Genomic DNA, 115,343 nt, shown 5'->3' with positions numbered 1-115,343 from the left:
GGAGTCCATTGTGGAGTTCCGGATACCCGCGCCGGCCATGAGCCGTTCGTCGGCGGCGAAGCCCAGTTCGGCGTGCTGGTGACAGTGCACCTGGGTGATCGCGTCGATGTCCAGGTCCCGCAAGGGAAGTTCGGCGTCGGCGAGCAGCTCGGCGAACGTCCGCGTGCGCTGCGCGAGCAACGACGCGGTCTCGTCGCCGGGCATGAGGTGCCCGAGGTCGCCGCGGAACAGTGCCGTGCAGCTGGGTTCGAGACCGACGACCTCGTAGCCCGCGTCGAGATACGGTTTCAGCACCGACAATGTCCGTGCCAGCACGCGTTTCGCGGCACCCAGCTGTCCGGTGGAGACCCACGTCAGTCCACAGCAGACATTCTCTTCCGGGACCACCACCCGGTACCCCGCGGCTTCGAGTACTTCGGTCGCCGCGTGCAGTACCTGGGGCGTGAGGTAGTTGTTGAACGTGTCCGGCCACAGCACGACAGGCTTGCCGCCGCGGGAATTCCGCTTACGCGAGCGCGTGTACGGCTTGCGGGCGAACGTCGGCAGCTCGCGTTCGGCCGCGATACCGCCGAGCCGCTTGACGAGTGCGGCGATCCGCGGCCTGCGCAGTGCGGCGTTCGCGAGCCTCGGCGCCAGCGCGGAGAACCGCAGCCACAAGGGAAGCCAGCCCATCGAATAGTGCGACAGCGGTCGCAGGCGGCCGCGGTAGTGGTGGTACTGGAACTCCGCCTTGTAGGTCGCCATGTCGACATCAACCGGACAGTCGGACAGGCATCCCTTGCAGGACAAGCACAAGTCGAGGGCATCCCGTACTTCTTCCGACCGCCAGCCGTCCGTGATCAGCTCACCGTTGATCATCTCCGCGAGCAGGTGCGCGCGCCCACGGGTCGAGTGCTTCTCCTCGCGGGTGGCCCGGTAGCTCGGGCACATCACGCCGCCACCGTCGGTGTTGCGGCATTTGCCGACCCCGACGCACCGGCGCATGGCCTCGCCGAAGTTGCCGTGGTCGTGCGGATATCCCAGCATCACCGGGATGTTCGCGGCCCGCAGCCGGAGGTCCGCGTCGACGGGCCGGGGTTTCACCATGATGCCGGGGTTCATCCGGTTCTCCGGATCGAAGATCCCCTTGAACCGCTCGAACAACGCCATCATGTCCGCGCTGTACATCCGGGGCAGCAGTTCCGACCGGGCCTGCCCGTCGCCGTGCTCGCCGGACAGTGAACCGCCGTGTGCGGCGACGAGATCGGCCGCTTCCACCATGAACGACCGGAAATTCGCCACGCCCGGTTTCGTCAGCAGATCGAAGTCGATGCGCATGTGCAGGCAGCCTTCGCCGAAATGCCCGTACACCACCGTTTTCCGGCCGTACCGGGCCAGCAGCTGTTTCAGCTCACGCAGATACGAGCCGAGCCGCTCCGGCGGCACCGCCGCGTCCTCCCAGCCCGGCCAGGCCTCGGCGCCGTCGGACATCCGGGTGGCCAGCCCGGCCCCTTCCTCACGAATCCGCCACAACCGGCGCTGCGCCGCGGGATCGGTGAGCACCACGTGCGGCCGGTGCAGCTCGCGTGCCAGTTCCTCGGCACGCGGTCGCGCGTCCTCCCCTGCCAGCTCGACCATGAGCCACGCCCGCCCATCGGGAAGGTCTGAACCACCTGCACCGGGCAGGCCGATGTCGATTCCCTCCACGGTGAGCGGATTCCTGGCCAGGATGGCGGGCACCGCGTCCGCCGCGTCGATGTCACTGCCGAAACCGAACACCGCGAGCACCCGATGCCGGGGAAGATCCACGAGACCGACCGTTGCTTCGAGCACCGTCACGCAGGTGCCCTCGCTGCCGACGAGCGCACGGGCGACGTTGAACCCGTTCTCCGGCAACAGATGTTCGAGCCCGTAGCCGGAGACGCGGCGCCCCCAGGCGGAAAGTTCGTTACGCAGCAAGGCGAGATTGCCGTCGACGAGTTCACGTAGCTCACGGAACACGCGCCCTTCGGTACCCGGCAGACCGGCACGACGGTCCACTTCGGACCGGGACGTCGCGCCGACGGTCATCCGGGTGCCGTCGTAGAGCAGGACCTCCATGCTCTCCAGGTTGTCGGCGGTGCGGCCCCAGGCGACGGAATGCGAACCACACGCGTTGTTGCCGATCATTCCGCCGATCGTGCACCGCGAGTGCGTGGACGGGTCTGGCCCGAACCGCAGACCGTGCGGGGCAGCGACGGTCTGCAGGTCGTCGAGGACGGTGCCGGGGGCGACGCGGGCGATCCGGCCGTCCAGCTCGTGCACCCCACGGAAGTGACGGGAGGTGTCGATGACGAGCCCGGGACCACAGGCGTTGCCCGCGATGCTCGTGCCGCCGCCGCGCGCGATCACCGGCGCACCCGCCTCCCGGCAGGCGGCGACCGCGGCGACCACATCCTCGGCCGTTCTCGGCAGCACCACACCGAGCGGCGGGTGCCGGTAGTTGGAGGCGTCGGTCGTGTACAGCGCGAGCGTGCCGGCGTCGAACGCCGCGTCCTGCCCGGCCAGCAGCTCATGGAGGGTGTCACGCACTCCCCCATTGAAACACCGTCGCGTGCCGCCCACCGGGACGGCGGCCTTGCCCCCGCACTGGCGCGCGGCTTAGCTGTGCGCATGGATACCTCCGCGGTCAACGACGCCGCCGCGCGCCTCCTGCTCGCCTACGAGAAGGGCGAGACGACCGCGCCGGTCGTCGAGACATTCCCCGAGGCGACGATCGCCGACGCCTACCGGATCCAGCAGGAACAGGTCCGCAGCTGGGTCGAGCAGGGCGACGTCATCAAGGGGCACAAGGTCGGGCTCGCGTCGAAGGCCATGCAGCAGCAGCTGGGCGTGGACCAGCCGGACTACGGGCACCTGCTCGCCGGCATGTTCCACCTCGAACACCAGCCGATCAGCGCCGGGTCCCTGCTGCAACCGCGCATCGAACCGGAAATCGCGTTCGTCCTCGGGCGGCCCCTGAGCGGTCCCGGCGTGACTGTCGCGGACGCGATCCGCGCCGTGGATTTCGTCGTACCGGCACTGGAGATCGTGGCATCGCGGATCACCGACTGGAAGATCTCGATCGTCGACACGATCGCGGACAACGCCTCCTCCGGCGGGGTGGTGCTGGGCAGCAAACCGACTGCACTGTCCGATGTGGACCTTCGGCTGGCCGGCTGCACGCTGCAGCTCGGCGGCGAGCTGGTGGCCACCGGCGCAGGCGCCGCGGTGCTCGGCTCACCCATCAACGCGCTGGTGTGGCTGGCGAACACGGTCGGCCCGCTGGGCATCGACCTGGAGCCGGGCCACGTCATCCTGCCCGGCTCGATGACGCGTGCCTTCCCGGTCAAGGCAGGCGACACGGTGTTCGCCGAGATGGGCGAGCTGGGCACGGTCACCGCGGTCTTCTCGGAGTAGCGCCTTACGGCTGCGGGTGGCCCAGCTTCGTCAGCCACAGCCGGAACAGCTTGTGCAGCGACTCGGCGCCGACGAGTTCACCCGGCGGTTCGAACTCGCGGGGGTGGATGAGAAAACCTCGCTCCTGCGGGCCGCCGAAACCCCCGTGTGAGCCGACATGCGGCTCGAATGGGGAAGCCTCGTCGGTCTCCGGGTCGTACCGGCTGTTGATCATGACGTCAGCGCAGTGCGGAAACGAGTCGACCCGCTGGATCAGCTCCGCGGCATGCGGTCCGAACTGCGTCAACGGGTCCTCGCCGACGACGAACCCGCTGTCCAGCCGGCGCAGCCCGTCGCGGCCGAGCACCACCGGCCCGAACTCCTTGCTGCGCACGAGCATGAACCCGACCCCGGTGTGATCGACCAGCGCGGGCAGCAACTCCGGATACTCGCGCTCGATCGTCTCCAGCTCGACCCGGCCCTCGTGGTCGGTGAACGACACCATCGCCAGGTGCCCGGACACCGTGACCACCACTCCGGGCGCGACGCGCGTCACTTCGGTCGGGCCGTCCGTGCGCGGGCGGTGTTCGATGCGGCCGGCGCGGGTCGCCCTGTCTCGCAGGCGTTGCGCGATCGGCCCGCCGCCCGTGACCTCCTCCGCCGGCCCGCCGCACAGCCGCCCGACGAGTTGCTCGACCGACTCGCCGAACCGGTCCGCGAACGCCCAGCCCTGCGTCTGCCCGTGATCGGAGAGCACGACGAGGTGATAGGGCCGTGGCGCGAGCTTTGCCGCCCGGTACAGCCGCCCGATCTGCTGGTCGATCGCCCGTAGTACGGCCAGCGAGTCGAACCGCTCGATCCCGGAGTGGTGCGCGACCTCGTCGTAGCCGAGGAAATCCGCATAGACCACCGAACGGCCGGCGAGCATGTCCTCCAGCACCGCGGATACCACGATGTCGCGGGCGATCACCGTCGTGCCCGGCCGCGCAAGCGGGTAGATACCACCGCGTTTCACCCGGGGCCGCACGCCGGCGCGGCGCTGCTTCGCCGCCGCCGACAGCTCCCGGAACACGTCCATCAGCGCCGCCCCCAGCGTGTGCACGGCATTGACCGGGTTGGCGAAGTACGCGTAGTAACCGGCGCCGACGCGATCGGTGTGCCGGCGCCGCAATCCCTTGGGCAGCAACATCGAAACCGCGCTCATGGTCATGGTGAAATGCGGCGCGTCCCCGGTGAACAGGTTGCCGTGGCTCGCGCCGTCCACCGCCAGCAGCCCGCGGCCGTCCGAATGCCGGCGTTCGATCTCGGCCGCGTCACGGGGATGCGCGCACGCCATCACGTGATCGCGATCCTTTTCGTACCACCGGAAGCCGAGAATGTCGTGATTGGACCCGTGCAGGATGCCGCTCACGCTCGCACCGGTCTGGGAGCTCCAGTCGGTCTGCCAGCCGGTCAGCGTGTGGCTGCCCGCGGCGAGCCAGCGCGCGAGTGTCGGCATGTCACCGTCGCGCACGGCGCGGCGCACGACGTCATAGCCGAGCCCGTCGACCTGCAGGAAGATCACCCCGGGAGGCTCCCGCTCGTCCACCTGGTCCGGACCGCAGCGGCTGCGGCCCAGCGCCCGACGGAAGAAGATCTCGTCCTCGTCGATCGCCAGCGCGGTGCTGACGAGCGCGTTCACCACGGAAATGCCCAGCACCACAAGGATCGCGGTGCGCAGGCTGGACACCTGGACCCCGGGCACCGCCGCCAGCACACCGAACGCGCCCGCGCCCAGCAACAGGAAACTGCCGACGCCGAGGGTGAACAGCGCGAACGGCAAGGCAACGCGCAGCACCAGCGGCCAGACCACGTTGGTGAGCAAGGAAAGCAGCAGCGCGGCGATGATCGGCTGCCACCAGCTGGACATCGAGAACCCGCGCAGCAGGACATCCATCACCCGCAGCGCGAGTACCACGGTCAGCAACACCAGTGCGGTGCGGGCGATCGTGCGCCCACCACGGAGCAGGCGCCCCCGTTCCGCCTCCGTCATGAATCCACCTTCACCCGGTCCCGGCGCCATTTCGCCACCAGATTCAGCACGATCGTGACCAGCAGCACCAGCACCGCGGCCAGTACGGTGGCGATCAGCGGCGAGTCGAAGATCCCCCCGCTGACCACCCCGAGCAGCGCGTACGCGCCCGCCCACAGCACACACGCGGCGAGCGTCGCGGGAACGAGGCGCCGCCACGGATACGTGACCGCGCCGGCGGCCAGCAGCACCGGGATCCGGCCCGCCGGCACCAGCCTGCCGATCACGATGAGTTGCCAGCCCCGCCGCCGGAACCGTTCCTGCGCGGCCACCAGCCGATCCGGCCGCTGGCCGCGGGCCAGCCAGCGCACCGCGGCCGCGCTGCCGAGGCGGGCGACAGCGAACGTGACGAGATCACCGATGGCCGCACCGAGCGTGGCGAGCAGCAGCACCAAGGGCAGCGACAGCTGGGCCGTCGTCATCGCGACCGCCGCCGCGGCGCCGACGACTGCACCGGTCGGCACCACCGGCACGATCGATCCGATCAGGACACCGAGAAACAGGGCGGGGTAACCGATCGACGACGTACCGGTCCAGTCGAACGCAAGGGTCACCCGGTCACCTCGGCGAGCCGTACCCGCTCTCCGGGCTGGGTGACAAGGACTTCAGTGTGCGCGGCCGCCGCGGCGGCGAACTCGTGCGGTGGCTCGACCAGCAGGCGGCGCATCCGCTTGGTACGCGCCAAACCCGGCAGGGCCAGCGTTCCCCAGTGGACCGGAACCGCCACGGAGGCGCAGACCAGCCTGGCGGCGTCGGCCGCACGCACGGGATCGAGGTGCCCCGGCCCGAGATTCGGGCCCCAGCCCCAAACCGGCAGCAGCGCGACGTCGACCGGCGCCAGCTTTGCCATGTCCTGGTACAGATCCGTGTCACCGGCGACATACACACGGTGATCACCGGTCTCGACGAGATGCCCGACCGCGGGCGCGTGCGGGCCATGAGTGAACCGCGGACCCCAGCGATGGCCGGCATGATCCGCGCGCAACGCGGTGACCGTCAGTCCACCGGTTTCGAGCCGTTCACCGGCGCCGAGCTCGTCCACCCGCGAGAAACCCCGGCGCCGTAACCAATCCCCGGCCCCGCGCGGCACGACGATCCGGACATCCGGGCCGAGGAGCCGCAGCGAAGGCAGGTGCAGATGGTCACCATGCAGATGCGAAATGAGGACGAGATCGGTGTCACGCCAGGCTTCCGGCGCCAGTGGGGGCGCAACTCGGTTGAGGGCACCCACATTCGCGGTGAGTACCGGGTCGGTCAGTACCACCCGCCCCGCCGTCTCCAGACGGACTGTCGAGTGGCCCAGAAAGCGCATCACGAGTCCGTCCACTTGGTCATTATCCCTCAGCCGCGGATGTCCCCCGGGACGCTCGCAGACCACGAAGGGAGTGGCTTTAGTAACACTACGGTTACCAAGGTCCTCAGCTAGACCAGCCGGGTGAAGCGCTGACATAGCCGGTGAAAATCGGCATTATGGCTGCTCAGACCACTTGCGGAGGGTGCATAGCGGAAGAAACCCGGTAGTCAACGGGCGCGTGGCATTTCCCACGCGGTGCGATCAACGTATGTCGATAACCGCCAATTCACACTACTGTCATAAGACCCGGGTGACCCCGGGACTAACAGCGCGCCGCGGAACAAGCCCGAACACCCGGCTTCTTCCTCGCGCACCCGTAACCGATGCCCAACGACGTGCTGCCCTACGACCGAAGCGGCCACCCGCTGATGTGTGGCCGGGCGTGATGGTTCCTGCCCAGGAGCCATCACGCCCGTTTTCCTCTCTCGACTGACCATCGCGGCCCGGGACAACACCGTTAACAGGTCTGCCAGACCTGGATCATTCGGGTGAACTCGTGCCGCCGACGCCCAAGGAGGCGGCCAGCCGTGACCCGCCACAGTTCGACCAGGCCGGAAGGTCTGTACGACGCGCACTATGAACACGACGCCTGCGGCGTCGCCTTCGTCGCCGATCTCGCCGGACGGCGAGATCACGGGATCGTGCGGCAAGCCCTTGTCGCACTGCGCAATCTCGAACATCGTGGCGCAAGAGGAGCCGAACCGGACACCGGAGACGGGGCGGGCCTTCTCATCCAGGTTCCGGACGCGTTCTTCCGCGAGGTCGTCGATTTCGCGCTGCCCGAACCCGGCGGATACGCCGTGGGGACGGCATTTCTACCGGCAGACAGCCTGCAGCGCGGGCGCGCGATGAGCGCGATCGAAGGCATCGCCGCGGAAGAGGGCATGTCCGTGCTGGGCTGGCGTGAGCTGCCCATCGATCCCGAACACGTCGGGCCGACCGCGAAAAGCGTCATGCCCCATTTCGCTCAGCTCTTCCTGGCCGCCCGCGAGGAGGGTGTGACCGGGCTCGCGCTGGAGCGGATGGCGTTCTGCGTGCGCAAACGCGCCGAGCACGTGCTGGCACCGGAGGGTGTGTACTTCCCCAGCCTGTCGTCACGGACGATCGTCTACAAAGGAATGCTCACGGAGGGTCAGGTCGAACTGTTCTACCCCGACCTGACCGACGAGCGCGTGGTGAGTGCGATCGGGCTGGTGCACTCCCGCTTCTCCACCAACACCTTCCCGTCGTGGCCGCTGGCCCACCCGTACCGGTACGTGGCGCACAACGGTGAGATCAACACCTTGCGGGGCAACCGGAACTGGATGGACGCGCGCGAGTCCATGCTCGCCACCGACCTGATTCCCGGTGACCTCAAGCGGATCTTCCCCGTCATCACCCGCGACGCGAGCGACTCCGCGACGTTCGACGAGGTGCTGGAGATGCTGCACCTCGGCGGCCGGAGCCTGCCGCACGCGGTGCTGATGATGATCCCGGAAGCGTGGGAAAACCATGACGAGATGGACGCGGCGCGCCGGGCGTTCTACGAGTTCCACTCCACGCTGATGGAACCGTGGGACGGGCCCGCGCTGGTGTCGTTCACCGACGGCACGCAGATCGGCGCCGTGCTCGACCGCAACGGCTTGCGGCCCGCCCGGTACTGGGTCACCGAGGACGGTCTCGTGGTGCTCGCCAGCGAGGTCGGGGTGCTCGAACTGGATCCGGCGACCATCGTGCGCAAGGGGCGGCTCGAGCCCGGCCGGATGTTCCTGGTGGACACCGCGGAAGGCCGGATCATCGACGACGAGGAGATCAAGGGCGAGCTGGCCGCGCAGCACCCGTACGCCGAGTGGATCGACAGCGGACTGGTGCGCCTGGAGGAACTTCCCGAGCGCGAACGCGAGGTACCCACCCACGCCTCGCTGGTCCGGCGTCAGCAGTCCTTCGGCTACACCGAAGAGGAACTGGAAACCCTGCTCGAACCGATGGCCCGCACCGGGGCCGAGCCGACCGGCTCGATGGGCAACGACTCCCCGCTCGCGCCGTTGTCGAGCCGGCCACGGCAGATCTTCGACTACTTCACGCAGCTGTTCGCGCAGGTGACGAACCCACCGCTGGACGCGATCCGCGAGGAGCTGGTGACCTCGCTCGGCACGCAGCTGGGCGCCGAACCCAACCTGCTGGACGCGGGCCCGGAGCACTGCCGCAAGATCGTGCTGCCGTTTCCCGTGCTGGACAACGACGAGCTGGCCAAGCTCGTGCACATCAACGATGACGGCGATCTGCCGGAGTTCCAGGCCGTCACCGTGCTCGGACGGTACGAAGTGGACGGTGGCGGCGAGGCGCTTGTCGCGCGGCTCAACGAGATCTGCGCCGAGGTGTCCGAGGCCATCGAGGACGGTGCCCGGCTGATCGTGCTGTCCGACCGCGGTGTCGACGAACGGCACGCGGCGATCCCGTCGCTGCTGCTCACCGGTGCCGTGCACCACCATCTGGTGCGGCAGAAGACCCGCACCCAGGTCGGTCTCGTCGTCGAAGCCGGGGACGCCCGCGAGGTGCACCACATCGCGCTGCTCGTCGGCTACGGCGTGGCGGCGGTCAACCCCTACCTCGCGATGGCCACCGTCGAGGAACTAGCGCACCAGGGCAAGATCCCCGGTGTCACGCCGCAGCAGGCCACCCGGAACCTCATCAAGGCGCTCGGCAAGGGCGTACGCAAGACGATGTCGAAGATGGGAGTGTCCACAGTGGCCTCCTATACCGGCGCGCAGATCTTCGAGGCGATCGGGCTCGGCGCCGAAGTCATCGACACCTGTTTCGCGGGCACCACCTCACGGCTGGGCGGGGTCGGGTTCGACACGCTCGCGGAGGAGGTTTCGCAGCGGCACAAGCGCGCTTTCCCGCGGGACGGCATGCACGCGTCACACCGCGAATTGGAGACCGGCGCCGACTACCAGTGGCGTCGCGAAGGTGAGCCGCACCTGTTCAACCCGCACACCGTGTTCAAGTTGCAGCACTCCACCCGCAGCGGGAAGTACGAGATCTTCAAGGAATACACGCAGGCGGTCAACGACCAGGCCGAGAAGCTGATGACACTGCGCGGCCTGTTCGACTTCAAAACAGACGAGCGCCAAGCTGTGCCTGTTGACGAGGTCGAACCGGTCTCCGAAATCGTCAAGCGGTTCGCCACCGGCGCGATCTCCTACGGCTCGATTTCCCAGGAGATGCACCAAACCCTGGCGATCGCGATGAACCAGCTGGGCGGCAAGTCGAACACCGGCGAGGGCGGCGAAGACCCGGAACGGCTGTACGACCTCGGGCGGCGGTCGGCGGTCAAGCAGGTCGCAAGTGGACGGTTCGGGGTGACGAGCGAATACCTCGTCAACGCCGACGACATCCAGATCAAGATGGCGCAGGGCGCGAAGCCGGGTGAAGGCGGGCAGCTGCCGGGTGCGAAGGTGTACCCGTGGATCGCGAAGACCCGGCACTCCACACCGGGCGTCGGGCTCATTTCCCCGCCACCGCACCACGACATCTATTCCATTGAGGACCTTGCCCAGCTGATCCACGATCTCAAGAACGCCAACCCGGCGGCCCGGATCCACGTGAAGCTGGTTTCCGAGGTCGGTGTGGGGACGGTGGCTGCTGGAGTCTCGAAGGCACACGCCGATGTCGTGCTCATCTCCGGGCACGACGGCGGAACCGGCGCTTCGCCGCTGTCGTCGATCAAGCACGCCGGCGGGCCGTGGGAGCTCGGCCTTGCCGAGACGCAGCAGACGTTGCTCGCCAACAGGTTGCGCGATCGCATCGTGGTCCAGACCGACGGTCAGCTCAAGACCGGCCGGGACGTCGTGATCGCGGCTCTGCTCGGTGCCGAGGAGTTCGGCTTCGCGACCGCGCCGCTGGTGGTGTCCGGTTGCATCATGATGCGGGTGTGCCACCTCGACACGTGCCCGGTCGGCGTCGCGACGCAAAACCCGAAGCTGCGCGAAAAGTTCAGTGGCAAGGCCGAATACGTGGTGAACTTCTTCGAGTTCATCGCACAGGAGGTCCGGGAGTACCTGGCGCAGCTGGGTTTCCGGTCGATCGAGGAGGCCGTCGGGCACGCCGAGCTGCTGGACAAGCGGCGGGCGGTCGAGCACTGGAAGGCGGCCGGTCTGGACCTGACGCCGATCTTCCACGTGCCCGAGCTGCCGCCGCGCGCCGCCCGGCACCAGGTGGTCGCGCAGGACCACGGGCTGGACAAGGCGCTCGACAACACGTTGATCCAGCTGGCCGAAGGCGCGCTTTCGGCCGGTGACCGGGTGAAGCTGGACCTGCCGGTACGCAACGTGAACCGGACCGTCGGCACGATGCTCGGTTCGGAGCTGACGAAACGCTGGGGCGGCGAAGGGTTGCCCGACAACACGATCGACGTGACCTTCACCGGTACGGCGGGTCAGTCGTTCGGCGCGTTCCTGCCCCGGGGCATCACCTTGCGGCTCATCGGTGACGGAAACGACTACGTGGCAAAGGGTCTGTCCGGCGGACGGGTGATCATCCGGCCGCCACGCGAGGCACATTTCGTCGCGGAGGAGCACGTCATCGCGGGCAACGTGATCGGCTACGGCGCCACCGGTGGTGAGATCTTCTTGCGTGGCAAGGTCGGCGAGCGGTTCTGCGTGCGGAACTCGGGCGCGCTCGCGGTGGTTGAGGGCGTCGGCGATCATGGCTGCGAGTACATGACCGGCGGCCGGGTGGTCGTCCTCGGCCAGATCGGGCGGAACTTCGCGGCCGGGATGTCCGGTGGCGTCGCGTACGTGCTGGATCTGCCCGCACTGCGAGTGAACCGCGAGATGGTCGACCTGGATCCGCTGGACGACGAGGACACCGAGTTCCTGCGTGACGCGGTCGAGCGGCACTACTCGGAAACCGAATCGGCCGTGGCACATGCGCTGCTGGCCGACTGGGATGTCGCGGTGGAACGGTTCGGCAAGGTCATGCCGAGGGATTACAAACGAGTACTGCACGCGCAGGCCGCCGCTGAACGGGACGGCCGCGACGTGAACGAGGCGATCATGGAGGCCGCACATGGCTGACCCCAAAGGGTTTCTCACGACAGCGCGGGAGACTCCGAAGAGCCGGCCGGTCGACCTCCGCATCATGGACTGGCGCGAGGTGTACGAGGACTTCGCGACCTCCCGCCTGGAGAAGCAGGCCGGTCGTTGTATGGACTGCGGTATTCCCTTCTGTCACCAGGGTTGTCCACTGGGGAACCTGATCCCGGAGTGGAACACCTTGGTATGGCGGGAAGACTGGCAGGAGGCGATCGAGCGGCTGCACGCGACGAACAACTTCCCGGAGTTCACCGGCACGCTGTGCCCGGCGCCGTGTGAGACCGCGTGCGTGCTCGGGATCAACGACGATCCGGTGACCATCAAACGGGTCGAGATATCCATTGTGGACCGTGCGTGGGAAGAGGGCTGGGTCACGCCGCAGCCGCCGCGGACGCGCACCGGCAAGAAGGTGGCCGTCGTCGGTTCGGGACCGTCCGGGCTCGCCGCCGCCCAGCAACTGACTCGCGCCGGGCACGACGTGGTCGTGTTCGAGCGGGCCGACGCGATCGGCGGGCTGCTGCGCTACGGGATCCCCGAGTTCAAGATGGAGAAGTGGCGGCTGGACCAGCGCATCGAGCAGATGCGCGCGGAGGGCACGGAATTCCGCACGGGGGTCGATGTCGGGGTGGACGTCACGGCGGAGGAGCTGCGTTCCTCCTACGACGCCGTGGTTCTCGCCGGTGGCGCGACGGCGTGGCGTGACCTGCCGATCCCCGGCCGCGAGATTCCCGGGGTGTACCAGGCGATGGAGTACCTGCCCCCGGCCAACCGCGTGGCGGCCGGCGCCCTGGAGTCCTCGCCGATTTCCGCCGAGGGCAAGGATGTCGTCGTGATCGGAGGCGGGGACACCGGCGCCGACTGCGTCGGCACCGCGCACCGGCAGGGCGCCGCTTCGGTGACCCAGCTGGAAATCATGCCGCAGCCACCGCGGGCGCGTTCGGACGCACACCCGTGGCCGACGTACCCGATGATCTACCGCGTCTCGTCGGCGCACGAAGAGGGCGGCGAGCGGCTGTATTCGGTGAACACGCAGGAATTCCTGGCGGGTGATTCCGGCAACCTACGGGCGCTGCGGCTGGTGGAGGTGCGCAACGAGAGCGGCAAGTTCGTTCCCGTCGAAGGCACCGACCGGGAATTGCCCGCGCAGCTGGTATTGCTGGCAATGGGTTTTGTGGGGCCACAGCGGGAAGGTCTGCTCGAATCGCTCGGCGTCGAGCTGGACGCACGGGGAAATGTCGCGCGGGACAAGGCTTTCCGCACGAGCCTGGACAACGTGTTCGTCGCGGGCGACATGGGCCGCGGGCAGTCGCTGATCGTGTGGGCCATTGCGGAAGGCCGCTCCGCGGCGGCCGCGGTGGACCGTTTCCTGGTACCGGACCGCGATTTGCTGCCTGCGCCCATCGCGCCGACGGACCGCCCGCTCGGTTAACGGGTCACGCTGGACGGAGTAGCCGCCGGGCGGGGCAAAATCCCGCCCGGCGGCTCGCGCTGCACGCGAATACGACATTCGGGTGAACCTGAAACTCGGACATCTCGTCGTGATGCGGCGCATGGCCGACGAGCGGCGGCTGGCACGAACTCATCAGCCGCTGCAAAACCGCCCAGGGTCTAAAATTGGCCGCCCGCCTCTAAACGTTGTCCGAATAGCTCACCACTGAGCGGCGACGACGGTCTGGACCTCCCGCCTTGCGGGGTGTGTACTGTCAAGTCGCCACGTCGTGTGCCGCAAGCAGTTGACGGGCGCGCGCCGCGATCGGGTAGTCGACCAGCTTTCCATCCACTGTGATGGCCGCCTGGCCAGCCGCCTCAGCCCGGTCGAAGGCTTCGACCGTCCGTTGCGCCTTGTCCAGTTCGGACTTCGATGGCCGCCCGAAGATGCGTCCGATCTGGGCGACCTGGTCCGGGTGTATCGCGTGCTTGCCACCGAATCCCATGCGACGGGCATGTTCAGCTTCGGTGCGCAGGCCCTCGTGGTCACCGTGACGCGGATAGGCGCCGTCGTGTGGCGCATAGAGGTGGGCCGAACGAGACCACAGAACTATCTGTGCCCGAGCGTAGGTCAGAGTCTCCGACGGCGGCGCTTCGGGATCGTCACCGGCCCACTCGACGCCCGCATCAAGGCTGAAGTCGCCCGCACCGAAGCACAGCAGCCGCAAGCGTGGCGTCGCTGTCACGATCATTTCCAGGTTTCGCAGCCCGGCCACCGTTTCGATCGTGGCCATCAGCGGCACCGAACCCGGCTGCAGGTTCAGTTTTCGCTCCTTCCTGCCCACCAGGTAATCGACGATGTGCAGGTCCCTCGCCGACTCCACCTTGGGTAGGGTCAGTCCAGCCAACCCTGGCCGAACAACCGCCGACAGGTCCTCGTCGAGTTCCTCGCTGCCCACGGGGTTCACCCGGACCCAGATCGACTTCCCGTCGGTGGGCCGTTCCAGCACGCTCGCGGCGGCGTGACGGGCGGATTCCTTGGCCGACCTGGCGACGGAATCCTCGAGGTCCAGGATCACCGAATCGCCGGGCAAGTGGGGGATCTTCCTGATTTTCCGCTCTTCCGCAGCGGGCACGAAGAGCATCGCTGTGCCGCCCATCAGACCGCCTGCTGGGTGGGAGTTTCGAGTAAGACGTGCCCGGCATGCAGGTGACAGGCCACCATGCCGCCCGACGAAACATTCGATGGCGGTGGCGTCTCGGTGATGCAGATCTCCATCGTGTGCATGCATCGACCGGAAAAAGGGCACCCACCTGACCGCCCGCTCGACTCCCCTGGCCGCGGCCGCTTTTCCAAGTTCCGTCGCGTTCGGCGGCGGAGCTGTTCCTGTGGATCGGGCACGGGGACGGCCGCCAACAGCGCCTGGGTGTAGGGGTGCGTCGGATCGGTGGTCACGACCGCCGTGGGGCCCTGCTCGACGAGACGCCCGTGTAGCAAGACCGCGACCCGGTGGGAGATGTGCCGGACGACATCGAGATCGTGGGAAATGAACAGATAGCTCAGTCCAAACTCCCGTTGCAGGTCGGAAAGCAAATTGAGGATCTGTGCCTGGACGGACAGATCCAACGCGCTGACCGCTTCGTCACAGATGATGAGTTGCGGAGACAGCATGAGTGCTCGGGCGATCGCGATCCGCTGGCGCTGTCCTCCGGAAAACTTCGCCGGGTAACGGTCGGCGGCGTCGGCGGGCAGGCCAACCCGCCGCAACATCGCGGTCACTTCCGCACGGGCGGCGGCGGAATCGAGGTTCCGATGGACGAGAAATGGCTCAGCCAAGGTCTGCCCGATGGTCCGCACGGGGTTCAGTGAACCGTAGGGGTCTTGGAACACAACTTGGATGTGCCGGCTCAATGCCCGCCGTTCCCGGTGGTCGGCGTGCGTGATGTCTCTGCCGCGGAAGCGGATTGCGCCCCCGAGCACCGGGGCGAGTCCGAGCACGGCGTTGCCCAGCGTGGATTTGCCCGATCCGGACTCGCCGACGATCGCCAGCGTCTCCCCCGGTGCGACACTGAGGGTCACGTTGTCCACAGCTCGCAACGGTGGGGTACGGCGTCCCCGGTGGTACTCAACTGACACTTGGTCGATTTCCAGCAGTGGTTCAGGCATGTCGGGCTCCCACGGCGAGGCGGTCATGGTGCAGGCACCGGGTCAGCCGTCCCGGGGTCGGCTCGAAGATCGGCACGGCGGTCTCCATGCAGTCCGGCCCGGCGAGCGGACACCGCGGGTGGAAGTGGCAGCCTCGAGGCCATTCGTGCGGTGGTGGAACGGTGCCCGCGATCGCCGGGAGTCGTTCGCCGACCACCACGCGATGCGGGTTGGATTTCAGCAGTCCGTCGGTGTACGGGTGCAGCGGTCTCCGGAACATCGGCTCCACCTCGGTGGACTCGACGACCTGCCCCGCATACATCACGACGGCGCGGTGACACAGGTCGGCCACCACACCCCAGTCGTGTGTGACGAGCAGGATCGCCATGCCGGTGGTCTCCTGCAAGTGCCGAAGGAGATCGAGGATCTCGGCCTGCACAGTGACATCCAGCGCGGTCGTGGGCTCGTCCGCGATCAGAAGCCGTGGGCGTCCCGCGAGCGCAGCCGCGATGCACACACGCTGCGCCATGCCGCCCGACAATTCATGCGGGTACCGGCCCGCGACGGCGACGGGCTCGGGCATCTGCACCTTCTGCAGCAGGTCGAGCGCCTCGACCCGGGCCTGGCTGCGACTGACTGTGCGATGGCGGCGCACGATCTCGGCCAGTTGCCGTCCGACGGTGAGGTTCGGGTCCAGGCTGGCGGAGGGCTCCTGAGAGATGAGGCCGACCTGGGAGCCACGAATGTCGGCGCACCGGTTCCGCCCGGTGATCCTCAAGTCCTCGCCGTCGAACCAGCACCGGCCCGTCGTCACAGCACCGCCGGACGCGAGCAGACCCAACACCGCCCGTGCGGTCACGCTCTTGCCACACCCTGACTCGCCAACCAGTCCCACGGTCTCTCCGGCGCGTACCTCGAAGCTCACGTCGTTGACCACCGTTGTGAAGCCGGTTTCACCGGGAAATCCGACGGACAGCCCTCGCACCGACAGGAGGGCCGATGGCGTTTCCTCGTCTGTGCCGCTGTCCACCGGATGCGGCGCCGGACGTGCCGAGCCGGCATACCTGAGGTGCCGTCCGCCTATGGCGTCTCGGACGGCGTCACCCACGAGTCCAAAAGCGAGCACTGTCAACGCAATCGTGACGCCCGCCGGGATCAGGAGGCTGGGGTGCTGGTTGATGTAGATCGATGCGGAGGCGACCATGCCACCCCAGCTGGGTTCCGGTTCCTGCACACCAAGACCGAGAAACGCCAGCCCCGATTCGGTGAGCAGCGCCGCGCCTGCGAAGAGAAACGCGCGAACGATGATCGGGCCGGCCACCCGCGGAAGGACGTGCCGGCGGATGATCTGTGTCGTCGACAGTCCCGCGACGCGGGCTGCCGTCAAGTACAGGTCGGCGCGGATGGCGATCGTGGCGGCCCGTACCACTCGGATCATTCCGGGGGTTCCCAGCAACCCAAAGGTGATCATTGCCGCGACTTCGTTCTGTCCGAAGGTCGCGAGCACGACGAGCAGCGTGATGATCACCGGGATCGCCAGCACCACGTCGGTCACGCGAACGACGACGGCGTCGATGCGACCTCGGTGGTAGCCGGCGACGAGCCCGGTCGGGACACCGCCGATCAGCAGAACGGCGACCGCATAGGCGACGCCCAGCAGCGACACCTGACCGCCGTGCAGCAGCCTGCTCAGAATGTCACGGCCCAAGTTGTCGGTGCCGAGCAGATGCTGTGCGGACGGGCCCGCGAACGTCGCCTGCAAGTCCTGGGTGAGCGGGCCGTACGGGGCGATCAGCGGAGCCGCCGCCACAGCGAGCACGAGCAAGGCCAGAAACACCAATGAAACAGCGCCCAGTGGGCGGCGGAGCACCCGAAGCCAGGTGTTGTCCCGCCGCGCCGTAGGCGCGGTGGCGACTGGGAGCAGCGCCACGGTCATGACGTCCTCGCTTTCGGGTTGAGCCAGCCGTAGGTGATGTCGATCAGGAGGTTGACCACGACCACGATGAGCGTGAAGTAAACGGCGGCGCCCTGGATCATGGGCATGTCATGCTGCGTGGTCGCCTGCACGGCGAGACCGCCGAGTCCGGGCAACCCGAAAACGGTCTCCACGAGCACGGTGCCGCTGAGCAGATGGACGAACAGCAGTCCGAGCACCGTGACGACGGGGATCGCAGCAGCCCGCAGGGCGTGCCGGAATACGATCGACGATTCGGCGATTCCCCTCGCTCGCAAGGCCGAGACGAACTCTCGGTCCAGTATGTCCATCATCGAGTCGCGGGTCTGTTTGGCGATCACCGCGACCGCACCGAGGGACAGCGTCACCACGGGTAACACCAGACTCCACGCCCACCCCCCGATCGAATCCGCCGGAGCGATGTAGCCGGTGGCCGGGAAGATCTGCCACAGCACGGCGAACCCGGCGATCAGCAGGAGTCCGACCCAGAAGCTGGGTAGCGCCTCACCGACCAGGGAAAGCACGTCGACGGTGCGGGCCAGCAAACCGTTCCGCCGGGTCGCGCTCAGCACGCCAAGCCCGATTCCCGTCATCCCGGCGAGCAGGACTGTCGCCACTATCAATGACAGCGTCACGCCTAGCCGTTCGTTGAGCGCCTCGGTCACCGCTTGACCGCTGAACAGAGAGTCACCGAGCGAACCGTGGAACAGTTGTTGTAGCCAGTTCCAGTAGCGTTCCCAGAGCGGCTCGTCGAGCCCGAGCTTCTGCCGGAGCATGGCGTACTGCGCCGGGTCGAAGTCCGTGCCGAGAATCGTGCGTGCCGCATCGCCCGGCGTCAGGGACTGCAGGACGAACGTCAGTATCGACACCACGAGCACGAGTGGCACGGATAGCAGCAGCCGGCGCCGGATCAGTCGGCCCACCGTTGCCTCCTTTCACGATTTCAGGTTGATGCTTCGGCGCCGTCACGCCGCCGGGGTGAACCACACGGGGTTCGGCAACGGCTGCCCGGTGCTGGGCTCGACACCGGCCACAGTGGACCGTGCGAAGTAGAACTTCGGGGCCAATGTCACCGGCACGAACCATGCCTGTTCCACGAGGCGACGCTGGACCTGCGTTTCGAGCCGGGCGCGGTCCGTCTCGTTCGCCGCGGCGGCCTGGCCGAACAACGCCGTGAGCTCGGGGTCGGAGGTCTTGAAGGGGTTGAAGGTCGCGGCGTTGGGCAGGAACAGCGACGGGCCCTCGAGATAGGTGGGTAAGCAGCCGAAACCGACGCTCGCGACGGGGAACTTCTTGGCAGTGAGCTGGTCTCGGTATTGGTCGTAGTTGCCGAGGTTGGTGAGCTTGAGGCTGACTCCGACCTTTTCGAGGTCACCAGCGATCGCCTGCGTGACCTGGCTCTGGCCGTTGTAGCTGGTGGTGAGCACGGGAATTTCCAGCCCGCCGCCATAGCCGGCCTGTGCCAACAGTTGCTTCGCCTTCTCCGGGTCGTAGGGGTAAACGGTGTCGGCGAAGGAACCACTGTCTTTCGGCAGCACGGTTTGCTCGGTCGGGACGCCCCACTGTCCGAACAAGGCCTTGGTGATCGTCGCCCGGTCGACGGCGAAGTTGAGCGCCTGCCTCACCCGCACGTCGCGCAGTGCCGGAAGCATGCTGCCGTTGCGGTCGATCAAGTTGAGTCCGAGGAACAGCAGCGGCGTTTGCTTGACCTGCAGCCGGGCGCTCTGTGCCGCGTCGACGACCGTGTAGTCGGCAGGGCCGACGTCGACCTGCCCGGTCTTGAGGGCGTTCAGCACAGAGTTGGTGTTCGGAATGACCTTGATGACCACCTTGTCGTAGTGAATGGCAGCCTTGTTCCAATAGTGCGGGTTGGGCGCGTAGGTGTAGTGGTCGCTGGCGACCGTGTCCCCTGGCACCAGAACGTAGGGGCCTGCGCCAGCGGTGGTCGTGCCCAGTTGCTTCGGATCTTTCAGGCCGGCCGCGCTGATGATGTGGCTGCCGGCGAAGTTCTGGCTGAGCTCTCGGTCGAGCATCGGGTCAGGGTTTTTCGCCTCAATGCGCAGCGTCAGCGGCCCGGTCACGGTAATGGTTTTGTCCGACCACCGGGTCGCGGCCCCACCACCCGCCGTCCGCGTGTACTCGATACTCGCCTTGACCGACTCGGCCGTCACATCTGTGCCATCGCTGAACTTCGCGCCGGGACGAAGAACGATCTCGAACGTACGGTTGCCTTCACCGACATAACCCCACGACTGAGCCAGCCCAGGGGCAGCCTTACCGGACGCGTCCCAGTAGATCAGAGGTTCGTAGGCAAGGTCGAAGAACCATTCGAAAGCTTGGTTGAAGGTACCGGGATCGAGACTGTTGGGGGCACCCGGCTGCGTGAGTGTCAATGTCGAACCCCGGGCTCGACTGGAGCTGGTCGGACTGCCGCAGGCCGCGAGCGCGAGAAGGACGGCGAAGGTGCTCAATAACGAAACGAGTCGGCGAGAACCCAAAGCTGAAGTGTGCATCGGTCGACCTCATTGTCGAAGGGTCTGGATCAAACAGATGGGGACAGGGTGGTTTCCCAGGTCCGGGCAAAGATCGAGTGTCCGTCGATGGTGAGCTCTCCCCGTGCCCACAGGGCGGTCTGGGACGCACGGACTGTGGCTCTCGCTTCGATCACCTCCCCGGTAGCCAGATGGACCGTCGCGGTGTGTATTCCTGACGCCGTCGCCGCGGCCGGGTAGGCGCGCCGGACAGCCGCGCGCGTGTCGGAATGGCGGGTGTATCGGTGTCCCTCCGCGGTGCGGATGAGCGGCTTGCCCCAAGCCAGGACGACCTCGATACCGTCGTGCAACGCGTCGCGAGAAATCGTCCAGCTCTCACAGTCGGTTGTGGACCGTTTGTCGGGCAGCGCCGACACGGCCACGTCAGCGCCATGGTCCTCTTCGGCGATCGGTAGCTCGAGGCAGAGTTCGGCAAGGGTGAATGGTGTGGGGTCCGGAAGCGGGGTCAAAAGGGGGAAGTCGGAGTCACTCAGCGACAGTCGCAGCCGGTGTCCGGCCGGTACTCGGTAGGCGATGGACCGCAACAGTACGGACACGGAGTCGGCTTCGCCGTGCGGGCAGGCGATACCGGTGGTCAGTAAGGTCGAGCGTCCCTGATGGTCCACAACGGACAGTTTGACGACCAGCCGTGGCGTCCAATCGGTCGAGGACAGTCGCACCGACACCGACGGGTCTCCGCATACGAGAACCGGTGCCTCGAAAGGTTTTGTAGTGAACGACAGTGAACGGGCCTCGTCGTCGTGCTGATCCAGGACCGCGTCGAACACGTTGCCGTATCCCCACAGCCCGCTCAGCGCGCCGATGGTGGGATCGGGCTGGTATTCACCCAGAACATGTCCGGGCTGTGTTGTGTCCTGGCTGCCCTCCTGCAGGCTCGCGTCGTGCATTCCGGTCAGCACGATCTCTTCCTTGGTCGGCGGCCACGACTCGTAGGACCGCCACCCCGGCGCGTGTCCTTCCACATACAGGGCAACAGGCGGCTCGTCGAGCACCCCGGTGTCCTTGCCACGTAGCCAGTGATCCCACCACCGCAGTGCGATCAGCAGGAAATCGATCGGATTGCTGCGGGCGTCGTTCGGCATACTGTGCATCCACGGACCGACGAGCAGTTTCTTTGGTCCCTGCAACTGGTCGTAGACCCGCGTCATGACGCCCGAGAAAAGATCGTGCCACCCGCCCACACAAAAGGCGGGGACGGAGATTGCCGCCGGATCGAAGGCCCGTTCGCGCCAGGTAGGCGACCCTGCCGCGGAGCGTGCCAGGTCCATCAGGAACGGCTCGTCGTCGAGCCGTGCGCGCCAGCGGCGTTGTGCCTGTTCGCTCGTGTTCTCGGTGAGCGGCGGCACGAGCTGGTCGAGCAGGCCGAGACCACCGCGGTGCACGAGCATGCCGAAGTCGCTGCGAGCGCCGTTGTACCGCTCGGGATCGGGGGAGCAGACTATGGGCATGATCGCCTTGAGGGCGGCTGGTTCCAGGCTCGCAGCGCGTAGCGCCATCGCTCCGCCATAGGAAACCCCCCACATGCCGACGTCACCGGTGCTCCACGGCTCGTGTGCGGCCCAGTCGATAAGCGCCAGAAGGTCCTCCCCCTCTCCAGGGTCGAGCCGCGGTCGCTCGGTGCCGTCCGAGGCGCCGGTGCCGCGCAGGTTGGCCAGCACACACGCGTAGCCGCGGAGAGCGAACCAACGGAGTGTGCTCTCCCAGCCCACCGCGAGGTCGTTGCGGAATCCGGTTGCCATGAGCAGGACCGGTGCCGGGGCCGGTGGAAGGAATAGCTCGGCGGACAGGGTGACATCGGGATCCTTTGTCGGGACCCGAACATTGCGACGGATGTTCACGACGTCGTGGACAGCGGTCATGATGAACTCGCGATCTGCGGTCAGCCGTCGAACAGCACGGCGAGGGGACGGATGGGGGATCCGGTACCGCCAGTGATCTTCAGCGGTACCGCGACGAAAATGAAGTCGTGGGGGCCGAGCTGCGCGAGGTGTTCGAGGTCGAGCACTTCCAGCAACGGGATTCCGTGGCGGACGAGAAGCACCTCGTGGGCGGGAAGGTAGGAGTGCCCCTGTCCCGGCGCGATCCGATCGGCGGCGATGGTGTCGCAGCCGACGGCGCGAACCTCGAGGGAGGCCAGGTACTCCGCAGCGTCCGGGCCGAGTCCCGGCACGCCGGTGGCATGACCAACATAGGCCACCGGATCGGTGTAGAGCTGTGGCCAACCTGTACGGACCAGCACGGCGTCACCGGGATGGACGGGAGTGCCGCAGAGGGCGGTTGCGATGTCGTCCGCGGATATGGCGTATCCGGCATCAAGCCGCGTTTTCCCTTGGGCGCGTGGGATATCCGCCAGCACACTCCGGCACAAGAAGGGAGCCAGGGTGTCCACGCCGTGGACACTGAACCGGCCGCCGCGACTCGCCTCCAGAGCGTCGACGCCACCGAAGAGTTTGCCATCCTGCCCGACGTGACACAGCGCGTCCACGTGGGTACCCACGTGCCCGCCGGTCACGATGAGTTCGGTAGCGCCGGACATTCCGTGGGCATTGGTGCCGTCACCATGCCTCCGGAGCAGTGCGAACCGGAACCCGGGATGGCTCGGGGAGCACGGCATCCCGTTTTCCCAGGGCTGCGAAAGATCGACAACCGTACCCGACGACAGCGTACGGGTCAGCACCGCCGCGGTGCTCTCGGCTGGAGCGTTCATTTCACCGCGCCCTCGCTGCGCAGCCTGGCTATCTCCTCGGGCTTGTAACCGAGTTCTGCGAGAACCTCATCGGTATGTGCCCCGAGCTGGGGTCCTGCCCAGCGGATCGAGCCCGGGGTGTCACTGAGGCGGAAGAGGACGTTCTGCAGCGAGACCTGGCCGAGTTCGGGATCGGGCAGCTCGACGACGGTGTTCAGTGCGCGGTACTGCGGGTCCGCCACGATGTCGCGCACGTCGTATACCGGCGCAATCGCGGCTTGTGCTTCGGTGAACGCGGCGATGACATCGTCGGCGTCGCGTTCGGCAATCCAGCCGCCGACCGCGGCGTCCAATTCGTCCGCGTGTTCGGCGCGCTGCCATCCGGACGCGAACCAATCCTGTTCGGCGAGATCGGGACGGCCGACAAGGCGCATGACCCGTTCCGCGATCGCCTGCGCGCTGGTGGACACGGCCAGCCATCGTCCGTCACGGCTGCGATAAGTGTTGCGTGGGGCATTCTTGTCTGACCTGTTACCTGTGCGAGCCGGCACGACTCCGAGCGCACGGTAGGTGGTGATTTGAGCGCCAAGGACGGCGAGAATCGGCTCGATGATCGCGACATCAATGATTTGCCCGCGGCCGGTGCGCTCCCGCGCGGCGAGAGCGACCATGATCGCGTAAGCGGTCGCGAGGCCGGCGACGCCGTCCGCCAGTGCAAGTGGGGGAAGCGTCGGCGGACCGCCGGGCTCGCCCGTCATAGCGGCGAATCCGCTCATGGCTTCGGCGAGGGTGCCGAATCCAGGGTCGTGCCGGCGTGGCCCGACCTGTCCGAAACCGGTCACCCGCGCCACCACGAGCCGCGGATTCTCCTCGACGAGTGCCGCCGGGTCGAGGTTCCAGCGTTCGAGTGTGCCTGGCCGGAAGTTTTCGACGAGGACGTCGGCGTCCGCGACCAGACGCCGGACGACCTCCTGACCTGGGTTGGTCGACAGGTCGACCGCCATCGCGCGCTTGTTCCGAGCGAGCTGTTTCCACAGGAGGCCGACTCCCCACTTGGCCGGACCGTGCCCGCGCGCCGGGTCACCATTCCGTGGGTGCTCGATCTTGATGACGTCGGCGCCGAAGTCCGCCAGCATCGTTGCCGCTGTCGGGCCCGCGAACAACGTCGCCGCGTCGATCACTCGCAGTCCTAGTAGGGAGGTCATGCCTTAACTTATAAGTTACTTGTTTCATCCATGCAAGACCCTATTTCATTGTCGAGAACGCTATCGTTATGGAGACCAGGAACAGGGAGGGAGCGCGGTGGCTCGACGCAAGGGCTCGCCCGTGGGCAGAAGTACGCAGCCCGAAGGGCCCCAGCACTACTCGGCGGTCAAGCCCCCGGGCAGCCGTGCCGACTATGTCCACTCCGTATTGCGCCGGGAGATTCTCACTGGTGTGCTGCTGCCGGGCGCGCCGATCCTGCAGGACGAGATCGGCTCACGCCTCGGCGTGTCGATCACTCCCGTGCGTGAGGCACTGCGGCGCTTGGAAAGCGCTGGGCTGGTGTCGTATCAAACCCATTACGGTGCGACCGTGAGTCAGCTCAGCGCAGAAGCGGCCGCGGAGCTGTACCAGGTGCGAGCGGCGGTCGAAGGCGTCGCCGCACGGCTGGCGGCCGGGCGCATCACCCCTGAGGAACTCGCGGAACTACGCGGCATGCACGAGTCCATGGAGGTGGCCCACCGGGAATCCGACACCGTGCGGCTGGCGAATGGAAGCCGGCTGTTCCATGCACGGATCGCACGCATCGGCGGGCCGGCGTTCCTGGCCGGCCATCTGCGCTGGATTTGGGAGAACTACCCCGTGCCGCACACCGAGTCGGTGTGGCAGTTCGACGACGTCGCGGACAACACGCTCCGGTACCACGCGCAGATCCTGGTCGCACTGGAACGCGGTGACGCGCCCGCCGCCCAGCGACTGATGGCCGAGCACATCGAGTCGGCGATCGGCGAGCGGGAACGCCACCGCGTCTGTAGCCCGGCCACCACTACACCCGTCTAGCCGCTCCGCCGGGCGGTGGGAAACAGGCGCAACGGCCGCCGGTGAATGCCGCGCGCGATTCAACGAAACGGCGGGTTCTACGCCAGGTACCGGAATTCGCGTGTGTTCCGCCGGTGGAGTAGCCAACGGCAGCCGACGGCGGCGAGAGCGGCGACGAGACCTCCGGCGACCAGGGGTGCGCGTCCACCCCAGGCATCGGCCAGCCAGCCCGCCAACGGCCCGCCAACCGGACTTCCCCCGATCAGCACGAGCACGTAGAGACTCATGACTCGCCCACGCATTCCAGGTTCCACAGTGGTCTGGACAATGGAGTTGGCGGTGTTGAGGAACGTGATCGTCGCGACGCCGAGTGGCACGAGGGCAGCCCCGAACACCGCCGGTGTCGGCAACAGCGCTGCGCCGACCTCGACAGCCCCGACCGCCAGTGCGGCCAGTAGAAGGACACGCGTCTGCGCCGGTTCCGTCCGGGGCAGCCACCGAGCGGTACCCAACGCGCCCAGCAGGGTCCCGACAGCGAGCACCGTGGAAAGGATGCCGTAGCCACCGGCTCCCATCCGGAACACCGCGCCCGCCATCACCGTCAGCGAAGTACTGAACGTCAGACTGAAGGTGCTCACGAGGAAAGCGATTACCATGACCCGCACCAGCTGTGGGCGTTCGCGCACGTACGCCAGTCCGGCGCGGAGCTGGCCACGCCCCCGGGGAACACGGACCGGGCACACCAGCTTCCTAGCGTCCACCGCCAGCAAGCTAACTATCGCGACAACCGTCGTCCCGGCGTTCACGATGAACATCCACCCGGTCCCGAACATGGTGATCGCGAATCCGGCGAGCGCCGGACCGGCGGCCCGCGCGAGGTTGAACACGGTTGCGTTCAGCGCCACGGCGTTCGCGATCAGCGGTGGCGGCACCAGCTCGGCGACAAACGCCTGCCGGGCAGGGACGTCCACCGCGCTGAGACAGCCCAGGACGACGCACAGCACATAGATCTGCCACAACGCCACGACACCGGCGACGTCCAACAGCCCCAAGGCCAATGCCTGTACGGCGATCCCGCACTGGATCACCGAACACAGCCGACGCTTGGGCAGCCGATCAGCAAGCAAGCCGGCCCACAGCGACAGCACCAAAGTCGGTGTGAACTGCAGGGCCACAGCCACCCCGAGTGCCACAGCGTCGTGCCCGGACAGCTGATACACCAACCAGTCCTGCGCGATCCGCTGCATCCACGTGCCGACATTTGAAACTATCTGCCCGCCGAGAAACAGCCCGAAGTTCCGCACCTTCAACGAAACGAACATCCGTGCCCGGTCCGGCCCGATATCCTCCGGCACTCCGACCCGCAGCATTCTGTCACCTCATTCGACGAGTTCGGCGACACGACGCGTCATACCGGTCAGGACGGTCCGGACAGAAGTTGCCACGGTGGCCGCTTCCGATTGCGAAAACAGGTCACTGGGAAATACGCAGGCGAGGGTCAGGCGCCGATCGAACGTGTAGGCCGAGTACACCGGATAGGTCGCACGGACCACGTGCGGCACGGTCAACACGCGGGTGAGGGTGAGCTCGCCGTGGCGTGTTTTACGTTTGAGGACACCGTTGTTGCTGATCTGCGCCATGGCGAGTTGCGGGAGGAGCGACGAACGGAACGCGGTGCGCCGGTTCCGGGGGAGATCGATCGGTGGAATCTCTCCCGCGGCCAGGGCCTCGTCGAGATCGCTCTTGACAGCCACGCCGACCGCGACCGCGTCATCATCCTGCTCAAGTTCAAGCTCGTACCGGTGCAGGCCAAGGAAATTCGTCGTGGCGGTCGCGCCGACCGGGGGGATCACCCTGTTCCGCAGCCCGACTGGGGAGAGGCAGGCCATGCGCGCGGGGCCGGCCGTCGCCGGGGCTTGTGCACGCTGGGCGAGCAGCACGGCCCCGCAGAGCAGTGCATGGACCGACGTGCCATGACGCCGAGACGCGGCAACGAGGTCGGCCGTTGCCTGCTCGTCGAACTCGATCCGCCGCAACACGGGGGGCACCATTCTCCCTGTCGTCCGCGGCGGGCGCTCATCCCCGGTCGGATCCGGGCTTCCTTGCCCGACGGCGAACACGCTTCGGGGTGAGGCCGGGAGGAGGACCGGCTTGTCGACGTCAGGGTCGCCTCCCGCGGCCACCGCCGAGTAAATCGCCAGGAGGTCGTCGAAAATCGCGCGCAGGCTGGTTCCATCGACCACGGCGTGATCGATCTGCAGGCCCAGGAACCCGCCATGATCGTGACGGCAGTGCACCACACGCGCGAGACCCGACTCCGGCTCCCATGGACGCGCGATCACTGCCGAGGCTTCGTCCTCACCGCCGGCGACCGAAACAAGGGGCAGCCGAGCGCCGGGTTGCACCTGCAACAGGTACCCGTGCCCATCGTGCCGGACAGTCGACCGGAGAATCGAGTACTGCCGCGAAAGGAGCTCCAGCGCCCGGCCCAGCGCATCGTCATCCACTTTGCCGATGTACTCAACGAGGTGACCAGGAGCGGCGCCGAGCATGTGGGATTCGATGTCATCGAGGTAGCGGCACTCGGTCATCCCGCGCACCTCGCCAGAAGGCGGCGGGCACGTTCGACGACGGGTCTACCGACGAGTTCCCCGCCCAGCCGACTGATAGAGCCGTCTCCGCTGGCGGCAACAATGCCGCGCGCCCACTCGACCTCTTCGGTGGAGGGCGAGAATGCCGTCTGGACGATGGGGATTTGACGCGGGTGAATGCATGACTTGCCACCAAACCCCAAGGAGGCGGCGTGTTCCGCATCCTCCCTCAACTTGTCGTCGTCATAGATCGCAGTACAAGCACCATCCATGGGCGGGGCGATACCGGCGACCGCCGACGCGAGCACCACCGCGCAGCGTGCATGGACCAGCGCAGTCCTGTTCAGGTGATCGATACCGATATCGCGAGCGAAGTCCGCGCTGCCGAAGATGACCCGACGAACTCCTGGCACTCCGCAGATCTCCTGGGCCGCCGCGACACCCACCGCTGTCTCGATCAGCGGAATGACGCAGGCCTTCTGCCCGAGCCGTTCGATGACCGCCGACACTTGAGCCGCATTGGTCGCCTTGGGAAGGATGACCGGACACCGGTGGCTGACCACCATCTCCAGATCCTCGTCATGCCATTCGGTACCGCTGCCGTTGATCCGGACGATGCCCGTGTGCCCGTCGGCCAACCAATCGAGCACGTGCTCCCGAGCTTCCCGCTTGCCACCAGGAGCGACCGAGTCTTCCAAGTCGAGGACGACGTCGTCGGCCGCGCTTGCGGCGGCTTTCGCAAATCGATCCGGGCGGGAACCCGGAACATAGAGCCACGAACGAACGTTGGCGATGTGCTCTTCCAGTACGTCAGGCACCGATGACCTCCCGGATCGGCGGGCGAACGGCGAGCTCGACATCGACGGTGTTGGGCACCCACTCCTCGGCGACCTGAACGAACTGGGTGAAGGAGCCGGATTGGCTTCTGGTCCCGGCCTTCTCGAGTATGGTCTCCAGAATCTGCCGGGACATGCGACCCAATTCGGAAAGATCCCGATTCCGATGTTTGCGAACGCCGAGATTCACCTGGGCTATACCGTCTAGCCCGTAAGACCGGAAAGCATCGATGAGCAGGCCTATTTCCACCCCATAACCCACCGGAAAGGCAGCCTTCTCCAGAAAAGAACGAGTGGCGGCATATTCCCCGCCCAGGGGCTGTACAACTCCGGCCAACTCCGGCCACAACGCGCCAAGGGCTGGGCGTGCGAGCAGCTCGGTGACCCGCCCACCACCGTGTCCCGTATCGGAATCCGAAATACGCAAGGGGCGCCGATAAAAGGCTTTTACCAGCTGAACCTCCCGGTGTTCCAGCAAAGGCCCGAGCAGGCCAGGCACCAGCTCCGGGCTAGGCTCCACCAAGTCGGAGTCAATGAAAACAACGAGATCACCAGTCGCGGCCGCGAGCGAGCGCCAGAGCACTTCCCCCTTACCAGGCAACGGTGCCAGGTGCGTCACGACATCGCCGCGGCCAACAACCTGGGCGCCGGCGCGTGTGGCCTCGCGTGTAGTGGCGTCAGTCGATCCCGAGTCCATCACGATGAGTTCGTCGACCAGCGTGCCGTGCAACGGCGCGATGGAACGAACCACATCGCCAACAGTCTTTTCCTCGTTCAGTGCGGGAAGGACGACGCTGATCGTGCGGCTTCCCTTGAGTGCCAACAAGTCGTCCACGGTCCACGAAGGGTGCTGCCACGTCTTGCGATCGAACCAAACGAGCGCATCAGCATGCATCAACCAAGATCTCCTTTTTGGCCGGAAGATCGCGTCCGGTCACGGAACTGGATAGAGATGACAGCCCGGGCTGCAATCCCGCGGGCGTCAGAAGTCATCCTTCATTGGGCGACCTACGCACGTTATCGGGCCGCGGCAGCTTTGAAGTATCCAACGCACGCACGCTTTGATCCGCTTTGCGCATCAGGTCTGTGCGGTGAATGGCGTTCTTGACACCTTCCTGGTCGTGGGATCAAGGCGGTGATTTCCAGCAAGGCCGACCAGGACGCGCACCGCAAGGCCAAGGGATCCAAGGGCGAGCGAGGCACCAAATCCGCCGGCGTCCAGCGCCGTACTCCGGCACCGCCGGCCGTATCGAGAATTGGTCAGCTCGGCGTGTTTTGTGCTTATGCCACAACGAAAGGCCGATCAGCGACCAGAGGCGCTGTGGCGAGGCCGGTGTTCCTGAGGGGCGGAGTTCGCGACAAAGCCGGTTCTGGCCCAGCGGATGCTCGCGCGGGCCCTGGATGCCGGCGTGCCCACCACGTGGGTCATCACCGGCGAAGCCTACGGCGGAGACTCGAAATTCCGCCGCTGGCTGGAACAGCGGCGTATCGGCTGCCTGGTTTCCGTGCCCAGTAACCAGACCATCCCCGCGGTGGCTGGCACCTCCCGCGCCGACGCCTGGTGGCCCACGCCCCGACACCAGCGTGGAAGCGTCTCAGTTGCGGTGCCGGCGCCCAAGACCACGGATATTCGACTGGGCCGTCGCCGAGTCGCCGAACTACTCCGACACCACCCCGCCGGGGTGGGAACGGTGACTGCTGGCGCGTCGTTCGATGACCCGCAACAGCAAAGGTGAGTACGAGATCGAAGACTGTTTCCAGACCGCGAAGACGGAAGTCGGTCTGGTCCAATATCAGGTTCGCCGCTACGACGCCTGGTACCGGCACACCACCCTGGCCATGCTCGCTCACACCTACCTGGCCGTGACCGCGCCGACGCCACCAACACCGCGTCCAACAAGCCCACTACCAGCACAGACACACCAAAAACGTTTCGAAGATGGAACCCCGCTCACCGTGCAAAGCGCGGCCGGCTCACACAACCCGGTGGAAAACGATTTCAGTTACGACAGCGACAAACTCGGACAGAAATGTCCGTTCCAGGCACATATCCGCAAGACCAACCCGCGTGGCTCGGGCGGTGCCGAACCGCCGGAGGCCGAGCGCCTGCATTTGATGGCGCGCCGTGGCCAGACCTACGGCCGGCGCTACGACGACCCCGCCGCCGACCTGCCACCCGCCGGCCGGCCCACAAAGGACGTCGGGCTGTTGTTCATGGCTTTCAACAGCAATCTGGGCAACCAGTTCGAATTCACCCAGCGACTATGGGCGAACAATCCCGGTTTCCCGATCACGCCGGACGGTTCGCAGCCTGGACTGGACCCCGTGATCGGACAGGGCGAACGGCCCGGTTCGAACTATTCCCGCGACTGGGGGCACAGCGGCACGCAGCCGGTCGACGCGATTCCGCAGGCGGTGACACTCAAGGGCGGCGAATACTTCTTCATGCCCTCGCTCGCCTTCTTGCGAAGCTTGTAAGTGAACCTCCAACAAAAAGAATACCCCGGATAGCCGATTTCCTTTTGCTCGGAAGAACAGGTAGTAGTTAGGCGTGGATCGTCACGAACGCCTGAACGCGTTGCTGGAAATGGTCGGGCAGCGCACCAGGATCGACGTCGAAGAAAGCGCACGGGAACTCAAGGTGTCCCCTGCGACGATTCGGCGTGATCTCGACCACCTGGCGGGCCGGCAATTGCTGACCCGCACCCGGGGTGGCGCCGTGACGAGCAATCTCGCCTACGATTTGCCACTGCGGCACAAAACCGTGCGCAACGCGCCGGAAAAGACGCGGATCGGCGCGGCGGCGGCGCGGCTGGTGCAACGGGGAATGATCGTCGGCATCAATGGTGGCACCACAGCGACCGAAGTGAGCCGCGCGCTGGCCACCCGCCCGGAGTTCAACGACACGGACGCCACGCTGACGGTGGTCACGAACGCGCTCAACATCGCACACGAACTCGCGTTGCGGCAGAGCATCAAGATCGTGATCACCGGTGGCGTTCCTCGCGTCCGCTCGTTCGAACTCACCGGACCACTGGCGGCGCTGGTCCTGCACGAGGTCAGCCTCGACCTCGCGTTCATCGGACTGGACGCGATCGATCCCGTACGCGGCCTGTACACCCATCATGAAGCCGAGGCGAACCTGAACCGGTTGTTCGCCTCACAGGCCAAAGAGGTTGTGGCGGTCGCGGACAGCTCCAAACTCGGCGCGTCCGCCTTCGCCCGCATCTGCGCACCGTCCGATATCGACATCCTGATCACCGACAGCAGCGCGGATCCCCAGCACGTCACCGCGTTCGAGGACGCGGGCGTGCAGGTGATCGTGGCCTGAGCTCACAAGATCCGCTGCCCCGTAGGAGGTCCAGACCTGATGAGTCGCAAGAGGACTTCCGTGTCGAGGCATTCCTCGACGGCGTCCGCAAGCCGGTCGAGCATCGATTCACGCAACGCCGCGAACCCTGGCGCGCCCGGACTCGGGGTCCACGTCACCCCGGCCTGAGCCGCCGCTTCGGCGAGCCATGCGCGGCGGAACCCGTCATTGTCGAGCGTGCCGTGCCACGTCGTGCCCCACACCGAGCCCAGTCGCCAGCCGTCGAGGAATGGTTCCGCTTCGCCGTCCGAGAAAGCGCTTCCATGATGGATCTCGTATGCCGCGACCGGATGCCCCCGCCACTTCCCGGCCGGCCGGCCCAGTACCTTCTCCGCGGAGAAGACCACCTTCGTCGGCAACAATCCGAGCCCGGGCACCACCCCGGCACCGGACTCGACCTCGTCGTGGATTTCCCGCGCCAGCATCTGGTAGCCGCCGCAGATCCCGAGCACCGGACGTCCCGCGACGACCCGTTCGGAAAGCGCTTTCTCCAGACCGCGCGACCGAAGCCAGCGAAGATCGTCCACGGTGGACCGGGTGCCGGGGAGCACCACGATATCGCTGGTACGCACCACATCCGGCTCCGCGGTGAGCCGCACGCTCACGCCTGGCTCGGCCGCCAGTGCGTCCACATCGGTCGCGTTCGACGCGCGCGGGAAACGGACCACGGCGACGGTCAACGTGCCACCACCGTGCTCGCTTGCCCACCCGGCGGCAGCCAGCGCGTCCTCCGAGTCGATCCATACTCCGTCGAGCCACGGCAGCACACCCAGCACCGGCCGTCCGGTCAGCTCCTCGATCCGGTCGAGGCCCGGCCGCAGCAGACCGACATCGCCCCGGAACTTGTTGACGATCCACCCGGACAGCAACGCCTGATCCTCGCCCGACAGCAGCCCCTGCGTGCCGTACATCGCCGCCAGCACCCCGCCGCGGTCGATGTCCCCGACGACGACCACCGGCAACCCGAACCGGCGCGCCAGCCCCATGTTCACGTAGTCGCCTGCCCGCAGGTTGATCTCCGCGGGGCTTCCCGCGCCCTCGCACACGACGACGTCGAACCGCGTCCGCAGCTCGGCGAGTGTGCCGAACGCGATCTCGGCCAGCCCCGCCCGCCCGGTCGCGTACTCACCGGCTTCGAGTGTGCCGAACGGTTTCCCGAGCGCGATCACGTGACTGCGGTGATCGCTGCCCGGTTTGAGCAGCACGGGATTCATCGCGGCTTCCGGCTCCGCACCGGCCGCCAGCGCCTGGAGCCATTGCGCCCGCCCGATTTCCGCCCCGTCGGCACACACCATCGAGTTGTTGGACATGTTCTGCGCCTTGAACGGCGCGACCCGCAGCCCCTGCCGCGCCAGCCACCGGCAGATCCCAGCGGTGACAAGGCTTTTGCCCGCATCGGACGTCGTCCCGGCGACCAGCAGCCCCGTCATCGCATTACCGCCACGGCCAGCGCGGCGAGCCCCACCGCGCGCGACAGCGTGATCGACCGTCGTACGTCCGCCGTCTTCGGTGCGGGGCCGTCACCGAGTGTCCCCCGGTCCTCGGTCAGCCCGCCATAGGTGTTGACGCCGCCGAGCCGCACGTCCAGCGCTCCCGCGAACGCCGCCTCGACCTGGCCGGCGTTGGGACTCGGATGCCGCGAACCGTCGCGTCGCCACACCCGCCACGCCGAGGCAGGACGTCCTCCGGCAAGCGGTGCGCACAGCACGGCGGCCAGCGCGCCGAGCCGGGCGGGCACCAGATTGGCCACGTCGTCGGCGCGCGCCGAGGCCCAGCCGAACCGTTCGTAGCGGGGCGAGCGGTGCCCGACCATCGCGTCGAGCGTGTTGAGCGCCCGGTACCCGAGCAGCCCGGGGAGCCCCGCCACCGCGCCCCAGAACAACGGCGCCACAACGGCATCCGACGTGTTCTCGGCAATGGACTCGGTCGTGGCGCGGGCCAGTTCCCCGGCATCCAGGCCAGTCGCGTCGCGGCCGCACAGGTGCGACAACCGCGCCCGCGCACCGGGAAGATCAGCCGACTCCAGCAACCCCGCCATGGCCGCCCCCTCGCCGGCGAGCCCGCGACCGCCGAGCACGGTCCACGTGGCGAGTGCGGTCGTCACGAAGCGCGCCACCGGCCGCCGCCGCGTCGCGATCTGGGCGACCAGCCCCAGCCCGGCCGCCGTACCAGCACAGATCGCGGTGAACGCGGCGCCCCGGGCGCGCGAATCCGCCCACACCCGGCGCTCCAGCGCGCCGGCCGCGCGCCCGAACAGCGCCACCGGGTGCCCGCGCCGCGGGTCGCCGGCGGCGAAATCCAGCGCGTACCCGGCGATGAGGCCGAACCGGGTCAACGATCTCGTATCCACCACGCAGGGACGGTAGCGCTTGCACGAGAATGCCGGGTATGACCAAGCTGACCCGGCGGCTGGCAGCCGCATTGGAGGTCACCGCCCGGCTGCTGCGCCGGCACGCCGGTGACGGCAAGGTGCTCGTCCTGGGCGGTGTGCGCTCCGGCAAGTCTCGGCACGCGGAACAGCTGATGAGCAGACATGCCGAGGTCGTGTACGTGGCGCCCGGCTATCCGGCGACCGAGGACGATCCCGAGTGGGCGGCCAGGATCGCGTTGCACCAGGCCCGGCGCCCGGCGAACTGGCGCACGGTGGAGTGCACCGATCTCGCCGCGACCGTGCGCAAGGCTTCGCGCCCGCTGCTGATCGACTGCCTCGGCACGTGGGTGAGCCGGGTCCTCGGTGAGGTCGGCGCGTGGGACCAGACCGCGGGCTGGGAGCTGCGCCTCGACGAGCGGCTCGAGGATTTCCTTGCCGCCTGGGTGAACGCGCATGTACCGATCGTGGCGGTCAGCAACGAGGTCGGCATGGGTGTGGTGCCCGCGACGATGTCCGGCCGGGTTTTTCGTGATGTGCTGGGCGCACTGAACAGCCGCGTCGCCGCGGAGTCGGACAGCGTCCAGCTCGTGGTGGCCGGGCGCATCGTGCGCCTCAACGAATGGGCACTGCTGTGATCGAGGTTCCGCTTCCCGACTCCCGCGCGCGCGAAGAGGCGCTCGCCCGGCTCGACGCGCTGGTGAAGCCGCTGGGTGCGCTGGGGCGGCTGGAGGAACTCGCCGCGTGGCTCAGCGCCGCGCACGGCACGGTCCCGCCGCGGCCGCTCGACGACGTGCGCGTGGTCGTGTTCGCCGGTGACCACGGGGTGTCGGCGACGTCGGCGTATCCGCGCGAGGTCACCGCCGCGATGGTGCGCGTGTTCCTGTCCGGCCGCAGCGGGGTGAACGTGCTGGCGCGGCAGGTCGGGGCGCAGGTGCGCGTGGTCGACATCGCGGTGGACGACGACCTGGCGGACGTGCCGGCTCCGGTCCGGGCGCACAAGATCCGCCGCGGTTCGGGTGCGATCGATGTCGAGGACGCGCTAGCGCCGGGCGAGGCGTCGCGTGCCTTCGAAGTCGGGCGTTCGCTTGCCGATGAGGAGATTTCTTCGGGCGCGGATCTGCTGATTCCCGGCGATATGGGCATCGGCAACACCGCGGTCGCGGCCGCACTGGTCGGTGCCGTGCTGGGCCTGCCGGCGGAAGATGTCGTCGGGACGGGCACCGGGGTGGACGAAGCCGGGCGGGCGCGGAAGGTCGAGGTGGTCGCGCGGGCGCTGGCACGGCCGCGTGGCTCGGGACCATTCGAGCTGGTGACGGCGCTGGGCAGCGCGTGCGCCGCCGCGACGGCGGGTTTCCTCGTGGAAGGCGCCGTGCGGGGGGTGCCGGTGCTGCTCGACGGCGTGTTCTCGGGCGCGGCTGCTTTGGTGGCGCGGGAAATCGCCCCCGACGCGGTGCGGTGGTGGCTGGCCGGGCACCGCTCGACGGAGCCTTCGCAAGCGTTTGCGCTCAAGGCACTCGGGTTGACCCCGATCCTCGACCTCGGCCTGCGCCTCGGCGAAGGCAGTGGTGCGGTACAGGCGGTTCCGACGCTGCGCGCGGCGCAAGCGGTCATTTCCGACATGGGGTTGCTGGCCGACCTTGCTTGACGCCTTGCGGATGGCGGTCGGGACGTTGACCGCGCTGCCGGTGCCGCCGCCACGGAAGATCGACAGCCGGGTGGCCCGCGGGGCGATGGTGCTCGCGCCCATCGCGGCCGTGCCGCTGGCCGCGCTCGCCGGGGTGATCGTGTACGGCGGGCATGCGCTTGGCCTGCCCGCACTCGCCGTGGCCGGGCTCGCCATCGGCGCGGTCGCGCTCGCCAGCCGCGGCCTGCACCTCGACGGGCTCGCCGACACCGCCGACGGGCTCGGCGCGTCGTACGACCGCGACCGCGCGCTGGAAATCATGCGGCGTGGTGATTCCGGGCCGACCGGGGTGGCCACGCTCGTCCTGATCCTGATCGTCCAATGTGGAGCGCTCTCCGCCGGCGACGCCGTCACCGCGGTCATCGGCGTGCTTACCGGCCGGTGCGTGCTTTCGCTGTGCTGCGCGCGGGGTGTGCCCTCGGCGCGACCGGAAGGCCTCGGTGCCACCGTCGCGGGATCCGTGCCGATTTCGTTGGCGGCATTGGTCTTCCTGCTCGCCGCCGCAGCCTCCGCCGCGGCGCCGGGGCTGCCGTGGTGGCGCGGGCCCATCGCGGTCACCGCCGGCTACGCGGCCGCCGCGTTCCTGCTGTGGCGCTGCACGCGCCGGCTCGGCGGGATCACCGGTGACGTGCTCGGCGCGTGCGTCGAAGTCGCGACCGCCGCCGCGCTGCTCGCCTCAGTCTGACCGACCGAGAACCCGTGCCAGCGTACGGAGAAAACCCGTTGTCGTGGCCTCGTCGCGGACGGCGATGCGGACGTGCTGATCGGTCAAGCCCGGAAAGGTATCACCCCGGCGGACGGCATATCCTGCCTCGCGCAGTTTTTCTCTGGTTCCCCGCGGGGTTTTCACCAGCACGAACGGCGCCCGCGGGCTGCCTGCCACTGCCAAACCGAGGTCACGCAGGCCAGCGACGAGCCGCTCACGATCGCGCTCGGCCGAGACCGCGATCTTGTCGGCCTCGTCGAGTGCGGCAGGGCGACAACACGCGACGACGGCGCGAGCGGCCAATGTGGACACAGACCACGGCGGTTGGATCGCGTGCAGCCGGCGTACGATCTCCGCCTCCGCGAGTAGGTAACCGGCGCGCAGGCCGGCGATTCCCCAAGTCTTGGTGAGGCTGCGGATCACGACAACGCCGGAAAGCGCTTTCCCGGCCAGAGATTCCGGTTCGCCGGGCACCGCGTCGAGAAACGCCTCGTCGACGACCACGATGCGGCCCGGTTTCCGCAACGCTTCGAGCGTCGAGGCCGGATTGAGCACGGAGGTGGGATTCGTGGGGTTACCGACGAAAACGAGCTCGGCGTCCTCCGGTATCAGGCCCGGGTCGAGGGCGTAGTCCGGCTCGAGGATCACCCGCCGTGGCTGGTTCCCGGCCGCTCGCAGCGCGGCTTCCGGTTCGGTGAACTGCGGATGCACGACAACGGCGTCGCGGTCACGGAAAGCCGTTGCCAGCAACGTGAACGCTTCGGCGGCGCCGGCGGTGACGAGCACCTCGGCGGTGCTGCGCCGGTGACGGGCGGCAAGAGCCTCCACCGCGGCCGTGGGGTCCGGATAGGCAGCCAGCTCCGTGAGCGCCCCCGCGAGTTCGCGGCGTAACCACTCCGGCGGTTCGGGCAACCGGACGTTGACCGCAAGATCGATGAGCCCTTCGCCGACCTCGCGATCGCCGTGATGGTGGAGGTCGTAGTCACTCATACGCGTGCACCGCGTCCGCGAAACTCTTGGCCAGCCCCGGATGCCCGGCCCAGTGGACATGCAGATAGGACGCGTGCAGGGTCCGGGTCGCGAACCCCTCGGCGCGCCCGTCCCACTCCCAGGCGGGCGTCTTTCCTTGCCGGGGAAGGACTTCCGTGCGGTGGAACTCATGCCCGGTGACGCTCATGCCGGCCCCGCCCAGCAGATGCGTCGACGGCACGGATGCCTTCCGGTAGCCGAGCGCGCCCCGTTTCGTCATCCGGGCTTGAGCGTCCAGCACGCCCACCATCGGCTGCCCGTCCAGTTCGCGGCACAAGTACAACAGCCCGGCGCATTCGGCGACCACGGGCATTCCTTTGTGGACAGCGGTGGCGATCTCCTCGCGCAACGGCGCATTCGCCGAGAGTCCTTCGGCATGCGCTTCCGGGAACCCGCCGCCGAAGTACAACCCGGCACATCCGTCGGGAAGTTCCTTGTCCCGCAACGGGTCCACATCCACCACGTCGATCCCGTGCGCGGACAGCAACTCGGCGGTCTCGGTATAGCGGAACGTGAAGGCCTGCCCGGCCGCCGCGGCGATGACCTTGCGCCGACCATCCCAGGAACCCGTTGGCTCCCAAGGCTTTCCGCTCAACCGGGAAGCGTCCCGCGCGACCCGCACCACGGCGTCCAGGTCCACCCCGCCCGCGACCCAGGAGGCCAGCTCCGGCAGCAGCCGCTGCGATTCCGCGGCCCGCTCACCGGCGGGCACCAGGCCGAGATGGCGGCTCGGCGCGTGGATGTCCTCGCTGCGCCGCAACGCGCCCAGCACGGGAATCCCGGTTGGTGCCACCGCGGCGCGGATCTCGTCCTCGTGACGCTGTGAACCGAGCTTGTTGAGGATCACCCCGGCCAGTTCGAGACGCGGGTCGTAGCGCGCGAAACCCAGCACGGTCGCGGCGACGCTGCGACTGGCCGCGCTCGCGTCGACGACGAGCACCACCGGCGCGTCGAGCAGCCGGGCCACATGCGCTGTGGAGGCGAAACCTTCCGTGCCCAGCGCACCGTCGAACAGTCCCATGACCCCCTCGATGACCGCGAGCTCCGCGGCGCCGTGCAGCAGCAGCGGCACGAGCAGTTCTTCGCTCTGCAGAAAGGGGTCCAGGTTCCGGGGCGGGCGGCCGGTGGCCAGCGCGTGATAGCTCGGATCGATGAAATCCGGCCCGACCTTGTGCCCGGACACGTCGAGCCCGCGTGCCCGAAGTGCGGCCATCAGCCCGGCCGCGATCGTCGTCTTGCCGTGCCCCGACCCCGGGGCCGCGATGACGACACGGGCTACCATTCGATCCCCCGCTGGCCTTTTTGCCCGGCGTCCATGGGGTGCTTGATTTTGGTCATCTCGACGACCAGATCAGCGGCCTCGACGAGCGCGGGCGGCGCGTCCCGGCCGGTGATGACCACGTGCTGACGCCCCGGCCGGTCACGGATAGCAGACACCACGTCGGAAACGTCGATCCAGCCCCATTTCAGCGGGTAAGTGAACTCGTCGAGGACGTAGAAGTCGTGCGTTTCCGCGGCGAGGCGGCGCTTGATCTCCGCCCAGCCCTCACGCGCGTTCGCGGCGTGATCCTCTTCGGTACCGGCCTTGCGTGACCAGCTCCAGCCCTCGCCCATCTTGTGCCACTCGACGGGTCCGCCCTGCCCGGTTCGCTCGTGCAGTTCGCCCAGCGCGCGGAAGGCGCTTTCCTCCCCGACCCGCCATTTCGCGGACTTGACAAACTGGAACACCCCGATGGACCAGCCCTGGTTCCACGCCCGCAACGCCATCCCGAAGGCCGCGGTGGATTTGCCCTTCATCGGTCCGGTGTGGACAGCGAAGATCGGCCGGTTACGCCGCTGGCGCGTAGTGAGCCCGTCCTCAGGGACGACCTCGGGTTTTCCCTGCGGCATCAATCTGCCCTCCCTATATCCCCGCGAGTTGAGCGTTCCCGCCCCGCGAGTTGAGCCTTCCCGCCGCGCGAGTTGCGCGTTCCCGAGGCGCGAGTTGTACCTTCCCACCGCACGCACCGCTCAACTCGCACACACCCAACGCTCAACTCGCGCACACCCAACGCTCAACTCGCGCGCTCCCAACGTTCGACTCGCGGGGGCCGCCGGAGGCGGGATTTCACCGCGCGGGCGAGGGAATCCGCGGCGACCTCACCCAGCGGGACGTGTTCGCCGCCGAGGTGGCCGGCCAGTTCGGCGGCGAGGCCGAGCCGCATCCGCCCGCTCTCGCAATCCATCACCACGGACGTCACCCCGGTCAGCAGTTCCGCCGCCGCCTGCGAGCGCCGCACGGCATCCGGCCCGCTCGTCGCCCGCCCGTCGGTCACCACCACCAGCAACGGGCGTCGGCGCGGGTCCCGTAGCCGTTCGACCCGCAGCACCCGTGCCGCTTCCAGAAGTCCTTCGGCGAGCGGGGTGCGACCGCCGGTAGGAAGCGCTTCCAGGCGGGCGGCCGCGGCCTCCACGCTGATCGTCGGCGGCAACGCCAGCTCCGCCGCGGCGGCCCGGAACGTGACCAGCCCGACCTTGTCCCGCCGCTGGTAAGCGTCCAGCAACAACGACAGCACCGCCGCTTTGACCTCACGCATCCGCGCCTTCGCGCCCATCGAGCCGGATGCGTCCACACAGAACAGCACGAGGTTACCCTCGTTGCCTTCGCGCCGCGCGTACCGCAGATCTCCCTTGCGCAGCACCAAGCCCGGCCCAGACCGCCCACGCTTGCCTTGATGCGGCGCCGCGGCACGGATCGTCGCGACGAGATGCGGCTTGCCCTCGCCCACACTCGGTGGCTGCACACCGACCGTCCGGCCCGAGTCGGTCACCGCCCGCGACCGGCGGCCACGCTCGCCCTCGCCGACCCCGGCGACCCGGAAAACGCGCGCCTGGAACGGTTTCCCCGCACCCGTCCGCTGTTCGGCACCGCTCCCGGCAGCCTGCGGTTCGCCATCGCCGGCGGTCGAGTCCTCTTCGGACGGTTCCGGCGCACCCGAGCCAGGACCGTCGTCGTCCGGCTCCGGCGGTTCGGCGTCCTGTAAGGCCTGCTCCAGCTGGTCCTCGTCGATTCCCGGCGCGTCGAACGGATTGCGGCGACGGCGATGCGGCAAGGCCAGCCGCGCGGCGACCCGAATGTCCTCAGTGGACACTTCGGCACGCCCGGCCCACGCGGCGTGCGCGACGGCCGTGCGGGCGGTGACGATATCCGCGCGCATACCGTCTACATCGAAGGACGCACACACCTCGGCGATCTGCCGCAACGCCTCGTCGGTCAACACCACGGAAGGCAGAAGCCGTTGCGCTGCTTCGATTTCCGCCGCCAGCGCCGCGTCCTCGGAGTCGTATTTGGACGCGAAGGCCTCTGGATCGGCTTCATACGCCAGCCTGCGGCGGATGACTTCGGCGCGTTGCTGCGGGTCACGACTGGAGGCGACCTCGACGGTGAGCCCGAACCGGTCGAGCAGCTGCGGCCGCAGCTCCCCTTCCTCCGGATTCATCGTGCCGATCAACACGAACCGTGCCGCGTGCGAAACCGAGACACCCTCGCGCTCGACGGTCGCCCGACCCATCGCCGCGGCGTCGAGAAGCGTGTCGACCAGATGGTCATGCAGGAGGTTGACTTCGTCGACATACAGCAGGCCGCGATGCGCCGCCGCGAGGAGGCCGGGCTGGTAGTCGGTGACCCCCTCGGCGAGCGCGCGTTCGAGGTTCAGCGAGCCGACCACCCTGTCCTCGGCCGCACCCACCGGCAGTTCGACCAGCCGCGCGGGCCTGCGGGCGGCGGGCCCGGTGTGCGGCCCGTCGGGACAGGCCGGGTCGACGGCGTTGGGATCACAGGAAAAACGGCAGCCCTCGATGACCTCCACCTCGGGCAGCAGGCCGGCGAGCGCACGGACCATCGTGGACTTCGCCGTGCCCTTCTCCCCACGCACGAGCACCCCGCCGATCGCGGGCGAAATCGCGGAAAGGACCAGCGCCAACCGTAAGTCCGGCATGCCGACGACAGCGGTGAACGGGTACGGCCTCAAGAAGACTCCTTCGCCACGCGCGGGTGTCCTCGCCCGCTGGAAAACAGGGCACGCGCACGGAAACACGCGTAACGGGCGCCGAAGCTCTGGCTGCCGGCCGCGGACGACCGGTCACAGTGGCGGGACCGCCCCGGATTCGCACCGGGTTCCACGACGACCGTCCCCGGCATCATCGCATACGGTTGCCGATTGTGACGATTGTCGTTGTGGGCGTGGGCGCCGACGGCTGGGCCGGGTTGACCGAAGCCGCCAGGGCGGAGCTGACCAGCTGTGACGTGCTGTTCGGCAGCACGCGGCAGCTGGCGCTGGTGCCGTTGGGCAAACCGAAGCGGGCGTGGCCGAGCCCACTGCTGCCCGCGCTGGGCGAGCTGCTGGCCGACCACGCCGGGAAGCGGTTCGGCGTCCTCGCCAGCGGCGACCCGCTGTTGTCCGGGATCGGCACGACACTGGTGAAAAAGTTCGACGACGTCCGGATCGTGCCGACGGTCTCGTCGGTGACGCTCGCCCGCGCGCGGCTCGGCTGGTCCTTCGAGGAGACCGAAGTGGTGAGCGTCGTCGGGCGGAACGTCCATCGTGTCGCCAGGGTGCTGACACCGGGCGCGCGGCTGCTGGTGCTCAGCTCCGACGCGTCGAGCCCGGCCGCGGTCGCGGAACTGCTTACCGCACAAGGCTTCGGCGACAGCACGCTGAGCGTCTTCGAGGAGCTCGGCTCGCCGGACGAACGCCGCGTCGACGGGGTAGCGGGGACCTGGTCGGCGGAGATCGGGCCGCTGAACCTGGTCGCGATCGAATGCGCCGGTGGTCCCGGGCTGCCGTTGACCGGCCTGCCCGATGACGCCTTCGAGCACGACGGCCAGCTGACCAAGCGAGACCTGCGTGCGCTCGCCCTCGCCCGGCTCGCGCCGTTACCCGGCCGGCTGCTGTGGGACGTCGGGGCCGGCGCGGGGAGCGTCGCGATCGAATGGTCGCGGGCGCATCCGGCGAACCGCGCGATCGCGATCGAGCGTGACGCCGGACGCGCGGCGCGGATCGGTCGCAACGCGGAAAGCCTTGGGGTGCCTGATCTTCGGGTCGTCACCGGCGCCGCCCCGGACGCGCTCGACGGGCTGCCAGCGCCCGACGCGGTGTTCCTCGGCGGCGCGTTGTCCGTGTGGCGCCGGTGTTTCGACGCGCTCACTCCCGGCGGGTGGCTTGTCGCGCATGCCGTGACCCTCGAATCGGAACAAGTACTCGCCGCCGCCTACCGCGACCGCGGCGGCGAACTGACCCGGATCGCCGTCGAACACGCCGCACCGCTCGGCGGCTTCACCGGCTGGACCCCCGCCCGCACCGTGACCCAATGGAGCATCCGGAAATGACCGTGTACTTCATCGGCGCCGGCCCTGGCGCCGCCGATCTCATCACCGTGCGGGGCCGTGACCTGCTCATGCGTTGCCCGGTATGCCTGTATCCGGGCAGTCTCACTCCACCTGACCTGCTGGCACACTGCCCGCCGGGCGCTCGGCGCGTCGACACGGCCGAGCTGTCACTGGAGGAGATCACCGGCGAACTCGTGGCGGCGCACGAGGCCGGTCACGACGTGGCGCGGCTTTGCTCGGGCGACCCGTCGATCTACAGCGCGGTGGCCGAGCAGATGCGGCGGCTCGACGCGGCGGGCGTGCCGTATTCGGTGGTGCCGGGCGTGCCCGCGTTCGCCGCGGCGGCCGCGGTACTGGGCCGGGAACTGACCGTGCCGACCGTGGGGCAGAGCCTGGTCGTCACCCGTGTCCAGGCACGCTCGACCGCAATGCCGCCCGGCGAAACCCTTGCCGCTTTCGCCGCGACGGGCACGACGCTGGCCGTGCACCTGGCGATCAACCGGATCGAGCAGGTGGTCGAGCAACTGGTGCCGCACTACGGGCCGGACTGCCCGGTCGCGGTCGTCGCCCGCGCGAGCCAGCCGGAGGAACGGATCCTGCGCGGCGCACTCGGCGATATCGCACCGCAGGTCCGCGCGGCGGGAATCACCAGCGCGGCGGTCATCTTCGTCGGCCGGGTGCTGTCCGCGGGCAGTTTTCCGGACAGTTTTCTCTATTCGGCCGCACGGGACCGGTCGGCGAAAACCCCGCGCGCAACGTAGTCCCGCGTGCTACGCTGGACTACACTGATTTCATGACCCAGGTGATCAGCCAGCGGGAATTCCGGAACAACTCGGCGGCTGTGATGGACGGTGTGATCAGGGGGGAGATCTACTACATCACGCGCAACGGAGTGGAGGTGGCCGAGTTGCGGCCGATCACGCGCAAGCGCCGGCTGACCGCGGAAGAGCTGGTGGAACGCCATCGTCGGCTGCCGCATGTGGATGGGATGGCGATGCGTGCGGACGCGGACGCGTTCTTCGGTTCCGAAGACCGGATCGGTGACGATGATCCGTGGAGTCGCCGTGGCTGAGCGGCCGCGATCCGGCGTGCTCGACACGTGCACGTATCTCGATCTCCACGAGCTGGACCCGGCGGACTTGCCGCGGGAACCCGAGCTCACCGCGATCACGTTCGCCGAGCTGCATCAAGGCGTCACGCTCGCCAGGGATAACGCCGTCCGGGCGGCGCGCATGGAGCAACTGGGTGCGGCGCTGACCGAGTTCACCGCGCTGCCGTTCGACGATCTGGCGGCCTCCCGGTACGGAAGCCTCGTCGCCCTCACCGTCGAAGCCGGACGCAGTCCCCGCCCCCGCCCCCGGCGGCTGGACCTCCAGATCGCGGCGATCGCGTCCTCACTGGACCTGCCGCTCTACACCCGCAACGCCGACGACTTCAAAGGCCTGGAAAGCGCGGTCACGATCGTCCCGGTTTAGTGCGGCTCGCCGCGTAGGAGGGCCGAGATGCGGCCGTGGGCGGTGACCAGTTCCGAGGCGGTCTCGTTGTGCTGGTGCGCCCTGGCGCAGGCGAACGCGCGACGCAGCACCGTCAGCGTGCCGGGCTCGACGGCGGACAGCAGAGTGGTGGCCGCGGCCGCGGTTTCGGCCAGTCCGGCGAGCATCGTGGTGACCTCGGGTGTGTCCGGCGCGAGAGTGACTGCCGGGGTGAGCAGACGCAGCTGGGTGTGCAGGCGGCGCAGCACCGCCAGCGGATCGGATCCGGGTTCGATGTTCATCGTGTACTCCCCGACCTCGTGGAATGGCCGGTGGTGAGACGCACCCACTCGGCATCCGTGACGACATCATCACCAAGGGTTACCCCGGCGCCCGTCCGACAATCGTGCCTGCGCGGTCGATGACCAAGACGTCCACTTCCACCGGCGCCGGGCCGAGCACGTCGGCCGCTGTGGCCAGCGCCTTCGCCGCCACCAGGTCCCCCAGCGGTAGCTCGGCCGCCTGCGCCAGTTCCAGCGCGTGCAAGGCCGTGTTCGCGGCCAGGATCTGCTCGCCGATCGGCGGTGCGAGCGACGCCAGCAGCCGCAGATCCACCTGGGAACGCTTGGAATGCAGATCGAGGTGCCCGGCGGCGAGCTTGGAGAACTTCGCGAACCCGCCGGCCAGCGTCAGCCGGGGCACCGGATGCCGCCGCAGGTACTTGAGCACCGCACCCGCGAAATCCCCCATGTCCAGCAACGCGCCCTCGGGAAGCCCGTGCAGCTCCGCGGCCACCCGCTCCGACGTGCTGCCGGTCGCGCCCGCGACGTGGGTGTAGCCCATCGCCCTCGCCACGTCCACGCCTCGCCGGATGCTGTCGATCCACGCCGAACATGAGTACGGCACCACCACCCCCGTCGTGCCCAGGATCGACAGGCCGCCGACGATGCCGAGCCGCGGGTTCCAGGTTTGCCGCGCGATCTCCTCGCCGTCGGGGATCGCGATCTCCACCACGACGTCACCGGTCCCGCCATGCGAGGCCGCGACGCGCGCGACCGCCTCGGCGATGAACCGGCGCGGCATCGGGTTGATCGCAGGTTCGCCCACGGCCAGCGGCAATCCGGGCCGCGTGACCGTGCCGACCCCTTCGCCCGCCCGGAAAGTCACGCCGCTGCCCGGCTCGCCAGGCGAAACCGTGGCGAGGATCAGCGCGCCATGGGTGACGTCGGGGTCGTCGCCCGCGTCCTTGATCACCCCGGCGGTCGCCGACCCCGCCGAGAGCCGCTCGGTCGCCAGTGCGAACGCCGGCCGGCGGTCCTTCGGCAGCCATACCTCGACGGGATCGGGGAACTCGCCGGTGAGCAGCGCGGTGTACGCGGCCGTCGTCGCCGCGGTCGCACACGCCCCCGTCGTCCACCCGTACCGCATGAACAGGGAGTATGGCTCCTGTGCAGACCGTTCTCGTCCTCGGCGGCACCGCGGAGGCCCGCGCGCTCGCGGCCGAACTCACTGAACGCGGCGTCCACGTGGTCTCGTCGCTGGCAGGCCGTGTCGCGAACCCCCGGCTGCCGGTCGGCGAAGTCCGCGTCGGCGGCTTCGGCGGACCGGACGGATTTGCCCGTTATCTCACGGAAAACCGGGTCGGCGTTGTCGTCGATGCCACACATCCGTTCGCACAACGAATCGGTAACTCCGCCGTGCACGGGGCCGCCGTGGCCCGAATTCCGTTGCTGCGCTTGGCACGCCGGGGCTGGACGGCCGGCGAAGGCGACGACTGGCACTGGGTCGGCAGTCTCGAAGAGGCCGCGACCAAAGCCACGCAGCTGGGTGAGCGGATCTTCCTGACGAGCGGTCGCCAGGGGCTGAGCGCGTTCGCGGGGTGTACCGGCCAGTGGTTCCTCGCCCGCTGTGTGGACCCGCCGGAACCGCCCCTGCCGCCGAAAATCGAAATCCTGCTCGACCGCGGCCCGTACGACGTGCCCGGCGAACTCCGGTTGCTGGACGAACACTGCATCGACGTGCTTGTCACGAAGGACAGCGGGGGTACCATGACCGCCGCGAAACTGGTCGCCGCACGGATGCGCGGCATCCCGGTCGTGGTCGTGCGGCGCCCGGCCCGGCCGGTCACCGAAATTGTCGAAGACGTCACGGCCGCCGCGGACTGGGTTTCAGCGAGGCTGGCGAGATGACACAGGCCTTTTACGAACTCGTCACGCGGCGCCGGGATGTTCGCGCGGAATTCACCGGCGAACCGATTCCCGGAGACGTACTCGACCGGATCCTGACCGCGGCGCACGCGGCGCCCAGTGTCGGACTCACCCAGCCATGGGATTTCGTGCTTGTGTCCAGCACCGAAACGCGCAAAGCGTTCCGCGAGCATGTGCTCGCCGAGCGGTCCGTTTTCGCCGGAACGCTCTCCCCCGAACGGAATGCCACGTTCGACCGGATCAAGATCGAAGGCATCCTCGAATCCAGTCTCGGCATCGTCGTCACCTACGACCCGGCGCGCGGCGCACCGCACGTACTGGGCAGGCATGCGATCGGTGACGCCGGGCTGTACTCGGTGTGTCTGGCCATCGAGAACCTGTGGCTCGCCGCGACCGCCGAAAACATCGGGGTGGGCTGGGTGAGCTTCTACCGTGAGGAATTCCTTTCCCAGCTCATCGGCATTCCCGACGGCATCCGGCCCATTGCGTGGCTGTGCGTCGGGCCGGTCAGCAGGCTGCACGAAACGCCCGATCTGGAACGCCACGGCTGGCGCCGGCGCCGCCCGCTGGCGGCCGCAACCCATCTCGAACGCTTCGGCGATCAGCCCGGCGTGCATAATTCGTGCGCGACAGAACCCGACGAAACCTCGACTCAGTAGGGCGATACGTTCGTTCAATGTGGATGGCCAGTAGGACGCCGACCGTCACCTCCGACGAGGTGACCGATCCGGAGCAGCCACGCCCGGACACCACAACCTCCAGCGTGCCCGGCACCTTGCTGTGGCGATGGCTGGCCGTCGTGCTCGGTGTGTTCTCCGCGGCCTGCGCCATCGCCTACCCGCTGATGCCAGTGGTACAGGACACCGCGCAGATCACCTGGCCGGTCGGCAGCGACACGCGCCCGGTGAACGCCCCGCTCACCGGCTACTGGGCGCAGGACATGCAGGTCGACCTGCCGTGCGCGACGATCCAGGCCGTCAACTCGCGGCTACCCGGCGGCGCGTTGCTGTTCTCCACCGTGCCGGGCGCGCGCACCGGGAACGGCGCCGGCGTGTTCCTGCGGGTCGAGAACGGGGTGCTGACGGCGTTCAACCGCGGCCAGCAGGTCGCCAACCAGCCGCTGCCCGCGACCGGCTGCGATGTCCACTACTCCTCCACCGCCACGCGCACCACGCTCACGGTCGGCGGCACCGCGGTCTTTGACGCGAGCGGTGATGTGCGGCCCCGGGTCGTCGGGATCTACACCGACCTGACCTCCGCGTCCGACCCGGTCACGGGGCTGCGCGTGACGATCACGCCGGACAACCGATACCAGTCCTCGCCGACCGGGCTGAAGGTCGGGCTCGGTGTGTTCGGCGTGCTGTCGCTGATCGGTTGTCTGTTCGCGGTCAACCGGATCGACCGCGGCGGTGCCCGTCGTGCGCCCCGGTGGGCGCCGCTCGGCTGGTGGAAACTTACGAAACGTGACTTCACGGTCTTCGGCGTGCTCGGCGCGTGGGTGTTCATCGGGCCGGTGACGTCGGACGACGGCTACATCCTGACGATGGCCAGGGTCGCCTCGCAGGTCGGCTACCTGACCAACTACCACCGCTGGTTCGGCGTCGCCGAGGCACCATTCGGCTGGAACGACCACATCTACGAGCTGATGTCCACGGTGTCCACGGTGCCGCCGTGGATCCGCTTGCCGTCGTTCCTCATCGGCGTCATCTGCTGGCTGCTGATCACCCGGGAAGTCATGCCACGCCTGGGAAATCAGGTCCGGCAGAGCCCGGCGGCGAGCTGGGCCGCGGCGATGGTGTTCCTCGTGTGGTGGCTGCCGTTCAACAACGGGGTGCGCCCGGAACCGTGGGCCGCGCTGGGTTCGCTGCTCGCGCTGTGCGCTGTCGAACGCACCCTCGTCACGCGGCGCCTGCTGCCGTTGTGTCTCGGTCTGCTGGCCGCCGCGTTCGCGCTCGCCGCCACCCCGACCGCGCTGATCGCGGTGGCGCCGTTCCTGGTGGCCTCGCGCCCGTTGTTCCAGATGCTGCGCTCCCGGGCGCGGGAAGCGGGCTGGGCGCCGGTGCTCGCGCCGATCGCCGCCGCCGGGTTCATCGTGCTCGTCGTGGTGTTCGCCGACCAGACGTTCGCGACGGTCATGGAAGCGACCCGGTTGCGCGGCATCGTCGGTCCGAACGAGCCTTGGTACAACGAACTTTCCCGGTACGAGCTGCTGTTCGCCGACAGCGCCGACGGCTCGATGACGCGCCGGTTCCCGGTGCTGCTGCTGATGTTGTGCACCGGCGCCTGCCTGGTCGTGCTGCTGCGCCGTGGCCGCATCCAGGGTGCCGCGCTCGGCCCTGCCCGTCGGCTCATCGGCACCACGGCGTTGTTCTTCCTGTTGCTGGCGCTGACCCCGACCAAGTGGACCCACCACTTCGGTGCGTTCGCCGCGGTCGGCTCGGCGATGGCCGCGCTGACCGCACTTGCGACGAGTTCGACGGTGCTGCGGTCGAAACGCAACCGGGCCGCGTTCACCGCCGGCCTGCTGGTGGTGGCCGCACTCGCGGCGACGGGGCCGAACGCGTACTGGTTCGTGTCGGGCATCGGGGTGCCGTGGTTCGACAAGGCGCCGTCCATCCACGGTTACCACCTGTCGACCGTGCTACTGCTCGCCGCGGCCGTCGCGGCGGTGATCGCGTTCGTGGAGAACGTCAAGGCGCAACGGCCGGGCCTGCTGCCACCACCGACGCCGGAACGGCGGCTGCGCGCGCTGAAACTCGGGTCGATCTCGCTCGTCGTGGTCTGTGGCGTGGTCGTGGCGTTCGAGTTCGCCAGCATGGGCAAGGCGATTCAGAAACAGTGGCACAGCTACAGCCTCGGCGCGGCGAATGTCGCGCATGTCTTCACTACGAGCTGCAATCTGTCGGACCATGTGATGGTCGAGCGGGACCCGGTTTCCAGTGTGCTCAAGCCGGTGCAGGTGCCGACCGTGCCCGCGGAGAAGCCGCAGACCGCGCCGCAACTCCCGCCTGCCGATGAGGACAACGGCACGACTCAGGCCGGTTTCCATTCCACGGCCGAAACGGGCGACGACCCACTCGGCGGCCCGCCCCACGGCTTCACCACAAGCACCGTGCCGATGTGGAGCAGCTACGGCTCGGACGAGCGGACCGGGCGCCTGCGCACCGACTGGTACCAGCTGCCGGACAACCGAGTGAACTCGCAGGTCGCGGTGGCGATTGCGGCGAAGTCCGGCAAGGCTGAGGGAGTCTGGCTCGAGTTCGGGACGCAGACCCCGCAAGGCGTCAAAATCGTCAAGTCCGACCAGGTGCTCGCCCCCGGCGCGGGTACGACCTCGGGCAGCGACCCGACGGTCACCGGCAAATGGGCCGACAAGCGGGTCGAGATCGGTGACCTGCCACCGGACATCACACTGGTGCGCGTGGTCGCGAAGGACGACGACGTCACCTCGGAAGGTTGGGTCGCCGTCAGCGCACCGCGTGTCCCGACGTTCACCACACTCACCCAACGGGTCGGCAACGCGCCGGTTTACATGGACTGGCCTTCGGCGTTCGTATATCCGTGCATGAACCCGGTTGTGTCGCACGATGGGATCTCGGAACTGCCGCAATACCGGCTCACCGCGGGTTCACTCGCGTCGGAGGCAGACTGGGCGAACAATGTCGGCGGCGGGCCGAACGGCTGGCTCGAAGAGGTCGCGAGCGAACCCGAGGTGCCGAGCTACTTGCAGGGCGACCCCGGGCAGTCATGGGGCCAGCTGATGCAGATCGAGCCGTACACCGAGGGCACCTCCCCCCATGTCGAGCACGGCGAGAAAACCGTGTGGGGCTGGTGGTCACCAGGCCCAGGCCCACAACAACCAAACGGATCAACCCAAACCCGCTAAAAAAGCCCCCACCCAGCCAAGGTGACGTCCCGTTGGGCCAGTCATCCCGGAGCCAGCCCGCCGGCGAGGCAGTCTTTTTGGGTCGCGCTCCGCGCGATGCTCTGGTCTTTTTCAGCGCCTGGATGACCGGGCGCGGGGCGCCCTCGTAAGTGGGCGGTGGGTCCCTCGGCGGCTTTTGTTGCCAGGCGGTGGTTTTGTGGGTGGCGCGGGGGCTGCCGTTGTGCTGGCTCAGTATGTTCTTGGCGTCCACATCTGACCGTTGGTGACCCTGGTGCGGCTGGAGCCGATGATCAGCAGGCAGCGCATGTCTACTGTGGACGGATCCAGTTCACCTAGGGTGGTGATCCGCACCGACTCCTCCGGGCCGCCGACGTCGCGCGCCACGGCGACGGGGGTGGCCGGTGCGCGGTGGCGCAACAGGATTTCCTGTGCCTGCGCCAATTGTGTCGTGCGGGTGCGGGAAGCCGGGTTGTAGATCGCGATCACCAAGTCTGCCATGCCCGCCGCGTCGAGGCGTTTTTCGATGATTTCCCAGGGTTTCAAGCGGTCCGAAAGCGACAGTACACAATAATCGTGCCCCAACGGGGCGCCGACCTTGGACGCCGCCGCCTGTGCGGCCGTGACGCCGGGCAGCACGCGCACCTTGACGTCGCCCTCCTGCAGTGCGGCCTGTTCCAGCACTGCCGACGCCATCGCGAAAACCCCGGGATCGCCCGAGGAAACAACGGCCACCCGCGCACCGGACCTGGCTAGAGAAAGCGCTTCCTGGGCTCGATCGGCTTCGACGCGGTTGCCTGAAGCGTGCCGCTGCTGCCCGGCCCGTTGGGGCACCTTCGCCAGATAAGGACCGTAGCCCACCAGATGATCCGCCGCCTCCAACGCTTCCGCGGCTTCGGGCGTCAGCCATTGTGGACCCGCCGGGCCCAGCCCGACAACCACGACCTCACCTGCGGCGACCGGTTCGCCCGCCTCGACGATGCCGGTTTTCCTTGCCGCGTAAGCAGGACTGGGCACGAGTGCGAGCGAGAAGTACGGCACGGACTCCGGATCGACTTCCGCGAACGGCTCGACCCGCTGCGCCTGCCAGGTTGCGCGCTCGACATAGTATGCGTCATCGAGCCGGCCGGACTCCGCGAGCGCCTCGCGCACGGAACCGAACGTGCGCCCCAATTTCAGCACCGCCGCCGCCTCCGTGTCGGCGAGGCGCCGCGCCAGTTCCGGCGCCGGCAGTGTGCCCGGCAACACCGTGAGCACCTCGTCCCGTTGCACGAGCGGACGCCCCAGCACGGCCGCAGCCGCGCTGACCGAAGTCACGCCGGGCACCGCTTCCGCATCGTAACGGTCACAAAGCCGTTCATGCATATACATGTACGAGCCGTAGAAGAACGGGTCACCCTCGCACAGGACCACCACGTCACGCCCGGCATCGAGATGCTCGGCCAGCCGTTTCGCGCTCAGCTCATAGAATTCCGCGATCGCACCTTCGTAACCGCCGGGATGATCGGTGGTCTCAGTGGTCACCGGATAGACCAGTCGCTCCTCGATCTGCCCCTCACGAAGGTAGGGCTCGGCGACCGAACGCGCGATGCTCCGGCCGTGCCGTGCACTGTGGTAGGCGATCACCTGCGCATCGCTGATCAGCCGCGCCGCCTTGACCGTCAGCAGTTCCGGGTCACCGGGACCGAGGCCGACGCCCCAGAGTTTGCCGGTCATTCGGCCTCGCTCGCGAGCGCGTTCACCGCGGCGACGGCCATCGCGCTGCCGCCTCGCCGCCCGTGCACCACAAGGTACGGCGCCGGAGCCCGCTTCGCCAATTCCACTTTGGACTCAGCGGCACCGACGAACCCGACCGGCACCCCGATGATCGCGGCCGGTACCCCGGCGCCCTCGTCGAGCATTTCCAGCAACCGGAACAACGCGGTGGGCGCATTGCCGATCGCGACAACGGAACCTGCCAGCCGGTCCCGCCACAGTTCGAGCGCCGCCGCCGAACGGGTCGTGCCCATGCGTTCGGCGAGCGCGGGCACCTGCGGTTCGGAAAGGGTGCACACGATCTCATTGTCCGCAGGCAACCGGCGACGCGTGATACCGCTGGCGATCATGTGCGCATCGCACAACACGGGCGCGCCCGCCCGCAACGCGTCGCGCGCCGACTCGACCACCTCCAGCGAGTAGGCCAGATCGTCGACCAGATCGACCATGCCACACGAGTGGATCATGCGCACCGCAACGGGTTCGAGGTCCTCCGGCAGGATCGCGACATCGGCCTCGTCGCGGATCGTGGCGAACGAGCGACGGTAGATCTCCGGCCCGTCCTTCAAGTAGTCGATCACCGGTTTCCCTTCTGTGCCAACACATCCACCAGCGCGTCGACCGGCACCACCGCGCCGTCGACCAGGTAACCCCCGTCGGCGGCCACCACGTCCACCGCGTCACGCGGCTTACCGCACCGCCGTTCACAGCCGGAGAAGTGCGCCCGCGCCGACACCCGCCGCGCGTCGGCCCGCACGTCCGCGCGTGACTTGGCGCAGCCCGGCCGGCCGATGCAGGCGCTCACCATGGTGTCGCTCGACAGCTCCAGCAGGTCCGCCCGGAACTGCGGCACCACAACGCTGCGCCACGGCGTCACCACCACGTCACCACCGAACGACCTCACCTGCGAGGCGGTCAATTCACCGAACAACGGTGCCACGCATATCCCCTGTCCGCCGTCATCCCGTGCGAAGGCACCGGGCGACACCGGCCGCGGGCGGCCGGGCGAGCCGGAAAAGCCTGGCAGTTCCCGCATCCGCCACGCACTGCCCCGGATATCGAGGAACCGCAACGCTTCCCGCACCAGCACCGCGACGGCTTCACCGAGCGGAACCGCCGGACCGGGCTGCCCCGCACGCAAGACCACCCCGGTCCGCGCGTCGAGCGCCTGCCAGCACAGGTCGGCGTCCTCGGCAGCGACATCACCACGACCGTCGTCGAGCGCGAACAGGAACCGCCCCGGCAGCCCGGCCAGCGCCGGCTCCGCGCACACGGCCGCGTCCAGCTCGGCGACCAGCGGCCGCACGTCCACCGCACCTCCCGCGAGCCCGCTCAGCGGCGACGCGAGGAAGTTGCGCACCCGCTCGTGCGAAGGCGCGGGCAGCAGGCCGGCGTCGGCCAGCCGGCCCACCAGCTCCCCCGTGTCCGGGGCAAGCCCGCGCAACTGGACATTCCCGCGCGAGGTCAAGTGCACCGAACCGTCACCGAGCTCGTCCGCGCAGCCCGCGAGCACCTCCAGCTGGGCCGCGGACACCCGGCCGCCGGGCAGCCGGACCCTGGCCAGCGCCCCGTCCGCAGCGTCGTGCGTCGCGAACACACCGGGGCACGCATCGGGCCGGACTCGGACGGACATGGTCCAACGGTAACTCCTGGACCAGCTGACAGTCGTGAACGGGGCACACCAGGTCGAGCGGCGGGCCTGGAGGTGATTTACTAATCCGATCAAAAGTAGGCAGACCCCGAGCAGCAGGTAACCCTTGCCACACAAGCCGGATAGCCGTGACTGTGGTCGGATTGGTAACGAACGGCACAGTACTCCACTCAGCGGTTCCCTCGGCCCGGCGAGCGATCCGCTTGACGCGGAGCCGTCCGCCCCCGGAGAGTGAGAAGGCGAGAACCAGGGAGGCCCCGCGTGATCCTGTTGCTGTCCACTTCGGACACAGACCTGCTGAGTGCGCGTGCGTGCGCGGCTGGCTACCGGCTGGCAAACCCCGCCCGGCTCGACCTCGGCGAATTGCCCGCGTTGCTGGATGGCGTGCGGATCGTCGTGGTGCGCATTCTCGGGTCGGCGCGTACGTGGCAGGAGGGCTTGGACGCGGTACGCGCCAGCGGTGCGCATGTCGTGGTGCTGGGCGGCGAGCAGGCGCCGGACGCGGAGCTGATGGAGCTGTCCACGGTGCCCGCCGGTATCGCGACCGAGGCGCACAGGTATCTGGCGCAGGGCGGCCCGGAGAACCTCACCCAGCTCCACCGGTTCCTGTCCGACACGCTGCTGCTGACCGGTGACGGGTTCGAACCGCCCGCACCGCAGCCGATGTGGGGTGTGCTGGACCGGAAGCCGCGCCGCACCGAGGGGCCGGTCGTCGCGATCCTCTATTACCGCGCCCATCACTTGTCAGGCAACACCGCGTTCGTCGAGGCACTGGCGAGCGCGGTCGAGGACGCCGGTGGCCAGGCCTTGCCGATCCACTGCGCGTCCCTGCGTACGCGCGAGCCGGAAATGATGGCGGAGCTGGGCAAGGCCGACGCGTTGCTGGTCACCGTGCTCGCCGCGGGTGGCACCAGGCCCTCCGCGGTCGGTGCCGGTGGTGACGACGAAGCGTGGGACGTCGCAGAGCTGGCCGCGCTCGACATCCCGATCCTGCAGGCGCTCTGCCTCACCAGTGACCGTGAAACCTGGGCGGCGAGCGATGAGGGACTGTCGCCTTTGGACGCCGGGAACCAGATGGCGGTGCCGGAGTTCGACGGCCGGATCATCACGGTTCCCTTCTCCTTCAAGGAACTCGACGAGGACGGCCTGCCGCGTTATACGCCCGACGCCGAGCGTGCGTCCCGGGTGGCCCGGATAGCGCTGGCACACGCGCGGTTGCGGCATACGCCACCGCCCCAGCGCCGCGTCGCGCTGATGCTGTCCGCCTATCCCACCAAACATTCGCGGGTGGGCAACGCGGTCGGCCTCGACACGCCGGCGTCGGCGGTGAAGTTGTTGCGCCGCATGATTTCCGGGGGTTACGACCTCGGCGCCGAGCCGTTCCCCGGTGTCGAGTCCGGCAACGGGGACGAGCTGATCCACGCGCTCATCGCCGCCGGTGGCCAGGATCCCGAGTGGCTGACCGAGGAACAGCTGGCCGGTAACCCGATCCGCGTCCCGGCCGAGCGGTATCGCGAGTGGTTCGCCGCACTGCCCGAGGACTTGCGTGCGGAGATGGAACAGCACTGGGGCCCGCCGCCCGGTGAGCTTTATGTGGACAACGGGGACATCGTGCTGGCGTCACTGCAGGCCGGCAACGTCGTGCTGATGATTCAGCCGCCGCGCGGGTTCGGCGAGAACCCGGTGGCGATCTACCACAACCCGGATCTGCCGCCGAGCCACCATTATCTTGCGGCGTACCGCTGGCTGGAAGAAGAATTCGGCGCACACGCGATCGTCCACTTGGGAAAGCACGGCTCACTGGAATGGCTGCCGGGTAAGACGGCAGGCCTGTCGGCGTCGTGCGCGCCGGACGCCGTGCTCGGTAATCTGCCGTTGATCTACCCGTTCCTGATCAACGATCCCGGTGAGGGCGCACAGGCCAAGCGCCGTGCACACGCGACGATCGTGGACCACCTCATCCCGCCGATGGCGCGCGCCGAGAGTTACGGTGACCTCGCGCGGCTGGAACAGTTGCTCGACGAGCACGCGAACATCGCGGCGATGGACCCGGCGAAACTGCCCGCGATCCGCGCACAGATCTGGACGCTGATCCAGGCGGCGAAGCTCGATCACGATCTCGGTGTGTCGGAACGGCCGCATGACGTGGAGTTCGACGACTTCCTGCTGCACATCGACGGCTGGCTGTGTGAGGTGAAGGACGCGCAGATCCGCGACGGCCTGCACATCCTGGGCGAAGCGCCGACCGGGGAAGCCAGGGTGAACCTGGTACTGGCGATGCTGCGCGCGCAGCAGATGTGGGGTGGCAAGGCAGGTGCGGTCCCGGGTCTGCGATCCGCGCTGGGTCTCAAGGACGACGCCCCACTGTCCGATGTGGACTCTGTCGAGCAGACCGCACGCGCCCTCGTGGAAGAGCTGGAGGCCGCGAACTGGTCGGTGGACGCGATCACCGCCGAGGAGCCGGTGGCCTCGGTGTTGCGGTTCGCCGCGACGGAGATCGTGCCGCGGCTCGCGGGCACGGCGGGCGAGCTCGACGCGGTGCTGCATGCCTTGGACGGCGGGTACATTCCGGCCGGGCCGAGCGGTTCTCCCTTGCGGGGCTTGGTGAACGTCCTGCCGACGGGCCGCAACTTCTACACCGTGGACCCGAAGGCCATCCCGAGCCGGCTGGCGTGGGAAACCGGCCAGGCACTGGCGGATTCGCTGGTGAAACGGTACCGGGAGGACACCGGGGACTGGCCACGGTCGGTCGGGCTTTCGGTGTGGGGCACCTCGGCGATGCGCACGTCCGGCGATGACGCCGCGGAAGTGCTTGCACTGCTTGGGGTTCAGCCCAGCTGGGACGAGGCGTCCCGGCGGGTCACCGGCTTGGAGGCGGTCCCGCTCGCCGAGCTCGGCCGCCCGCGGATCGACGTGACGGTGCGGATTTCGGGCTTCTTCCGCGACGCGTTTCCGCACGTGACCGACCTTCTCGACGATGCCGTGCGGCTCGTCGCGGCCTTGGACGAGTCTCCCGAGGAGAACTACGTCCGCGCCCACTATCTGTCCGATCTGGACAGTCATGGTGACGAACGTCGCGCCACCACGAGGATTTTCGGTTCGAAGCCGGGCGCCTACGGCGCGGGCCTGCTGCCGCTGATGGACTCCGGCAACTGGCGTGACGACGCCGACCTGGCCGAGGTGTACGCGACGTGGGGTGGTTACGCGTACGGCCGGGAGCTGGATGGGAAACCGGCCCGCGAGGACATGGAAAGCTCGTACCGCCGGATCGTTGTCGCCGCCAAGAACACCGACACCCGCGAGCACGACATCGCCGATTCCGACGACTATTTCCAGTACCACGGCGGCATGATCGCGTTCACCCGCGCGTTGACCGGCGAGGCACCGGCTTCCTACATCGGCGACTCGACGAGCCCGGACCTGGTGCGCACGCGTTCGCTGCATGAGGAGACAGCGCGGGTTTTCCGTGCCAGGGTGGTGAATCCACGCTGGCTGGCCGCGATGCGCAAGCACGGCTACAAAGGCGCCTTCGAACTCGCCGCGACAGTCGACTACCTGTTCGGTTTCGACGCGACGGCCGGTGTGGTGGACGACTGGATGTACGAGAAACTGTCCGAGTCGTACGTTCTGGACAAGCAGAACCAGGACTTTCTGACGAAGTCGAACCCCTGGGCGCTCCGCGGCATCATCGAACGCCTCACGGAAGCCGCGGACCGCGGCCTGTGGGCCGAGCCGGACCCGGACCTGCTGGACCGGCTACGCGAGGTCTACCTCCAGACGGAAGGCGACCTCGAAGGGGAATGAGTCAACCGCGGCCCCAGAGGCAGAACGCCCCGGCCGCTGAACCGTGCGCTCACGCGGTCAAGCGTAGGCGGATGACCGCGACAGTGGCAGCGTGATCGTGAACGCCGCGCCGCCTTCCGGGGCTGGGCCCGCTGAGATCGTGCCACCCATGCGGTTCACCAGCCCGTGGGCCAGTGCCAGCCCGATGCCCGAACCGACTGGGCGGCGGCCGCGGTATTTGGCGTTGAGGGCGCCGCGTTCGAAGGCCATCGCGTAGTCCTCCGGTGCCAGACCCGGCCCGCCGTCGCGCACCTGCAGTATCCCGGTGTCCGTCAACGACAACGTCAGCGTCGGCGCCACCCGCAGCGCGTTTTCCGCCAGGCCGTCCAGTACCTGCCGCAAGCGCCGGGCGTCGACGATCGCGAACACCGGATGCGGCGGGGTCTCCAGCCGGAACACCACCCCCGCCCGCTCGCACCGCACGCGCCACACGTCCGCGCACCGGGCCACCGTGTCGGTCAGGTCGACCTCCGCGAGATCCAGCTGGAACTCATCCGCGCCAAGCCGGGCCAGGTCAAGCAAGTCGCTCACCAAACGCTCCAAACGCTGCGACTCCCGCTGGATCGTCTGGCCCGCCCGCCGCGCATCCTCCCCCGTCACAACGCCGTCCGCCACCGACTCCGCGAAACCGTGCACCGCGGTCAACGGCGTCCGCAGCTCATGGGAAACCGACAGCAGGAATTCCCGTTGCCGCGACTCACTTTGTTGCAGCGCCGAGGAAAGCTCATTGACCGCCGTCGCCACCTCCGCGACTTCGGCCGGTCCCTGCACGGGTGCCCGAAGATCACGCCGCCCCTGCCGCATCGTCGTCGCGACATCCGCGGTCCGGCGCAATGGCCGCGCCAGCAAGCGGCCGAGGCCAAGTCCCGCGACGGCCGCGACGAGCAATCCCGCGCCGAGCGCGAACAAGATGTTGCGCACCACCGCGCGCTGCGTGGACACGGCCATCCGGACCGGTTCCACGAGCGCGAACCCCGCCCCCGCAGCGACTCCGCGCGCCTCGACGAGGTACTCCTGTCCCGCCACCGTCCGCGTTGCCGAGATCGACCGGTCCGCGGCGATTCCCTGCAGACCGGCCTCGGTGGCGGCCCGGACCGCGAGCGGATCACCCGTCACCGCACGCGGCCGTGCCGTCACCACCAGAATCCCTTGCCCCCGAAGGACATCGACGGCCTTTCCGAGCCCGAGCCGTGAGCCGAGAACGGCCTCGTCCACCTGGCTCGCGACCACATCCGCCTGTGCCGCAAGGGAACTGCGCAACACGTCCGTCCCGGTCCGCCGCACCAGACCCGCCGCGACCAGACCGGCCACCAGCACCGCGATCCCCGCGACCGCGAGACACACCACGGTGATCCGGAAGGCCAGAGAACGGCGCATCACACACCGTCCGCCGCGTACCCGACGCCCCGAACTGTCCTAATCGGACTGTCCTCGCCGAGTTTCGCCCGCAGCTGCGCGATATGCACGTCCACGGTTCGCGTGCCGGCCGACGCCGAGTAGCCCCAGACGGAACTGAGCAACTGGCCGCGTTCGAACACCCGGCCCGGTTGCCGCAACAACTGCGCGAGCAGGTCGAACTCGGTCGAAGTCAGCGTGACCTCCCGGTCCCCGGCCCAGGCCCGCCGCCGCGTGACGTCCAGCCGAACCTCCCCCGCCGTCAGCACTTCCGCCGGTGGGGCTGCGCCGCGGCGCAGCACCGTCCGGACCCGCGCGGCGAGTTCCCGCGGGCTGAACGGTTTCGTCACGTAGTCGTCCGCGCCGAGTTCCAGCCCGAGTAACCGGTCGACCTCGTCGTCACGCGCCGTCACGAACAACACGGGTGTCCAGTCACCGGCCGCACGCATGGTCCGGCAGACCTCCACACCGTCCATACCGGACAGTCCAATGTCGAGCACCATGGCGACCGGCCGCAGCCGCCGCACGGCGGCCAGCGCGGCGTCCCCATTGGACTCCACGTGCACACCGAATCCGTCGCGTCGCAGGTAGAGCGCGATGAGTTCGGCGATCGCCGCCTCGTCCTCGACGACCAGCACGAGACCACGGCCGGGTGCGGTCATGGGCTCTCCCGGGCTCACGGCGAGCCGTCGCCCGCCACCTCCGAATCGATCGCGTCCAGCGTAGTCTGGATCTGGCTCAGTTCGTCCTGCGGCCGCGGTGAACTCGGCGTCGCATTATCACGGCAGCCCGCGCAGCCGAGTGTCAGCGCGACCAGCACCAACCCGATCGCGACGCCTCTCATTTGGCTACGCAATGGGAATCCTTGAACTTCGTGAGCCTGTCCTCGATGGACTTCAAGTCATCAACCCGTCCGGCGCGCCGGTCCGCGCGCTGCGTGAGCTGATCCGCGATTTTCGCGTGCCCGGCGGCTCGCTGCTTGTCCGCGCGGGCCCGCAGCCACGCGACGGAACCCTTCGTGTTGGCGTCACCGTTGATCCGCGCGATCAGCTTGTTCTTCCGGTCGATCAACCGCGGCAACCGATCCGCGCACAACTGCTGGGATTCCTCGGGACTCAACGTCACCTGGCCGTAGCTGGGCGGCGGCGGAGCCGTGGTCTGGGCTGACGCGGCGGGGACGCCGATGGCGAGCGCGGCCAGCACGCTGCCCCCCACGATCACCGTCCGAACGCTGGTGTGCATTTCTCCTCCTTCGTCGGTACTGCGCGTTGACTATGGAGGACGAGCATTCGAGGAAAGTGGCCGCTTTGTTCGGGGTTTGTAAGGACCGCCCACACTCAAGCGAGCGCCGGCGCCCACAGGTCGTCGATCTCGCGCTCGGCCGCCGCGCGGCTCTGCTCCGCCAGCGGCCGCAGTTCGGCCATCGCGGGGTTCGTCGCGGTCATGGTGAGCTCGGCGGTGATGAACCGTGGCTCCAGCCCGATCATCGACACCCCGTGCGGCAGCCACGCCTCGGAGTGGTCCCAGCCGTGCCGTGGGGTGCCCTCACCGTATCCGCCACCGCGCGCGGCGAGCACCACGAACTGGCGCCCGCCCAGCAGCCCGGCCTGGGTCGCGATGTCGAAGGTCACCCCCGGGATCACCAGATGGTCCACCCAGGCCTTCACGCTGCTCGGCGAGGCGTAGTTGTACACCGGCAGCCCGAGTAGGACGGTGTCCGCCTGCTTGACCTCGTTGACCAGCTCCGTGCTGAGCGCCCAAGCGGCCGCCTGCTCCGGTGTGTGCTCGGCCGGCGGGACGGCGCGCGCGAGGAAGCCGGCCGCGTCGAGATGCGGCAGCGCCTCGGCCGCCAGGTCGCGGTAGGTCACCGTGCCGCCGGGATGAGCCGCATGCCACGCCTCCGCCGCCCTGGCGGTGAGCTGGCGGGTCACGGACGTGTCCTTGCTCTGGATGCTCGAGTCGATGTGCAGCAGGTGTGCCATCTAACTTCCCCTTCGAATATGATTTGTGTAGGACAAACCATTAATAGCACGTATGCCATGGCCGATGGGTAGACTGTGGCCATGACCTCGTCGCCGGCCCTCAACCAGCCGCCGCCCCGTGTGGGGTCGCTGCTGTCCCGGGTCTCGCGCGCCATCAGGGTGCGTTCGGAGACCCTGCTCGGCCCGATCGGCCTGCGTCCACGGCATCTCATCGCGCTCTCCGTGCTGCGCGAGTCCGGTGGCACCACCCAGCAAGCGCTTGCGACCACGCTGGAGATGGACGGAACGAATGTCGTCGGCCTGCTCAACGAGCTGGAGGGAAGGGGCCTGATCGAGCGCCGGCGGGCCGCGCAGGACCGGCGTCGGCACGTCGTGGAACTCACCGAAATCGGCCGCTTGACGCTCGAGAAGGCCGAGTCGGAACTGGCGGCGGTCGAGGACGAGGTGCTCACGAACCTCGGCAAAGACCAACGTGAGCAGCTCTACGTCCTGCTCCAGCAGGCGGTCGGCTGCGCACCGAACTACGCCGAGACGCTCAACGAGTGCTAGGGCGGCGGTGCCTGGCCCTGGCGCCACAGCAACGCCCGGTGCAGCTCCTCGATCAGCCGCTCGTCGTCCTCCTCGGACGGGTCCTCACCGAAGGGCACCCAGCGCTCCCAGACCTGCTCCCCGTCCTCGTACCCGGTCAGCAGGATCCCGGGATACGACAGGGAAACCTCTCTGTCCCCGGCGTCGACGGTGACCTGCCGCAGCTGCACCGCGACGTGTACCGCCCGTTCGGACATAGGCACCTACCGGGGAACTTGCGGGCGATCGATACCCGACAGTCGCGTGGCACGGGCCTTTGTTACTGGGCGGCCCCCTCGCTCCCGGCAACCACGTCCGGGCACAATGCCTCGGGCGTGGGTGTCCCGCCGGACACAGCCGGATGTCGACCAGGGAGTGGATCAGGAACGTGACAGGCAGCTTGCCCAGCGTGGTGCAGTCGATCGAGCACCGGATCGCCGAGGAGCTCGGCGTCCGCGAGGGACAGGTCAAGGCGGCCGTCGACCTCCTCGACGGCGGGTCGACGGTGCCGTTCATCGCGCGGTACCGCAAGGAAGTCACCGGCATGCTCGACGACACCCAGCTGCGCACGCTGGAGGAGCGGCTGCGGTATCTGCGGGAGCTGGACGAGCGGCGCGAGGCCGTGCTCGACTCGATCCGCACCCAGGGCAAGCTGACGCCGGAGCTGGAAGAGCAGATCAAAGGCGCCGAGACGAAGGCCCGCCTCGAGGACATCTACCTGCCGTACAAGCCGAAGCGGCGCACCAAGGCGCAGATCGCGCGCGAGGCCGGTCTCGAACCGCTCGCCGACGGCCTGCTGAACGACCCGTCGACCGACCCGCAGGCCGCGGCCGCGGTCTTCGTGGACGCCGAGAAGGGCGTGGCCGACGCGCAGGCGGCGCTGGACGGTGCGCGGGCCATCCTGGTCGAGCGCTTCGGTGAGGACGCCGATCTGCTCGGCGAGCTGCGCGAAAAGATGTGGACGCAGGGGCGGCTGTCCTCGAAGGTCCGTTCGGGCAAGGAAACCGACGGCGCGAAGTTCTCGGACTACTTCGACTTCTCCGAGCCGTTCACGAAGATGCCGTCGCACCGCGTGCTGGCGATGTTCCGTGGTGAGAAGGAAGAAGTCCTCGACCTCACGATCGAGCCCGAGGAACCGAGCGAAGAACCGCGCACCGGGCCGAGCGAGTACGAGCAGCGGATCGCGCAGCGGTTCGGCGTCGCGAACAAGGGCCGTCCCGGCGACAAGTGGCTGATGGACACGGTCCGCTGGGCCTGGCGCACGAAGATCCTGCTGCACCTCGGCATCGACCTGCGGTTGCGCCTGCGGCAGGCCGCCGAGGACGACGCCGTGCGGGTGTTCGCGGCGAACCTGCGTGACCTGCTGCTGGCCGCGCCCGCCGGCACCCGCGCGACGATGGGCCTCGACCCGGGGTTCCGCACCGGGGTCAAGGTCGCCGTGGTGGACGCGACCGGCAAGGTCGTCGCGACCTCGACGATCTACCCGCACCAGCCGGCGAACCGCTGGGACGAGTCGATCGCGCAGCTGGCCAAGCTCGCTGCCGAGCACAAGGTCGAGCTGATCGCGATCGGCAACGGCACCGCGTCGCGGGAAACCGACAAGCTGGCGCTCGAACTGATCAAGAAACACCCAGAGCTCAAGCTCACCAAGGCGGTCGTGTCGGAGGCCGGTGCGTCGGTGTACTCGGCGTCCGCGTTCGCCGCGCAGGAGCTGCCCGGCATGGACGTTTCCTTGCGTGGTGCGGTTTCCATCGCCCGCCGCCTGCAGGATCCGCTGGCGGAGCTGGTCAAGATCGACCCGAAGTCGATCGGGGTCGGCCAGTACCAGCACGATGTGTCCGAGGTGTCGCTTTCGCGCTCACTCGACGCGGTGGTCGAGGACTGTGTGAACGCGGTCGGGGTGGATGTCAACACCGCGTCCGCACCGCTGCTGACCCGCGTTTCCGGGATCACCGCCTCACTCGCCGAGAACATCGTCAGCCACCGCGACAGCAACGGCCCGTTCAGCTCACGTGAGGTGCTCAAGCAGGTGCCGCGACTGGGCCCGAAGGCGTTCGAGCAGTGCGCGGGCTTCCTGCGGATCCGCGGCGGGGACGACCCGCTGGACTTCTCCAGCGTGCACCCCGAGTCATACCCCGTGGTGCGGCGGATCCTGTCCACCACCGGCAAGGAGCTGCGCGAGCTGATCGGCAACGAGCGGGTGCTGAAAACGGTGCGGCCCGACCAGTTCGTCGACGACACGGTCGGCCTGCCCACCGTCACGGACATCCTGTCGGAGCTGGAAAAACCGGGTCGTGACCCGCGACCGGCGTTCAAGACCGCGACCTTCGCCGAGGGCGTGGAGAAGATCGCGGACCTCAAGCCGGGCATGCGCCTGGAGGGTGTGGTGACGAACGTCGCGGCGTTCGGCGCGTTCATCGACATCGGCGTGCACCAGGACGGGCTGGCGCACGTCTCGGCGCTGTCGAAGAACTTCGTGAAGGACCCGCGGGACGTGGTCAAGCCCGGCGACATCGTCAAGGTGAAGGTGCTCGACGTCGACATCCCCCGGAAGCGGATCTCTCTCACGTTGCGTCTCGACGACGAGGTCGGCGGCCCGAAGCAGCCGCGGGAGAAGAACGAGCGGCAGGGACAGCGCAAGGGCGGCGGCGGGCAGGCACGCAACCGGCGCGATTCGGGTAATGCGGCAGGTGGCGCGCTCGCCGACGCACTACGCCGAGCCGGTTACGGACGCTGATCACCCGGGTTGTTGCCTACTGTCCGTCAGCGAAAATTCGGGTGTTACGCGCCAATTCGGCGGAAGAATAGACATCCAGGTGGCGTCGAGGCGTACATCGGCTCATCATCGTGGGCATGGGCTGGGCCGACAATCTGGCGGATCGATCTGCCCGGCGATGGTTTCGCGAGATCGCCGGGCCGCTCGAGCCCGGTTGGTCGGCACTGTCGGCGTATCCCGCGCTCTGGCCCGCCTACGAGCGTCACCTCTCCTCGGTCGTCGATGCCGTCCGGGTCGAAGAGGAGCAGGTGCAGCGCCAGGAACCGGTGACCAACCTCGTGCTGATCGCGTCCCATGCGCATGACGTGTGGACGGCGGCCGAGAAGAAGGGCTGGGCCCCGCCTGCCGACGTGTCCGGGTGGACACCCGAGGAATGGACGGGGCTGCGCCTGCTGGCGTGCTTCCGGCTGGCGGCGGCCGAACCGCACGGCCCCAAGCTCAGCCGGGTGGCCGCCGTACTCCGCCCTGCCACGGCGGAAATCCGCAAGCGCGTCCGCTGACGTCCTAAGTGGACGCTGCGCCAGGCATTGACCGGGGGCTCCGGTACGGCCATCCTGTTGTGCACAAAGCAAATCGGGGAGGTTGCGATGAGCAGCTTCGTGGTGGTCGGCGGTACTGGGCGGACCGGGCGCCGGATCGTCGGCCTGCTCACCGACGGCGGACACGATGTCGTGGTGGCCAGCAGGGGCGGCGCGCGGAAACTGGATCTCGCCGCGCCGGACCCGGCCGTCTTCGCGGGCGCTGACGGCATCGTGCTGTGTGTCGAGCCACCCAAGGACGCGCCGGGCGCCGAGGCGGTGATGCACGAAGGGGTCGCCGGGGCAGCGGCCATCGCCGCGCGGGAGGACATCCCGGTGGTGCTGGTGTCGCAGATCTACGTCACGCGCGCGGCGGAGCATCCGGAGATGGCCGCCAGGATCGAGGCGCGGGCGCGTGGCGAGCAGTCGTTGCGGGACAGCGGCGCGCAATACACCATCGTCCGGCCGAGCTGGCTGCACGACCTGCCGACCACAGGCGTCCGCGTCGAGCAGGGCGACACCGGCGAAGGCCGGGTCAGCCGCGACACGGTGGCGGCCGCCGCCGTCGCCGCACTGTTCGACCCGTCGGCGTCAGGCAAGACCTTCGAGCTCTACGACGACCCTGAGTCCGAGAAAGCGGAGTGGACAACGGTTTTCGCCGCGCTGAGCCCGGATCCCGAAGCCGCGCACGCCTAGGGCTCGGCCGATCGTCCACTGTGGACGGTCACAGCTTGAGCGCCAGTTCGTCGAGGCCGGCGGCGAGCGCGGCGCCGATCTGGTGGATCTGCTCGGGTTCGATGGTCAGCGGCGGGGACACGGCGACGGCCTTGCCGAGCGTCCGCGTCACCACGCCGTGCTGCCGCACCAGCAGATGCAGGTCGGTCACCGCGGAAGGCAGACACTCCAGCACATCCGGGGTCAGCTCCACCGCGCCCAGCAGGCCGAGGCCGGCACGGACGTCCGCGACCAGTTCGTGCGACGCGAGCGGGTTCAGCGCGCCGGCCAGTGTCCCTTCCAAGGCCTGCCCGCGCTCAATCAGCCTCTCGCGTTCCAGCAGGTCGATGTTGACCAGTCCCGCCGCGCAGGCGGCCGGATGACCGGCATACGTCGAACCGTGGCGCAGCGTGTTGCCGGGCCGCGACCAGAACGGCTCGGCGACCCGGCCGTGCGCGACGACCCCGCCGAGCGGCAGGTACCCGCTCGTCACGCCCTTGGCGAAGGTGATCAAATCGGGTTCCGCGTCCCAGCGCTCGACGGCGAACCAGGTGCCGAGCCTGCCGAACCCGCAGATCACCGCGTCGGCGATGGCGAGCACGCCGTACTCGTGGCAGACGTCGATCACGCCGCGCACGTAACCCTCGGGTGGCGGTAGCAGCCCGCCGGCCCCGATCACCGGCTCGAACAGGAACGCCGCGACGTTCTCCGGGCCTACGCGCAGAATCTCCGCCCGCAACGCGTCCACCGAGTCGAACGGGACGCGCGACGACGAAGGCAGGATCTCGCCGAACCCGGTGCGGTTGGCCTCGATCCCCGCGACGCCGGTGCCGATCCCGTTGGTGCCGTGGTAGGAATTCTCGCGGCTGATCACGTGCACGCGGCTGGGTTCGCCCTGCGCGGCGTGGTAGCGGCGGGCGATTTTCACCGCGGAGTCGACTGCCTCGCCGCCGCCTCCGGTGAAGAAGACCTTCGCGTCAGGCAGCGGCGCCAGCTCCGCGAGCCGTGCGGCGAGCGCGCGGGCGGGTTCGTTGGTGAAATCGGCGAAGATCGAGTAGCCGGCGAGCTTGCGCATCTGTTCGGCCGCGGCGTCGGCGATCTCCGTGCGGCCGTGGCCGACGTTGACATACCAGAGGCTGGCGGCGGCGTCGAGGTACCGGTTGCCGTCGGTGTCATACACCCAGACATCCTCACCGCGCTCGAGCACGAACTCGCTGTCGCGCACCACCGCCATGTCCGAGAACGGGTGCCACAGTGCTGTCTCCATGTGATCAGCTTGACTGGCGGTGGATCACTTGGCCAGCGTTGACCGCCGCCACTCAGAGCACCGGCTCACCGATCGACGGCCGGCCCCCTCAGCTCTGCGCGTTGGCTGGTTCCTTCCGGGGTGCGGGCACCGCCCCGTCCGGGGGTTCTACCTGGAGCATCGGGGTTGCCTCGGCGAGCAGTTTCTGGATCGCGTGCAGCTCGGCAATCGTGCGATTTCGCTGTGCCTCGACGGTGCCGGCCTGCCCCTGCGCGTGATCGAGCAGCTTCCGCGCCCGTTCCTGGGTCTCGGCGAGCAGCCGGGCGCGTTCTTGCGCCGCCTCCTGGACCTGCGCTTCGATCTCGGCGACGGCCGCCGCCCGGCGGGCACGCATCGCCTCGTCGAAGTCCTTCTCCACCTCTTGCCGCCGCTGCGCCGCCTCTTCGTCCAGCTTCTGGCGCTCCTTTGCGGCCTGCTCGGAAAGCGCGGCGATCTCCGTCCGCGTCCGCTCCAGTTGCCGCTGGTGATCCTCCGCCACGGCACGCCGCTGCGCGTCCGCCTCCGCGACCACGGCCAGGTGCCGCTCCCGCAACCGTTGCGCCGCACGCTCAGTCGCCGCCCAGCTGCGTTCGGCCGCGGCGCGCGCCCGCTCGGTGATCTCCGTCGACTCCTCCTGCGCCAGCTCGATCATCCGGAACAACCGGTCGCTCAGCCCGTCGGCCTCGATCGGAGACCGGCTGATCCGGTCGATCTTCGCGTGCAGCCGGTCGTTCTCGCTGCGGAGTTCTTCCAGCCGCCGCGCCAAATTCTCCGCGCTCGCGACCGCCGCGTCCCGGTCCGCGATCACCATTTCCAGTTCCGCTTCGATCCGCCGCACGTACTCCCGGACCTGGCGGGCGCTGTACACACCCCAAGATCGACGGAATTCCGGGCGTGATGGAGCCTGATCCTGTCGAGAGTCAACGCCGGCCATCAGCACCTCCCGAAGCGACAGTCCTTAATGGACTGTGAGCCGAAACCCCGTACTGCCGAGCATCCTCTTTCCGGGGCGTTTCGTCTACCAGCTTGCCCGTTCCGGCGTAATTTCCCGGTATGACATCCGCGATCGTGCCACTGGGCACAGATTTCCGCTGTCCTACATGGATTTCCGCGTTCGGGGTAACCGCGGGACAGACTCGGACGACACACAGGGTAGCTCGCCGTGTCGGGCCTTCGGCCGACGCCGTAGCCTGACCGGGTGACCGGGACGGAGACCATGGACGAGGGGCGCCTGATCGCCGGCCGCTACCGGCTGGAGCGCCGCCTCGGCGGCGGTGCGATGGGCGTCGTGTGGTTGGCGAAAGACGAGCTGCTCGACCGAACCGTTGCACTGAAACAACTTCTGCTCACCGTCGGGTTGAGCAAGAAGGATGCCGAGGAGGCGCGCAAACGCTCGTCACGTGAGGCGCGGCTGGCCGCCCGGCTGCAACACCGGCATGCCATCACGGTCTTCGACGTCGCGGACGACGAAGACGGGATGCCTGTGCTGGTCCTGGAATACCTGCCGTCGCAAAGCCTCGCCGAGGTGCTCGCCGCGCGGGGCCCGCTGCCGCCGTCCGAGGTCGCGCGGATCGGCGCGCACGCCGCCTCCGCACTCGCCGCCGCCCATGCCGCCGGGATCGTGCACCGTGACGTGAAGCCGGGAAACATCCTGCTCAGCGAGGACGGCACGGCGAAGATCACCGACTTCGGCATCTCCCGCGCGGCCGACGACGGCACCCTCACCGGCAGCGGCCGCTTCGCCGGTACGCCCGCGTTCCTGTCCCCCGAGGCCGCACGCGGGGAGAAGCCGACGGCGGCTTCGGACGTCTTCTCCCTCGGTGCCACCCTGTACGCCATCGTCGAAGGTCGTTTTCCTTACGGGGAAAACGAAAACCAGATGGCGCTGCTGTACGCCGCGGCCGCCGGGCGATTCGCTCCGCCGAAGCAGGCAGGACCGCTGACCGCACCGCTGGAGCGGATGATGCGGTTCGCGCCCGAGGAACGCCCCAGCATGGCCGAGGTCGCCGCTGAGCTGGAGCAGCTCGCCACACCGGCCGAGGAGAAACGGCGGCGCGGCGGGGCACTGATCTGGTCCGGGGCCGGCGCGGCGGTGCTCGTGGCGGCGGCCGTCACCGCGCTGCTGCTGGTCAACAAGGGTTCGGACGGGCAGAATGCCGCGCCACCGGCATCGGTGTCCCAGCAGCCGCCGACCTCCGCGCCCCAGCCCGCGCCCAGCTCGACGTCGAGCCAGGCGCCCTCGTCCTCAGCGGTCCCACCACCCGCGCCACCACCGCCCGCGACGACCGATCCCGCGCAGTTCGTCCGGGACTACTACGCGATGATGCCCGGCGGGACCGCGGTGGGCTGGACCAAGTTGAGCCCGGCCATGCAGGAGCGCGTCGGGCACGACTACTACCTGCGCTATTGGGGCGGCATGTCGAAGTTCGAGGTCACCACGGCGCCACACCAGACCGGGCCGAACACCGTCGAGTCTGAGCTCGAATTCGTGCAGAACGGCAGGCACTTCCACGAGCTGCACCGGCTCAGCCTGATCACGGTCAACGGCCAGCTCCTGATCGACTCCGACTCCGTCTAGAACCCGCGCGAGTTGAGCGTTCACGGCGCGCGAGTCGAACGTTCGTGGCACGCGAGTTGCGCGTTCACGGTGCGCGAGTCGAACGTTCACGGCACGCGAGTTGAACGTTCACGGCCTCCCCAACGCTCAACTCGCACCTCCGCAACGCTCAACTCGCCCGTCCGCAACGCTCAACTCGCGGGTCCCCAACGCTCAACTCGCACCTCCCCAACGCTCAACTCGCACCTCCCCAACGCTCAACTCGCGGGTCCCCAACGCTCAACTCGCGGGTGCGCAACGCGCAACTCGCGGGTTAAGCCGCGGCCGTGCAGAGGAAGGCGACCGGGGACCGGCCGATCCTGGTCAGCACCGCGGTCGCCGCACCGGTTCCCCGGAGTTTGAGCCGTTTGCGCAGTGCGTCCGGGTCGATGTCGAGGCCGCGGACGAGGATCTCCAGCCTGCCGATGTCATGCCGTTTCAGCGCGACACGCAGCGCCTTTTCCTGGTACGGGCCGTGCTCGAAAATCCGGAACGCACGCACCCCCGGCGGGGGCTCGTCCCCGGTCAGGTAGGCGATGCGCTCGTCGAGCTGCCACAGGCCGTGCCGCGCGCCGTAGTGCTTGACCAGGCCCGCCCGGACCACGGCGCCGTCCGGATCGATGATCCACTCGCCGGGCGCACCGGCACCGATGTCGTCCGCCTCGTCCGACGTGATCGTCCACTGTGGACCATCGCTGCGCAGTACCGTTGCCCGTCGGCCGGTCGAGGCGAGCCCGCCCGTCCACAGGCACGCCTCCCGCACCTGCCCGTCCAGCGACACCAACTCGACCTCGTCCGCCCAGGTCAGCGCGGTGAAATCGAGCCCGGGAGACACCTTGACCGCCAGCTCCCGCCCGGCATACACCTCGGCCAGCCGGTCCAACGGCGGAGCGAAATCCTCCGGCCGCCAGCGCCGGCCCCGCGCGTCCCGGCGCGCCGGGTCGGCGACGATGACCGTGCCCCGGCTCACCGGGTGCAGCGCGTCGGCCCGCACGAGAGGCACGTCGGGGCAGTTGTGCCGGGCCATCGCCAGCCGAACACTGTCCACATCGGACCCCACGACCCGGTCTGCGACCTTCGCCAGCTCGACGAGGTCGGCGCCGATCGAGCAGGTCACGTCGTGCACGTCACGGCCTTGGAGCCGGGCCGCGCGATGCCGGGCCACGGCGGACGCGCTCGCCTGCTGGAGCGCGTCGCCGGTGAACAGCCAGCCCCTGACGTCGAGTTTCGCGCGTGCCTTCCGCCGCAGCGCCACGGTTTCCAGCACCGCCGCCGCGCGCTCCCCTGCGATCCGCCGCGCGGCCTCGACGTCGGGAATCCGCGTGGGGTCCAACTCGGCGCACTCGCTGAGGACACGCTCGGCCGAGCGCAGGAACGCGACGTCGTCGAGTGAGAACGCGTACGCCAACTACGGCCGCTTCACGCCGGTGATCATCACGTTGTAGAACAGTTGCCGCGGCAGCACCCTGGCCAGGATCTTCTTGTCCAGTGCGGAAAGCCGCAGCCACAGGTGGTAGGCGAACAACCGCCAGCGCACGGTCAGTTTCTCGGCGGGCACGGCCGCTTCGAACGTACGGATCGGCCAGCCCGCCAGTGCCGCCGCGAACTCCTCGGTCACCGCGCGGACCTCCGTTGCGCCCGCGCCGCGCGCCATCCGCTCCAGGTCACCGGGGTCGAACGTGTGGATGTCGACGACAGCTTCCAGCGCGGCGGCGCGCGAGGACTCGTCCAGTTCCTCCTGCGGGCGCCGCCAGGCCGACAGTGGGCCGAACTTCGTCACGTTCGTGGTGAGCCACCACGTGAGCTGGCCGAGCTTGCGGGCGTAGAAGTCGCCGATCTTCGTCGGCTCGCCCGCGAACACGAACCGCCCGCCCGGCTTGAGCACCCGCAGCACCTCGCGCAGCGCGGCCGGCACGTCCGGGATGTGGTGCAGCACCGCGTGCCCGACGACCAGGTCGAACGTGTTGTCCGGGTACGGGATCCGCTCGGCGTCGGCGACCCGGCCGTCGACGTCGAGGCCCAGCTTCTCCGCGTTGCGCAGCGCGACCCGCACCATGCCCGGCGACAGATCGGTGACCGAGCCCTTCTTGATCACCCCGCCCTGCATCAGGTTCAGCAGGAAGAATCCGGTGCCGCTGCCCAGCTCCATCGCCGTGGGATAGGGCTGGCCGTCCTCACCGGCGACGGCGTCGAACACGTCGGTGGCGTAGGAGATGCAGCGCTCGTCGTAGGAGATCGACCACTTCTCGTCGTAGGTGCCGGCCTCCCAGTCGTGGTAGAGGACGTTGGCCAGCTTCGGGTCCGCGTAGGCCGCCTTGACCTGCTCGGCGGTCGCATGCGGGTTCGGCGGCGGATCAACTACAGCATCGGACACGTCTACCTCCCTTCGAAGGTGGCCTTGCCCGGACCGTTCTCGATGAACGAGCGCATGCCGTTCTGCTGATCTTCGGTGGCCCACAACGAAGTGAACAGGTGCGTCTCGAGTTTGAGCGCGCTGGCGAGATCGACTTCGAGGCCGCCGTCGATCGCCGCCTTCGCGTGCGCCAGCGCGATCGCGGGCCCCTCGGCGAACCGCGCCGCCCACTGGTGCGCGGTTTTGTAGACGTCGTCGGGCGCGACCAGTTCATCCACGATGCCCAGGCTCAGCGCTTCTTCGGCACCGGCGAACCGTCCGGTGAACACGAGGTCCTTGGCCTTGCTCGCGCCGACCAGCCGGGCGAGCCGTTGCGTGCCACCGGCACCGGGGATGACGCCGAGCAGGATCTCGGGCTGGCCGACCCGCACGTTGTCCCCGGCGATCCGCCGGTCCGCGGCCAGCGCCAGCTCCAGCCCGCCGCCGAGGGCGTACCCGGTGATCGCGGCGACGACCGGCTTCGGGATCGCGGCGACCGAGGCGACCGTGTTCTGCAGCGCGGCACCGAAGGACTGCATCTGCGCATACGACCGGGCGGCCATCTCCTTGACGTCGGCGCCACCGCAGAACGTCTTCTCGCCGCCGTAGAGGATCACCGCGCGGACGTCGTCCCGCTCCGTCGCCTCACGAGCCACCTGCCCCAGCTCCTGCTGGACCTGGTTGTTGATGGCGTTGACCGGTGGCCGTTCCAACCGGATCGTGCCGATCCCGCCGTCAACCTCGAGCCGTACGAACTCGCCCACGCTGGCACCCTCTCTCCCAACCGGTTACTGACCGGTACCCTACCGCCGCCGTGCGAAAAACCGGTCGCCCGAACGCTCCAGCAGCAGGTCCTGGTCGAACGTCTTGGACAGGTTCTCCGCCGTCAGCACCTCGTCGATCAACCCAGAGACCACGGCGCGGCCCTCACGCAGCAGCAACGCGTGCGTGAACCCGGGCGGGATCTCCTCGACATGGTGGGTCACCAACACCGTCGCAGGCGCGTCCGGGTCCAGCGCAAGCGTGGACAACCGCGCCACCAGATCCTCGCGGCCACCGAGGTCGAGGCCCGCGGCCGGCTCGTCGAGCAGCAGCATCTCGGGGTCGGTCATCAGCGCGCGGGCGATCAGGACGCGCTTGCGCTCGCCCTCGGACAGGGTGCCGAAAGTGCGCTCCGCGAGATGTGTCACACCCAATGCGGCGAGCAGCTCCATCGCCCGGTTCAGATCGAGGCTCTCGTACTCCTCGCGCCACCGGCCGATGACCGCATAACCGGCGCTGACCACGACATCCTTGACCATTTCGTCGCCGGGGACCCTGGCCGCGAGCGCCGCGGAGGTGAAGCCGATCCGGGGCCGCAGTTCGAAGATGTTGACCTTGCCGATCCGCTCGCCGAGGAGATCGATGGTGCCGGTCGTGGGGTGCAACTCGGCGGCGGCAAGGCGCAGCAACGTCGTCTTGCCCGCACCGTTCGGGCCGAGTACGACCCATCGTTCGTCCAGCTCAACCGCCCAGTCGAGGTCGGCGAGCAGGTCGTTGCGGTGGCGGCGGACCCCTACGGCCGACATCCGCACCACGAGGTCGTCAAGGTTGTCGCTCACGCGCCCATTGTGGTGGTCGCCGGGCGGTCTCCCGGCAGCGGCCCCGTACCAGAACGTGAGACGTCACCTGGGGTAGCCGAAACCGTGGCACCATCGCTCTGTGCACACGTCCCTGACCTTCCCGCCTGCCGGGCGCCTCTGGCGTGACCGCACCGTCGATCTGCTCCTCGTGGCCTCGTGTGGCTGTACCGGTTCGTTCACCGTGTCCGGTTACTAGTCCGACCAAAAGCAGGCAGGACCCCCAGCAGCAGGTAACCGTTCCTGCGCAAGCCGGATGGCCGTGACTGTGGTCGGACTAGAACGAACAGCGCAGTACCCAGACCACACAGGAGTCTCTGTTGACCCAGTCCCTTCTTGACATCGAGATCCACCCGCACCTGACCGGCGCGCTCGCCCCCGATGCCCTCGCCCCGTCGCGTCTACTGTGGACACCCGCGCAGCTGGCCGACCTGACCGGCAAGGTCACGCGCGAGCTGGCCGGTCCACTTCGTGAGATCCTGCACTTCGACGCCGAGCGGCGCTGGTGGGCCCGTCTCGCGCTGACCGACGGGCTCGAGCTGTGGCTGCTGGCGTGGCTGCCGGGCCAGCACACCCAGCCGCATGACCACGGTGGCGCGTCTGGTTCGTTCACCGTGCTGCAGGGAGAACTCACCGAGGAATACCGCTATCCCGGCGGCCCGATCCGCACGCGCACGCACAAGGCCGGTGACGGCCTCGGCTTCGGCGCGGGGCGCGCGCACCAGGTGACCGGCGCCGGAACCGCGCCGTCGGCCAGCGTGCACGCGTACTCGCCGCCGCTCGTGCCGACTCGCGCCTACGCGTCGCTGGCCGACGTGCCGAGCGAAATCCCGCCGCTTGCGCCAATATTGCCCCGATGACGATCGATGAGATGCTCGCCGAGGCCCGGTCCCGGCTGGACCGGGTCGACCCGGCGGGCGCGCGGGCTCTGCAGGACCAGGGCGCGCTGATCGTGGACATCCGGCCGTTTTCGAACCGGGCCGCGGAAGGCGAGATTCCCGGCTCGGTGCCGATCGAACGCATCCACCTGGAATGGCGCCTCGATCCGGCGAGCGCGCACCGGCTGCCCGAGGTGCGTGCCGATCGGCCGGTTGTGGTGGTGTGCAACGAGGGTTACGCGTCCAGCCTCGCCGCGGCGGATCTGCAGCGCCTCGGTGTGCGGGCGACGGATCTCGACGGCGGCTTCCGGGCGTGGCGCGCGGCCGGGCTACCGGTGCGGGAAGGCCCCACACCGGCGGTGCCCTGACTACACCTGCTGCTGGTAGAACTCCGCGGGGTCGTTCGCCAGCGAAGCCTTGACGTAGGCGCTCCATTCGTCGGCCAGCACCTCGAGTTTGCCGTTCTCGATACCGTCGAGCGCGAGGCGCACGACCTCGGCCGGGTCGGTTTTCGGCACGTCGTAGCCGGCCATCATGTCGGTGTCCACGGACCCCGCGTGCACAGCCGTGACGAGGGTGCCCTGCTCGGCGAGCTCCAGCCGGATGCCGTTGGTCAGCGCCCACTCGGCCGATTTCGCGGCACCGTAGGCGTTGACACCGTTGAAGGCGAACCAGGACAACGCGGAAACGTTGTTGAGGATCGCGCCGCCGCCGTTCGCACCCAGGATCGGCGCGAAGGCGCGGACGACGTTGAGCGTGCCGAAGAAGTGTGTCTCCATGTCCAGGCGGATCTTGTCCAGCTCACCGGTGACGAGGTTGCTCGTGGTGTTGATGCCGGCGTTGTTGATCAGCAGCGTCACGTCCTGTGCGACGGCCGCGACCTCCGCGACCGAGGCCGGGTCGGTGATGTCGAGCCGCAGCGCCTCGACGCCGGGGATGTCGATGCTTTCCGGGTTCCTGGCGGTGGCATAGACCTTCGCGGCGCCGCGCGCCAGCAGCTGCTGGGCGAACTGCTTGCCCATGCCGCGGTTCGAGCCGGTGACGAGTGCGACCGAGTCGGCGATCTTCATGTTCTCTCCTCCATCTGAGCGGGATACCACAACCGTATGGAGCACCCGTGCAGCCGGTCGATGATCGAAATGAGCAGGAAGATATCCGTCTGTCGCAACGCGGTCGGTCTGTGCGTTCAGTCGGTACCGTGAGGGCATGGATCTTCTTGCCGATGTGCTGGCCGTGGGCGGCGTCCGCGGCACCGTCGCCGCCCGGCTCGAACTCGGGGACACCTGGGGTTTCTCCTGGAGCGAGATCCCGGGCGCGGTGTTCTACGCCGTCACTTCCGGCACGGCGTGGCTCGGTGTGCCCGGCCACGAGCCGGTGCGGCTGATGCCGGGTGATGTGGTGCTGCTGCCCACCGGGACCGCGCACACGCTCAGCAGCGGGCCGGGTGTCGCGACGAGGTCGTGCCACGAGACGCTGCCCGACCCCGACGGCGTGCTGCGGTTCGGTTCGGGTGAAAGCAAGACGCACATCCTCGGCGCCACGTATGACTACGACCCGGCGGTTTCGACGCAGGTCATCACGTTGCTGCCGGACATCGTGCACATCCGCGCGGACAGCGGCGCCACTTCGCTCGACGATGCGGTCCGGCTGCTGGCGCGGGAGCTGTCGCATCCGCAGCTGGCGACGACGGTCGTGCTGGACCGGCTCGTCGACATCCTGCTCATCCAGCTGCTGCGGGTGTGGCTGGCGAAGGTTCCGGCCGAGGCGAACGGGACGTGGCTCGGTGTCCTCAACGATCCGCTGGTCGGTGTCGCGATGGCGAAGCTGCACGAGGCCCCGGCGCGGGCCTGGACCACGGAGAGTCTCGCCGCGGAACTGGCCGTCTCCCGGGCCACACTGTCGCGCCGATTCCTTGCGGTGGCAGGGGAAACGCCCGGGAGCTACCTGACGAAGTGGCGCATGGACCTCGCCGCGGTCCGGCTCCGCGACACCGACGACACACTCGAATCCGTCGCACGGGCCGTCGGCTACACGTCCGTCTACGCGTTCAGCCGCGCCTTCCGGCGGGCACGCGGCCAGGCCCCCGGCCGCTACCGCTCCGACGCCCGCACCGGAAGCGACGCGGTGCTGGCGAGCTGAGTCTCACGAAGCCAGCACCACCTTCCCCAGCTCCGCGGGCGTAGCCAGCAGGGGGTGCCTCGGCAGGACACGCACCGTGTACCCGATCGAGCCGGCGTGCGGAAGGCGCAGCGTCGCCGTGAACAGGCCACCGCCGGCGGGGTGCATCGGTACCGTCACCGGTTCGGACAGCTCGTCGGTGTCACCCACCCGGCCGACCACCGCCTGAACGTCCACTTCGGACGCATCGAGGCCGGCGAGTTCCACCCGGGCTTCGACACGCACCTCACTGCCGACGACGAGTCCGTCCGCGGTCAGCTCGCTGTCGAAGATTTTCACCTGCGGCCACACCGTGTCGATCCGCTTCCGGTAGTCCGACAGCGATCGCGCGCCCGCGAAGGAATTCCGCACCGCGGCCTCGACCGCCGTCGCGGCCGGGTGGTAGCAGGTTTCCACGTACTCACGCACCATCCGCGACGCCTGCACGCGCGGGCCCAGCGTATCGAGCGTGTGCCACACCATCGACATCCAGCCCGCCGCCACCCCGCGCTCGTCACGGTCGTAGAACAGCGGTGCCACCTGCTGCCCCAGCAGGTCGTACAACGCGGCCGACTCCAGTTCGTCGCGGCGCAACGGGTCCCGGATGCCGTCGGCGGTGGGAATCGCCCAGCCGTTGCTGCCGTCGTAACACTCGTCCCACCAACCGTCCCGAATGGACAGATTGAGCCCACCGTTGAGCGCCGACTTCATCCCCGACGTCCCGCAGGCCTCCAAGGGCCGCGTCGGATTGTTCAGCCACACATCGCAACCGCGGTAGAGATAGCGGGCCATCGACATGTCGTAGTCGGGCAGGAAGACCAAGTGTCGACGGATCGCAGCGTCATCGGCGAACCGCACGATCTGCTGGATAAGCTGCTTGCCACCCTCGTCGGCCGGATGCGATTTTCCCGCCACCACAATCTGGATCGGCCGGTCCTCGTCGAGCAGCAGCGCACGCAACCGTTCCGGGTCACGCAGCATCAACGTCAGCCGCTTGTACGTGGGAACGCGGCGCGCGAAGCCGACGGTGAGCACATCCGGGTCGAACACCGTGGTGATCCAGCCCAGTTCGAGCGCGGACGCGCCGCGCTGCAACCACGAATCACGAACCCGGCGCCTGACCTCGGCCACCAGTTTCTGCCGCAGATCCCGCCGCAGCGCCCACAGTTCTTCGTCGGAAACGCCCTGCTGGCTGGGAAGTTGGCCGTTGTGTCCCCACGCCTTGTGCTTGCCGCCGAGCAGCGCCGTGAGCTCGCGGGCGACCCAGGTCGGGCCGTGGACGCCGTTGGTGACCGAGGTGATCGGCACCTCGTCCTCGTCGAAACCCGACCACAGCCGCGCGAACATCCGCCGGGACACCCTGCCGTGCAGCTGCGACACCCCGTTCGCGCGCTGGGCGAGGCGCAGTCCCATATGCGCCATGTTGAACATGCCCGGGTTGTCCTCGGCACCCAGCGCCAGCACGCGCCGCGTCTCGATCCCCGGCAGCAGGCGGCCGTCGCCGAAGTAGTGCTGAACGAGGTCCACCGGGAACCGGTCGATCCCGGCGGGCACCGGGGTGTGCGTGGTGAACACCGTGCCGGCGCGCACCGCGGAGAGCACCTCGTCGAACCCGAGACCGTGCTCGGTGATGATCTCGCGAGTTCGTTCCAGACCGAGGAAACCGGCGTGGCCTTCGTTGGTGTGGAACACCTCCGGCTGCGGATGCCCCATCAGCTCGCAGTACCGCCGCACCGCGCGCATCCCGCCGATCCCGGCCAGGATCTCCTGCCGGATGCGGTGATCGGCATCACCGCCGTAAAGCCGGTCGGTGACGCGGCGAAGGTCCTCGTCGTTGGCGTCCACGTCGGTGTCCAGCAGCAGCAACGGCACCCGGCCGACGTGCGCCTGCCACACCTGCGCGTACAGATCACGCCCGCCCGGCATCGCGACGTCGACCAGCACCGGCGAGCCGGCCTCGTCGGTGAGCAGTTCCAGCGGCAGCCCGTTGGGGTCGATCACCGGGTAGTGCTCGAGCTGCCAGCCGTCGAGTGAGAGCCCCTGCCGGAAGTAGCCGGAGCGGTACAGCGGGCCGACTCCGATCATCGGCACACCCAGATCGGACGCGGCCTTGAGATGATCACCCGCGAGCACGCCGAGGCCACCGGAGTAGTTCGGCAGCGCCTCGTGCACCCCGAACTCCATGCAGAAGTACGCGATCGCCGCCGGCCCGTCGGCCTGTTGCTGCTGATACCAGCGGTCCTCGGTGAGGTAGCGCTCGAGATCCTCCGTCACCGCGTTGGCCCTGGCCAGGAAATCCTCGTCACCCGCCAGTTGCGCGAGACGACTGGGGGAAACGGCGAGCAGCATCCGCAGCGGGTCCCGGACACGGCGGAAGAGTTCGTCGTCCATCGACGCGAACAGATCGCGGGTCGGCGGGTGCCACGTCCAGCGCAGATTGGTCGCCAGCGCCCGCAGACCGGCCAGTGATTCCGGCAGGCTCGCGCGCACGGTGAAGCGGCGGATTGCTCTCATGGAAATTGAGAATATCGGTTACTGTCCGGTGTCCGAAGCTGATCAGGAAGCGGGTGAGGATGCGCGCACGGACGTTGGTCGCCTGCGTGACCTCGGTGTTGTTAGCTGGGCTGATGGCCTGTAGTGGGACCACTGACGGGGGCGCGGCCGGCTCGGTCGCGGGTTTACCGGTCACCCATTTCCAGAGCGGGCTGCGCTCCGATGCCCCGACGCCGAGCCTTGACGTGCAAAATGTGAGCGACAATGAGGCAGACCGGATCGCGACCGCGACGATCGCCGATGTCGAGGATTACTGGTCCAAACAGCTGCCCGATGACTTCGGTGTCGGCTTCCAGCCGGTGAGTTCGCTCCTTTCGTACGATTCGAACGGCGCCAACCAGCAGAACGGCTGTGGGAACACGCAAAAGAACGTCAACGCGTTCTACTGCGGCGCGGACGATTCGGTCGCTTGGGACCGGGGTGTGCTGCTGCCGACGATGATCAAGCAGTTCGGCCCGTTGTCGGTGGTGACGGTGCTGGCGCACGAATTCGGGCACGCGGTGCAGTTCCGGTTGCAGGCCAAGGCCGGCATCACCCGCACGACACCGACGATCGTCAAGGAGCAGCAGGCGGACTGTTTCGCGGGCAGCTACTACCGGTGGGTCGTCGAAGGGAACAGCAGGTACTTCACCGTTTCCACCGCTGAGGGTCTGAACGCGGCGCTGTCTTCGCTGTTCCTGGTGCGCGACAGTGCGGGCACCTCGGCGCAGGACAGGCAGGCGCACGGCACGGCGTTCGACCGGATCTTCGCTTTCCAGCTCGGTTTCGAGAAGGGGCCGAAGGAATGCGCGGGGATCAACATGCAGAACCTCCAGCCGCGCCTGACGGAACGCCCCTTCGACCCCGAGGACGTCAACGGGGGCACCATCGACATCGACGACCAGACTGTCGGCTTGTTGAAGGAAAGTCTCGACGCGGCGTTCGCCGGGGCCAAGGCCCCCGCACCGAAGATCGTCGACGGCACGGGCGCCTGCAAGGGCGGGCCCGCCACCCCGCCGGCGTCGTACTGCCCGGCGAACAACACCGTCAACATCGATCTGCGGGCGCTGGCGAAGCTGGGCCGGCCGGTGGACCAGGGCGCGGAATTCCGGGGCCGGACGGACGGCGGGCGCGGCGACTTCGCGGCGCTGTCGGAGATCGCCTCGCGGTACGCGCTGGCGATCCAGAAGGGTGTCGGCGCGTCCCTGGACAACGCCAACGCAGGCCTGCGGACAGCGTGCCTTGTCGGCGCCTGGGCCGCCGCGGCGAACAACCTGACCGACACGAAACTGCGCCTGTCCGCCGGCGACCTCGACGAGGCGATCTCGGACCTGCTGCGCCCGGACAGCCTCGTGGCCGCCGACGTCAACGGCAAGCGAGTGGACGCCGGTTTCAACCGCGTCGAGGCCATGCGGATGGGCTTCCTGCAGGGTTCGAGCCCGTGCTCGAAGGAATACGGATAGCAGCCGGAAAAAAGTTTTGGCCGTGATGTCGAGATCCGGTGAGCGGCCCCGTCCCCGGGTTGAATGTGACCACAATGGGTCGCACGGAACCGAGGAGAGACATCATGGCCAAGTACCTGCTGCTCAAGCACTACCGCGGCGCCCCGGCAGCGGTCAACAACATCCCGATGGACCAGTGGACGCCCGAGGAGATCTCGGACCACGTGAAGTACATGAACGACTTCGCGGCCCGGCTCGAAGGGACCGGCGAGTTCGTCGACGGTCAGGCGCTGGCCCCCGAGGGCGCGTGGGTGCGGTACGACGGTGAGGGTCGCCCGCCGGTCACCGACGGCCCGTTCGCGGAGACGAAGGACCTCATCGCCGGCTGGATGGTGATCGACGTCGACAGCTACGAGCGCGCCGTCGAGCTGGCCGGCGAGCTCTCGGCCGCACCCGGGGCGGGCGGCAAGCCGATCCACGAATGGCTCGAGGTGCGCCCGTTCCTCGGCGCCGAGCACATGGTGACCGAGTGAACGAGGCACTGCTCCGGGAACTGGTGCCTGCGGTGATCGGTGTCCTCGTCCGGCGCGGAGCGGATTTCGCGTCGGCCGAGGACGCCGTGCAGGAAGCTCTGATCCGGGCGCTGGAAACCTGGCAGGCCGACCCGCCGCGGGACCCGAAGGGGTGGCTGGTCACCGCGGCCTGGCACCGGTTCATCGACGCGACGAGAGCGGACACCGCCCGCCGCCGGCGTGAGGACCGCGTCGACTACGACGCCGAACCGGCGCCGGTGCCCGCGGTGGATGACACCCTCCAGTTGTACTTCCTGTGCGCCCACCCGTCGCTGACGCCGGCGTCCGCGGTCGCGCTCACACTGCGTGCCGTGGGCGGGCTGACCACCCGCCAGATCGCCCAGGCCTACCTGGTGCCCGAGGCGACCATGGCGCAACGCATCAGCCGGGCCAAGCGCACCGTCTCCGGCGTGCGGTTCGACCAGCCCGGCGACGTCGCGACCGTGCTTCGCGTCTTGTATCTGGTGTTCAACGAGGGCTACTCCGGCGATGTCGACCTCGCCGCCGAGGCTATCCGGCTCACCCGGCAGCTCGCGGCCGCGATCGACCACCCCGAAGTGGCCGGGCTGCTCGCGCTCATGCTGCTGCACCACGCCCGGCGCGCCAGCCGGACCGCACCCGACGGCAGTCTCGTCCCGCTCGCGTCGCAAGACCGGTCCCGCTGGGACACCGCGTCGATCGCCGAGGGGGTCGAAATCCTGCAGGCCGCACTCGCCCGCGACCAGCTGGGCGAGTTCCAGGCGCAGGCCGCGATCGCGGCGCTGCACGCGGACGCGCCCACTGCCGAGGAGACCGACTGGGTGCAGATCGTCGAGTGGTACGACGAGCTGGTCCGCCTGACTGACAGCCCCGTCGTCCGCCTCAACCGCGCCGTGGCCGTCGGGGAAGCCGACGGCGCACGGGCGGGGTTGGCGGAGCTCGCGGGTCTTGACGAGTCACTGCCGCGGTATTCGGCGGTGGCTGCCTATCTGCACGAGCGCGACGGGGATCTCTCGGTGGCGGCTCGGCTGTATGGGGAGGCGGCGCGGAAGGCGCTCAATCTGGCTGAGCGCGATCATTTGACCCGGCAGGCGGCTCGGGTCAATTCGGTTTTGCGGTCTCAAGATCAGAGGATGTCCTCGCCGCCGGGCTGACGTTGCCGCCGGCTCGATCGAGCCACTCGGACAGGAGGGCACGTTCGGCGTCGGAGAGCATCGGCAGCTTCGGCGCCAGGGCCCGGAAGGCGAGCGCTGCCGCGGTCGTGCCGTCTTCGGGGAGCGGCGGCTGATCGGTCAGGATCGATCGCGTCACCGCGTCGTACATCGCGTCGGCAAGGTCGAGGTGCCGGTCTTCCGATGGGGCGGACAACAGGGTAAGCACGACGCCGACGCCGGCGGCATGGATGATTTCGACGGCGCGACGTTCGGCGACACGAAGCCTGCCGGCTGCTGCAACACGGCGCACCCGGGCGCGCAGCACCTCCAGGCCGGCGGCCGTTGCCGGTGAGGAACCCCCGCGGCCGGGGTCGGTGAGCAGGCCGAACACCGCCGGGTTGGCCAGCCCGAAGCCGATGTGCGTGTCCCACCCGGCCCGAAGATCCGCCACCGGGTCGCCGTTGTCTTCGGCGAGCGTCTTCCCGGCGACGTAGGTGGCCAAGACGTGCTCTGCGACGGCGTCGAGCAATGCGTCTTTGTCGTCGAAGAACCGGTAGATGGTCGGCGCCTGCATGTCGGCCGCCTGCGCGACCGCGCGGGTGGTGACCGCATGCGGGCCCTTTTCACGCAGCAGCCGCGCCGCAACCTCCACGATGCGTTCTCGCGTCTGCTGTCTGCTCGTGTTCACCGGTTTCGTCTCCGCCATGCCCTCATCATAACCGCTGTTAATATCCTTGTTGCTAACATCGATAGCATCAGTGTTCACACCAGGGATGGGATGTAAAATGATCATCATTACCGGCGGCACCGGCACGCTCGGCGCCCAGATCGTCGATCGGCTGCTCAAGCGAGTTCCGGCCGATCGGGTCGGCGTGAGTGTTCGCGACACCAGTCGTGCCGGCGACCTGGCCGCACGCGGGGTACGCGTCCGGCGGGGCGATTTCACGGACACGTACTCCCTCGCCGAGGCGTTCGAGGGCGCAACGCAGGTACTCATCGTCTCGACGAACCAGATCGGCGAGGCAGCGATCACCCAGCATATGGCGGCGATCGACGCCGCGCGCGATGCCGGCGTCAGACGAATCCTCTACACGAGCCACCAGGGCGCTGCCGACAAGTCGGTCTTCCCTCCGATGCCCAACCATGCCGCCACCGAGCGCTACCTGGTGCAGACGAGCACACCGTTCACCGCACTGCGCAACGGGTTCTACGCCAGCACCGTCCCACTCCTGCTCGGTCAGGCGCTGGAGACCGGTGAGCTCGTCGTGCCGGCCGACGGACCCGTCTCGTGGACCACGCATGCCGACCTCGCCGAAGCGACGGCGATCACCCTCGCCGACGAGGGCCGGTTCGATGGGCCGACACCGCCGCTGACCGCACCAGACGCGCTCGACTTCAGCGACATCGCCGATATCCTCACCGAACTCACCGGACGCACGATCCGCCGCATCGTTGCCGACGACTCCGAGTGGACGGCCAGTTTGATCGGACACGGTATGCCCGCAGACCAGGCGGCCATCCTGCTCGACATGTTCCAGGCAGCACGCCGCGGGGAGTTCGCCACCACCGGAGGAGAACTCGAGAACCTCCTCCAGCGCCCAGCCACACCGCTTCGTTCGGTCCTGGAGGCAGCCGTCAGCCGGCGCTAGCGTCCCGGCTTGCTCGCTGTGACCGCCCGGCCCAGGCGGTCACAGCGCACTCGACCCGACCCCTTAGAACAACGCCGAAGCCAGGTCTCGCCTTGCTTTGGCCACTCGCTCGTCTGCTGGGTCGAACAGCTCGAACAGACCCACCAGGTGTTCGCGCACCCGGTTGCGGTCGTCGCCGAAGGTTCGGCGGATCGTGCTGATCAGGCGGGCGAAGGCGTCCTCGATCTTGTTCTGCGCCACCTCGAAGTCCGCCGCCGCGAGTTGGGCGTGCAGGTCGGCCGGGTCGGCGTCGGCGCGGGCCACGGCTGACGGGTCCGCCTGCTCGGCCCTGGCGGCGAACCGGACCTGGGTCAGCGCCGCCTTCGCCAGCTCGTTCGCCGGTTCCGTGTCGAGAATGCGCTGGTACGCCGCCTCCGCCGCGCTGTAGTCACCGCGCTCGAAAGCGTCCTCGGCCTCGGTGAAACGCGGGTCCTCCGGCACCTCGGCCTCGGCGGCGGGCTGCGCGTCCCGGATGCTGGGCAGCTTGTCCTTGAGCGCATCCAGCAACGCGTTGAGCCACTTCTTGACCTCCGGCTCCGGCAGGGCGCCCGCGAAGGCGTCGACCGGCTGGCCACCGGCGATCGCCACGACCGTGGGGATCGACTGCGCACCGAACAGCTGCGCGATCCGCGGGTTCGCGTCGACATCGACCTTCGCCAGTACCCAGGCACCACCGGCCTGGCCGGCCAGGCGCTCCAGCACCGGGCTGAGCTGCTTGCACGGCCCGCACCAGTCCGCCCACAGGTCCACGATCACCAGCTGCTGCAGGGACCGTTCGACGACATCGGCCTGGAAGGAAGCCTCGGTGACCTCGAAGACGGCGCCGGTCGGCGCCTGTGGCTGGGGGCCGCCCGGCGACGGTGCTGCCGGCTGCTGGCGCGAGGCGTCCGCACGTGCCTTGAGCGCGGACAGATCAACCGCGCCCGACAGCGCAGCCGACATGGCTGCTGAGTTCGCTGATCCGCGTGGATTCGTCACACTTCCATCCTGGCACGCCAACTCACAAGAATCACCGCAGGTGCTGTTCCACCCGTTCGACCTTCGCTTCGAGCTGACCGGTGTAGCCGGGCCGGATGTCGGCCTTCAGCACCAGCGACACCCGCGCGGAGCCCTCGCCGGCGGCTTCGACCGCCCGTTTCACGACCTCCATGACTTCGTCCCACTCACCCTCGACGTTGGTGAACATCGCGTTCGTGGAATTCGGCAAGCCCGAATCGCGGACCACCTTCACCGCCCGCGCGACGGCCTCGCTGACTCCTCCCTCGGGGTCGCCACCCGACGGACTCACACTGAAAGCGACCAGCATCGGCATTCCTCTCTCTTGCCTTCTCAGCCCCCACCCTGCCCCATCGACCCGGTACCCGCTGGTAGCTTCCCTGGTCATGAACCGCGCATTGCCGTTTGACCCGATCGCCCGCGCCGCCGAGTTGTGGGAAGAGCGGATCGGCCCGTCCGGCACGATGGCCGCGGTCACGGGGTTGATGCGCGTCCAGCAGATCATCCAGTCCGCTGTGGACGGCGCACTGAAACCCCACGGGCTCACGTTCGCCCGCTACGAGGCGCTCGTGTTGCTCACCTTCGCCCGCCGCTCCAGCCTGCCGATGCGGGTGATGGGCGAACGCCTGCAACTGCACCCGACGAGCGTGACGAACATTGTGGACCGTCTCGAGCGCGACGGTCTCGTCAAGCGGGTCCCACACCCGACCGACCGGCGCACCACGCTCGTGGAGATCACCGACGACGGACGGGCCCGGCACGCGGAAGCGACCAAGGCGGTCACCGAAATCGATTTCGGTCTGGTCGGCCTGACCCCCAACCAGACCGTTCAGCTCACCGACCTGCTCACCAAGATCCGCAAGGCCACCGGCGACTTCGTGGACTGAACGAAGAAGCCCCCGCCGGGATGGGCGGGGGCTTCTTCGAAGATCAGGCGGCGGCGGTTTCCGCTTCGCGGACGAACAATCCGGTGCCGCCAGAGGTGAGGCGCTCCGGGCCGTCGAGCCTGCCGGTGCGCAGCGCCCACTTCTCGAACCACCACGTGAACAGCGGCGGGATGCTGGCGAGCAACGCGAGCACGAGGGTCTTCGGCTTCCAGCCGAGGGGGCGGAACACGGCGAGCGTCACCAGCACGTAGCAGATGAAGATCACCCCGTGGACCATGCCCAGCACCGGCACGCCTCCCTCATGGGACGCGGAGAAGCCGTACTTCAGGATCATCCCGATCACCAAGCCGGCCCAGGAGAACGCCTCGGCGACGGCGGCCACGCGGAACACGAGAGCGGCCTTGCTGGACACTTCTTCCTCCTCAATGGATAAACACAAAAAAGCCCGACAACATGTCAACCACGATGTCGGACGTTTCAAGTACCAAGTGTGCTCCGTGACGCCGCTCACCAGCACACCGGGGGGTCGTGATCATCGTCACGACCCCCCGGTGTGCGGCCTGTCAGCTCGCGCAGGGCGAAGGCGGCGCACCGCCGGAACCGCTGGCCCACGTGGCATTCGCGGCGTCGGTGGTGAGCCGGAAGTCCAAGGTGGACCCTCGGGTCAGCTGCTCGAGCCCGACGTAAGCATGGTCACTCAAGACGCCGTTGACGCGCAGCCCTTGGACGTACTGGATCCGTGACGCGTCCGCACCGTCCGATTTGAGCACGATGTCCCGGCCGTTCTCCAAGTGCACCACGGCTTTGCCGAACGACGGCGCGCTCAGCACGAACTGTCCCGTGCCGGGCACCGCCGGGTAGAGCCCGAGCGAGCTGAACACGTACCAAGCGGACATCTCGCCGAGATCGTCGTTGCCAGTGACCCCGTTGGGCGCGTTGGTGAACAACGTGTGCGCCGCCCGGAGCACCGCGGAAGTCTTCCACGGCTGCCCCACGAGCGTGTACATCCAGGGCGCGTGCAGATCCGGTTCGTTGTTCGGGTTGTACCGGAACTGGTTGTAGTAGTTGTACGGCCCGGTGACCCATTCGTCGCGCACCGTGCCCGCCGGGTCGGCAAGGAGATCGTTATAGGCGAAGAAATCGTCGAGCCGCGCGGCCGCCTGGCCCGCACCACCCATCCGCTGCACCAGGCCGGGGATGTCCTGCTGGACCAGCCACTGGTACTGCCACGCCGTGCCCTCGTGGAACCCGTCCTGTCCCTGCGGGGTGAACGGGCCGGACGCCGGGGTGAACCAGTCGCCACCGGTGACCTTGGGACGCGGGAACCCGGTGAACCCGCGATCGGAAACGCCGGCGTCCCAAAGGTTCTGGTAGCTGCGGCCCTTCTGCGCGAGCGCCGCCGCGTCGTCCGTCCTGCCGAGACTCTTCGCCATGATCGACAGCGAACAGTCGGCCAGCGCGTACTCCAGGGTCGCCGAGGCACCATGCGCCGGGTCGGTGTCCTGCCCCTTCTTCGGGAAGTTCGGGTCGTACTGGACGAACCCGTTGGCCTGGTAGTTCCCGTTGCCCGCGCGGCCCTGGAACGGCGAGCTCGCCGGCGGGATTTGCGTCGAGTTCTGCAGAAGTGCTTGGTAGGCCTGCATTTCCTGCCCGCTCAACGCGCCGAACCGCCACAGGTCCACCAGGAATGGAGTGACCGGGTCACCGCTCATCGTGTTCGTTTCCTGGTTCGCGTACGCCCACCGCGGCAGCCAGCCACCCTGGTCGTGGATCGCCAGCACGCTTCGCGCGATGTCGCGGGCCCGGCTCGGGCGCAGCAGGGCCAGCAACTGGTTCTGCGAACGATAGGTGTCCCACAACGAGAAGTACTGGTAGTACGTCCAGCCGACGGCGCGGTGGACCTGGTTGTCGAAACCGCGATAACGGCCGTCGGCATCGTTACCGGTCAACGGTTGCAGGAGCGTGTGGTACAGCGAGGTGTAGAACACCGTCCGGTTGTCCGCGCTACCACTCCTGATGTCCACACTGGACAGTTCCTGCCGCCAGGTTCGCTGCGTGGCTGCCTTGACCCGGTCGAAGTCACGATTTCCTTCGGCTTCGAGATTGCGCCGGGCACCATCGGCGTCCACATAGGAGATCGCCGTGGTGGCCGTGACAGACTTGGGGTCGGCGAAGGTGAGCCAGGCACCGCGCAACCCGGCACCGCCCGCCGATTCCTTGCTGCCCGGGGTGCCGCCGGTCGGCGACCACGTGCCATAGCTCGTGAACGGCTTGTCGAAGGTCGTGCGGAAGTAGGTCGTGTACGGCTTGCCACCGCAGAACGCCTGCGACTCGACCGTGCCCTCGACGGTGCGGTCGTCGACGATCCGGACGCTGCTGCCGCTCACGGGTTCCTTGTCATCGGCCTGCCCGGTGTTGACGAACACGTTGGCAGGACCGGACTTGTCGAAGGTGTAGCGCTCGACGCCGGTGTGCGTCGTCGCCGTGGTTTCGACGTCGATCCCGCCGGATCCAGTCAGATGCACCTTGTAGTAACCGGGTTTGCCCACCTCACCGTCGTGCGTGTACGGCGAGGCATACACCTTCTGGTCGAAAGTGGACGGTTTCGCCGGGTCGAAGGTGCCGGTGGTGGGCAGGGTCGAGACCAGCCCGCCCTGCTCCCAGCACCCCGCGCCGGACAGGAAGAAGTGCCCGAAGCCGCGGATCGCGGTGTCGGTGTACTGGTAGCCGGCGTAGTGCGAACCGATGGGACTCACCTGCGTCATCCCGAACGGCGCGGAGGCACCGGGGAAAGTGTTGCCTTCGTCCTGCGTCCCGATGAACGTGTTGACCGAATCGAGCACGTCACCCGGCGCGGCCGTGGCCACCGGGGCGATGGTGGCCACCGGAAGCAGCGCCACGATCGCGAGAACTCTCTTCATACCTCAGCCAACTCCGATCGCGAAGACATGCAACTGTCCACCTGAGACGTTCTGCGGCAACGTGACACTTTGGACGGTCTTGCCGGCGGCCAGTGCGATCGGCGCGCTGGCGAACACGTAGGTGTTGATCTGCTGCGGGTTTCCGCCACCGCTGTTGCGATACGGCGTGGTGAAAGCGATCTGGTTGCCGAACGCCGGTTGCGCGCCGCCACCGCCGAGCGTCCAGTCGGAGAAGCCCAGGTTCGCCGTGGTGGTGCTGCCGTCGGTGTAGGTGATCGTCACCGTGCCCGAGGCGTTGCCGTTGGCACCGGCGCCGAGGAACGCGAGCCGCCCACTGCCGGACACGGTCACCCGCTGCCCCTGTGCGATCGCGTTGTCCGGCGAACCGGCCGGAAAACCGGGCCAGCTGTAGGACAGCCCACCCACGTTGACCGTGCTGCCCGCCTTCGCACCGGCGGCGGCCAGCGCGTCGGCGGAGTAGCTCCAACCGCCACCATCGAAGTTCCCTGCGGCCGGCTTGGCGTCCGGCGAAATTCCGGCGTTGTTCACCGTGGCGAGCCAGCTCCCCGGTTGCGCGACAAGCACACCGAGCGTGGCCGACAGCTGACCGGCACCGCTCAACGTGATCGGCACCTGATAGCGCCCGTCGGCCGTTCCGCCCGCGACGCTCACCGTCACGGTCGCCTGAGCCTTGCCGCCGGCAGGAAGGACGAGATCACCGGAAGACGGGGTGACCGTGATCCCCGCCGGTGGCGCGGCGGTCCAGTGCCAGGTCCGGGTGGTACCGGACAGGTCCTGCGCGCCGATCGACGCGGTGCCGCTGGTGCCGCTCGGCACCACCAGACCTGATGGGTCCACAAAGGACACAGCAGGTGTCTCACCATCCCGGAAGGACGGTGGCGCGTCGGCCGCGGCGGCACCCCACGACGTGTCTGGCGTGCCGGACAGTGCGAAGTCGAGCGTGCCGCCGTTGGCGACGAATGCCTCGGGCAGCCACGGTTTCGTCGTGGTGACGCCGTTGACCTTCAACCCTGTCACATACTGACCGCTGCCCGTGGCGTTGATCGTGATCTTCTTGCCGAGCCCGGTGGTCAGCACGACGTTCGAGAACGACGGCGAGCCGAGCACGAGTTCGGCGCGGCCAGGGATCTCCGGGTACATACCGAGGGCCGACCAGACGTACCACGAGGACATCTGCCCGAGGTCGTCGTTTCCGACGATGCCTTCCGGGTTCGGGTTGTACAGCTGGGTCATCGCCCGCCGCACGAGCGCCTGCGTCTTGTACGGCGCTCCGGCGAAGTCGTACAGCCACGGGGCGTTCGCGTTGGGTTCGTTGCCAAGAAAGGCATGCGGATCCTGGGTCCCGGCGTTGAGTTCGGTGAAGAATTCGTCCAAACGCGACTGAGTCGGCTGGTTCCCGCCATAGGCGGTGACCAGTCCGGCCGCATTGTACGGCACCATCCAGCTGTACTGCGCGCCATTTCCTTCAACCCAGCCGGACGAGCCGGCCGGGTTGTACGGCGTACTGAACGTGCCATCGGCCTGACGCGGCTGGAGGTAGCCGGTCGCAGGGTTGTACAGGTTTTGCCAGTACTGAGCCCGTTTCATGAAGCTCTGATACGTCGAGCTGTCTCCCAGCCGCTGCGCGAGCTGGGCGATGGAGAAGTCCGCGCTCGTGTACTCCAGAGTGTCCGCACCGGCACCCGGCACGTACCCGAGCGTCTGATAGTCCGCCAGTCCCGGGCGCTCGGTATAGCCCTGCGTGGTGGGCTGGGTGGCGCCACGGACCATCGACAGCAAGGCGGTGTTCGCGTCGAAGTCCTTGGCGCCGAAGGCATACGCACTGGAGACGATGATGTGGTACGGGTCGCCGTTCATCACGCCGGTGTAGTCGTTCGCCACCGTCCAGCGGTCCCACGACCCGCCCTGCGCCGCGTAGGCGATCATCGACCGCGCGATATCGGAAGTCTCCTTGGGCGCCAGCAAAGCCAGCAGCTGGATTTCCGAGCGATAGATATCCCAGCCGGAGAAGTTGGTGTACATCGCGTGGCCGCGGTCGGCCGTGTGCACCCGGCCGTCGAATCCGGTGTACCTGCCGTCGGCGTCGGAGAAGACGTTCGGCTGGATCAGCGAGTGATAGAGCGCGGTGTAGAACGTCGTCTTGTCGGCGCGCGAGCCGCCCGTCACCTGAACCTGGTTGAGCCGGTCGTTCCACGCCTTGCGGGCCGCGGCGGCGACGTCGTCGAACGAGCGGTGGTTGTTCTCCGCGCGCACGTTCGCCTGCGCCCCATCGGTGGACACAAAGGACAGTCCTACTTGGACGTTCACGGAGGCGCCCGGCGCGAACGTGACGTAACCGCCACTGCCGGGTCCGCTCACCGTCGTGTTCGTCGGCGGCCTCGACTGCGAGCGCGCCATCATCGTCTGCGGGGCGATTTTCGCCTGTGCGCCACCGTTTTCGGTGGTCTTGCCCGGGGTGACGGTGCCGTTGCGCCAAGTTCCGATCGATGCGAAGGGCTGGTCGAACTTCGCGTAGAAGTACACGCGGTAATGGGAGTCGGTGCCACAGAAGCGGCCGCTGGCGGCCCAGCCGCTGACGCTGTCGCGCCCGATCGTGATCTGCGCGTCGTCGGTGCCCGTGATCGAGCCCGAGCTGTTGATCAGCAGAGTCGCGGGGCTGTTCTGTGGATAGGAGAACCGGCCGGAGCCGGTGCGCTGGGTCGCGGTCAGCTCGACGTTCACGCCGCTGTCCAGTTTGACGGCGTACTTGCCGGCCGTCGCCTGCTCATTCGCGTGCGAGAACGGCATCGTGTACCGGCCGGGATCGGTCGCGGGCGAAGTGGTGACCTCGCCCGCGTACGGAATGAATGGGATGTCCTCATAGGTGTCGCAGCCGGCGCCGGAAAGGTGCGTCAGGCTGAAGCCCTTGAGCGCGGTGCTGTCGTAGAAGTAGCCGCCCTGCTGCTCGGTGACGGTGTCGGGACTCCACTGCATCATCCCGAACGGCACCACCGCGCCGGGGAACGTGTTGCCGGCGCCGCCGCCAGTGCCGTGGTCCGCGCCGCCAGGACGGGTCCCGACGAAGGGGTTGACCCACTTCGCCAGATCCTGCGGCGCCGGCGCCGCAGCCGCCTGCACGGTCGGCACGACACCAGAGGTAACCATGAGGCCGGCGACCAGCGCCAGCCCCCGTCTGCTGCGCCGTTCGTGACCAATCCGACTACAGCCACGGCGGAAATAGTTCCTACGAGCAGGTCGGCTGCGGATGCGTATCCGCCTGCTTCCGGTCGGCTTGGTAACCTGCGAAAGCCCCATCAGCCCCTCCTGACAACCTTGTCGTGGCGCCTCACTGTTGTTACCGGCTGACAAGCAGGTCAAGAATCAGGGCGAATTCTGTCTCGTTCCGGACAAGCGCTACTCCATACGTCCCAAGGGATACCGCTCACCTAACGTTCAGACCATTGACAACCGGGCGCCCTCGGGTGTGCAATCCGCAGCATTATGACAACGTTGTCTAATGACACGCGCAGACCGGGCGCGGCAAAACGCGCCACGATGAACGATGTCGCCCGGTTGGCGGGCGTCAGCATCAAGACCGTGTCGCGCGTCGTCAACGACGAGCCCGCGGTGCACCCCGAGACCGCGCGCCGGGTCGTGGCCGCCATCGAGCAGCTCGGGTTCCGGCGCAACCTCGGCGCGCGCAACCTGCGCCGTGGCTCCACGACCGGCACGATCGGTCTGGTCGTGGAGGACGTCGGCAACCCCTTCTACTCCGAACTCAATCGCGCCGTGGAGAAGATCGCGGTCACCTACGGAAGGCAGGTGCTGACCGGTTCCTCGGACGAGGACTCGGACCGGGAGCGCGAGCTGGCACTGGAATTCTGCGCGCGCCGGGTGGACGGGCTGCTGATCGTGCCCGCCGGCGCGCAGCACCATTACCTGGTGCCGGAGATGCGCGCGGGCACGCCGATGGTGTTCCTCGACCGTCCGGCCGGTGACCTGGTCGCCGACACGGTGCTGGTGGACAACCTCGGCGGGACCATCGAGGCGGTCGCGCATCTGGCCCGCCACGGCCATCGCCGCATCGCGTTCCTCGGCGACCGTCCCGACATCTTCACGGCGACGGAGCGGCTACGGGGTTTCCGGGAAGGGTGTGTGCGCGCCGGCCTGCGCTACGACGAGCGGCTGGCCGAGCTGCGCGCCCCGACCCGCGAGAACGTGATCGACGCGGTGAACCGGCTGCTGACCGGGCCCGGCCGCGCCACCGCCGTCATCGCCGGCAACAACCGGGTCGCCGTGCACCTGTTGCGTGCGCTGACCCATGTCACGCCCCGCCCCGCGGTGGTGAGCTTCGACGACTTCGAACTGGCCGATCTGCTCGATCCGCCGGTCACCGTGGTCGCCCATGACGTCGGCCGCCTCGGCAAGGCGGCGGCCGAACTGCTGTTCGCCCGCATCCACGGCGAGGTTTCCCCGCCGAGAAAGGTAGTTCTGCCTGTGCATCTCGTACCACGCGGCTCCGGTGAGGTCACCGCGTGACCGCCTCCCCCAGCAAGCTGCCCGCGAACCAGCCACCGCAGTTCTACCGCGGCGGCGCGGCCATCGCTGCCCTCCGCGGCGCCGGCTCCGGCAAGGACTTCGGCCCCGAAGACTGGGTTGCCTCGACCACGCCGATGTTCGGCAAGGAGGAGACCGGGCTGAGCAGGCTGCCCGACGGCCCGTGGCTACGCGACGCCGTGCGTGCCGACCCCGAAGCCTGGCTGGGCGCCCCGCACGTGTCGGCTTTCGCGGACTCGACCGCGTTGCTGGTCAAGCTGCTGGACGCGGGACAGCGGCTGCCGGTGCACTTCCACCCGTCGAACTCCTTTGCACAGAAGCATTTCGACTCGCATTTCGGCAAGACCGAGGCGTGGATCGTGGTGGGCACGAGCGGCGATGATCCGCGTGTCTACCCCGGCTTTCGCGAGAGCGTGAACCCGGCGACGGTCGCCGAATGGGTGCGCGAGCAGGACATCGGGGCGATGCTGGGTGCCCTCAACAGCGTGCCCGTCGTGCCCGGGGACAACGTGTACATCCCAGCCGGTCTGCCCCATGCGATCGGCGAGGGCGTGTTCGTCGTCGAACTGCAGCAGCCGACGGACTTCTCGCTGACCATGGAGTGGCGGGATTTCCTTGGCAGCCCGGAAAAGGGGCATCTCGGCATCGGGTTCGACGCGGCATTGCAGGCATTGGACACCTCGGCGCACGATCCGGAATCGCTCATCAAGCACACCGGCGACGCAGACGAGTCCATTGTGGATCTTCTGGTACCCGGCACCGCACAGTTCTTCCGCGCTGACAGGCTCCGTCCACAACCGACACTGGCGCTGGACCCGTCGTTCACCGTGCTCGTGGCCCTCGACGGCCATGGCTTGCTGAAAACCGAGCGCGGTGGCGAGCTCGCACTGTCCAAAGGGGACACCGTGGTGCTGCCGTATGGCGTGGGACAGACCGAGATCTCCGGTGAGCTGACCCTGATCCGCTGCCGTCCGCCGGCGGCGGGAGCCTGAGATGAGCGACGCCGTCCTGCTGGACGCCCGGAACATCGTGAAGCACTACGGTTCGGTCGAGGCGCTGCGCGGCGCCTCGTTCCAGGCGAGAGCGGGCGAGGTCACCGCACTGATCGGGGACAACGGCGCCGGGAAGTCGACGCTGGTCAAATGCCTGTCCGGGGCCGAGCAACCCACGTCGGGTGAAATCCTGGTGGACGGCAAGGAAGTGCGGCTCGACGCGCCGACCACCGCACGGCGGCTCGGTATCGAGACCGTCTACCAGGACCTCGCGGTCGCACCCGAGCTGGATCCGGCCGCGAACCTGTTCCTCGGCCGGGAGATCCATCGCCGCGGCATCCTCGGCAAGCTCGGGATGCTCGACAAGGCGGAGATGCGCAGGCAGGCGGTCGAGGAGTTCAGACGACTCGGCGTGACGCTACAGAGCACCGACGTGCCCATCGGTTCACTGTCCGGCGGGCAGCGGCAGAGTGTCGCGGTGGCGCGGTCTGTGGTGTGGGCGAGCAAGGTCGTGTTCATGGACGAGCCAACCGCCGCTCTCGGTGTGGTGCAACGAGAACGCGTGCTCGATGTGATCCGCCGGGTCCGCGACCAGGGCATCGCGGTCGTGCTGATCAGTCACAACATGCCCGAGGTGTTGTCGGTGTCCGACCGGATCGAGGTGCTACGACTGGGTTCGCGAGTGGCCCGGTTCCAGGCCGCGGACACGAAACTGGAGGACCTGGTCGCGGCGATGACCGGCGCGTTGACGCACGAGGAGCCTGCATGACGGTCACCGGCGAAATCCAGTCCACTGTGGACGAAGGGTTCGGGAAGCGTTCGGTTGGTCAGCGGCTGGTGGGCGCGAACACGTTCTGGATCGCGCTCGTGCTGATCGCGCTCATCGCCGTGTTCACCGTGCTCAAACCGGGCCAGTTCGCGACCTTGTTCACCTTCCAGACATTGCTGATCGAGACGTCGGTGCTGCTGGTGCTCTCGGTCGGGATGACGTTCGTGATCATCACGTCCGGCATCGACCTGTCTGTCGGCTCGGTGCTGATCTTCGCCGGCATGGTGTGCGGCAAGACGATGGAAGCGCTTTCTCCCGGCGGCAACGCGAGCACGGCCGGTTGGGGTGTGATCGGCATCGGCCTGCTGGCGGCCATCGCGTCGGGCACGATCTGGGGCCTGCTCAACGGTTTCCTCATCGCGGTGGCCAAGATCCCACCGCTCATCGTCACACTCGGCACGATGGGTGCGGCGCTCGGCGCGGCATACCTGCTCAACAACGGCTCGGACGTGCGCAGCGTGCCGACGGTGCTGAACAAGACCCTCGGCTACGGCACGTCGTTCGGCGGGGTCCCGAATCTGGTGCTGGTGGCGGTGGTCATCACGCTGGTCGGCGCCTGGCTGTTGCACACCACCAAGTTCGGCCGCTACAGCTACGCCGTCGGCTCCAGCGCCGAGGCCGCCCGCCGGTCCGGTATCGGGGTCACCGCGCATCTGCTCAAGGTGTATCTGCTGACCGGTTTCCTCGCCGGTGTCGCGGGGTTCATGTCGCTGGCCTACTACGCCTCGACGACGATCACCGCGCACACCACCGACAATCTCAACGCGATCGCGGCGACCGTGATGGGTGGGACGAGCCTGTTCGGCGGCGTGGGCTCGGTGCTCGGCACGGTCATCGGGGTTTTCATTCCCGCCGTGCTGAAGAAGGGTTTCAACATCACGCAGGTGCCGGACTTCTGGCAGATGATCGCGGTCGGCGCGGTGCTGATCGCCGCGGTGTGGTTCGACCAGCGCCGTCGCAGGCAACGCAATTCCCGGTGACTACAACGAAGGAGTTCGTGGCATGAAGAAAGTCCTCGCCGCCGGTTCGACGTTCGCGGCGGCGGTCCTGCTCGCCGCCTGTGGCTCGGGTCAGGTCGGCGGGTCCGGCGGCGGCGGTGTCCAGAACAGCAAACAGCTCGCGCTGATCCCGGGGGTGCAGGCGGAGCCGTTCTATATCTCGATGCAGTGCGGTGCCGAAGCCGAGGCGAAGAAGCTCGGCTACACGATCAACACGTCCGCACCGCAGAAGTTCGATGCGGCGTTGCAGACCGAAAAGGTCAACGCGCTTGGCTCGAACCCACCGGCGGCGCTGCTGATCGCGCCCACCGACGACACCGCGATGCTCGCGCCGATCCAGCAGGTCGCCAACCGCGGCACGAAAATCGTCCAGGTGGACACGGCGTTGAAGGATTCGAGTGTCGCGGTTTCGTCGTTCTCTTCGGACAACACCGAGGGCGGAAAGCTCGCCGCGCAGACGCTCGCGCAACTCGTGGGCGGCAAATCCGGTTCGGTGCTGGTGCTCGACACCATCGCCGGCACCTCGACCACCGCGGCGCGTGCCCAGGGTTTCAGTGCTGAGCTGAAAAACCATCCGAACCTCAAGTCGATCGGCATCCAGTTCACCCAGAACGAACCGGAACAGGCGGCGGCGAAGGTCACCGCGGCGCTCGCGTCCACACCGGACCTGGTTGGCATCTTCGCGACCAACCTCAACACCGGCGAAGGCGCCGCGACCGGTCTGCGTAACGCGGGAAAGATCGGTCAGGTCAACCTCATCGGCTTCGACGCGAGTCCGTCCGAAGTGGACGGTTTGCGCACCGGCGAGTACCAGGCGCTCATCGCACAGGACCCGGCCGCGATCGGGCAACAGGGCGTGGACCAGGCCGCCGCGGCGCTGGAAGGCAAACCGGTGACGAAAACCCTCACCGCGGGCCTGCACTCGATCACGAAGTCCACTATGGACGCCAACGCGCAGTACTTCTACAAGCAACAGTGCTGAGTGGCAATATCTTGTACACGGATGGGAGCCACCTCATGAAGACGATGACCTTCTCGGAGTCACCAGCCAAATACGCCGAAACCCTTGACTCCGTAGTCAACGACCGAGAAGAAATCGTGATCACACGTACCGGTCACGAACCTGTCGTCATCGTCTCGCTCGACGATTACGAGCTTCCAGGGATACTGGTCTCGCCGGATCACTGACGAGCACCGCCTCGCCTACAAGATCGTCGAGGGCGAGATCCGCATCGCGACCTGCCGGTACTACTACGGACGATGAGCTATTCCTCCACCGGCCCAGGATGAGCCAGATCGGGCGGCATTGGTTTGTTCGGCGCGTACGCGGGCGGGTGCCCGTCCGCGAGCGCGGCCGCCGAATCGACCAAACCGAACCGGTCCCGCACCTTGCCGAGGAAATCCGGGGCCGACAGCCGCACGAGCTTCGAGCGTTTCGGCGCGCCGTACACGCTGATCCAGTCGCCCGGCCCCAGCACACCACGCAGTTGCCCGTCCACGCTGATCGCGACCTGGCCGGAATGCTCGAGCACCAGGATGCCCACCTGCTGTGAACTGTCGAGCACGACACTGCGGTTGAACACCATGTGCGCGGCCACCGGCGTGAACACCAGCGCGTCCAGGTGCGGTGACACGATCGGTCCGCCCGCCGAGAAACTGTAGGCGGTCGACCCCGTTGACGAAGCGACGATCAGCGCATCGGCCGAATACGAGGCGAAAAGCTTCCCGCCGACATACACCGCGAGGCTCGCTTGGCGGTCGCGCGCGAGTTTTTCCACCACAACGTCGTTGAGCGCCAGCACATCCAGCGGCACACCCCAGCCGGCCTCACTTTTCAGCCCTGGCCGGACATGCGGCGGCGGCAGCATCGGCCCACGCCCGTAGCGCAGCACCGCTTCCATGCCCTTCGGGATTTCCAGCGGCCTCGACGAACGCATCGTCAACATCATGCGCGGGTCGACCGTCATCTCGCCGCGGTGCACCGCATCCAGCGCCGTGGTCAGGTCATGCGTGCCGACTTCGGTCAGGAATCCGACTCGCCCGACGTTCACCCCGAGCACCAGCGCGCCGATCGGCCCGGCCACGCGCACGCCGCGCAGGAAAGTCCCGTCCCCACCGACCGTCACGATGAGATCGGGATTTCCCGCGCGGGCCGCCTCTTCACGCGCGTTGAGCCGGTGCCCGTCGAGTTCGTCCCACACGTCGATATCGATGCACGGGACCTCGTGCACGGCGGCCCAGCGGCGTACGACACGAGCCGCCGCGTGTGCCGTTTCCTTGCCGCCGTGGACGACAAGCCCGACCCGCTCGACTGGCACCATGCTCCCTATTGTCCGGCTCCGAACAAGTCGGGCAGCGCCGGCTACGCGCCAGGAACCCGCAGCAGCAGCGCGTCGCCCTGACCACCGCCGCCGCACAACGCCGCCGCACCGAGCCCGCCACCACGACGGCGCAGCTCGTGGATCAGGTGCACGGCCAGCCGCGCGCCCGACGCGCCGATCGGGTGGCCGAGCGCGATGGCACCGCCGTTGACGTTGACCTTCTCCGGGTCCAGCCCCAGCTTGTCGGTGGAGACGACACCGACTGCGGCGAAAGCCTCGTTGATCTCGACCAGATCGAGCGCGCTCACGTCGAGCTTCGCCTTCGCCAGCGCCTTCTTGATCGCGTTCGACGGCTGCTCGTGCAAGCTCGCGTCAGGGCCGGCGACCACGCCGTGCGCACCGATCTCGGCCAGCGGCGTGATGCCCAGTTCCTCCGCCTTCGCCCGGCTGGCCACCACAACCGCCGCCGCACCATCGGAAATCTGCGACGACGAGCCCGCGGTGATCGTGCCGTCCGACGCGAACGCGGGGCGCAGCTTCCCCAGCCCCTCGACCGTCGTGTCACCACGCACGCCTTCGTCGGTGTCGAACACGACCGGTTCGCCCTTGCGTTGCGGGATCGTGACGGGGGCGATTTCCTCCTTGAACACCCCGCCCGCGATCGCCGCGGCCGCGCGCTGATGCGAGCGCGCGGAGAACTCGTCCTGCTGCGCGCGCGTGATGCCGTAGCGGGAGTTGTACTTCTCCGTGGAAGAGCCCATCGCCACCTGATCGAACGCGCAGAACAACCCGTCGTACGCCATGTGGTCGACCAGGGTCGTGTCGCCGTACTTGAAGCCCGAGCGCGACTTCGGTAGCAGGTGGGGCGCCTGCGTCATGGACTCCTGACCACCCGCGACGACCAGGTCGAACTCGCCGGCGCGAATCAGCTGGTCAGCCAGCGCGATCGCGTCGAGACCGGACAGGCACACCTTGTTGATCGTCAGCGCGGGCACATCCATCGGGATGCCCGCGGCGACCGCGGCCTGCCGCGCCGGGATCTGCCCCGCGCCGGCGGTCAGCACCTGCCCCATGATCGTGTACTCGACGGCCTCGGGTGCGACACCCGCGCGCTCGAGCGCGGCCTTGATGGCCACCCCGCCCAGCTGAGCTCCGGAAAAGTCCTTGAGCGAACCCAGCAATCGACCGATCGGGGTGCGAGCAGCACCCAGGATCACCGAACCGGACACGGCAGCCTCCAAACACGAACTACGACGGTCGATTCGACGATACCGGGCGAGACGGTCGAGTACAGGTGTGAGCCGCGGCACGGGTGTGCCCGCGAACCGGGCTCTATGCTGCGAATCATGGATGAGGCGCTGAAAAAGGTCGTGACCACCGTCGATCATGTCGGCATCGCCGTGCCCGATCTCGATGCCGCGATCGCCTTCTACGCCGACACATTCGGCCTGCGCGCCACCCACACGGAAGTCAACGAGGAGCAGGGTGTTCGCGAGGCGATGCTGCACGCGCCCGGCGACGAGTCCGGCCCGGCCGTCCAGCTGCTCGCGCCACTGCGCCCGGACTCCACGATCGCGAAGTTCCTCGACACCAAGGGTGCTGGCCTGCAGCAGGTCGCCTACCGCGTCGATGACGTGGAAGCGGCCGCGGAAACGTTGCGCGCCAAGGGTTTGCGCCTGCTGTATGACAAGGCGAAGCGCGGTACCGCGGACAGCAAGGTCAACTTCGTGCACCCGAAGGACGCCGGCGGCGTACTGGTGGAACTCGTCGAACCGGCTAAGTAGCTGGGCGCGGCATCAGCGCACCGGCGATGAAATTCAACTCCGGCTCCATCAGCCCGGCCGGGTCATCCTTGTGCCGGGCAACGGAATGGCGGTAGCTCAGGGCAAGCGCGAGCAGGCCCGCCGCACTGTCGACGTCGTCGACCGCGACACCACCCTCCCCCGCTGTGAGGATCACCGCCCGCACCTGCCGCACCAGCCGCTGGAATCGGTCGTCGAGGGCGCGGCGTATCGCGCGATGCGTGTCGGCCTCGCGCCACAACAGGTGTGACAGCATGCGCGAGCGGGCGAGCCGGGCGTCCAGTTCGGAAACCAGACGCCGCAGGCTCTCCGCGATATCTCCCGGCACCACCACCAGCGCCGGGTCGATCTGCTCGTCGGGCAGCCGTTTGATCAACGCGCCCAACAGGTCGGCCTTGCGCCGGAAGTAGTAATGCACCAGTCCTTTCGGCACATTCGCGTGTTCCGCGATCCGTGACGTCGGGGTTGCGTCGAAACCCGATTCGGCGAACAACTCCTCCGCCGCGACGAGAATGCGCTCCTTCGCCGGGACTTCTTCTCGTTTCAGTGCTGCCCCGCCATCCGGCCGTGTTCGGCGTTCGCGACCGGCAGTGCCGCGGCGCCGGCGAGCACGGTCAAGCCGCCGATGATCCAGGCGGACCACGATGCGGCGGTCAGGTCGGTGTAGCTCATCACCCATGGCGAAATGAACAGCAGCGCGCCGAGCACGATCTGGATTCCCTCGCCGTAGACCAGCCCCGGCATCGCCAGCGACATCAGGCCATCAAGCGCGATTACCGCGCCCAGCACGATCATTGTCCACATCGCGGTGTTGTTGGTGTCGACCCATAGGAACGACAGCACCGCTACCACCCCGAGCACTACCTCGGCCCAGTCGTGCGGACGAGTCCATGCACGAGTCGAGGTTTCCGCCATCGTGATCACCTCCTGGAAAGCGCCATTGCCTTCGCCCTGATAATGCGCCTTGATTGGCCGGCCGGTCAAATATGAATCGGCCGAATCACCACGCGCCGCGATCGATAGCTAGGCTCTACGTCATGAGCCTTGGCGAGGAACGGGAGCTTGTACCGCTGGGCGCCGGCTTTGACCTGGCGAAACGCGGTTATGACCGGCACCAGGTCGACGAACACCTGGAGCGACTCGACGGCGACCTGAAAATGCTCGCCGCCGACCGCGACGCCGCGATCACGCAGGCGGGCGATCTGGCGCGGCAGCTGGAAGCGGCGCGCGGCGAGATCGACAACCTCCGCGGCCAGGTCGAGCGGCTCGGCCAGCCGCCGACCACCGTCGAAGGGCTGTCCGAACGCCTGCAGCGCATGCTTCGCCTCGCGCAAGACGAAGCGGCCGACACGCGGGCGCGGGCGGAGGCCGAAGCCGGGCACATCCGGGCGAAGGCCGAAGCGGACGCGAGCGCCATGCGTGCGCGCTACGAGCAGCTGCTGTCCGAGCTCGACGCGCGGCGCAAGGAGATGGAGGCCGAGCACCGCAAGGTGCTCGAGACCGCACGCGCCGAGGCCGAGTCGATCACGCAGAAGGCCAAGGACGAGCGCGACCGGCTCAACACCGAGGCCGAGCAGCATCGCACCAAGGTCGAAGAGGACTTCGAGATCGCGATGGCGGCCCGGCGCACCGAGGCCATGCGGGTGCTCGCCGAGCAGGAGGCCGCGAGCAAGGCGGAGGCGGAACGCCGGGTCCGCGAGGCGACCGACGAAGCCGCCTCGATCCGCGCGAAGGTCGCCGCTGAGGAGAAGGCGACCACCGAGGAGCTCCAACGCCGCCGGCGCGAGTCGCTCGAGGACGCGAACCGCCGCAAGCAGGCGTCGATCACGGAGGCCAACGCCCGGCTCGCCGAAGCGACCGACGAGGCGCAGCGCCGGGTCCGTGAGGCGACCGAGGAATCCAGCCGGCGGATCAACGCCGCGGCGGACCGCGTCGAAGCGCTGAGGTCACTGCGCGAGGGCATCGCGGAGCAGGTCAAGGCGGCGAGGTCCGTGCTCGCGGAGGCCACCTCGGTGCTCAGCTCAGCGGGCCCGGTGGTCGAACCATTGCCGGAGGAGCAGCCCACGAAACCGGCCACGCCGCGCGCGTCGTCGAGCCCGGAAAAACCCGCCCCGAACGGGGCTGCGAGCCAACCGACTGACGAGTAGCCTTCACAGCCACGCGGGTTGCGCGCACTGGCTGGAGGGACTCGGATGGCGGCTTACCAGACGGTTGTCGTAGGGACGGACGGTTCGGATTCGTCGTTCCGCGCGGTCGATCGCGCGGCGGTCGTCGCGGCTGACGCGGGCGCACGGCTGGTGATCGTCTGCGCCTACTACCCGGCGAGCCGCGGCGATGTCGACAGGGCACAGGACGTGCTGCGCGAGGAGGCCTACCAGGTGGTCGGCTCGGCGCCGGCCGAGGACACGCTGCAGTCCGCCCGCGACCGCGCGGCGAAGCAGGGCGCGAGGGACATCGACACGGTCGCGGTCGTCGGCGAGCCGGTCGAGTCACTGCGAAAAGTGGTGTCGGAACGATCCGCGGACCTGCTTGTCGTCGGTAACCGTGGGCTGAACACGCTCGCCGGGCGCCTGCTGGGTTCGGTCCCGTCGGAGGCGGCGCGCAAGTCCGGGGTCGACGTGCTGATCGTGCACACGACCTGACGGATCACGCGTGGATCCCGAGAGGTTTGAACGCATCCTGCTCGGCGGTGAACGCCGGTACACACGGCTGGAGGTCGTGGAGAAGACGGGCGTGCCGCTGGAGCGCGCGACCAGGTTGTGGCGAGCGCTGGGTTTCGCCACCGTCGGCGACGACGAGGTCGTGTTCACCGACGCCGATGTCGATGCCGTGCGCACGGCCGACCAGCTGATTTCGTCGGGTCTGCTGGACGCCCGGCTGGAGCCCGCGGTGACCAGGGCACTCGGCCAGCATCTGTCGCGCCTGGCGGAGTGGCAGGTGCACATGCTGTGGACGCTGATCAGGGAGAACGACGAGCTCCGTCGCGATGACAAGCAGGTGGAACTCCTGGTCAAGGGGCTGGTGCCGGAGCTGCAGCGGGTGCAGAACTTCGTGTGGCGGCGGCATCTGACGGCGTTCGCCGGGAGGGCGCTGACGTCGACGGAGGAAAATCCGGATGCGCGCACGGAGGTCGCGGGCTTCGTGGACATGGTCGGGTACACGCGGCTGACCAGGCGGATCGGCGAAGCGCAGCTCAGCGCGATCCTGGACCGTTTCGAAGCGCTGGCGACCGAGGTCGTGGCCGACCACCACGGGCGGATCGTGAAGATGATCGGGGACGAGGTGCTGTTCGTGGCCGATAGCCCGAGTGACGCCGCGGAGATCGCGTTGGCACTGACCGAACAGGCCTCGGCCGATCCCGCGGCGCCGGACGTGCGGGCGGGAATGGCGGCGGGCCGCATCCTCAGCCGGTTCGGCGATGTGTATGGGTCGGTGGTGAACCTGGCCGCCCGGCTGACGTCGGTCGCCCACCCGGGCACGATCCTCGTCGACCGTGAACTTGCCCGCGAGCTGGCGACGGCGCGGGGTTATTCAGTGCGGCCACGGCGGTCGGTCTCGGTCCGCGGCTACAACCGGCTGCGCCCCTACGCCCTCCGGCGGGGGTGAGCCGGCCGGCCGTTACTCGGGCAGAACCGCGTACTGGCGCACGTACAGGTCGGTGTAGGTGACGGGGCCGCGGGGGCCGGGCACCTTGTCCAGGTTGATGCCGGTTTCCGGGACGCCGAGCAGCTTGAAGCCGTCGAGCAGGCGCGTCGGGGCGTTCCAGAACACGCCGGTGCCCGTGTAGCCGTCGAAGAACGCGTCCGCGGCCACGCTGTCCTCGGTCGCGATGCCGGCCGCCAGGCCCGACGTCTGCTCGTTCGCGATCGTCACCGCTTCGGTCAGGCTGTCGACCCGCGCGACGGTGACCGTGGCTTCGTGCTCGGAGTCCAGCGCCCATTCGTAGCCGATGGCGTGTTCATGCGGGGCCAGCGACGGTGTGACGTTCCGTTCCGCCAGCGCTTCGGAGATCACCGGCCACAGCTGCTCGTATGCAGCCGAGTGGACCAGCAGCAGGTTCAGCCGGTTACACACGCCCAGCCGGTCCAGGCTTGCCGATACGAGCGACCGGACCTTGTCCGCCTCCGCCGCGACGTCGACATACAGCACACCGCCGCCGTCGGCGTGCGCGAGCGTGCGGACGCCGTGCGTCGCGGCCTCGGTCGCCAGCGCGCGGGTGCTTTCTCCGCTACCGCGCAGGATCACCAGCGGCACCAGGTTCGGCAACTGCACGAGAGCTGCCGCCGCCTCGCGCTCGACACGCGGCACAAGCTGGATGACGTCGGACGCGATCCCGGCCTCGGCGAGCGCGGGCGCGATGACCACGTCCAGCAACCGTTGCGCCGAACCGAGCGCGGCGGAACCGGTACGCAGCACCCCTGCGTTGCGCGATTTCACGAGCTGTGAGGCCACATCGACGGTCACGTTGGGCCGGGCCTCGTAGTTCGCGCCGATCACACCGACCGGCCGCCGCCGCTCCACCAGCCGAAGCCCACCGTCCAAAGTCGACACCGGGATCGACCGTTCCTGGTGCGGTGCACCTGCCAGCAGCCGCAACTGCTCGGCCATCCCGGTCAGCCGCTCACCGGTGATGGCCAGCCGGTCGAGCAACCCCGCGCTCATGCCTTCCTCGCGGGCCTTCGCGACATCGGCGTTGTTGGCATCGAGCACCGCCTCGCGGTTCTCAAGCAACAGGCGCGCCATCGCCGTCAGTGCAGCGTCGATCGCCTCGCCCGCCGCCACGGCCAGTGACGGCGCCGCCGCCTTGGCCGCCCGCGCACATTCCTCGACCGCTTTGGCCACCTCGTCCGACACCGCGCACACCTTCCCTTCGCCGCTTCCGCGGTTTCCAGTGTGCCGTACCGCCAGCTCAGGACCGCAGCGCGGGCTCCAGGAACCACCCCGCAGCGCAGACCCGGCGGGTCATCGCTGCAGCGCGGGCCCCACGGGTCGCCGCCGCACGCTGGCCCCCTCCATCGCGGCCGCATGCGCGCGCACAGCAACCACCACGCAGCGCAGGCTCCGCCAATAACGACCGCAGCACAGACCCGGCAACCACGGCCGCAACAAGGACCCCACGGATCACGCCGCCACGTGGCCCCACGGATCACAGCCGCAGCGGGGCCCCGATCACGGCCGCAGCGCAGGCTCCCGGAATCACGGCCGCAACCCAGGCCACTCGCATCAAGCCGCGGCGCGACGACCACGAACCACGGGCCACCGCGCGGACGCCAGCAACCACCGCTGCAGCGCGGATCCCATGGATCACCGCCGCGGCGCGGGCTCCCGGAATCAGGGCTGCAGGGCAGGCTCCAGCAACCACGCGCCGCCGGCCAGCAGGCAGCCGAGGGCGATCACGCCGAGCATCAGTACCCACAACCCCGCGGGCACGCCGGTCAGGCGCGCGAGCTGATCCGCGTCGGAGTCACGCGCCGCGCCACGTCGCCGCTTGCTCTGCAGCTCGAACACCGGACGGAGGCCGCCAAGCAACAGGAACCACGTGATGAGGTACACGAACCACGCCTGCACCTGCGGCCCGGCGACCAACGCCACAGCGGCCAGCCCAGCGGCTGTGAGCACGACGGACAGCACGCCATAGGCATTGCGCACCATCACCAGCACACCCAGCAGCAAAACCGCCGCGACGGCGAGCAGCACCGTGATGCGGTCAGCCGCCACCAGCGCGGCGAACCCCAGCCCGAGCAGCGCCGGCGCCGGATACCCGGCCAGCGACGTCAGCACCATCCCCGGCCCGGCCGCCCGACCACGCGACACCGTCACACCCGAGGTGTCCGAGTGCAGCTTGATGCCTTCCAGGCGTCTGCCCGCAAGCACCGCGATCAGCGCATGTCCAGCTTCATGCACGATCGTGATGATGTTGCGAGCCAGCCGCCATGGCGATCCGGACAGCACCAGCACCAAGGCCAGCCCACCGGTCACCAACGGCACCCAGACCTCAGGGTTCGGTTGCGCGTCAAAGATCCCGTTCGGTGAGACGAGGTCACCTGTTTCGGCGAGTTGCACGCGCGCAGCTCACCACATTGGATGTCCAGCCTCTGTTATCACCCCCTTCCCGTGCACAGGTCGCCATTCATGCCAGGCGAGCCTCGTGGTGAATGCGGAACAGCAACCCCACCCAGCTGCGGTACGGACGCCACCGTTCGGCAATAACGGCGAGGTCATCCACGCCGGCCTCCGGCACGGCATAGAGCTCACGCATCTCCTCGTGCAGCCGAACGTCCTTGTCGGGAAAGACATCCGGCTCACCGGCGCCACGGACGAGAATCAATTGCGCGGAGAACGGTCCGATGCCCGGCAGACGTTGTAACAACCGCAGTGCGTCGTCAGGTTCGAGCGCGCGCAGGGGTTGGGCGTCGAGTAACCCTGCCTGCGCCGCGCGAGCGACCGCACGCAGCCTTTCGATCTTCACCTCGGGCAGACCGATCGGCCCCTCGATTTCCTGCAATGCCGCAGGCGCCGCGAAAGACGTGAGCCGATGGCCGTCGAGCTCGACGATTTCCCCGTAGAGTTCGGCTATGCGCTGTTTTATCCGCGCGGCCTGGGTCGTCCGGATCCGGTTCGTGACGATCGTCCAGCAGGCGGCTTCGTACGGCGAATAAAACAACACCGGTCGCAATCCCGGGTATCGCGCCTGCAATTGCCCCACCACCGGATCCCGTGCCCCGATCGCGGGAAAGCCGCCGCCGTCGACATCGAGCGACAGTGTCCGGCGCACCTGGCGCACCGTCGCTTCAACGTTTTCTTCTTCTGCCGCAACGGAAATCTCGATATCTCCTGGCGCACGCTGCCGGATCAGAGCGCCGGCATGCTGCCAGCTCCCTTCGATCGGGAACGCGAATCTGAGCGTCCCCGGCGCGGCCGCGGCATCCATCCTGCCCGCGGGGGTGAACGCCTCGAGGAATCGAGCGGACGCCGCGAGGTCGAAGGGGCCGTCCGGGCGCAGTTCGGCCGGACGGTGCAACATGCTGGTCATCGGGTACCTCCCGTGGTCGGGTTCGGATGCGCCGACCATAGCGACACCCACCGACAATTTCGGATGCGGCGAAAACCGGTCGGGCGAACACGACGACCCGACCGGCCACTGTGGACAGTCCGGGCGAGTTCTCAGGAAATTCTTCTCAGCTATTCCGGAGGCCGTTCCACAGGTTCTTCACACAAAGGACACCGAAGCTAGATGCCATGAGCGAGAACGACTTCCGGCCGGGCCCCGGTGGCGGGCACCAGCCGCAGCAACCGAACTACCCGCACTACGGGTGGCAGCAGCCCATGCCGGCCGCGCAAGTCCTCCCGCCTGCGCAGCCTCGCAAGAAAGGCAAGCGGGTCGCGGCGCTGGTCAGTGCGACCGCCGTCGCGGCCGCACTGGTCGGAGGCGCCGGTGGCGCCGCGATCGTTGGCCTGGAAGGCGGTTCGTCGCCGGGATCGGCCACCACAGCGACAGCCACCACCGTGTCCGGGTCGACGAACACGGACGTCAGCTCCGTCGCCGCGAAGGTGCTGCCCAGCGTCGTACAGGTGAACGTCACCACCAGGCAGGGTGACGCGATCGGCTCGGGCGTGATCCTCAGTTCCGACGGGAAGATCCTGACCAACGCGCATGTGGTGTCGGGCGCGGTCGGCAACGTCACGGTCAGCCTCTCGGACGGCACGAAGTATCAGGCGAGCGTGCTCGGCACGGACACCACCGCCGACATCGCCGTCCTGCAAGCGAAAGGCGCAAGCGGTCTGACCGCCGCCGCCCTCGGTGATTCGAGCCAGTTGCACGTCGGCCAGCAGGTTGTCGCGATCGGCTCGCCGGCCGGATTACAGAACACCGTGACGTCCGGCATCGTCAGCGCGCTCAACCGGCAACTGTCGGACATCGGGACCGGTGGGCAGCAGTCCTCGCCGTACAACCAGACAGCCAACAGTGATTCACCCAGCTACACCGCCATCCAGACCGACGCCGCGATCAACCAGGGCAACTCCGGTGGTGCGCTCGTCAACATGGCCGGGCAGGTCGTCGGCATCAATTCCGCGCTCTACAGCCCTTCGTCGTCCGCGGGATCGGTCGGCATCGGCTTCGCCATCCCGATCAACGACGCGAAAACCATCGTGAGCCAGCTCGAAAAAGGTTGAGCTGAGGGGAAAGCAGCGGAACGGGCCGTGGTCGGGGCGGCCCGTTCCCGCTGTGTCGTGCGCTGGCCATGCAGGCCGCGCGTTAAGGTCTTTCGGTGACCGACCGTCTTGTCTGGATCGACTGCGAGATGACGGGGCTCAACCTCGCCAAAGACGCATTGATCGAAATCGCCGTCCTGGTAACCGATGCCGAGCTCAACGTTCTCGGCGACGGTCTGGACCTTGTCATCCATGCCGAGGACGATGTGCTGGCGACCATGCCCGACGTGGTCCGCGAGATGCACGCCAAGTCAGGCCTCACCGACGAGGTCCGCCGCTCGACGGTCACCCTCGAAGACGCCGAGCGGCAAGTCCTCGCTCACATCCGCCGGCATGTGCCCGACGCGAAGAGCGCACCGCTGGCGGGCAACTCCATCGCGACCGACCGTGGTTTCATCGCCCGTGACATGCCCGAACTCGACGCGCACCTGCACTACCGCATGGTCGACGTGTCGTCCGTCAAGGAACTGGTCCGGCGCTGGTACCCGCGGATCTACTACGCCAAGCCCGAAAAAGGCCTGGCGCACCGCGCACTCGCCGACATCCGCGAGTCCATCGGGGAACTGGACTACTACCGGAAGACGGCGTTCGTGCCCCAGCCGGGCCCCAGCAGCGATCAGGCCCGCGCCGCGGCCGCCGAAGTGCGACTACACCACGATCGATAACCCCGTGCACGACCGCGGGGGCGGCACGATACGATGTCCCGGCTGAGGTTGACCGGCTTCCCGGCGCCTCACGTGGTGGGTGTAGCTCAGATGGTAGAGCACCTGGTTGTGGTCCAGGATGTCGCGGGTTCGAGTCCCGTCACTCACCCCACAGCCCCACCATGCTTGCCGCCCACGCGGCTTCGCATCGGTGGGGTTTCGTCGTTTCATGCGGGTTTAGCCCCCGGATCCCCGCGGTTCGGGTGCCGGGGACCCTCTGTGAGGGGCTGGGTGGCACCGTGCTAATCTTTTTTTCGTCGCCGAGGGGCTTCCCCGAGGCAGATGTGGTTGGCGCCATTAGCTCAACTGGCAGAGCAGCTGACTCTTAATCAGCGGGTTCGGGGTTCGAGTCCCTGATGGCGCACATTCCCCCAGGTCGTAGGACCTGGGGTTTTTTCTTTCAAGATCACGGCCTACCGAAACCCTCCTCTTTCCCCGGTGGCCGCGTACCCAAGTCACGGTCGAGGGCCTCCGCAGCGGCCGGGTTGGCGACCTTACGGCCCAGGTACACGTCCTGAGTGAGCGAGCGTGCCCTAGCTGGTCCGCGATCTGCAAACGTGATGACCGGTCGATAGCCCACAAGCCGCCCAGCAAGCGGGGATGGCAGATTGCGCTTGTATATCCTCGATGCCACGTCGGTATCGAGTGCGATCACCGAGGCCACTACGCGAGGTTGGCCTTTCGCTCAAGCGCAGCCGTGACCCGGACCTCACCGCCAAGATGGCCCGCATCCTGGACGTGTATGACCAGCCGCCCATCGATGGCCGCGTGGGTCGCCCGGCTGGCCGGGCGGATCTCAAGCGCCTTGCGGAGCGTTGGCGAAAGCGCCGGGGTCGGGGGCGGGGAGTGAGCCGAGTTGAATTCGGGCACCGAGTTCGTCGCGCACTCCCCAGTGCTCTGCGAGCAGGGAGCCTTCGGTGCGGTAGATGTGCACGGTGGTCATTTGGTACGACTTACCCTCGGTGCCCGGGCCGTGAATCGTATCGACGCCGACTCCCGTAGCGGTCGCGCGGACTACGACGCGGTCGTCGGTGTCGAAAATGTCGTCGATGGTGTAGCGGATGCCCAGCACATGGTGCACGAAGGTGAGGACCTGACGGTACCCCGCAGGGCCGGGCGGCAGCGGGAACGGCGATCCGTGGTCGACGAAGTCCTCGGTGACCAGGTCATCCAGTCCAGACAGTTCTCCAGTGTTGATCGCGTCGAATACGGCCAGGGCGGCTGCGCGTGCGCGGTTGTTCACGGCTATGCTCCGTTCTCAGAACTTGACTGGAACCCAAATCCAGTGGAATTGGAATCTAATGGAATGAGAGGTCCGTGGCAAGGCAGTACCGCGCCCCGCAGCGAGCCGAGCGAGCCCAGGCCACGCGCGCACACATCGCGAGGACGGCGCGCGACCTGCTACTCAGCGGGGGAGGCTACGCAGGAATGACGATCACCGCGCTTGCCGATACCGCCGGCGTCAGCCCACAAACGGTGTACAACTCCATCGGCGGCAAAGCCGAGGTCATCAAGGCGGTATACGACGTCGTGCTGGCCGGCGACGAGGACAGCACACCCATGAGCGACCGTCCCGAATTCCGCCGGGTAACAGACGCGACTGACGTGACGTCCTACGCGGCCGCTTACGCGGCCTGGGTACGGGTGATCTACGACCGGGTCGGACCTCTGCTCGGCGTGCTGCTCGGGCATGGTCCCGGCGGCGACCCGGTGCTGGAGACCTTCGTGGCAACGATCGATGCCGAACGCAGGCACGGCAACGCCAACAGCCTGCGCGGCCTGGCCGAACGCGGGCGCGCGCTGTCTCACCGATTCGACGAAGCGGTCGACGCCGTCTGGACGCTGACCTCGCCCGACGTGTACGACCGGCTCGTCCGGCGCTGCGGCTGGACACCGGCGGCCTACGAACGATGGCTGACAAATCAGCTGGGCTCGGCACTGTCCTGAAGCGCGTCGGTGACCAGCTCGGTACGCATATGCCCACGCAATGGACTGTCGAAACGGCCAACAAGGATCAGCCGTCGCGAGCCAACCGAATCCCAACCTGAACAGTGGCGAACGACCCTCGTTCTTGAGCATCAGCGATCGTTTGCAATCGCGATTCCTGATGGCCACTCTCAAACCCGAGGTCAACTTGCAGGCTGGCCTGGGGTTTCTGTTCGGCTCAGCAGGCAGTGGCGGACACGGCGGCGTTCCGTGCCGATCGGGTACTCACTGACCGCCACCCCCGCCTGAGTCGGTGATCTCGTACAGCAGCGGGCCGTGCTCGGCGGGATAGCGATCTCAACGCCGAGCGCCGGTACGACGACGCACGGCCCCTACCGGCACGCTCCGGGCTGCCTCGATCATCGGCCCCTCGCCCGCAGTCCGCGGCGAGGTACTCACCGTAAGGGTTTTGCCGCCAGCGAACCGACGACGGCCACCGCGTTGCTGTGCAGGTCGCGCAGTCGCGGGTCACCGCGCGACCAAATGGTCGTGCGTAAAGGGAAATATGGAACGCGCGGCGACGAAATCAAACCTGCTTTACCGCTGCCTGAGCTGTTTGCGGTTGACTGTCAGGATTTCGTCGGACAGTCCGGGGTCGGCCTCGGCGACAGCGCGGGAGACCACCAGTGCGCCGACCATCTGACAGAACAGCGACACTGCCTCTTCGCGGGCTTCTGCCACAGTCATTTCGGTATCGGATTGGCGCGCGCGATCGAGCACCATCTCGGTGATGGCACTGAAGTATCCCTCAAGCCCACGTCGGTACTCGGCCTGAGATGCGGCGCCGTGGCGTCCGGCATCAACCGCCAGGGCGGCTGAGGCGCAGCCCGTTTCCGGGTGATCACGGTGGGCCGCCGTCAGGTATCCGTCGACCATGTCGCGCAGGGCTGCCCGGGCGGAGCGGGGATGTGCCTTGCGGATGGCGGCGAGCGCGTTGAGCGAGTCGGTGAAGCCCTGACGATAGACTTCGAGGGCGAGGTCTTCCTTCGAAGGAAAGTGGTTGTAGAACCCGCCGTGCGTCATCCCGGCGGTCTTCATCAGCTCCTCGATGCCGAACCCGTCGATGCCGTGCAGCCTGAAGCCTTCGCCTGCTGCCCGCAGGATCTTTTCGCGGTTGGACTTCTTCTGCTCCTGTGTGATACGTGGCACCCCGGAAACCTCCTCGGCATGACGGCACCGCAACTTCGATGGTATCTGACATCAAAAAAGGCGTCCACACACGTCGCCTTGACAAGTAATAATGCTGATGACCATCATAGTTTTGATGATGAAAGACATCAAAAAGTTTGTGGAGGGCGCCGTGAACTTCGGAACTATCGGAGCGGGCACGATCGGGCAGGGCATCGCCGGACATCTCGTGGCGGCAGGTCATCGCGTCGTCCTGAGTAACAGGCGCGGCCCGGACACACTGAGTGAAACGGTAGCGCGACTAGGGCCGCTGGCCACAGCCGGAACAGTCGCCGAGGCAGCCTCGGCCGAGATGGTGTTCCTCGCGGTCGGGTGGCCGGACATCCCGGCCGCGCTGGCCGACGTGCCCTCGTGGGACGGCCGGATCCTGGTCGACACCAGCAATCAGATTGCCGGCTCGACGATGGAAGACTATGTCGACCTCGGTTCGGAGACGGGCAGTGAATTCGTCGCCCGCCACGCTCCGGGCGCACGTCTGGTCAAGGCGTTCAACACGCTGTACGCCCGGTACATCGTGCCCGACCCGCGGCACGCAGAAGGCCGTCAGCTGCTCTTCTACGCCGGGGACAACACAGACGCGAAAGCAGATTTCCGTACGGTGGCCGAAGAAATCGGCTTCGCACCGGTCGACGCCGGATCGTTGCGGGACGGCGGCCGGCTGATGCAGGTCGGCGGCCCGCTCTCGGCCCTGCACGCCCTCAAACAGGACTGAACGAAGAAGATCGTGGCCCAGCCCATCAGGAGCATTACGTGAAAGCCCTCGCTTATGAAAAGGCCCACTCGCTCGACGCGTTCGCCATCGAGCTCATCGACGCCGCAGAACCACGGTTGCGCGACACGGATCTGCTCGTCGGGATCCGCGCCGTGGGAATCAATCCGGGTGAAGCACTGATCCGGCAGATACGCAGCGCAGAACCGGGCGGACGAATCATTCTGGGATGGGAGTTCGCCGGAGTGGTGGAAGCCGTGGGACCGGAAGCAACGGGCTTCGCAGTCGGCGATCGCGTCATGGGCACCGGAGACATGACCCGGGACGGCGCCTGGGCGGAGCGGCTCACGGTCGACCATCGTGTGGTGGCAAGTATTCCGGACCAGCTGTCCTTTTCCGACGCCACGTCCTTGCCCATCGGTGGCCTCACGGCCTGGGAGGCCCTGTTCCGCGACCACGACAGCTTGGCGGCGGGAATCGACCGGGTGCTGATCGTTGGCGGCGCCGGCGGGGTGGGGACGCTGGCGACACAACTGTTGAAAAGCCGGACCTCCGCACTGGTGGCGAGCACAGCTTCGCGTCCCGAATCGCGGGAGTGGTGCACGAGGATGGGAGCGGATGTGGTCGTCGATCACACCGGAAACGTGCCCGCTCAACTACGTGACGCCGGTATCGACCGGATCGACCTGGTGTTGTCCACTGCGGGAACCGCGGGCAATGTCGGCTGGATCGCCGAAATCCTGCGGCCATTCGGTCACCTTGCCGTCATCGATCTGGACGGCCCTCTCGACCTCGGACCGCTTGTCGGCAAATCCGTGTCGCTGCACACCGAAACCGTCTTCAGCAAGATCATGGCCGGTGGCGACATCGCCAGCCAGGGCAGAATCCTCGCCGAGCTGGCAGCGGATGTCGTCGCGAACCGGTTGCGTCCCATCGCTACGACGGTGCTCGAGGGCTTGAGCGTGGACACGATGAGAGCAGCCCACGAACTGGCCGAGAGCAGGCGGACGCTCGGGAAAACCGTGATCAACTTCTGAGCCTGTCCAGGCGCAAGATCCTTTCCGCGTTCTGGTGGGCGACGAGGTGTTTGTCCTGGCTGCTTATCTCGGCTTCTTCAAGGAATTGGCGGGCGCCGAGGCCAATCGGGTTTTGAAAGGGATAGTCGACCGAGAACAGGATGTGGTCGGGGCCCAGCAGGTCGAGTGAGCGCTGGAGGAGGTTCTGGTGGAACATGCCGGATGGGGTGACGTAAAGGTTTTCACGCAGGTATTCGCTGATTCGTCGTTGCAGGTGGGTCATGGGTGACATGGTGTCCACTCGTTCGATCCAGTAGGGAAGCATTTCTCCCCAGTGGCCGAGAATGAGTTTGAGGTCGGGGTATCGGTCGAATGTCCCGCGCAGAATGATGCGGAGCTCGGCGATGCCGGCGTCCATGTGCCAGCCCCATGCGCCGGCGGCGAGGACGAGGTCGATGGACGGGTCGAATCCGGAGTAGTAGGCGTCGCGCACCGCCTGGGGCGGTATCTGGGGATGCAGGTAGATCGGGACGTCGAGCCGTGCCGCCGTGGCGAAGATGACGTCGAACTCTGGCGCGTCGAGCATCCTGTCCCCGGTGCGACCGTTGATCAGTGCGCCGGCGAAGCCGAGTTGGGTGACCGATCGCTCCAGTTCGGCCGCGGCGGCATCGGGATCCGCGGTGGGCAGGGTCGCGAACGCCGTGAACCGGTCAGGGTGGGCCTGCACCGCGGCGAATGCCTGATCATTGAGGTCACGTGCGAGCGGCTTGGCCTTGCGCGCTGGGAGGCTTTGCGTGGCCGGTGGGCCGACCGAGAGGACCTGCATGTCCACGCCCATCGCGTCCATCGCGGCGAGGCGGAGTTCACCGAGATCTTCGAGACGCTCCTCGATGTTCAGGCCGGCGTAGCGGGCCAGGGAGAACAGCTCGATCGGTTGATCGGCCGGGTTTGCCTGGAGCGTCGCGTAGAGCTCCTTGCTCCACCAGTGCTCTTCCAGCGAGATGATCTTCATGACGGCTCCTCGGTCAGTGGCGCGGTTCGGCGGTGCCGTATCGCTTGAGGTGTTGGTAGGTGTGGACGGCTGTGGGGCCGGAGGTGGTGCCGTAGCCGCTTTGTTTGACTGGGTCGCCGGCTATGAGTTGGGTGCCGAGGCCCCAGGTGTTGAGCCATACGTTGCCTACGCGCAGTTCCCGCCCGACGCGCCGGGCTCGGAACTCGTCGCGGGAGAAGATGGCTGCGGCGAGGCCGTATTCGGTCGCGTTGGCGCGGCGGATCGCGTCGGCTTCGTCGTCGAACACCTCGAAGGTTTGCACCGGGCCGAACACTTCGTTCTGCACGATGGGCGTGTTGACGTCGTCCACCTCGATCAGGACGGGGCGGAAGAACGCTCCTGCGGCCAGTTCCGGGTCCTGGGGGGTGCCTCCGCGGACGAGGATTTTGCCGTAGGTGGCGGCTTCGGAGACGATTCCGTCGATTCGTTTGACGGCGGCTTTGTCGATCAGGGGGCCGAGTTGGGAGGTGGGGTCG

The 115,343-nt window shown here is 68.1% G+C and carries 103 protein-coding genes, 2 tRNA genes, 2 pseudogenes and 1 riboswitch (1 of these 108 running past the window's edge); of the genes and pseudogenes, 49 read left to right on the top strand and 58 right to left on the bottom strand.

What is annotated here, in order from left to right; all coding sequences use genetic code 11:
* Positions 1-2,550 carry the 5' portion of an FAD-binding and (Fe-S)-binding domain-containing protein gene (locus GKO32_RS01930; RefSeq protein WP_312867414.1) on the bottom strand. The gene continues 222 nt to the left of window position 1, outside the view, so the window shows 2,550 of its 2,772 coding nt (coding positions 1-2,550); its start codon is at positions 2,548-2,550; the stop codon falls past the left edge of the window.
* 81 nt (positions 2,551-2,631) lie between these two features.
* Here GKO32_RS01930 and GKO32_RS01925 point away from each other — a divergent pair, with 81 nt between their 5' ends.
* Positions 2,632-3,417, top strand: coding sequence for a 2-keto-4-pentenoate hydratase (locus GKO32_RS01925; protein WP_154754988.1), 786 nt, complete (start codon positions 2,632-2,634; stop codon positions 3,415-3,417).
* Between the two features lie 4 nt (positions 3,418-3,421).
* Here GKO32_RS01925 and GKO32_RS01920 read toward each other — a convergent pair whose 3' ends face one another.
* The 3 genes from GKO32_RS01920 to GKO32_RS01910 are packed head-to-tail and all read right to left on the bottom strand — an operon-like array spanning position 3,422 to position 6,794.
* Entirely contained in the window at positions 3,422-5,428 is a 2,007-nt protein-coding gene (locus GKO32_RS01920) for a phage holin family protein (RefSeq protein ID WP_154754987.1), read from the bottom strand.
* Complete coding sequence (locus tag GKO32_RS01915; RefSeq protein ID WP_312867413.1) at positions 5,425-6,021, bottom strand: DedA family protein; 597 nt, start codon at positions 6,019-6,021, stop codon at positions 5,425-5,427. Before GKO32_RS01915 ends, GKO32_RS01920 begins: the two co-directional genes overlap by 4 nt.
* Positions 6,018-6,794 carry an MBL fold metallo-hydrolase gene (locus tag GKO32_RS01910; protein ID WP_312867412.1) on the bottom strand — a complete coding sequence of 259 codons (777 nt, stop codon included), beginning with the start codon at positions 6,792-6,794 and terminating at the stop codon, positions 6,018-6,020. Before GKO32_RS01910 ends, GKO32_RS01915 begins: the two co-directional genes overlap by 4 nt.
* Positions 6,795-7,348: 554 nt before the next feature.
* On the opposite strand from GKO32_RS01910, the gene gltB reads away from it, so the two are divergent.
* Positions 7,349-11,878: a glutamate synthase large subunit gene (gene gltB / locus GKO32_RS01905; RefSeq protein ID WP_312867411.1), complete on the top strand. Its 4,530-nt coding sequence runs from the start codon at positions 7,349-7,351 to the stop codon at positions 11,876-11,878.
* Positions 11,871-13,325 carry a glutamate synthase subunit beta gene (locus GKO32_RS01900; RefSeq protein ID WP_154754986.1) on the top strand — a complete coding sequence of 485 codons (1,455 nt, stop codon included), beginning with the start codon at positions 11,871-11,873 and terminating at the stop codon, positions 13,323-13,325. Before gltB ends, GKO32_RS01900 begins: the two co-directional genes overlap by 8 nt.
* 274 nt (positions 13,326-13,599) lie before the next feature.
* Here GKO32_RS01900 and GKO32_RS01895 read toward each other — a convergent pair whose 3' ends face one another.
* The 8 genes from GKO32_RS01895 to GKO32_RS01860 all read right to left on the bottom strand — a co-directional run bounded on the left by GKO32_RS01895 (position 13,600) and on the right by GKO32_RS01860 (position 23,867).
* Positions 13,600-14,484 carry an HpcH/HpaI aldolase/citrate lyase family protein gene (locus GKO32_RS01895; RefSeq protein ID WP_154754985.1) on the bottom strand — a complete coding sequence of 295 codons (885 nt, stop codon included), beginning with the start codon at positions 14,482-14,484 and terminating at the stop codon, positions 13,600-13,602.
* Positions 14,484-15,491, bottom strand: coding sequence for an ABC transporter ATP-binding protein (locus tag GKO32_RS01890; RefSeq protein ID WP_208024238.1), 1,008 nt, complete (start codon positions 15,489-15,491; stop codon positions 14,484-14,486). The genes GKO32_RS01895 and GKO32_RS01890 overlap by 1 nt, the downstream gene beginning before the upstream one ends.
* Positions 15,484-17,406 carry a dipeptide/oligopeptide/nickel ABC transporter permease/ATP-binding protein gene (locus tag GKO32_RS01885; RefSeq protein WP_154754983.1) on the bottom strand — a complete coding sequence of 641 codons (1,923 nt, stop codon included), beginning with the start codon at positions 17,404-17,406 and terminating at the stop codon, positions 15,484-15,486. Before GKO32_RS01885 ends, GKO32_RS01890 begins: the two co-directional genes overlap by 8 nt.
* Positions 17,403-18,347 carry an ABC transporter permease gene (locus GKO32_RS01880; protein WP_312867410.1) on the bottom strand — a complete coding sequence of 315 codons (945 nt, stop codon included), beginning with the start codon at positions 18,345-18,347 and terminating at the stop codon, positions 17,403-17,405. The genes GKO32_RS01885 and GKO32_RS01880 overlap by 4 nt, the downstream gene beginning before the upstream one ends.
* Before the next feature lie 42 nt (positions 18,348-18,389).
* Positions 18,390-19,817: an ABC transporter substrate-binding protein gene (locus GKO32_RS01875; RefSeq protein ID WP_166459330.1), complete on the bottom strand. Its 1,428-nt coding sequence runs from the start codon at positions 19,815-19,817 to the stop codon at positions 18,390-18,392.
* 149 nt (positions 19,818-19,966) lie between these two features.
* Positions 19,967-21,835, bottom strand: a complete 1,869-nt coding sequence (locus GKO32_RS01870) for a CocE/NonD family hydrolase (RefSeq protein WP_154754981.1) — start codon at positions 21,833-21,835, stop codon at positions 19,967-19,969.
* Between the two features lie 20 nt (positions 21,836-21,855).
* A complete protein-coding gene (locus GKO32_RS01865) occupies positions 21,856-22,683 on the bottom strand; it encodes a cyclase family protein (RefSeq protein WP_154754980.1) in 828 nt (275 codons plus the stop codon).
* A complete protein-coding gene (locus GKO32_RS01860) occupies positions 22,680-23,867 on the bottom strand; it encodes a CaiB/BaiF CoA transferase family protein (RefSeq protein WP_154754979.1) in 1,188 nt (395 codons plus the stop codon). Before GKO32_RS01860 ends, GKO32_RS01865 begins: the two co-directional genes overlap by 4 nt.
* A 97-nt stretch (positions 23,868-23,964) precedes the next feature.
* Here GKO32_RS01860 and GKO32_RS01855 point away from each other — a divergent pair, with 97 nt between their 5' ends.
* The gene (locus GKO32_RS01855) at positions 23,965-24,705 is read left to right on the top strand and encodes a GntR family transcriptional regulator (RefSeq protein WP_208024237.1); all 741 of its coding nucleotides are present in this window, start codon (positions 23,965-23,967) and stop codon (positions 24,703-24,705) included.
* 77 nt (positions 24,706-24,782) lie between these two features.
* On the opposite strand, the gene GKO32_RS01850 is transcribed toward GKO32_RS01855, so the two are convergent.
* The 4 genes from GKO32_RS01850 to GKO32_RS01835 are packed head-to-tail and all read right to left on the bottom strand — an operon-like array spanning position 24,783 to position 29,006.
* Entirely contained in the window at positions 24,783-26,054 is a 1,272-nt protein-coding gene (locus GKO32_RS01850; RefSeq protein ID WP_246243045.1) for an MFS transporter, read from the bottom strand.
* Between the two features lie 9 nt (positions 26,055-26,063).
* Positions 26,064-27,275, bottom strand: a complete 1,212-nt coding sequence (locus GKO32_RS01845) for a phthiocerol/phthiodiolone dimycocerosyl transferase family protein (protein WP_154754977.1) — start codon at positions 27,273-27,275, stop codon at positions 26,064-26,066.
* Entirely contained in the window at positions 27,272-28,093 is an 822-nt protein-coding gene (locus GKO32_RS01840; RefSeq protein ID WP_312867409.1) for an HpcH/HpaI aldolase/citrate lyase family protein, read from the bottom strand. The genes GKO32_RS01845 and GKO32_RS01840 overlap by 4 nt, the downstream gene beginning before the upstream one ends.
* Positions 28,086-29,006, bottom strand: a complete 921-nt coding sequence (locus tag GKO32_RS01835; RefSeq protein WP_154754975.1) for a glucosyl-3-phosphoglycerate synthase — start codon at positions 29,004-29,006, stop codon at positions 28,086-28,088. Before GKO32_RS01835 ends, GKO32_RS01840 begins: the two co-directional genes overlap by 8 nt.
* Positions 29,007-29,303: 297 nt before the next feature.
* Here GKO32_RS01835 and GKO32_RS40745 point away from each other — a divergent pair.
* From GKO32_RS40745 to GKO32_RS01815, 3 genes and pseudogenes are all read left to right on the top strand, one after another.
* Positions 29,304-29,890 (top strand): annotated as a pseudogene (locus GKO32_RS40745) (transposase); the annotation flags it as partial.
* A 150-nt stretch (positions 29,891-30,040) separates the two neighbouring features.
* Positions 30,041-30,589: pseudogene (locus GKO32_RS01820) on the top strand (Dyp-type peroxidase); the annotation flags it as partial.
* Between the two features lie 73 nt (positions 30,590-30,662).
* Positions 30,663-31,442, top strand: coding sequence for a DeoR/GlpR family DNA-binding transcription regulator (locus tag GKO32_RS01815; RefSeq protein ID WP_312867408.1), 780 nt, complete (start codon positions 30,663-30,665; stop codon positions 31,440-31,442).
* Between the two features lie 2 nt (positions 31,443-31,444).
* Here the strand turns inward: GKO32_RS01815 and GKO32_RS01810 are convergent, their stop codons facing one another.
* Both GKO32_RS01810 and GKO32_RS01805 read right to left on the bottom strand, forming a co-directional pair.
* The gene (locus GKO32_RS01810) at positions 31,445-32,911 is read right to left on the bottom strand and encodes a cobyric acid synthase (protein WP_154754973.1); all 1,467 of its coding nucleotides are present in this window, start codon (positions 32,909-32,911) and stop codon (positions 31,445-31,447) included.
* Complete coding sequence (locus tag GKO32_RS01805) at positions 32,908-33,834, bottom strand: cobalamin biosynthesis protein (RefSeq protein ID WP_312867407.1); 927 nt, start codon at positions 33,832-33,834, stop codon at positions 32,908-32,910. The genes GKO32_RS01810 and GKO32_RS01805 overlap by 4 nt, the downstream gene beginning before the upstream one ends.
* A gap of 35 nt (positions 33,835-33,869) precedes the next feature.
* Here GKO32_RS01805 and cobU point away from each other — a divergent pair, with 35 nt between their 5' ends.
* Genes cobU through GKO32_RS01790 form a run of 3 tightly spaced genes read left to right on the top strand, consistent with a single transcriptional unit; the run spans position 33,870 to position 36,221 of the window.
* Positions 33,870-34,487, top strand: coding sequence for a bifunctional adenosylcobinamide kinase/adenosylcobinamide-phosphate guanylyltransferase (cobU, locus tag GKO32_RS01800; RefSeq protein ID WP_154754971.1), 618 nt, complete (start codon positions 33,870-33,872; stop codon positions 34,485-34,487).
* Positions 34,472-35,497: a nicotinate-nucleotide--dimethylbenzimidazole phosphoribosyltransferase gene (gene cobT, locus GKO32_RS01795; RefSeq protein WP_154754970.1), complete on the top strand. Its 1,026-nt coding sequence runs from the start codon at positions 34,472-34,474 to the stop codon at positions 35,495-35,497. The genes cobU and cobT overlap by 16 nt, the downstream gene beginning before the upstream one ends.
* A 10-nt stretch (positions 35,498-35,507) precedes the next feature.
* Positions 35,508-36,221, top strand: coding sequence for an adenosylcobinamide-GDP ribazoletransferase (locus tag GKO32_RS01790; protein WP_154754969.1), 714 nt, complete (start codon positions 35,508-35,510; stop codon positions 36,219-36,221).
* On the opposite strand, the gene cobC is transcribed toward GKO32_RS01790, so the two are convergent.
* From cobC to GKO32_RS01770, 4 genes are all read right to left on the bottom strand, one after another.
* Positions 36,213-37,232 (bottom strand): Rv2231c family histidinol phosphate aminotransferase CobC, encoded by a 1,020-nt coding sequence (gene cobC / locus GKO32_RS01785; protein WP_154754968.1) that lies wholly within the window; start codon positions 37,230-37,232, stop codon positions 36,213-36,215. The genes GKO32_RS01790 and cobC overlap by 9 nt on opposite strands.
* A complete protein-coding gene (locus GKO32_RS01780; protein ID WP_154754967.1) occupies positions 37,225-38,553 on the bottom strand; it encodes a cobyrinic acid a,c-diamide synthase CobB in 1,329 nt (442 codons plus the stop codon). Before GKO32_RS01780 ends, cobC begins: the two co-directional genes overlap by 8 nt.
* The gene (cobO, locus tag GKO32_RS01775) at positions 38,547-39,161 is read right to left on the bottom strand and encodes a cob(I)yrinic acid a,c-diamide adenosyltransferase (RefSeq protein ID WP_154754966.1); all 615 of its coding nucleotides are present in this window, start codon (positions 39,159-39,161) and stop codon (positions 38,547-38,549) included. Before cobO ends, GKO32_RS01780 begins: the two co-directional genes overlap by 7 nt.
* Positions 39,162-39,325: 164 nt before the next feature.
* Positions 39,326-41,281, bottom strand: coding sequence for a magnesium chelatase subunit D family protein (locus GKO32_RS01770; protein WP_154754965.1), 1,956 nt, complete (start codon positions 41,279-41,281; stop codon positions 39,326-39,328).
* Position 41,282: 1 nt separating this feature from the next.
* Positions 41,283-41,486: riboswitch (cobalamin riboswitch) on the bottom strand.
* Between GKO32_RS01770 and cbiE the strand changes: the two genes are divergently transcribed.
* The 4 genes from cbiE to GKO32_RS01750 all read left to right on the top strand — a co-directional run bounded on the left by cbiE (position 41,473) and on the right by GKO32_RS01750 (position 44,114).
* On the top strand, positions 41,473-42,639 hold the full coding sequence (gene cbiE, locus GKO32_RS01765) for a precorrin-6y C5,15-methyltransferase (decarboxylating) subunit CbiE (protein WP_312867406.1): 1,167 nt from the start codon (positions 41,473-41,475) through the stop codon (positions 42,637-42,639). It overlaps the preceding riboswitch by 14 nt.
* The gene (gene cobM, locus GKO32_RS01760; protein WP_154755101.1) at positions 42,636-43,400 is read left to right on the top strand and encodes a precorrin-4 C(11)-methyltransferase; all 765 of its coding nucleotides are present in this window, start codon (positions 42,636-42,638) and stop codon (positions 43,398-43,400) included. The genes cbiE and cobM overlap by 4 nt, the downstream gene beginning before the upstream one ends.
* 32 nt (positions 43,401-43,432) lie before the next feature.
* Entirely contained in the window at positions 43,433-43,711 is a 279-nt protein-coding gene (locus GKO32_RS01755; protein WP_154754963.1) for a type II toxin-antitoxin system Phd/YefM family antitoxin, read from the top strand.
* Positions 43,704-44,114, top strand: coding sequence for a PIN domain-containing protein (locus tag GKO32_RS01750; RefSeq protein WP_312867405.1), 411 nt, complete (start codon positions 43,704-43,706; stop codon positions 44,112-44,114). Before GKO32_RS01755 ends, GKO32_RS01750 begins: the two co-directional genes overlap by 8 nt.
* On the opposite strand, the gene GKO32_RS01745 is transcribed toward GKO32_RS01750, so the two are convergent.
* Together GKO32_RS01745 and GKO32_RS01740 are read right to left on the bottom strand one after the other, a co-directional pair.
* Complete coding sequence (locus tag GKO32_RS01745; RefSeq protein WP_154754962.1) at positions 44,111-44,413, bottom strand: hypothetical protein; 303 nt, start codon at positions 44,411-44,413, stop codon at positions 44,111-44,113. The genes GKO32_RS01750 and GKO32_RS01745 overlap by 4 nt on opposite strands.
* A gap of 79 nt (positions 44,414-44,492) precedes the next feature.
* On the bottom strand, positions 44,493-45,539 hold the full coding sequence (locus GKO32_RS01740; RefSeq protein WP_154754961.1) for a cobalt-precorrin-5B (C(1))-methyltransferase: 1,047 nt from the start codon (positions 45,537-45,539) through the stop codon (positions 44,493-44,495).
* Between the two features lie 20 nt (positions 45,540-45,559).
* On the opposite strand from GKO32_RS01740, the gene GKO32_RS01735 reads away from it, so the two are divergent.
* Genes GKO32_RS01735 through GKO32_RS01725 form a run of 3 tightly spaced genes read left to right on the top strand, consistent with a single transcriptional unit; the run spans position 45,560 to position 50,204 of the window.
* Positions 45,560-46,300 carry a cobalt-precorrin-6A reductase gene (locus GKO32_RS01735; RefSeq protein ID WP_376765916.1) on the top strand — a complete coding sequence of 247 codons (741 nt, stop codon included), beginning with the start codon at positions 45,560-45,562 and terminating at the stop codon, positions 46,298-46,300.
* The gene (bluB, locus tag GKO32_RS01730; RefSeq protein ID WP_154754959.1) at positions 46,297-46,977 is read left to right on the top strand and encodes a 5,6-dimethylbenzimidazole synthase; all 681 of its coding nucleotides are present in this window, start codon (positions 46,297-46,299) and stop codon (positions 46,975-46,977) included. Before GKO32_RS01735 ends, bluB begins: the two co-directional genes overlap by 4 nt.
* Before the next feature lie 17 nt (positions 46,978-46,994).
* Positions 46,995-50,204: an arabinosyltransferase domain-containing protein gene (locus tag GKO32_RS01725; protein WP_376765915.1), complete on the top strand. Its 3,210-nt coding sequence runs from the start codon at positions 46,995-46,997 to the stop codon at positions 50,202-50,204.
* A gap of 228 nt (positions 50,205-50,432) precedes the next feature.
* On the opposite strand, the gene GKO32_RS01720 is transcribed toward GKO32_RS01725, so the two are convergent.
* From GKO32_RS01720 to GKO32_RS01710, 3 genes are read right to left on the bottom strand one after another with little or no spacing between them, the layout of a single operon-like run.
* Positions 50,433-51,917 (bottom strand): precorrin-2 C(20)-methyltransferase, encoded by a 1,485-nt coding sequence (locus GKO32_RS01720; RefSeq protein ID WP_154754957.1) that lies wholly within the window; start codon positions 51,915-51,917, stop codon positions 50,433-50,435.
* Entirely contained in the window at positions 51,914-52,537 is a 624-nt protein-coding gene (locus GKO32_RS01715) for a precorrin-8X methylmutase (protein WP_312867404.1), read from the bottom strand. Before GKO32_RS01715 ends, GKO32_RS01720 begins: the two co-directional genes overlap by 4 nt.
* Positions 52,534-53,589, bottom strand: a complete 1,056-nt coding sequence (locus tag GKO32_RS01710) for a ferredoxin-like domain-containing protein (protein ID WP_154754956.1) — start codon at positions 53,587-53,589, stop codon at positions 52,534-52,536. The genes GKO32_RS01715 and GKO32_RS01710 overlap by 4 nt, the downstream gene beginning before the upstream one ends.
* Positions 53,590-53,868: 279 nt before the next feature.
* Here GKO32_RS01710 and cobN point away from each other — a divergent pair, with 279 nt between their 5' ends.
* Complete coding sequence (gene cobN / locus GKO32_RS01705; RefSeq protein ID WP_312867403.1) at positions 53,869-57,411, top strand: cobaltochelatase subunit CobN; 3,543 nt, start codon at positions 53,869-53,871, stop codon at positions 57,409-57,411.
* Between the two features lie 57 nt (positions 57,412-57,468).
* Here cobN and GKO32_RS01700 read toward each other — a convergent pair whose 3' ends face one another.
* The 5 genes from GKO32_RS01700 to GKO32_RS01685 all read right to left on the bottom strand — a co-directional run bounded on the left by GKO32_RS01700 (position 57,469) and on the right by GKO32_RS01685 (position 60,827).
* Positions 57,469-58,827, bottom strand: coding sequence for a sensor histidine kinase (locus tag GKO32_RS01700; RefSeq protein ID WP_154754955.1), 1,359 nt, complete (start codon positions 58,825-58,827; stop codon positions 57,469-57,471).
* Complete coding sequence (locus GKO32_RS01695; protein ID WP_154754954.1) at positions 58,827-59,507, bottom strand: response regulator; 681 nt, start codon at positions 59,505-59,507, stop codon at positions 58,827-58,829. The genes GKO32_RS01700 and GKO32_RS01695 overlap by 1 nt, the downstream gene beginning before the upstream one ends.
* Before the next feature lie 14 nt (positions 59,508-59,521).
* Positions 59,522-59,689, bottom strand: a complete 168-nt coding sequence (locus tag GKO32_RS37850; protein ID WP_166459329.1) for a hypothetical protein — start codon at positions 59,687-59,689, stop codon at positions 59,522-59,524.
* Positions 59,686-60,087: a hypothetical protein gene (locus GKO32_RS01690; RefSeq protein WP_154754953.1), complete on the bottom strand. Its 402-nt coding sequence runs from the start codon at positions 60,085-60,087 to the stop codon at positions 59,686-59,688. The genes GKO32_RS37850 and GKO32_RS01690 overlap by 4 nt, the downstream gene beginning before the upstream one ends.
* 95 nt (positions 60,088-60,182) lie before the next feature.
* Entirely contained in the window at positions 60,183-60,827 is a 645-nt protein-coding gene (locus GKO32_RS01685; RefSeq protein ID WP_154754952.1) for an FMN-dependent NADH-azoreductase, read from the bottom strand.
* 81 nt (positions 60,828-60,908) lie between these two features.
* Here GKO32_RS01685 and GKO32_RS01680 point away from each other — a divergent pair, with 81 nt between their 5' ends.
* The gene (locus tag GKO32_RS01680) at positions 60,909-61,376 is read left to right on the top strand and encodes a MarR family winged helix-turn-helix transcriptional regulator (RefSeq protein ID WP_154754951.1); all 468 of its coding nucleotides are present in this window, start codon (positions 60,909-60,911) and stop codon (positions 61,374-61,376) included.
* On the opposite strand, the gene GKO32_RS01675 is transcribed toward GKO32_RS01680, so the two are convergent.
* Positions 61,373-61,612: a hypothetical protein gene (locus GKO32_RS01675; RefSeq protein ID WP_154754950.1), complete on the bottom strand. Its 240-nt coding sequence runs from the start codon at positions 61,610-61,612 to the stop codon at positions 61,373-61,375. The two genes, GKO32_RS01680 and GKO32_RS01675, sit on opposite strands and share 4 nt — an antisense overlap.
* A gap of 170 nt (positions 61,613-61,782) precedes the next feature.
* Here GKO32_RS01675 and GKO32_RS01670 point away from each other — a divergent pair, with 170 nt between their 5' ends.
* From GKO32_RS01670 to GKO32_RS01660, 3 genes are all read left to right on the top strand, one after another.
* Complete coding sequence (locus GKO32_RS01670) at positions 61,783-64,131, top strand: Tex family protein (protein WP_376765914.1); 2,349 nt, start codon at positions 61,783-61,785, stop codon at positions 64,129-64,131.
* 116 nt (positions 64,132-64,247) lie between these two features.
* Positions 64,248-64,670 (top strand): DUF6401 family natural product biosynthesis protein, encoded by a 423-nt coding sequence (locus GKO32_RS01665; protein ID WP_154754948.1) that lies wholly within the window; start codon positions 64,248-64,250, stop codon positions 64,668-64,670.
* An 87-nt stretch (positions 64,671-64,757) separates the two neighbouring features.
* Entirely contained in the window at positions 64,758-65,384 is a 627-nt protein-coding gene (locus GKO32_RS01660; protein ID WP_154754947.1) for an NAD(P)H-binding protein, read from the top strand.
* A 28-nt stretch (positions 65,385-65,412) separates the two neighbouring features.
* Here GKO32_RS01660 and GKO32_RS01655 read toward each other — a convergent pair whose 3' ends face one another.
* Together GKO32_RS01655 and GKO32_RS01650 are read right to left on the bottom strand one after the other, a co-directional pair.
* Positions 65,413-66,669 carry an aminotransferase family protein gene (locus GKO32_RS01655; RefSeq protein ID WP_154754946.1) on the bottom strand — a complete coding sequence of 419 codons (1,257 nt, stop codon included), beginning with the start codon at positions 66,667-66,669 and terminating at the stop codon, positions 65,413-65,415.
* An 88-nt stretch (positions 66,670-66,757) separates the two neighbouring features.
* On the bottom strand, positions 66,758-67,555 hold the full coding sequence (locus GKO32_RS01650) for a coiled-coil domain-containing protein (RefSeq protein WP_154754945.1): 798 nt from the start codon (positions 67,553-67,555) through the stop codon (positions 66,758-66,760).
* Positions 67,556-67,885: 330 nt separating this feature from the next.
* On the opposite strand from GKO32_RS01650, the gene GKO32_RS01645 reads away from it, so the two are divergent.
* Positions 67,886-69,265: a serine/threonine-protein kinase gene (locus GKO32_RS01645; RefSeq protein WP_312867402.1), complete on the top strand. Its 1,380-nt coding sequence runs from the start codon at positions 67,886-67,888 to the stop codon at positions 69,263-69,265.
* 292 nt (positions 69,266-69,557) lie between these two features.
* Here the strand turns inward: GKO32_RS01645 and GKO32_RS01640 are convergent, their stop codons facing one another.
* From GKO32_RS01640 to GKO32_RS01625, 4 genes are read right to left on the bottom strand one after another with little or no spacing between them, the layout of a single operon-like run.
* Entirely contained in the window at positions 69,558-70,691 is a 1,134-nt protein-coding gene (locus tag GKO32_RS01640) for a THUMP-like domain-containing protein (protein ID WP_154754944.1), read from the bottom strand.
* On the bottom strand, positions 70,692-71,657 hold the full coding sequence (locus GKO32_RS01635; RefSeq protein ID WP_312867401.1) for a class I SAM-dependent methyltransferase: 966 nt from the start codon (positions 71,655-71,657) through the stop codon (positions 70,692-70,694).
* Between the two features lie 2 nt (positions 71,658-71,659).
* Complete coding sequence (locus GKO32_RS01630) at positions 71,660-72,439, bottom strand: enoyl-CoA hydratase/isomerase family protein (protein WP_312867400.1); 780 nt, start codon at positions 72,437-72,439, stop codon at positions 71,660-71,662.
* A gap of 39 nt (positions 72,440-72,478) precedes the next feature.
* The gene (locus GKO32_RS01625; RefSeq protein WP_154755095.1) at positions 72,479-73,243 is read right to left on the bottom strand and encodes an ABC transporter ATP-binding protein; all 765 of its coding nucleotides are present in this window, start codon (positions 73,241-73,243) and stop codon (positions 72,479-72,481) included.
* 371 nt (positions 73,244-73,614) lie between these two features.
* On the opposite strand from GKO32_RS01625, the gene GKO32_RS01620 reads away from it, so the two are divergent.
* Both GKO32_RS01620 and GKO32_RS01615 read left to right on the top strand, forming a co-directional pair.
* Positions 73,615-74,154, top strand: coding sequence for a cysteine dioxygenase (locus GKO32_RS01620; RefSeq protein ID WP_154754943.1), 540 nt, complete (start codon positions 73,615-73,617; stop codon positions 74,152-74,154).
* Positions 74,151-74,540, top strand: coding sequence for a rhodanese-like domain-containing protein (locus GKO32_RS01615; RefSeq protein WP_154754942.1), 390 nt, complete (start codon positions 74,151-74,153; stop codon positions 74,538-74,540). The genes GKO32_RS01620 and GKO32_RS01615 overlap by 4 nt, the downstream gene beginning before the upstream one ends.
* On the opposite strand, the gene GKO32_RS01610 is transcribed toward GKO32_RS01615, so the two are convergent.
* A complete protein-coding gene (locus tag GKO32_RS01610; RefSeq protein ID WP_154754941.1) occupies positions 74,541-75,242 on the bottom strand; it encodes an SDR family oxidoreductase in 702 nt (233 codons plus the stop codon).
* Between the two features lie 136 nt (positions 75,243-75,378).
* Between GKO32_RS01610 and GKO32_RS01605 the strand changes: the two genes are divergently transcribed.
* Positions 75,379-76,311 (top strand): AraC family transcriptional regulator, encoded by a 933-nt coding sequence (locus GKO32_RS01605; protein ID WP_154754940.1) that lies wholly within the window; start codon positions 75,379-75,381, stop codon positions 76,309-76,311.
* Positions 76,312-76,314: 3 nt separating this feature from the next.
* Here the strand turns inward: GKO32_RS01605 and glgP are convergent, their stop codons facing one another.
* Complete coding sequence (glgP, locus tag GKO32_RS01600) at positions 76,315-78,843, bottom strand: alpha-glucan family phosphorylase (RefSeq protein ID WP_154754939.1); 2,529 nt, start codon at positions 78,841-78,843, stop codon at positions 76,315-76,317.
* A gap of 59 nt (positions 78,844-78,902) precedes the next feature.
* On the opposite strand from glgP, the gene GKO32_RS01595 reads away from it, so the two are divergent.
* From GKO32_RS01595 to GKO32_RS01585, 3 genes are all read left to right on the top strand, one after another.
* On the top strand, positions 78,903-80,324 hold the full coding sequence (locus GKO32_RS01595; protein WP_154754938.1) for a neutral zinc metallopeptidase: 1,422 nt from the start codon (positions 78,903-78,905) through the stop codon (positions 80,322-80,324).
* 104 nt (positions 80,325-80,428) lie between these two features.
* Complete coding sequence (locus GKO32_RS01590; protein WP_154754937.1) at positions 80,429-80,836, top strand: YciI family protein; 408 nt, start codon at positions 80,429-80,431, stop codon at positions 80,834-80,836.
* Positions 80,833-82,008 carry an RNA polymerase sigma factor gene (locus GKO32_RS01585; RefSeq protein WP_312867399.1) on the top strand — a complete coding sequence of 392 codons (1,176 nt, stop codon included), beginning with the start codon at positions 80,833-80,835 and terminating at the stop codon, positions 82,006-82,008. Before GKO32_RS01590 ends, GKO32_RS01585 begins: the two co-directional genes overlap by 4 nt.
* Here the strand turns inward: GKO32_RS01585 and GKO32_RS01580 are convergent.
* The gene (locus tag GKO32_RS01580) at positions 81,956-82,822 is read right to left on the bottom strand and encodes a TetR/AcrR family transcriptional regulator (RefSeq protein WP_312867398.1); all 867 of its coding nucleotides are present in this window, start codon (positions 82,820-82,822) and stop codon (positions 81,956-81,958) included. The genes GKO32_RS01585 and GKO32_RS01580 overlap by 53 nt on opposite strands.
* On the opposite strand from GKO32_RS01580, the gene GKO32_RS01575 reads away from it, so the two are divergent.
* Positions 82,794-83,657 (top strand): SDR family oxidoreductase, encoded by an 864-nt coding sequence (locus GKO32_RS01575; RefSeq protein ID WP_154754935.1) that lies wholly within the window; start codon positions 82,794-82,796, stop codon positions 83,655-83,657. The two genes, GKO32_RS01580 and GKO32_RS01575, sit on opposite strands and share 29 nt — an antisense overlap.
* Positions 83,658-83,720: 63 nt before the next feature.
* Here the strand turns inward: GKO32_RS01575 and GKO32_RS01570 are convergent, their stop codons facing one another.
* On the bottom strand, positions 83,721-84,638 hold the full coding sequence (locus GKO32_RS01570) for a tetratricopeptide repeat protein (protein WP_154754934.1): 918 nt from the start codon (positions 84,636-84,638) through the stop codon (positions 83,721-83,723).
* 67 nt (positions 84,639-84,705) lie between these two features.
* Positions 84,706-85,002, bottom strand: coding sequence for a thiamine-binding protein (locus tag GKO32_RS01565; RefSeq protein ID WP_154754933.1), 297 nt, complete (start codon positions 85,000-85,002; stop codon positions 84,706-84,708).
* A 76-nt stretch (positions 85,003-85,078) separates the two neighbouring features.
* Here GKO32_RS01565 and GKO32_RS01560 point away from each other — a divergent pair, with 76 nt between their 5' ends.
* A complete protein-coding gene (locus tag GKO32_RS01560) occupies positions 85,079-85,579 on the top strand; it encodes a MarR family winged helix-turn-helix transcriptional regulator (RefSeq protein WP_154754932.1) in 501 nt (166 codons plus the stop codon).
* A gap of 43 nt (positions 85,580-85,622) precedes the next feature.
* Here GKO32_RS01560 and GKO32_RS01555 read toward each other — a convergent pair whose 3' ends face one another.
* The 3 genes from GKO32_RS01555 to GKO32_RS01545 form a co-directional block, all read right to left on the bottom strand.
* Positions 85,623-85,991, bottom strand: a complete 369-nt coding sequence (locus GKO32_RS01555; RefSeq protein ID WP_312867397.1) for a DUF3817 domain-containing protein — start codon at positions 85,989-85,991, stop codon at positions 85,623-85,625.
* 151 nt (positions 85,992-86,142) lie between these two features.
* Positions 86,143-88,500 (bottom strand): GH92 family glycosyl hydrolase, encoded by a 2,358-nt coding sequence (locus tag GKO32_RS01550; RefSeq protein ID WP_154754931.1) that lies wholly within the window; start codon positions 88,498-88,500, stop codon positions 86,143-86,145.
* 3 nt (positions 88,501-88,503) lie between these two features.
* The gene (locus tag GKO32_RS01545; protein WP_512698960.1) at positions 88,504-91,647 is read right to left on the bottom strand and encodes a GH92 family glycosyl hydrolase; all 3,144 of its coding nucleotides are present in this window, start codon (positions 91,645-91,647) and stop codon (positions 88,504-88,506) included.
* A gap of 408 nt (positions 91,648-92,055) precedes the next feature.
* Between GKO32_RS01545 and GKO32_RS01540 the strand changes: the two genes are divergently transcribed.
* Genes GKO32_RS01540 through GKO32_RS01510 form a run of 7 tightly spaced genes read left to right on the top strand, consistent with a single transcriptional unit; the run spans position 92,056 to position 97,140 of the window.
* A complete protein-coding gene (locus tag GKO32_RS01540; RefSeq protein WP_154754929.1) occupies positions 92,056-93,039 on the top strand; it encodes a LacI family DNA-binding transcriptional regulator in 984 nt (327 codons plus the stop codon).
* A complete protein-coding gene (locus GKO32_RS01535) occupies positions 93,036-94,049 on the top strand; it encodes a class I mannose-6-phosphate isomerase (protein ID WP_312867396.1) in 1,014 nt (337 codons plus the stop codon). Before GKO32_RS01540 ends, GKO32_RS01535 begins: the two co-directional genes overlap by 4 nt.
* 1 nt (position 94,050) lies before the next feature.
* Positions 94,051-94,818 carry an ATP-binding cassette domain-containing protein gene (locus GKO32_RS01530; RefSeq protein WP_154754928.1) on the top strand — a complete coding sequence of 256 codons (768 nt, stop codon included), beginning with the start codon at positions 94,051-94,053 and terminating at the stop codon, positions 94,816-94,818.
* On the top strand, positions 94,815-95,858 hold the full coding sequence (locus GKO32_RS01525; protein ID WP_154754927.1) for an ABC transporter permease: 1,044 nt from the start codon (positions 94,815-94,817) through the stop codon (positions 95,856-95,858). Before GKO32_RS01530 ends, GKO32_RS01525 begins: the two co-directional genes overlap by 4 nt.
* Before the next feature lie 22 nt (positions 95,859-95,880).
* Positions 95,881-96,858 carry an ABC transporter substrate-binding protein gene (locus tag GKO32_RS01520; protein WP_154754926.1) on the top strand — a complete coding sequence of 326 codons (978 nt, stop codon included), beginning with the start codon at positions 95,881-95,883 and terminating at the stop codon, positions 96,856-96,858.
* 35 nt (positions 96,859-96,893) lie between these two features.
* A complete protein-coding gene (locus GKO32_RS01515; RefSeq protein WP_154754925.1) occupies positions 96,894-97,064 on the top strand; it encodes a type II toxin-antitoxin system Phd/YefM family antitoxin in 171 nt (56 codons plus the stop codon).
* Entirely contained in the window at positions 97,000-97,140 is a 141-nt protein-coding gene (locus GKO32_RS01510) for a type II toxin-antitoxin system YoeB family toxin (protein WP_154755091.1), read from the top strand. Before GKO32_RS01515 ends, GKO32_RS01510 begins: the two co-directional genes overlap by 65 nt.
* A 1-nt stretch (position 97,141) precedes the next feature.
* On the opposite strand, the gene GKO32_RS01505 is transcribed toward GKO32_RS01510, so the two are convergent.
* Entirely contained in the window at positions 97,142-98,197 is a 1,056-nt protein-coding gene (locus tag GKO32_RS01505; RefSeq protein WP_154754924.1) for an NAD(+)/NADH kinase, read from the bottom strand.
* Between the two features lie 41 nt (positions 98,198-98,238).
* Complete coding sequence (locus tag GKO32_RS01500) at positions 98,239-99,426, bottom strand: acetyl-CoA C-acetyltransferase (RefSeq protein ID WP_312867395.1); 1,188 nt, start codon at positions 99,424-99,426, stop codon at positions 98,239-98,241.
* A 117-nt stretch (positions 99,427-99,543) separates the two neighbouring features.
* Between GKO32_RS01500 and mce the strand changes: the two genes are divergently transcribed.
* Positions 99,544-99,981: a methylmalonyl-CoA epimerase gene (mce, locus tag GKO32_RS01495; protein WP_154754922.1), complete on the top strand. Its 438-nt coding sequence runs from the start codon at positions 99,544-99,546 to the stop codon at positions 99,979-99,981.
* Here the strand turns inward: mce and GKO32_RS01490 are convergent.
* Entirely contained in the window at positions 99,974-100,546 is a 573-nt protein-coding gene (locus tag GKO32_RS01490; RefSeq protein ID WP_246243055.1) for a TetR/AcrR family transcriptional regulator, read from the bottom strand. The two genes, mce and GKO32_RS01490, sit on opposite strands and share 8 nt — an antisense overlap.
* Positions 100,543-100,914, bottom strand: coding sequence for an SPW repeat protein (locus tag GKO32_RS01485; RefSeq protein WP_246243041.1), 372 nt, complete (start codon positions 100,912-100,914; stop codon positions 100,543-100,545). The genes GKO32_RS01490 and GKO32_RS01485 overlap by 4 nt, the downstream gene beginning before the upstream one ends.
* A gap of 122 nt (positions 100,915-101,036) precedes the next feature.
* Here GKO32_RS01485 and GKO32_RS01480 point away from each other — a divergent pair, with 122 nt between their 5' ends.
* From GKO32_RS01480 to GKO32_RS01470, 3 genes are read left to right on the top strand one after another with little or no spacing between them, the layout of a single operon-like run.
* Positions 101,037-102,146 carry a coiled-coil domain-containing protein gene (locus GKO32_RS01480; protein WP_246243039.1) on the top strand — a complete coding sequence of 370 codons (1,110 nt, stop codon included), beginning with the start codon at positions 101,037-101,039 and terminating at the stop codon, positions 102,144-102,146.
* Between the two features lie 45 nt (positions 102,147-102,191).
* On the top strand, positions 102,192-102,641 hold the full coding sequence (locus tag GKO32_RS01475) for a universal stress protein (RefSeq protein ID WP_154754920.1): 450 nt from the start codon (positions 102,192-102,194) through the stop codon (positions 102,639-102,641).
* A gap of 10 nt (positions 102,642-102,651) precedes the next feature.
* A complete protein-coding gene (locus tag GKO32_RS01470) occupies positions 102,652-103,605 on the top strand; it encodes an adenylate/guanylate cyclase domain-containing protein (RefSeq protein WP_312867394.1) in 954 nt (317 codons plus the stop codon).
* Between the two features lie 12 nt (positions 103,606-103,617).
* Here the strand turns inward: GKO32_RS01470 and GKO32_RS01465 are convergent, their stop codons facing one another.
* From GKO32_RS01465 to GKO32_RS01455, 3 genes are all read right to left on the bottom strand, one after another.
* Positions 103,618-104,853: an aldehyde dehydrogenase family protein gene (locus GKO32_RS01465; RefSeq protein WP_376765913.1), complete on the bottom strand. Its 1,236-nt coding sequence runs from the start codon at positions 104,851-104,853 to the stop codon at positions 103,618-103,620.
* A gap of 477 nt (positions 104,854-105,330) precedes the next feature.
* A complete protein-coding gene (locus GKO32_RS01460; RefSeq protein ID WP_312867448.1) occupies positions 105,331-106,020 on the bottom strand; it encodes a M50 family metallopeptidase in 690 nt (229 codons plus the stop codon).
* A gap of 109 nt (positions 106,021-106,129) precedes the next feature.
* Positions 106,130-107,032 (bottom strand): DNA-3-methyladenine glycosylase family protein, encoded by a 903-nt coding sequence (locus GKO32_RS01455; protein WP_154754918.1) that lies wholly within the window; start codon positions 107,030-107,032, stop codon positions 106,130-106,132.
* 206 nt (positions 107,033-107,238) lie between these two features.
* On the opposite strand from GKO32_RS01455, the gene GKO32_RS01450 reads away from it, so the two are divergent.
* The 4 genes from GKO32_RS01450 to GKO32_RS01435 all read left to right on the top strand — a co-directional run bounded on the left by GKO32_RS01450 (position 107,239) and on the right by GKO32_RS01435 (position 109,281).
* Positions 107,239-108,174: a S1C family serine protease gene (locus tag GKO32_RS01450; protein WP_154754917.1), complete on the top strand. Its 936-nt coding sequence runs from the start codon at positions 107,239-107,241 to the stop codon at positions 108,172-108,174.
* Positions 108,175-108,269: 95 nt separating this feature from the next.
* Positions 108,270-108,878 carry an oligoribonuclease gene (gene orn / locus GKO32_RS01445; RefSeq protein WP_312867392.1) on the top strand — a complete coding sequence of 203 codons (609 nt, stop codon included), beginning with the start codon at positions 108,270-108,272 and terminating at the stop codon, positions 108,876-108,878.
* Positions 108,879-108,953: 75 nt separating this feature from the next.
* A tRNA-His gene (locus GKO32_RS01440) sits at positions 108,954-109,029 on the top strand.
* A gap of 179 nt (positions 109,030-109,208) precedes the next feature.
* A tRNA-Lys gene (locus GKO32_RS01435) sits at positions 109,209-109,281 on the top strand.
* Positions 109,282-109,713: 432 nt separating this feature from the next.
* Here GKO32_RS01435 and GKO32_RS01430 read toward each other — a convergent pair.
* Positions 109,714-110,160, bottom strand: a complete 447-nt coding sequence (locus GKO32_RS01430) for an ester cyclase (RefSeq protein ID WP_208024236.1) — start codon at positions 110,158-110,160, stop codon at positions 109,714-109,716.
* 185 nt (positions 110,161-110,345) lie between these two features.
* Between GKO32_RS01430 and GKO32_RS01425 the strand changes: the two genes are divergently transcribed.
* Complete coding sequence (locus GKO32_RS01425) at positions 110,346-110,864, top strand: TetR/AcrR family transcriptional regulator (RefSeq protein ID WP_208024235.1); 519 nt, start codon at positions 110,346-110,348, stop codon at positions 110,862-110,864.
* 576 nt (positions 110,865-111,440) lie between these two features.
* Here the strand turns inward: GKO32_RS01425 and GKO32_RS01420 are convergent.
* Positions 111,441-112,052 (bottom strand): TetR/AcrR family transcriptional regulator, encoded by a 612-nt coding sequence (locus GKO32_RS01420; RefSeq protein WP_312867391.1) that lies wholly within the window; start codon positions 112,050-112,052, stop codon positions 111,441-111,443.
* A 91-nt stretch (positions 112,053-112,143) separates the two neighbouring features.
* Between GKO32_RS01420 and GKO32_RS01415 the strand changes: the two genes are divergently transcribed.
* Together GKO32_RS01415 and GKO32_RS01410 are read left to right on the top strand one after the other, a co-directional pair.
* Positions 112,144-112,803: an NADPH-dependent F420 reductase gene (locus GKO32_RS01415; protein WP_246243037.1), complete on the top strand. Its 660-nt coding sequence runs from the start codon at positions 112,144-112,146 to the stop codon at positions 112,801-112,803.
* A gap of 38 nt (positions 112,804-112,841) precedes the next feature.
* On the top strand, positions 112,842-113,837 hold the full coding sequence (locus GKO32_RS01410) for an alcohol dehydrogenase catalytic domain-containing protein (RefSeq protein ID WP_312867390.1): 996 nt from the start codon (positions 112,842-112,844) through the stop codon (positions 113,835-113,837).
* Here GKO32_RS01410 and GKO32_RS01405 read toward each other — a convergent pair.
* Positions 113,827-114,828: an amidohydrolase family protein gene (locus tag GKO32_RS01405; RefSeq protein WP_154754914.1), complete on the bottom strand. Its 1,002-nt coding sequence runs from the start codon at positions 114,826-114,828 to the stop codon at positions 113,827-113,829. The two genes, GKO32_RS01410 and GKO32_RS01405, sit on opposite strands and share 11 nt — an antisense overlap.
* Before the next feature lie 13 nt (positions 114,829-114,841).
* The coding region (locus GKO32_RS01400) for an aldehyde dehydrogenase family protein (RefSeq protein WP_154754913.1) at positions 114,842-115,343 on the bottom strand (502 nt) is incomplete at its 5' end.

Origin of the sequence: Amycolatopsis pithecellobii (genome assembly GCF_009707865.1) — a bacterium.
GTDB classification, from domain to species: Bacteria; Actinomycetota; Actinomycetes; order Mycobacteriales; family Pseudonocardiaceae; genus Amycolatopsis_E; species Amycolatopsis_E pithecellobii.
Note: the sequence above shows the minus strand (reverse complement) of the source record. Positions and strands in the feature narration are given on the sequence as shown.

Coding starts and splice junctions, on each gene's coding strand:
- GKO32_RS01925 (WP_154754988.1), top strand. CDS start 2,632: ATGGATACCTCCGCGGTCAACGACGCCGCCGCGCGCCTCCTGCTCGCC.
- GKO32_RS01920 (WP_154754987.1), bottom strand. CDS start 5,428: ATGACGGAGGCGGAACGGGGGCGCCTGCTCCGTGGTGGGCGCACGATC.
- GKO32_RS01900 (WP_154754986.1), top strand. CDS start 11,871: ATGGCTGACCCCAAAGGGTTTCTCACGACAGCGCGGGAGACTCCGAAG.
- GKO32_RS01895 (WP_154754985.1), bottom strand. CDS start 14,484: ATGGGCGGCACAGCGATGCTCTTCGTGCCCGCTGCGGAAGAGCGGAAA.
- GKO32_RS01890 (WP_208024238.1), bottom strand. CDS start 15,491: ATGCCTGAACCACTGCTGGAAATCGACCAAGTGTCAGTTGAGTACCAC.
- GKO32_RS01885 (WP_154754983.1), bottom strand. CDS start 17,406: ATGACCGTGGCGCTGCTCCCAGTCGCCACCGCGCCTACGGCGCGGCGG.
- GKO32_RS01870 (WP_154754981.1), bottom strand. CDS start 21,835: ATGACCGCTGTCCACGACGTCGTGAACATCCGTCGCAATGTTCGGGTC.
- GKO32_RS01865 (WP_154754980.1), bottom strand. CDS start 22,683: ATGAACGCTCCAGCCGAGAGCACCGCGGCGGTGCTGACCCGTACGCTG.
- GKO32_RS01860 (WP_154754979.1), bottom strand. CDS start 23,867: ATGACCTCCCTACTAGGACTGCGAGTGATCGACGCGGCGACGTTGTTC.
- GKO32_RS01850 (WP_246243045.1), bottom strand. CDS start 26,054: ATGCTGCGGGTCGGAGTGCCGGAGGATATCGGGCCGGACCGGGCACGG.
- GKO32_RS01845 (WP_154754977.1), bottom strand. CDS start 27,275: ATGACCGAGTGCCGCTACCTCGATGACATCGAATCCCACATGCTCGGC.
- GKO32_RS01835 (WP_154754975.1), bottom strand. CDS start 29,006: ATGCATGCTGATGCGCTCGTTTGGTTCGATCGCAAGACGTGGCAGCAC.
- GKO32_RS01810 (WP_154754973.1), bottom strand. CDS start 32,911: ATGACGGGGCTGCTGGTCGCCGGGACGACGTCCGATGCGGGCAAAAGC.
- cobU (WP_154754971.1), top strand. CDS start 33,870: ATGACCAAGCTGACCCGGCGGCTGGCAGCCGCATTGGAGGTCACCGCC.
- cobT (WP_154754970.1), top strand. CDS start 34,472: ATGGGCACTGCTGTGATCGAGGTTCCGCTTCCCGACTCCCGCGCGCGC.
- GKO32_RS01790 (WP_154754969.1), top strand. CDS start 35,508: ATGGCGGTCGGGACGTTGACCGCGCTGCCGGTGCCGCCGCCACGGAAG.
- cobC (WP_154754968.1), bottom strand. CDS start 37,232: ATGAGTGACTACGACCTCCACCATCACGGCGATCGCGAGGTCGGCGAA.
- GKO32_RS01780 (WP_154754967.1), bottom strand. CDS start 38,553: ATGGTAGCCCGTGTCGTCATCGCGGCCCCGGGGTCGGGGCACGGCAAG.
- cobO (WP_154754966.1), bottom strand. CDS start 39,161: ATGCCGCAGGGAAAACCCGAGGTCGTCCCTGAGGACGGGCTCACTACG.
- cobM (WP_154755101.1), top strand. CDS start 42,636: ATGACCGTGTACTTCATCGGCGCCGGCCCTGGCGCCGCCGATCTCATC.
- GKO32_RS01755 (WP_154754963.1), top strand. CDS start 43,433: ATGACCCAGGTGATCAGCCAGCGGGAATTCCGGAACAACTCGGCGGCT.
- GKO32_RS01745 (WP_154754962.1), bottom strand. CDS start 44,413: ATGAACATCGAACCCGGATCCGATCCGCTGGCGGTGCTGCGCCGCCTG.
- GKO32_RS01740 (WP_154754961.1), bottom strand. CDS start 45,539: ATGCGGTACGGGTGGACGACGGGGGCGTGTGCGACCGCGGCGACGACG.
- bluB (WP_154754959.1), top strand. CDS start 46,297: ATGACACAGGCCTTTTACGAACTCGTCACGCGGCGCCGGGATGTTCGC.
- GKO32_RS01725 (WP_376765915.1), top strand. CDS start 46,995: ATGTGGATGGCCAGTAGGACGCCGACCGTCACCTCCGACGAGGTGACC.
- GKO32_RS01720 (WP_154754957.1), bottom strand. CDS start 51,917: ATGACCGGCAAACTCTGGGGCGTCGGCCTCGGTCCCGGTGACCCGGAA.
- GKO32_RS01710 (WP_154754956.1), bottom strand. CDS start 53,589: ATGTCCGTCCGAGTCCGGCCCGATGCGTGCCCCGGTGTGTTCGCGACG.
- GKO32_RS01700 (WP_154754955.1), bottom strand. CDS start 58,827: ATGCGCCGTTCTCTGGCCTTCCGGATCACCGTGGTGTGTCTCGCGGTC.
- GKO32_RS01695 (WP_154754954.1), bottom strand. CDS start 59,507: ATGACCGCACCCGGCCGTGGTCTCGTGCTGGTCGTCGAGGACGAGGCG.
- GKO32_RS37850 (WP_166459329.1), bottom strand. CDS start 59,689: ATGAGAGGCGTCGCGATCGGGTTGGTGCTGGTCGCGCTGACACTCGGC.
- GKO32_RS01690 (WP_154754953.1), bottom strand. CDS start 60,087: ATGCACACCAGCGTTCGGACGGTGATCGTGGGGGGCAGCGTGCTGGCC.
- GKO32_RS01685 (WP_154754952.1), bottom strand. CDS start 60,827: ATGGCACACCTGCTGCACATCGACTCGAGCATCCAGAGCAAGGACACG.
- GKO32_RS01680 (WP_154754951.1), top strand. CDS start 60,909: ATGACCTCGTCGCCGGCCCTCAACCAGCCGCCGCCCCGTGTGGGGTCG.
- GKO32_RS01675 (WP_154754950.1), bottom strand. CDS start 61,612: ATGTCCGAACGGGCGGTACACGTCGCGGTGCAGCTGCGGCAGGTCACC.
- GKO32_RS01665 (WP_154754948.1), top strand. CDS start 64,248: ATGGGCTGGGCCGACAATCTGGCGGATCGATCTGCCCGGCGATGGTTT.
- GKO32_RS01660 (WP_154754947.1), top strand. CDS start 64,758: ATGAGCAGCTTCGTGGTGGTCGGCGGTACTGGGCGGACCGGGCGCCGG.
- GKO32_RS01655 (WP_154754946.1), bottom strand. CDS start 66,669: ATGGAGACAGCACTGTGGCACCCGTTCTCGGACATGGCGGTGGTGCGC.
- GKO32_RS01625 (WP_154755095.1), bottom strand. CDS start 73,243: ATGTCGGCCGTAGGGGTCCGCCGCCACCGCAACGACCTGCTCGCCGAC.
- GKO32_RS01615 (WP_154754942.1), top strand. CDS start 74,151: ATGACGATCGATGAGATGCTCGCCGAGGCCCGGTCCCGGCTGGACCGG.
- GKO32_RS01610 (WP_154754941.1), bottom strand. CDS start 75,242: ATGAAGATCGCCGACTCGGTCGCACTCGTCACCGGCTCGAACCGCGGC.
- GKO32_RS01605 (WP_154754940.1), top strand. CDS start 75,379: ATGGATCTTCTTGCCGATGTGCTGGCCGTGGGCGGCGTCCGCGGCACC.
- glgP (WP_154754939.1), bottom strand. CDS start 78,843: ATGAGAGCAATCCGCCGCTTCACCGTGCGCGCGAGCCTGCCGGAATCA.
- GKO32_RS01595 (WP_154754938.1), top strand. CDS start 78,903: ATGCGCGCACGGACGTTGGTCGCCTGCGTGACCTCGGTGTTGTTAGCT.
- GKO32_RS01590 (WP_154754937.1), top strand. CDS start 80,429: ATGGCCAAGTACCTGCTGCTCAAGCACTACCGCGGCGCCCCGGCAGCG.
- GKO32_RS01575 (WP_154754935.1), top strand. CDS start 82,794: ATGATCATCATTACCGGCGGCACCGGCACGCTCGGCGCCCAGATCGTC.
- GKO32_RS01570 (WP_154754934.1), bottom strand. CDS start 84,638: ATGTCGGCTGCGCTGTCGGGCGCGGTTGATCTGTCCGCGCTCAAGGCA.
- GKO32_RS01565 (WP_154754933.1), bottom strand. CDS start 85,002: ATGCTGGTCGCTTTCAGTGTGAGTCCGTCGGGTGGCGACCCCGAGGGA.
- GKO32_RS01560 (WP_154754932.1), top strand. CDS start 85,079: ATGAACCGCGCATTGCCGTTTGACCCGATCGCCCGCGCCGCCGAGTTG.
- GKO32_RS01550 (WP_154754931.1), bottom strand. CDS start 88,500: ATGAAGAGAGTTCTCGCGATCGTGGCGCTGCTTCCGGTGGCCACCATC.
- GKO32_RS01540 (WP_154754929.1), top strand. CDS start 92,056: ATGAACGATGTCGCCCGGTTGGCGGGCGTCAGCATCAAGACCGTGTCG.
- GKO32_RS01530 (WP_154754928.1), top strand. CDS start 94,051: ATGAGCGACGCCGTCCTGCTGGACGCCCGGAACATCGTGAAGCACTAC.
- GKO32_RS01525 (WP_154754927.1), top strand. CDS start 94,815: ATGACGGTCACCGGCGAAATCCAGTCCACTGTGGACGAAGGGTTCGGG.
- GKO32_RS01520 (WP_154754926.1), top strand. CDS start 95,881: ATGAAGAAAGTCCTCGCCGCCGGTTCGACGTTCGCGGCGGCGGTCCTG.
- GKO32_RS01515 (WP_154754925.1), top strand. CDS start 96,894: ATGAAGACGATGACCTTCTCGGAGTCACCAGCCAAATACGCCGAAACC.
- GKO32_RS01505 (WP_154754924.1), bottom strand. CDS start 98,197: ATGGTGCCAGTCGAGCGGGTCGGGCTTGTCGTCCACGGCGGCAAGGAA.
- mce (WP_154754922.1), top strand. CDS start 99,544: ATGGATGAGGCGCTGAAAAAGGTCGTGACCACCGTCGATCATGTCGGC.
- GKO32_RS01485 (WP_246243041.1), bottom strand. CDS start 100,914: ATGGCGGAAACCTCGACTCGTGCATGGACTCGTCCGCACGACTGGGCC.
- GKO32_RS01480 (WP_246243039.1), top strand. CDS start 101,037: ATGAGCCTTGGCGAGGAACGGGAGCTTGTACCGCTGGGCGCCGGCTTT.
- GKO32_RS01475 (WP_154754920.1), top strand. CDS start 102,192: ATGGCGGCTTACCAGACGGTTGTCGTAGGGACGGACGGTTCGGATTCG.
- GKO32_RS01455 (WP_154754918.1), bottom strand. CDS start 107,032: ATGACCAGCATGTTGCACCGTCCGGCCGAACTGCGCCCGGACGGCCCC.
- GKO32_RS01450 (WP_154754917.1), top strand. CDS start 107,239: ATGAGCGAGAACGACTTCCGGCCGGGCCCCGGTGGCGGGCACCAGCCG.
- GKO32_RS01425 (WP_208024235.1), top strand. CDS start 110,346: ATGACGATCACCGCGCTTGCCGATACCGCCGGCGTCAGCCCACAAACG.
- GKO32_RS01415 (WP_246243037.1), top strand. CDS start 112,144: ATGCTGATGACCATCATAGTTTTGATGATGAAAGACATCAAAAAGTTT.
- GKO32_RS01405 (WP_154754914.1), bottom strand. CDS start 114,828: ATGAAGATCATCTCGCTGGAAGAGCACTGGTGGAGCAAGGAGCTCTAC.